Here is a 113,537-nt window from a genome sequence, read left to right on the forward strand (position 1 = left end):
GCGTCAATGATGTACATGGGTGGTCCGCTGCCCCCACTGGACACAGGTCTGCGTGACGCCCCCACCGGCACCCTGTTCATCGATGCAGAAGCGCAGTTGGAACGGCTCCGAACACTCTTCCTTAAAGTGGAGAAGGCGTCGCTGGAACCCACGGCGTCGCGGGACTTCATTCGCCGTCTGACGAAGGAACTGTGAGCCGCACCATGAACCACGCCCTGCGCTGGCAAAAGTCCACGTTCTCCGGCGGCGGCGAAGGAAACACCTGCGTCGAACTCGCCGCCACCCTCACCCCCACCACCCTCCACCTCCGCGAAAGCGACACCCCCGCCACCGTCCTCACCACCACCCCCACCCCCCTCGCCCACCTCCTGCACGCGATACGCACCGGGACCCTGCCCGAACGCCCGCCGAAGGCGTGACCGCGACCCCCGCCCGCACACGACGGTCGGCGGCCATGGTTGCCGCCGGGGAAAGCGGTGCCGACGGATTCGTACGCATGGTCCACCGAGGCGACGACGTAGCCGCGACTCGCGAGATCCTCGGCGATCGAGGTGAGTGTGGTGCGCGGCATCGTCGGTCATGTATGCCGCCGGTGAGCCACTCGCCGAGCGCGCTGGGTAGGCAGTCGAGGGCGGAACTTTCGGCCGTGGCGAACGCCGGCCCTCGGGACGCCTTCTTGGGATGTTGTTGGCGAATTCCGCCCGACGGCTCAGGGGCGCCTCGCACCCGTTCCAGTGGCCCGGGGTGTGCCGTCGGCGAGTGTGACACATTCCCGAAAAGTGTCACACTGCGCGGACCTACGAGGGAGGCGCGGCGGATTCGCCAACAGCATCCGCCTCCTACGTCCCGGGGGTCGACTCGGGGCGCAGGTATCGGTCCCAGATCTGGGCCTTGCGGTACGGGCCGCCGCCGGCGCTGTCGTACTGCGGCCTGTCGAAGGCGACCCAGTACGACAACTCGCCGGCATGGGCGAGCGGGTGCTCCACAGGCTCGGGCGCGCTCATCTCGTCGATCGTGCCCAGGAACTCGTTCTGCCACGGCCCGTCCCACTCCGGATCACGAACCACGGTCACTCTGCTACCCGCGGCCAGCGCGTCCCTCGGCCACACCTGACTCGGAGGGCGGCCCGGGACGGGCCCGGTGGCCCGTCCGCCTCGGGCGTTCGTCGAGTCGGATGAGGAGGAATCAACCATGCAGCCAGCCTCCCCGGAAAGGTTTCCCACACCACCGGTCAACGAACGGCTAAGACCCCAGCCCCGCTTCCGGCTGCGGCAGCGGGCCCGCTCTGTCCAGTAGGCCCGTCCTGGCCGCCAGGGCCGCTGCCTCCAGGCGGGAGCCCACGCCCAGTTTCATCAGGACGCGTTGGACGTGAGTGCGGGCGGTGGAGGGGGCTATGCCCATGCCGGCCGCGATCAGGCGGGTGTCCTCGCCGTCGGCCACGCGGACCAGGACCTCGACCTCCCTCGGGGTCAGCATCTGAAGCAGGCGCTGGCCCTCGTCGTCGGGCTGGGCCGCCGGGTTGAGCAGTTCGCTGAAGGCGCCCTGGAGGAGCTGGGGGGCTACGGCCGCCTCGCCCGCCCTCGCCTTCATGATCGCTCGTTCCACGCCCTCTATGCGTTCGTCGTGCCGTACGTAGCCCGAGGCGCCCGCGGCGAAGGCCGCCGCGATACCGCGTGGGCTGGGTACGGGGCCCAGGACCAGGACCGCGACCTGCGGGCGCTCCCGTTTGATCCGGATCACCGGGTCGAAAATCCCCGGCTCGGCCGGTGTCGCCGTGCCCAGCAGGCACACCTCAGGTGCGCGGGTGATCACCAGTTCCGCCGCGCCGGCGGCGGGTGCCGCCGCGGCCAGTACCCGGTGACCCCGCAGCTTCAGCGCCGAGGCCAGCGCCTCGGCGAGCAGGCGGTGGTCGTCGACCACCATCAGCCGCACTCCCACAGAGCAACCCCCCAGTCCCCCCAATGGATGCCCACTATGGATGCCCACTGGTCCGCATGGACAGCGGGCGCCCCCCGGCACCCCCCGCCCTTCATGCCCCCGGAAGCTACACGCTTGTTCGACGTTACGCTGCCCCTACTCGTGAGAAGTGCCCCGGATCGCCGAAATTCCTCGCATTCGAGGGTGATGAGCGGTACGCGCACGGCCCCACCCCTGAGCAGGGACGGGGCCGTGTTTCCGGGCGGCGGGCGCCCGGTCAGCCACCGGTGGCGAGCGCGATCACCAAGTCCTCCTTGTCGCCCGAACCGGTCAACGCCTTACTGGCGTAGACCTGGGTCACGCGACCTGCCCCGAGGTCACGCGTCCTCGGCGAGTTCCAGCCAGCGCAGCTCCAGCTCCTCGCGCTCGCCGGACAACTCCCGCAGCTGGGTGTCGAGTTCGGCGACCTTCGCGAAGTCCGTGGCGTTGTCGGCGATCTGGGTGTGCAGCTTGGACTCCTTCTCGGAGATCTTGTCCAACTGCCGCTCGATCTTCTGGAGTTCCTTCTTGGCGGCACGCTGGTCGGCGGCGCTCTTCTCGGTCGCGGGCCTGGCCGGAGCCGCGGGCGCGACGGCGGCGGCCGCCGCCTCCTCCATGCGCTGCCGCCGCTCCAGGTACTCGTCGATGCCGCGCGGCAGCATCCGCAGGGTGGCGTCGCCGAGCAGGGCGAACACCCGGTCGGTGGTGCGCTCGACGAAGAACCGGTCGTGGGAGATGACGATCATCGAGCCGGGCCAGCCGTCGAGGACGTCCTCGAGCTGGGTGAGGGTCTCGATGTCGAGGTCGTTGGTGGGCTCGTCGAGGAAGAGGACGTTGGGCTCGTCCATGAGCAGGCGCAGCAGCTGAAGGCGGCGGCGCTCACCGCCGGACAGGTCGCCCACCGGCGTCCACTGCTTCTCCTTGTTGAAGCCGAACGTCTCGCACAGCTGCCCGGCGGTCATCTCGCGCCCCTTGCCGAGGTCGACGCGCTCGCGCACCCGCTGGACGGCTTCCAGGACCCGCAGCTTCGGGTCGAGTTCGGCGACCTCCTGGGAGAGGTAGGCAAGCTTGACGGTCCGGCCGACCTTGACGCTTCCGGCGGCGGGCTGCGCCTCGCCCTCGGTGCGGGCCGCCTCGGCCATGGCCCGCAGCAGCGACGTCTTCCCGGCGCCGTTGACGCCGACGAGGCCGATGCGGTCGCCGGGGCCGAGCTGCCAGGTGACGTGCTTGAGCAGCACCTTGGGACCGGCCTGGACGGTGACGTCCTCGAGGTCGAAGACGGTCTTGCCGAGCCGGGAGGACGCGAACTTCATCAGCTCGCTGCTGTCGCGCGGCGGCGGCACATCGGCGATCAGCTCGTTGGCGGCCTCGACCCGGAAGCGCGGCTTGGACGTGCGCGCGGGCGCCCCGCGCCGCAGCCAGGCCAGCTCCTTGCGGACCAGGTTCTGCCGCTTGACCTCCTCGGTCGCGGCGATGCGCTCGCGCTCGGCGCGGGCGAAGACGTAGTCGGAGTAGCCGCCCTCGTACTCGTGGACGTCACCGCGCTGGACGTCCCACATGCGCGTGCAGACCTGGTCGAGGAACCAGCGGTCGTGGGTGACGCAGACGAGCGCGGACCGGCGCTCGCGCAGGTGCTGCGCGAGCCAGGCGATGCCCTCGACGTCGAGGTGGTTGGTCGGCTCGTCGAGGACGATCAGGTCCTGCTCGTCGATGAGCAGCTTGGCGAGCGCGATACGGCGGCGCTCACCGCCGGAGAGCGGGCCGATGACGGTGTCGAGACCCTGCGGGAAGCCGGGCAGGTCGAGCCCGCCGAACAGGCCGGTCAGTACGTCCCTGATCTTGGCGTTGCCCGCCCACTCGTGGTCGGCCAGGTCACGGATGACCTCGTGCCGGACGGTGGCCTCGGGGTCCAGGGAGTCGTGCTGGGTGAGCACGCCCATCCGCAGCCCGCCGTTGTGGGTGACACGGCCGGAGTCGGCCTCCTCCAGTTTGGCGAGCATGCGGATCAGCGTGGTCTTGCCGTCGCCGTTGCGACCGACCACACCGATCCGATCGCCCTCGGACACGCCGAGCGAGATGCCGTCGAGGAGGGTACGGGTGCCGTACACCTTGCTGACGTTCTCGACATTGACGAGGTTGACGGCCATTTCACTCCTGCGCACGGGGACGGTCAGCCTCCCAGCCTAGTGCTCGCCGGTCGGTGACCGATCCCCGCAGGTCAGGTCAGGGTCACTGGGCCCCGCGCAGCCGCTGCTGCTGTATCAGCGCCGCCGCCGGGGCCAGCCCCCGGCCCTGGGCCGCCTGGTCGGCCACCGGCATGTCGTCGCGCATCAGGGTCTCCGGGATGAGGACGGCCGCGGTGACCCCGCCGTTGGGAGACTGGCGCAGCTCCACGCGCAGGCCCTGCCGCTCGCGCAGCCGGTTGACCACGAACAGGCCGATCTGCTTGGCGTCGAGGAGGTCGACCTTCTCGGACTGGATCTTGCGGTTGGCCTCGGCCATCGCCTCCTCGTTCATGCCGAAGCCGCTGTCCTCGACCTCGATGAGCAGGCCCTCGCGCATCCGGGCCGCGCGCAGCTGCACCTGCGTGCTGGGCGGCGAGAACGCGGCCGCGTTCTCCACGAGCTCGGCGAGCAGGTGGATCACGTCGGCGACCGAGCCGCCCACCACGGACACCCTCGGCGCCGCCCAGATCTGCACCCGGGGCGCGCTCTCGATCTCGGCGACGGCGGCGCGCAGCACGTCCGCCATCGGGATCGGATCCCGCCAGCCGCGGCCGGGCGCGATGCCGGAGAGGATCAGCAGGCTCTCCGAGTGGCGGCGCATGCGGGTGGCGAGGTAGTCGACCCGGTAGATGTCGTTCAGCTCCGCCGGGTCCTGCTGCCGGCGTGCCATCGTGTCGAGCAGGTCCAGCTGGCGGTGGAGCAGCACCTGGCTGCGGCGGGCGAGGCTGACGTAGACCCCGGAGATCCCGCTGAGCAGTTCGGCCCGCTCGGACGCGGCCTTCAGCGCGGCCCGCTGGACGGCTGTCAGGGCGGTGCCGACCTGGGCCAGTTCGTCGCCGGCCAGCCGGCGCATGGGAGCCTCGGCGTCGATGTCGACGCCCTGTCCGGCGTGCAGCCTGCGCATGGCCTGCGGCAGGCTGCGGCCGGCCACCTCCAGCGCGGAGTTGCGCAGGTCGAGCAGTTCGACGATGAGTCCACGGCCGACGAGCACGGAGACCAGCAGCGACAGCAGCACGCCGACCAGGCCGAGGACCACGGCGACACCGGACGCGCCCAGCGTGTCCCAGCCGAACGGGTCGGCCTGGGCGGTGGCGCCCGTACCGGCCTTCGTCTCGGCGACGGTCAGCCCCTTCAGCACGGCGTCCGCGGACTTCGGCCAGCCGGACAGCACGCTGTGCGACACCGCCGAGGCGCCGGGGCCGGCCTTGCGCACCCGGTCCTCCACGGCGGCCAGACTCTGGTAGCTCCCGGTGTCGAGGACCGTCTCGTACGCCGCCCGGTGCGCGGCCTTCAGATCGGCGACCGCTGGTTCGAGCAGCTCGCGCTGCGTCGCCACCGCGCCCACGAACAGCGCGTACTGCTCGTCGGTCAGCCGCCCGGCCGCGCCCGCGGCGGCGAGCAGCGCCCGCTCCCGGGCGACGGCGTCACGGGCCCGGGCGAGTTCGAGCACGACCCGCGCCTCGGAGGCCGCGTCGGTGGCCTTCTGGCCGGTGAGCGCGCCGGTGACGGCGAAGGCGTGCTCGATGACGGTCGAGTACCTGGTGTACGCGGCCGACGCCTTGCCCTTCTCGTTGGTCTGGGAGCGGAGGCTCACCAGGCCCTTGACGTCGGAGGAGAGCCGCTCGATGCGGGCGGGCAGCCCGGCGTCGAGGAGCCCGGCGTCCGCGGTCGAGGCGTTGGCTCCGTCGGTGAACGCGGCGGTGGCCGTGTCGGTGGTCTTCTGCGCCGCCTTCAGCGCGGTGAGGCCGGCCGAGTCGGGGGCGGCGGCGTAGCGGACGGCCGCGGTGCGCTCGCCCTGGAGCGCGGTGACGAGGTCGTCGAGGGGGGCCAGGAGGCGGGAATTGACGTCCTTGGCGGTCTCGGTGTCGCCGATGCTCGACGCGGTCGTCACGGCGGCGAAGGCCCACAGCGCCATGAGGGACACGATGGGCAGCATGAGCAGGGCGACGATCTTCGCCCGGACGGATCTGGGACGGAGTCGTTCGGAGGTATGGCGACGCACACGCATGGGGGGGACCTCGTTCAGGGAGGGTGAAGGCAATACGGCCCGGGCCGAGCGCACCGAGGTGGCGCTCGGCTCTCGCCGAGGGGGCACTCGGCTCAGGCGGTGGAGAGCTCGGCTCAAGCGGTGAGTTCGGCTCAGGCGGTGGTGAGCTCGACCTCGCGCAGCAGTTCGGCTGCGACGGCCGACTCGTGGCGCTTGCCCGTCGGGGACAGGGCGACGTACGCGGAGGTCAGGAAGAGGAAGGAACCCAGCAGGACGGCGAGCGGGAAGAGGAACTCGGTGGCCGTGACGCCGGGCAGTTCCGCGCTGCTGGGGTCGAGGCGGACGCCGACGGCCCACATCGCGGTGTAGTGCATGCTGCTGACCGCGAGGCCCATGACGAGGGCCGATACCGCGGCGAGCAGGGGTCCGCGCACGATGAGGGTGAGGGTGAGCGCGGCGGTCGCGGCGACGACGGCGATCACGACGGACGCGGCGACGAGCAGCGGGTCGTAGTCGATCCGGCCGTGCAGATTGAGCGCGGCCATGCCGGCGTAGTGCATCGCGGCGACACCGAGACCGGTGCCGAGGCCGCCGAGCAGGACCGACGTCACGCGTGAACGGCCGTATCCGGCGGTGAAGATGCCGGCGCTGACGACGGCGATCGCGAGGACGAGGCTGAGCACGGTCAGCGGCACGTCGTAGCGGATGGGCGTGCCCTCCACGGAGAAGCCCATCATCGCGACGAAGTGCATCGTCCAGATTCCGGACCCGATGGCGAAGGAGGCGAGGAACAGCCAGTTCCGTTTGGAGGCGCCGTCCGCCTCGAGCGCCCTGACGGTGCAGCGCAGTCCGAGCGCCGAACCGACGCAGGCCATCACATAGGACAGGACGGGGGTGACCCATCCGGCACTGAAATGATCCATGTGCCCCATGGGAGTTCCTCTCGGGCATGGCGCGCGGTCATGGCCGCACGCAGCAACTACCGCCGGTAACGGAGGACCGGGGATGGCCGATCATGCCAGCACTCACCGTGGAGCAGACCCGCGCGAAAAGGATCATGCAGTTCATTGGCGAACAATTAATTACCGTGAAGTAGGTAACAACTTGGCCCGCATATTTATGCGGGCGATGCGGGTGATGCGGGTGATGCGGGCGATGCGGGGGGCAGCGCCGTGGCCCCCGGTGCCGGGCCCGACGCCGTGCGGACGGTGCGGCACGTGCCGGAGGCCCTGAGCGCCTTCGCCACCTCGGCCGCCGACTCGGGGTCGCGCGCGAGGAAGGCCGTGGTCGGGCCGGAGCCCGAGACCAGCGCGGCGAGGGCGCCCGCCGTGCGGCCGGCCGCGAGAGTGCCGGCGAGTTCCGGGAAGAGCGAGAGGGCGGCGGGCTGAAGGTCGTTGGAGACGGCGGCGGCGAGCGCGTCGGGATCACCCTTGGCCAGGGCGTCGAGCAGCTCCTCGGAGGCGACGGGCTCGGGGATGTCCAGCCCCGCGCCGAGCCGGTCGAACTCCCGGAAGACGGCCGGGGTCGACAGCCCGCGGTCGGCCATCGCGAACACCCAGTGGAAGGTGCCGCCGACCTCCAGGGCCGTCAGCTTCTCGCCGCGCCCGGTGCCGAGGGCCGCGCCGCCGACCAGACTGAACGGCACATCGCTGCCCAACTCGGCGCAGATGTCGAGGAGTTCGTCGCGGGAGGCGCCCGTCCCCCACAGCGCGTCGCACGCCACCAGCGCACCCGCACCGTCCGCGCTGCCGCCCGCCATGCCGCCGGCCACCGGGATGTCCTTGGCGATGTGGATGTGCACGTCGGGGCTGCGGTCGTACCGCTCGGCGAGCGCCTCGGCCGCGCGCGCCGCCAGGTTCGTACGGTCCAGGGGGACCTGGTCGGCGTCCGGCCCCGCGCAGGTCACGCGCAGCTCGTCGGCCGGGGTGACCGTGACCTCGTCGTACAGGCCGACCGCCAGGAAGACGTTGGCCAGGTCGTGGAAGCCGTCGGGACGGGCGGCGCCCACGCCGAGCTGGACGTTGACCTTGGCCGGGACGCGCACGGTGACGCTCACTGGTGACCGGACTCCTTGTTCTCGGCGATGCGCGCGAACTCCTCGACGGTGAGCGCCTCGCCGCGCGCCTGCGGGGACACCCCGGCCGCGACGAGCGCGGCCTCCGCCGCGGCGGCGGAACCGGCCCAGCCGGCGAGCGCGGCCCGCAGCGTCTTGCGGCGCTGGGCGAACGCCGCGTCGACGACGGCGAAGACCTCGCGCTTCGAGGCGGTCGTCTTGACGGGCTCGGTGCGGCGGACGAGGGCGACCAGACCGCTGTCGACGTTCGGCGCGGGCCAGAAGACCTTGCGGCCGATGGCGCCGGCCCGCTTGACCTCCGCGTACCAGTTGGCCTTCACGGACGGGACGCCGTACACCTTCGAACCGGGCGGCGCGGCCAGCCGGTCGGCGACCTCCGACTGCACCATCACCAGGGTGCGCTCGATGCTCGGGAAGGTGTCGAGCATGTGCAGCAGGACGGGGACGGCGACGTTGTAAGGGAGGTTGGCGACCAGCGCGGTCGGGGCGGGGCCCGGCAGCTCGGTGATGTCCATCGCGTCGGAGTGCACGAGCGCGAACCGGTCGGCGCGCTCCGGCATCCGCGCCGCGACGGTCGCGGGCAGCGCGCCGGCCAGGACGTCGTCGATCTCCACGGCCGTGACGCGGTCGGCCGCCTCCAGCAGCGCGAGGGTGAGGGAGCCGAGCCCCGGACCGACCTCGACGACCACGTCGTCGGGGCGGACCTCGGCGGTGCGCACGATACGGCGGACCGTGTTCGCGTCGATCACGAAGTTCTGGCCGCGCTGCTTGGTCGGGCGCACCCCGAGGGCGGCCGCCAGTTCGCGGATGTCGGCGGGGCCCAGCAGGGCGTCAGGGGTGGGGCTGCTCACGGCACAAGGGTACGGGGCTGCGGGCGGCCTGGTTGTTCCGGTTGCCCGGCGCTCGTGCGCGGGGGTGGGTCGCGCGGCCCGGCGCTGTCGGGGCCCAGCCGCGCCCACCCGTGCCGCCCCAGCGGCACGACTGCCCGCGGCTGGGCGGAATCACCCCCGCAGCCTCGCCCCGCAATGCGGCCAAGGACTCGCTCCCCGCCGCAGGTACAGCTTCTTCGCCCGGAAGGTCTGTTCCGCCGCCGACGCGTCCTGCGGCCGCCCGCTGCCGCCGAGGCTGTGCCAGGTCCGGGTGTCGAACTGGTACAGGCCCCCGTACGTCCCCGACGGGTCGACGGCGTTCGGCCGCCCGCCCGACTCGCAGGCCGCGAGGCCCTTCCAGTTCAGGTGGTCGACGTCACGGACCGACGGCGGCCGCGGCTTCGTACCGACCTTCACCAGCTCGTCCCGCGGCTCCCGCACCACCTCGGACTTCTCGCGTCGCGGCTTCTGCCTGACGCCGTTGACGGTCCGCAGGGCGTACGTGACCCGCCGCAGCCCCGGCCGTCCAGGCCGCTCGACGACCTCCGTGCCCTTGTACAGCGAGGCGTCGTCGGTGCGCCGCACCTCGAACGGGATCGGCTTCTCCTGGACCTCCTTGCTGTCGGTGATCCGCAGCACGGTCACCGTCTGCCCGTCACGCGGGAAGCTCCCGGGCGGGACGGAGGTGGTGTCCTGGCCGTCCAGGGTGACCCCGGCCTGGTCGACGGCCTCGCGCACGGTGGCGGCGTTGGTGCGGACGGTGCGCGCACGGCCGTCCGCCATGATCGTCACGGCGCGTTCGGTGCGCACGTACAGCGCGAGCCCTTCGCGCCCGATGCGCCGGGAGCGCGAAGTGGACAGGTGGGCACCCTCCACGCGCACCCCCATCTGTTCGAGGGCCTCCTCCACCGTGTTCGCCGTCGTCCACACCTCACGCCGCTGTCCGTCGAGCGTGAGCCGTACGGGGCGCCCGTGGCGCACCACGACCTGGTCGCCGCCGGCGAGGGCCGTGCCGGGCGCGGGCACCACCATGTCGTGCGCCCCGACCGCCACGCCCTCCTCCGCCAGCAGCTCGGTCACGTCGTCGGCGAAGGTGTGCAGGGTACGTGGCTTGTCGTCGACGCTCAGCTCGACGGCCTTGTCCTTGGCGACGAAGGCGGTGGTGCCGCCGGCCAGGAAGACGACGACCAGCGCCCGCGGGAGCAGCCGGCGCACGCGACTGTCCGCACGCTCGGCGTACCGGGCCTTGCGCCGACGCGGGGAGCGCCGGTCCGTGACGACGCGCTCGCCGAACGCGGGCGCGTCCGCAAGCGTGGGCGCGTCCGCACCCGCCACACGCCCCGCCTGGCGCGGGAGCGTCGCCGCCTCGGACACCTCGTACGCGGGCCGATAGGTGTCCTGGTACTCGCTCGGCGCCGCGTACACGCCGTATGCCGCCAGCGTCCGCGCGCTGTGCACGTCGAAGCCGCCGTAGGCCGACGCCTCGGACCACTGGGCCGGGGTCGGGTCGGGGCCGGGGCCGGGGCCGGGGCTCGAGGCGCCGTACTGCCCGTACTGCCCGTACTCCCCATACTTCCCGTACCACTCGTACGTCTCGTCCGTCTCGTACGTCTCGTCCGTCTCGTACTGCGAATTGCTCACGCGACACGCTCCAGAGGGCCAGAGGGGTCCGGATCGGGCCAGAACCTAGCGGAGCGATCGCCACTCTCCAAAGCGGCTCGACTACGCACAGTAGCCGTTGGGCCGCAGTCGGGCCCAGGCGAGCGTTATCTACTGGTTACGAACCGGCTACTTTCAGTAACGGAAAGCGCGGGCCGTGTTCGCCGCGAGGGCCGTCGCCAGCGCGTCCTCGTCGATGCCCCGCACGGCGGCCAAGGCGCGGACCGTGACCGGAATGAGATAGGGGGCGTTGGGCCGTCCGCGGTACGGGACCGGCGTCAGGAAGGGTGCGTCGGTCTCCACGAGGAGCAGTTCCAGCGGGGCGACGGCGACGGCGTCCCGCAGGTTCTGGGCGTTCTTGAAGGTGACGTTGCCGGCGAAGGACATGAAGTAGCCGGCGCGGGCGCAGATCTCCGCCATCTCGGCGTCGCCGGAGTAGCAGTGGAAGACGGTCCGCTCGGGAGCGCCCTCCTCCTTCAGCACGCGCAGAACGTCGCTGTGGGCGTCGCGGTCGTGGATGACGAGCGCCTTGCCGTGCCGCTTGGCGATCTCGATGTGGGCGCGGAAGGACGTCTCCTGCGCCTCCTTGCCCTCGGGACCGGTGCGGAAGTAGTCCAGTCCCGTCTCGCCGACGCCCTTCACCTGGGGCAGCCCGGCCAGACGGTCGATCTCGGCGAGCGCCTCGTCGAGCCCGGCGGCGCCGCCCGGTACCCGCGCCCCCTGCCGCGACCAGCCGTCCGGGTCGCCGTGGACGATGCGCGGGGCCTCGTTGGGGTGCAGGGCGACGGTCGCGTGGACGCTGTCGTAGGCCGCCGCGGTCTCGGCGGCCCACTGTGAGCCCTTGATGTCGCAGCCGACCTGGACGACCGTCGTGACCCCCACTGACGCCGCTTTCGCGAGGCCCTCCTCGACGGTGCCGGACTGCATGTCGAGGTGGGTGTGGGAGTCGGCGACCGGCACCCGGAGGGGCTCCGGGAGCGGCGGCGCCGCGTTCTTGTCGTCGTTCGAAGGCATGCCCCGATCCTACGAAAGGGGCATGCCGTCATCGATGCCGCGGGGCGTCAGCTCGCCTTGCGGTGGAACGGGTGCAGGAGATCGGACAGGTGCCAGTGGTGGTGTTCCTTGAGCTCCGCCCCCTCCGCCCCCTCCGCCGCCGGAGCCGCCGCCTCCTCCGTGAGGCGGGGCGTCGGGTGCGACTGCCCGTGCAGGTGGTTCTGCACGGAGGACACCTGGCCCGCGCGCATGATCCGTACGACGTGTCCGTCGCAGTTCACGCAGGCGGGGCGGCTCAGCGGGGACGGCACGACGTGGCCGCCTGCCACGTACAGCACGAACTCGTGGCCGTCGGCGTCCGTGTGGTGCTCTATTTCGTACGACTGTTCCCAGCCGTGCCCGCAATGCATGCAGGCGAAGGAATACGACTCGTTGACCACGGCCGTCGCTGCGCCGCGGAGGCCGGTCTGCCCTGTGAACTCACTCATGCCAGCTCCTGCTGTCCGCTGGACAAGCGCCCCCGGCGTGGGGGATTCCCCCCGGAATCCCCTTGGGGCGAGGGACGGGTGCGTCCCTGCTCCCAGTGGACGCCTCCACCGGCGCGAACGCATCAGGCCTGTCGAGTGTTGGAGGCGATTTGGGCCGTCCTTGCCCAAGCGGCCCCGGCCACCGGCTCTGGGCTTTGCCTTTCACGAGAGCCCTTTGCCCACGCATGGGGCGCGCGCTCATGGGAGACGCACCCTGCTCAGAGGCCATGCCATACGGGGTGTGGGCTACGCCTCAGCGTCCCGCGCGGCTACGCCTCAGCGTCCCGCGTTTTTCGCCGCCACCACCGCGTCGAACACCTCGCGCTTGGGCAGTCCGGCCTCCGCCGCCACCGCCGCGATCGCCTCCTTGCGGCGCTCCCCCGCCTCCTCGCGCACCCGCACCCGGCGCACGAGTTCCTCGGCGTCGAGTTCCTCGGCGCCCCGCTCGGGCGCTCCCTCGACGACGACGGTGATCTCACCGCGTACGCCCTCGGCGGCCCACGCGGCCAGCTCGGCCAGGCCGCCGCGCCGGACCTCCTCGTACGTCTTGGTCAGCTCGCGGCAGACGGCGGCACGCCGGTCGGCGCCGAAGACCTCGGCCATGGCGGCGAGGGTGTCGTCGAGCCGGTGCGGGGCCTCGAAGTACACGAGGGTCCGGCGCTCCTGCGCGACCTCCCGCAGCCGCGACAGCCGCTCGCCCGCCTTCCGCGGCAGGAACCCCTCGAAGCAGAAGCGGTCGACGGGCAGCCCGGACAGCGCGAGCGCGGTGAGCACGGCGGACGGGCCGGGTACGGCGGTGACGCGGATGTCCTTCTCGACGGCCGCCGCGACCAGCCGGTAGCCGGGGTCGGAGACGGACGGCATCCCCGCGTCGGTCACCAGCAGCACCCGCGCGCCGCCCACCAGCTCCTCGACCAGTTCCGGCGTACGGGCCGTCTCGTTGCCCTCGAAGTACGACACCACCCGCCCCTTGGGTGTGACGCCCAGCGCCTGCGTCAGACGCCGCAGCCGCCGTGTGTCCTCGGCGGCGACGACGTCGGCACCGGCCAGCTCCTCGGCGAGCCGCGGAGGGGCGTCCTGAACGTCGCCGATGGGGGTGCCCGCCAAAACAAGGGTTCCAGTCACGCCTCCATCCTCCCAGGGGTCGACGACAGGGGGCGACGAAGGGGAACGCATCCGGACCGGTACCGCCCATGCACGGGACTCACACAGAACGGTTCCCTACGATGGCGCGGTGACCAGTACCGCGTCCTCCACGGACATCCGGCAGGGCCAGGCCCCGCACGACCAGCGGCCGTCGTGGCAGCAGCGGCTGCGCCGATTCGGCTACTCGGCGGACACGGCGGGGCCCGGAAGCGACGTCCGCGAGCGGCTCGTGCCGCCGTACGCCGAGCCCAGCCCGCGGCTGTGGGCGGCGCTCGGCATCCCGCACACGCTCGCCGAGCGCCTCGCGCGCTGGTCCGGCTGGGGCGGTCCGCTGCTGGTCACGCTGATGGCGGGCGTGCTGCGGTTCTGGAACCTGGGCAGCCCGAAGGCGGTGATATTCGACGAGACGTACTACGCCAAGGACGCGTGGGCGCTCGTCCACCGCGGTTTCGAGGTCAACTGGGACAAGAACGCCAACGACGTCATCCTCTCCTCGGGTGGGCACGTCACCATCCCGTCGGACGCGGCCTACGTGGTGCATCCGCCGGTCGGCAAGTACGTCATCGGACTCGGCGAGCTGATCTTCGGGTTCGACCCGTTCGGCTGGCGGTTCATGACGGCGCTGCTCGGCACGCTCAGCGTGCTCCTGCTGTGCCGGATCGGCCGCCGGATCTTCCGCTCCACCTTCCTGGGCTGCCTGGCGGGCGCGCTCATGGCGGTCGACGGACTGCACTTCGTGATGAGCCGTACGGCGCTGCTCGACGGCGTGCTGATGTTCTTCCTGCTGGCCGCGTTCGGGTGTCTGGTCATCGACCGCGACCGGGCGCGCGAGAAACTCGCGGCGGCACTCCCGGCGGAGGCCGACGGCCGGGTCCGGCCGAACGCGGACGTCGCCGAGACCACCCGCCTCGGGTGGCGCCCCTGGCGCTGGGCGGCCGGGCTCATGCTCGGCCTGGCCCTCGGCACCAAGTGGAACACCCTGTACGTCGTGGCGGCGTTCTGCGTGCTGACGCTGCTGTGGGACGTCGGCTCCCGCAAGGTCGCCGGCGCGCGCAACGCGTACGTGCCCGTCCTGAAGTACGACACGGGCATCGCGTTCCTGGCCACCGTCCCGGTCGCGATCGCCACGTACCTCGTGTCCTGGACCGGCTGGATCCTCTCCCCCGACAACGGCTCCGGCGGCTACTACCGCAACTGGGCCGTCACCGACGGGAAGAACAGCAGCTGGTCCTGGCTGTTCCCGGACTGGTTGCGCAGCCTGTGGCACTACGAGCACGAGGTCTACGAGTTCCACGTCAACCTCTCCTCGCCGCACACGTACCAGTCGAACCCGTGGAGCTGGCTCGTGCTGGGCCGCCCGGTCTCGTACTTCTACGAGTCCCCCGCGCCCGGCGCCGACGGCTGCCCCTCCGACGCGGGCGAGAAGTGCGCGCGCGAGGTCCTGGCGCTCGGCACGCCGATGCTGTGGTGGGTGGGCTGCTTCGCGCTGGTGTACGTCCTGTGGCGCTGGTTCTTCCGCCGCGACTGGCGCGCGGGCGCGATCGCCTGCGGCATCGCGGCCGGATACCTGCCCTGGTTCATGTACCAGGAGCGCACGATCTTCCTCTTCTACGCCGTCGTCTTCGTGCCGTTCCTGTGCCTGGCGGTCGCGATGCTGATCGGCGCGATCGTCGGACCACCGGGTTCGAGCGACACGCGACGCGTCGCGGGGGCGACGGGCGCGGGGGTCCTGGTCCTGCTCATCGCCTGGAACTTCATCTACTTCTGGCCCCTGTACACGGGGACCGCCATCCCGATCGACGACTGGCGTTCACGTATGTGGTTGGACACCTGGGTCTAACGATTCCGGTAACTCCAGTACCAGGAGCCCCGCTTTCCGTTTACTGTGAGCCCGATGGGCATTTTCTGAACGCGTTCAGAAAAGTGTCCGGGAGGGCACACAACGGGGAACGGGGAGGGACTGGCACATGCGCAAGGGGGCAAAGACCGCCATAGTCAGCACGGTGTTCGCCGTGATGCTGGGCGGTGCGGGGTACGGCGCCTTCAACGTCGTGTCCGCGCTGAACGGAGACGGTGACGGAGGGTCGGGGACGAGCGGGCCGGCGCCCGTGAAGACCGGCCCGCCGAGCAGCGACGAGGTGAAGGACACGACCGCCAAGTTCTTCGCGGCCTGGGCGAAGGGGCAGGCGGCGGAGGCGGCGGCGTACACGAACAACGAGGCCAAGGCCGAGCCGCTGCTGACGTCCTACGGCGAGGCCGCGCACATCACGGACGTGAAGATCACGCCGGGTGCGGCGAGCGGCGACACGGTTCCCTTCACGGTGAAGGCGACGGTGTCCTACGACGGGAAGTCCAAGCCGCTGGACTACAAGAGCCAGTTGACGGTGGTGCGCGGGCTCACCACCGGGAAGGCGCTGGTCGACTGGCAGCCGTCGGTCGTCCACCCCGAGCTGACGGGCATGGACGACACCCTGGTCACCGGCGAGTCGTCGGCGCCGGCGATCGAAGCCGTGGACCGCGACGGCAAGGTGCTGACGAAGGAGAAGTACCCCTCCCTCGGGCCGATCCTGGACGAGCTGCGCGACAAGTACGGCGACCAGGCGGGCGGGACGGCCGGCATCGAGCTGGCGATCCATCACGCCGCCGCGGACACCGCCGACACGCCGCTGCTGACCCTCGCCGAGGGCAAGGCGGGCCGGCTGCCGACGACGCTCAGCGCGAGCGCGCAGGCGGCGGCCGAGAAGGCGGTGAAGAACTACGCCGAGTCGTCCGTGGTGGCCGTGAAGCCGAGCACGGGTGAGGTGCTGGCGGTGGCGAACAACCGGACGGACTCCTTCAACGCGGCCTTCCTCGGCGAGGTGGCCCCCGGCTCCACAATGAAGATCATCAGCGCGGCGACCCTCATCGACCTCGGGCTCACCACCGCGAACGGCCCGGCTCCCTGTACGCCCGACGCGGTCTGGCAGAGCCAGACCTTCCACAACCTCGCGGGCATGACCCCGAACGAGAACGCGACCCTCTCCGAGAGCTTCGCCCGCTCCTGCAACACGGCCTTCGTGAAGTTCGCGGACTCGGTCAAGGTGGACTCGCTGACCAAGGAGGCGCAGGACCGCTTCGGGCTCGGCCGCGACAACTGGAAGACCGGCATCCCCTCCTTCGACGGCTCCGTCCCGGCGTCCGGCGGCCCGGACACGGCGGCCAACATGATCGGCCAGGGCCAGGTCCAGATGAGCCCGCTGAACATGGCCTCGGTGACGGCGACCGCGATGACGGGCGCCTTCCACCAGCCGGTGATCGTGCCCCAGAGCCTCGACGGCCGCGAACTCGCCACGGCGCGGGGCCTGTCCGGCAGTACGGTCCAGCAACTGCGCTCCATGATGAACCGCACCGCCACCAGCGGCACCGCCGCCCACGTGATGGCCGACCTCAGCGGCCGCATCGGCGCGAAGACCGGCTCCGCCGAGGTCGACGGCCAGTCCAAGTCCAACAGCTGGTTCACCGGCTACCGCAACGACATCGCGGCAGCGGCCATGACCCAGGAGGGCGGCCACGGCGGCGACGCGGCGGGCCCGATCGTGGCGGCGGTACTGCGAGCGGGCGGCTGAGGCGCCGCTCAGCGCCGGGATCGCGCACGTCACCGGGAGCGGGCGGCCCTGCGCCGTCCCCGACGCACGCACGTGTGGCCGCCGACACCACCCACACGCGCGTGTGGGTGGTGAAAGCAGTCGTACGGGTGGCTCACGTCACCCGCACAGGGCGGGACTCTAGGCTGTTGCTCTCGTTGGGGTGCGTGAGGGCAACGTGGGCAGTGGGGCGAGGGGGCCCTGGGAAGCGCGGAGGGTCGGAGAAGTGGGCAACAGGAGACGGGTCGCCGAGCGGCGTCGGACGAGACCGGTGATGGTCGGCGGGATGGTCGCCCTCGTCGTCGGGGGCGCCGGGTTCGGGGTGTACGCGCTGTACGACGGCGGGGCCGCGGCCGAGGGGCGCGCGGCGACGGCGGCCGCCGAGAAGGCGAAGGCCGTCAAGACCGGGCCGCTGTCGGCGACCGAGGTCACCACCGCGGCCCAGGGGTTCCTCACGGCCTGGCAGCAGGGCAGGGTCACGCAGGCCGCGGCGGTCACGGACGACTCCGCGGCCGCGACCGCCCTGCTGACCGGCTACACCAAGGACGCCCACATCACCGGCGTCACCCTCACCGCGGGCACCCGCGACGGCGACAAGGTGCCGTTCTCGGTCAAGGGCACGGTGACGTACAAGGGCGTCAGCAAGCCGCTCACCTACGACAGCGCGCTCACGGTCGTACGCCGGACGGCGGACGGCAAGCCGCTGGTGGACTGGCACGCCTCCGTCGTCCACCCCGACCTCCAGGACGGCGACACGCTCGTCACCGGCGAGTCCGGCACCCCGCCGGTGACGGCGCTGGACCGCAACGGCGGGGAGATCACCGCCACCAAGTACCCATCGCTGGGCACGGTGCTGGACGGGCTGCGCGAGAAGTACGGCAAGACGGCGGGCGGCAAGGCCGGGGTCGAGCTCCAGGTGGTGCGCGGGAAGGCGTCGAAGGCCAAGAAGGCCTCCGACAAGACCCTCCTGGAGCTGAGCAAGGGCACGCCGGGCACGGTGAAGACCACGCTGAGCCCGACCCTTCAGGCCGCGGCGGAGCAGCAGGTGACCAAGCAGGCGAAGGCGTCGGTGGTCGTCATGCGTCCGTCGACGGGTGAGATCCTCGCGGTGGCGAACACCAACCACGGCTTCAACACGGCGTTCCAGGGCTCGCTGGCCCCCGGCTCCACGATGAAGGTCATCACCTCCTCGCTGCTGCTCGACAAGGGCCTCGCGTCGGCGGACAAGGCGCACCCGTGCCCCAAGACCTTCACCTACGGCGGCTGGAAGTTCCACAACGACGACGACTTCCAGATCGAGGGCGGCACGTTCAAGGCGAGCTTCGCCCGCTCCTGCAACACGGCCTTCATCAGCCAGGCGGGCAAGCTGGAGAACGACGACCTGACCAAGCAGGCGCAGCAGGTCTTCGGCCTGTCGATGAACAACTGGGCGATCGGCGTGCCCACCTTCGACGGCTCGGTGCCGGTGCAGAGCGCGGCGCAGAAGGCGGCGTCGCTGATCGGCCAGGGCGGGGTGCGGATGAACCCGCTGAACATGGCGTCCGTCGCCTCGACGGTGAAGACGGGCACCTTCCACCAGCCGTACCTGGTCTCCCCGAGCGTGGACAACCGCACGCTGGCCACCGCCTCCCGCACGATGTCCGCGTCCACGCTGTCGCAGCTGCGCGAGCTCATGCAGTACACGGCCGCCTACGGCACCGCCGCCGAGGCGATGTCGGGGCTCGGCCCGAACTACGGCGCCAAGACGGGCTCGGCGGAGGTCGACGGCCAGAAGAAGCCGAACGGCTGGTTCACGGCGTACCGCGGTGACCTCGCGGCGGCCGGCGTCGTCCAGGCCGGCGGCCACGGCGGTGACACGGCGGGCCCGATCGTGGCGTCGCTGCTGCGGATGGGCGGCTGAGCCGCGCGCCGGTCCGCTCAGTGCGCCACGGGCGTCGCCGTGTACGTACGGCGCAGGAAGCGCGCCAGCGTCTTCGAGTCGAACTGCACCACCGAGACGCCCTGCGCCGAGTGGAACTCGACGACGGCCTGGACCCGGCCGAGCGGCCACACCCGTACCTCTCCCGTGCCGGTCGGGGCCCGCAGCCCCTGCTCCAGCAGGGACCGGGAGAACGTCCACTCGTGCGTGCCGGGGAGATCTATACGGACGGCGCGCGGATCGGCGTCCGGGTCGTAGCGCAGGATCACGGGGACGGCATCGGGATCACCCTGGGTGTCCTCGTCCGTGATGTGGGCTCGGGCGTACTGCTCGACTACAGACATCGGACGGCCCCTAACCGTGCGTCACCTGTGCGAAAGCTGTGCCTCCGCTTCCACTCCAATGTCGCATATTTTCCGGAACCTGCCCCTTGGCGCGGAAAACCCGCATACAGAACGCACGAGTGCCTCGCTCTTGCAAGCCGTTCGCATTAAGCCACTATCATCGAACGGTGCATGTGCCTGACGGATTCATCAACGCGCCCACCTCCGCCGTGACCGGAGTCGTCGCCGCGGGAGCCATCGCCGTGAGCCTGCGCGGCGCGCGCCGCGAACTCGACGAGCGAACGGCCCCGCTGGCGGGACTCGTGGCGGCGTTCATCTTCGCCGTGCAGATGCTGAACTTCCCCGTCGCGGCGGGGACGAGCGGGCATCTGCTCGGCGGCGCGCTCGCCGCGATACTCGTCGGCCCCTACACAGGGGTCCTGTGCGTGTCCGTGGTCCTGCTCATGCAGGGCATCCTCTTCGCCGACGGCGGCCTGACCGCCCTCGGCGTGAACATCACCGACATGGCGATCGTGACGACGGTCGTGTCGTACGCCGTCTTCCGCGGCCTGCTGAAGGTGCTGCCCCGCAAGCGACGGTCGGTGACCGTCGCCTCCTTCGTCGCCGCCCTCGTCTCCGTCCCGGCCGCCGCCGTGGCGTTCACGCTGATGTACGCGGTCGGCGGCACCACGGACGTCGCCATCGGCAAGGTCGCCACCGCCATGATCGGCGTGCATGTGCTGATCGGCATCGGCGAGGCCGTGATCACCGCGCTGACCGTCGGCGCCGTGATCGCCGTACGGCCGGACCTCGTCCATGGCGCGCGCGGCCTGGAGCAGCGGCTGAAGCTGCGCGTGCACGGCGAGCTGGTCGACGTACCCGCCGCCGCGCCCGCCCCGGTGGCCGCGCGGACCTCCCGCCGCACGCTGTGGATCACCGGTCTCGTCACCTCCCTCGTCCTCGCCGGCTTCGTCAGCTTCTACGCCTCCGCCAACCCCGACGGCCTGGAGAAGGTCGCCCACGACAAGGGCATCGACCAGAAGACCGACAAGCACGCGTCCGCCGACTCCCCGCTCGCGCACTACGGCGTCAAGGACGTCGAGAACGCGCGGCTGTCCGGCGGCCTCGCGGGCGTGATCGGTGTCGGCGTCACCGTCGTCGCGGGCAGCACGGTGTTCTGGGCGGTGCGCAGGCGGCGTACGGCCGACGTCTCTGCCGTGAGCACGGGCGTCTGAGATGGGCGCGGGACACGCACACCGGCTCTACCGGCACGGGCACTCCCCCGTGCACGGGCTGCCGCCGCACACCAAGCTCGCCGCCGCGTTCGCCTTCGTGGTGGTCGTGGTGTCGACCCCGCGGGAGGCGATGTGGGCGTTCGGCCTGTACGCCGTCCTGCTGGGCACCGTCGCGTACATCGCGCGCGTGCCCGCCGCTTTCCTGCTGAAGCGGCTGCTGATCGAGGTGCCGTTCGTCGCCTTCGCCGTGCTCATGCCGTTCGTGGCGGAGGGCGAGCGGGTGGACGTACTCGGCCTCTCCTTGAGCGTGAACGGCCTGTGGGGCGCCTGGAACGTGCTCGCCAAGGGCACCCTGGGTGTCGCCGCCTCCGTCCTGCTCGCCTCCACCACCGAGCTGCGCGAACTCCTCCTCGGCCTGCAACGCCTGAAGCTCCCGCCGCTGCTGGTGCAGATCGCCTCCTTCATGATCCGTTACGGCGACGTCATCACCGACGAGATGCGGCGGATGCGGATCGCGCGGGAGTCGCGCGGCTTCGAGGCGAAGGGCGTACGGCACTGGGGGGTGCTCGCGAAGTCCGCGGGCGCGCTGTTCATCCGCTCCTACGAGCGCGGCGAGCGCGTGCACCTGGCCATGGTCAGCCGGGGGTACGCCGGTGCGATGCCGGTCATCGACGAGGTGACCGCCTCCCGGGCGCAGTGGTCGTACGCCCTCGCCCTCCCGTTCACGGCCCTCGTCGTATGTCTGCTGGGATGGACTCTGTGACACCTTCGCTGGAACTGACACCTTCGCTGGAAGTGGCCGGACTGGCCTTCGCGTACCCCGACGGCCATCAGGCCCTGTTCGGCGTGGACTTCTCGATCGGGCGCGGCGAGCGGGTCGCGCTGCTCGGGCCGAACGGCGCGGGCAAGACGACCCTCGTGCTGCACCTCAACGGCATCCTGACCGGCGGGGCGGGCGCGGTGACGGTCGCGGGGCTGCCCGTCGGCAAGAAGCACATGGCGGAGATCCGCCGCCGCGTGGGCATCGTCTTCCAGGATCCGGACGACCAGCTCTTCATGCCGACCGTCCGCGAGGACGTGGCCTTCGGCCCGGCGGCGGCCGGCCTGAAGGGGCCGGAGCTGGAGGAGCGCGTGGACCGCGCGCTGGCGCAGGTCGGCATGGCGGAGTTCAAGAACCGCCCGCCGCACCACCTCTCCTTCGGACAGCGCCGCCGGGTGGCCGTGGCGACCGTGCTGGCGATGGAGCCGGAGATCCTGGTCCTGGACGAGCCCTCGTCGAACCTGGACCCCGCCTCCCGGCGTGAACTCGCCGACATCCTGCGGTCGTTGGACGTGACGGTGCTGATGGTCACGCACGACCTGCCGTACGCGCTGGAGCTGTGCCCGCGCGCGCTGATCCTGAGCGAGGGCGTGATCGCGGCGGACGGGCGGACGGGCGAACTGCTCGCGGACGACGAACTGATGCGGGCCCACCGCCTGGAGCTGCCCTTCGGCTTCGACCCGCGCTCGGTGACAATGGGCGCGTGACGCATCAAGAGGACGCCGGGCCGGACGCCGGGTCGCTGCTGCTGGACGACCAGTTGTGCTTCGCGCTGTACGCGGCCCAGCGCGCGGTGACGGCGGCGTACCGCCCGCTCCTCGACGAGCTCGGGCTCACCTACCCGCAGTACCTCGTCCTGCTGGTGCTCTGGGAGCGCGGCGAGATCACGGTCAAGGAACTGACCGAGGCGCTGCGGCTCGACTACGGCACGGTCTCGCCGCTGCTGAAGCGGCTGGACTCGGCGGGGCTCGTGCGCCGGGAGCGCTCGGCGCACGACGAGCGCTCGGTGCTCGTCGCGGTCACCGGGCGCGGGGAGGCGCTCAGGGAGCGCGCGGCGCGGGTACCCGGCGCGCTGCTCACGGCGACGGGGCTCGGCACGGCGGAGATCGTGAGGTTGCGCGAGGAGCTGTGGCTGCTCGCGCAACGGGCGCACAGCGCGGCCGAGCGCCCCCACTGACCTGCCGCTGCGACCCACCACCCGGTGGTTACCGGCGATTACTCCCCCCTACCTTCACCCGACCCCTACCGGCCGGTACCTTGTGCACGATGTACTTGTGTACTCGTAAAGCCCTGGGGGAGGTCCCGCCGTGATCGAAGGCGCCGCTGTCGACACCCGTCCGACGAAGATCATGTTCGTCGCCGAGGCCACCGCGCACGGCGGCCGGGACGGCTACGTCACCAGTCAGGACGGCCAGATCGACCTGAAGGTCGCGATGCCGCCGGAGCTGGGCGGCGACGGCAACGGCACCAATCCGGAGCAGCTGTTCGCGGCCGGCTACAGCTCCTGCTTCCACAACGCGCTGATCCTGGTCGGCAACCGCTCGGGCTACGACCTGGCCGGTTCCACGGTCGCCGCGAAGGTCGGCATCGGCCCGAACAAGACCCACGGCTACGGCCTCGCGGTCGCCCTGAGCGTCTCCCTCCCGGTCCTCGACCCGGACATCGCCGCGAAGCTGGTCGACGCGGCCCACGAGGTCTGCCCCTACTCGAACGCGACCCGCGGCAACATCGACGTAACGATCCTTCTCGGCTGACGAAACGAAGGAATCGCAGGCTCGACCAGGGCGTTGCACCCACGGTTGAAGGCGATCCGGAGTAGCCGAAGGGAAGTACGGCCGTGAACGTGAACGGCACAGTGGCCGAGGGCTTCGAGCCGGTCAGGGAAGCGTTCGTACGGAACTTCGAGGTGCTCGGGGACCGGGGCGCGGCGGTCGCCGTCTACCGGGACGGCCACCGGGTCGTCGACCTGTGGGGCGGGACGAAGGACGTCGACGGCACGGCGCCCTGGGAGCGGGGCACGGCCCAGATCGTGCGCTCGGCGACGAAGGGCGTCGCCGCCGCCGTACTCCTCCTGCTGCACCAGCGCGGGGAGCTGGACCTGGACGCGCCGGTCGGCACGTACTGGCCCGAGTACAAGGCGGCGGGCAAGGAACGGACGCTCGTACGGGATCTGCTCGCGCACCGCGCGGGCGTCCCGGTGCTGGACCGGCCGCTGAGCCCGGCCGAGGCGGCCGACCCCGACCTGGGGGCGGCGGCGGTCGCGGCGCAGGCACCGGTGTGGGAGCCGGGGACGGAGCACGGCTACCACGCGCAGACGTACAGCTGGCTGACCGGCGAGCTGGTCCGGCGGGTCACGGGCCGGCCGGTCGGCGAGTGGGTCGCGGCCGAGATGGCCGGGCCGACCGGGGCCGACCTCTGGCTCGGACTGCCGCAGACGGAGACCGGCCGGGTGGGCCGGGTCGGGCCGGTCGAGCCCCCGGCAGAGGCGGGCGGCCTGCGGACGCGGCCCAAGCGGTCCGTCGCCGACGCCTACGCCGACCCCGACTCCCTGACCCGCCGCGCCTTCGCCGCGATCACGCCGCTGCCGGACGAGAACGACCCGGCGTACCGGGCGGCGGCCCTGCCCGCCTCCAACGGCATCGCGTCGGCCGACGGCCTGGCCCGTTTCTACGCCTCCCTGATCGGCGAAGTGGACGGCGCCACACGGCTGTTCACGCCGGAGACAGTGGAGCTGGCCCGTGGCGAGCGGTCGGCGGGCGCCGACCGCGTCCTGGTGGTCACCACCCGCTTCGGTCTGGGCTACATGCTGCACGGCGCGGCCTCGCCCCTCCTCTCCCCCGGTTCCTTCGGCCACCCCGGCCGCGGCGGCGCCCTCGGCTTCGCCGACCCCGAGTCGGGTATCGCCTTCGGCTATGTGACGAACGGGTTCAGGAAGAGCGTGACGGCCGATCCGCGGGCGCAGGCGCTGGTACGGGCCGTGCGTGCGGTGCGGGAGACGCCGCCCGGCTGAGGCAACGCCTGTGCGCCGTCGGCCGGATGGTCCAGGGCGGGGCGGTGGTCACGAAGCCGCACGGGAGCGGCACGCGCGTCGTCCGCGCGTGCTGCTCCCGCACCCGGGCTCAGACGTTGATCGAATGTGAGGTCCGCCCGGATGCCGCGTCGATCTCCCCGTGCGCTTTGGTCAGCAGCTGCATGGCCAGTTCGTTCAGCGCACGGGCGCCCGCCACCTCCTCCCCGACCCTCGGCTGATTGGAGTCGGAGTGGTGCCGGCTGGCATGGCCGTGCGACCGTACCTCGGAGCCGTCGGGCAGGCGCACCAACGCGACCGCGCTCGTGTGCTGGTCGTCCTCCTGGAACTCCATCTCGACATGCCATCCCACTGTGGTGTGGATCATGACGATCACCTCCGGAACCTTTGCTTCCAGAGTGCGCCTCACGGGGCACGGACGCACCCAGTGTGGGCAGGAATTCGCGCGGCGAAGGACAGTCCCGCCTCGTGTGCCTACCCGGCGTGCAGCATCAGCCCGATCCCGACCACCAGCAGCCCCGCCGCCGCGATCCGCGGTGCCCCGAAACGCTCCTTGAAGAACAGCGCGCCGATCGCCGCGCCCACGATGATCGACGACTCGCGCAGCGCCGCGATCGGTGCCAGGTCGGCCTTCGTCTGCGCCCACAGCACCAGCCCGTACGCCGCCACGGACAGGGCCGCGCCGAGCAGCCCCACTCCGGCGAAGGAGCGCAGGACGGCGGGCAGTTCACGGCGCCGGCGGTAGAGGGCGTACGCGGGAAGTACACCGCCCTGGACCGCCATCAGCCACGCGATGTACCCGAGGGACGAGCCCGAGGCACGCACACCCAGCCCGTCGACGACCGTGTACGCCGCGATGGTCAGGCCGGTCGCCAGCGCGGCCCCGATCGCCGCCCAGTCGGGCCTGCGCCCGCGCAGCCCCCACAGCGCGACGCCCGTCAGTCCCGCGCAGGACACGACGATGCCCGCGGCCGCCCAGCCGTCCGGCACCTCGTGCGCGAAGACGGCGGCGAGCACGGTGACCACGAGCGGCGCGCTGCCCCGCGCGATCGGATAGGCCTGCCCGAAGTCTCCCAGCCGGAACGACGTCATCAGCAGCGCGTAGTACGCGATGTGGATGGCGGCGGACACCAGGAGGTACGGCCACGCCCGTGCCGCCGGGAACGCCACGAACGGCGCCGCCGCCAGCCCGAGCAGCAGTCCGCCGCCCGCGATGAGCGTGAACCCGACCAGTTTGTCGGTGATCCGGTGGGCGATCGCGTTCCAGCCGGCGTGCGTGACCGCGGCCAGCAGTACGGCCGCCGTCACGAGCGGGGTCACGCGGCGGGCTCGCGCACGTCCACGAGTGCGGCGCCGGCGTGCGCGACCAGCGTCTTCGGCTCCATGGGGAAGACGGAGTACGGGGTCCCGGCGGCGGCCCACACGATGTCGTGCCCGAGCAGGGACCGGTCGGCGAGCACCCGGGTCCTCGTCCGGTGCCCGAAGGGCGGTACGCCCCCGATGGCGTACCCCGTCGTCTCCCGTACGACATCGGCCTTGGCCCGGGTCACCTTCTCGGCGCCGAGCTCCTGGCGCACGAGCTCCACGTCCACCCGGGACGCCCCGTCCATGAGCACCAGTACCGGCACGCCGTCCGCCGCGAAGATCAGCGACTTGCAGATCTGACTCAGCTCGCACCCGATCGCCGCGGCGGCCTCGGCGGCGGTACGGGTGGCGTCCGGGAAGCGCCGGATCCGGCCATGCAGCTCCGCCAGCCCCAACTCACGCAGGGCCTCGGCGAACCGGGGATGAGCTCCAAAGTCCCCGGCGGCAGTGTCATCGGTCGTCGTCATGCACGGCACGCTAGCGGTACGTGTACGAGACAGTCGACCAGGTTACGGGGACCTGGAGTCCGGCCCTCGGGGCATCGAGGTCGGGGCCTGCTGCGCCCGGCCGACGGCTCGGCCGCAACAAATCGGCCGCGCCAAAAGGGAAGCCGGTGAGGGCGCCCCGTCCCCACGGAACCCTCACCGGCTGGTCTCTCTCAGAGCCGTCGCGTCAGGCGCGTACCAGCTCCCGGTCCTCGTCCGGGTCCGTGTCCTTGGAGCCGTCGAGCGCGCGCAGGCCCTCGCCCTCCACGTCCACGTTGGGCAGGGCGCGGTCCAGCCACTTCGGCAGCCACCAGGCCTTCTTGCCGAGCAGGGCGAGCACCGCCGGGACGATGGCCATGCGGACCACGAACGCGTCGAAGAAGACCGCGATCGCGAGGCCGAAGCCGATCATCTTGATCATCGACTCGCTGGAGCCGATGAAGCCGGAGAAGACGGCGATCATGATGACGGCGGCGGCCGTGACCACCCGTGCGCCGTGCTTGAAGCCGGTCACGATGGCCTGGCTCGGCGTCTCCCCGTGGACGTGCGCCTCGCGCATCCGGGTCACGAGGAACACCTCGTAGTCCATCGCGAGACCGAAGACGACGCCCACCATGAAGATCGGCATCATCGACATGATCGGGCCGGTCTCCTCGACGCCCAGCAGCCCGGCCAGCCAGCCCCACTGGAAGACCGCGACCACGGCGCCCAGCGCCGCCATCACGCTCAGCAGGAAGCCGAGGGCCGCCTTCAGCGGGACCAGGATCGAGCGGAAGACCACGATCAGGAGGAGGAAGGCGAGGCCCACCACCAGCGCCAGGTACGGGAGCAGCGCGTCGTTCAGCTTCTGCGAGAAGTCGATGTTCATCGCCGTCGAGCCGGTGACGAGGACCTTCGCGTCCGTGTCGGCCTTGATCTCCGTGCCCGCGTCACGGATGCCGTGCACCAGGTCCTCGGTGGTGACCGAGGACGGCTTGGAGTCCGGGATCACGGTGATCGTCGCGGTGTCGCCGGCCTTGTTGTACGTCGCCGGGGTCACCGTCACGACGTCCTTGAGGCCCTTGATCTCGTCGGTGACCTTGGTGACGGCCGCCTTCGGGGAGTCGCTCGACTCCGCGTCGACCACGACCATCAGCGGGCCGTTGAAGCCGGGGCCGAAGCCCTCCGACAGGAGGTCGTAGGCCCGGCGCTGGGTCGTCGACGTCGGCTGCGAGCCGTCGTCGGGCAGACCCAGTTCCAGCGAGGTCGCCGGGAGGGCCGCCGCACCGAGTCCGACCACGCCCAGCAGCAGGATGGCCACCGGACGGCGTACGACGAAGCTCGCCCAGCGCGTGCCCATGTTCGGCTTGGCCGCGGCACCCGAAGCGGCCTTCTTCGCCGCCCGGCCGCCGCCCAGCAGCTTGCTCTTCTTGCCCGCCGGCTGCACCTTGCGGCCCGCGTAGCCCAGCAGCGCCGGGATCATCGTTAGCGCGATCAGCACCGCGATCGCGACCGTGCCGGCCGCCGCGATGCCCATCTTCGTCAGCATCGGGATGTTGACGACCGAGAGGCCGACCAGGGCGATGACCACCGTCAGGCCCGCGAAGACCACCGCGGAGCCCGCCGTGCCGACGGCCCGACCGGCCGCGTCCTCGCGCTCCCGGCCCTCGGCCAGCTCGGCCCGGTAGCGGGAGACGATGAACAGCGCGTAGTCGATGCCGACCGCGAGGCCGATCATCATGGCGAGGGTGGAGGTGGTCGAGCCCAGGTCCAGCGCGTTCGCCAGTGCCGTGATCGTCGAGACGCCGATGCCCACGCCGATCAGGGCGGTGAGCAGGGGCAGGCCGGCCGCGATCAGCGAACCGAAGGTGATGACGAGGACGACCGCGGCGATCGCGATGCCGATGACCTCGGTCGCGCCGGTCTCGGGCACCGCGGTCAGCGCGTCACCGCCGATCTCGACGGTCAGCCCGGCGTCACGCGCGTCCTGCGCGGCCGCCTCCAGGGCGTCCTTGGACGCGTCCTCCAGCTCCATGCCGGAGACCTTGTACTTGACGGACGCGTACGCGACCGTGCCGTCCTTGCTGACCGCGTTCGCCTTGAACGGGTCGGCGGCGGAGACGACCTCGGAGCCGTCGGACAGCTCCTTCACCGTCTTCTCGACGGTCGCCTTGTTGTCGGCGTCCGTCATCTTCTCGCCGCTCGGCGCCTTGAAGACGACGCGTGCCGTCGCGCCGTCGGCGCTCATACCGGGGAAGCGCTGTTCCAGCAGGTCGAAAGCCTTCTGCGCTTCCGTACCGGGGATGGAGAAGGACGAGCTGCCCGCCGCGGGGGCGCTGGCCGCGCCGACACCGGCGAGGGTCAGCAGCGCCACCCAGATCAGGGCAACGAAGTGCCGTCGCCGGAAGGCGAACCGGCCGAGTTTATAGAGGAACGTGGCCACGAGGGCGAACTCCCGGTCAGTCGTGGGGTTTTCAGGGCAGGGGTCATCAGCCCGACGACGTGAGCGGTTACGTCAGGTGGGGGCTAGCGCGGGGACTTGTCAGACGGTGGGCACGCCGAGGGCGGGGAGGACCACGGCGTCGATGTACGAAAGGAGGAAGGCCTGCGTCGGCGGCTTCTCATCGATCATCGTGCGGGCGGCGAACCCGCCGATCATCATGTGCATCACGTACTCGATCGCCGGGTTGTCCGCACGGACCTCACCCCGGTCGACCGCCCGTTGCAGCACGCGACGGAACTCCGCCATCTCCGGCTCGATCAGATGGTCCCGGAACGCCCGCAGGAGATCCGGATTGCCGTGGATCGCCATGGCCAGACCCCGCATCAGCGCGGAGTTCTGCTCCATGTGGCAGTCGTCCGAACGCAGCGTGAGGGCGTGCAGATCGCCCTTGAGCGACCCGGTATCTATGTCGTCGAACGAGCCATGCGGCTTGTTGTGACGCACCGCCTTCGCCACCAACTCGGCCTTGCCGCCCCACTGGCGGTAGAGCGTCGCCTTGCTGGACCGGGTGCGGGCGGCCACGGCGTCCATGGTGAGGGCGTCGTAGCCGACTTCCCGGAGCAGGTCGAGCACGGCCTCGTACAACTCGGCCTCACGCTCGGGCGTGATCCGACTGCGACGCGCCGTTGCGACCTCAGTCATGCCACTCACCCTTCCCACTCCGAACGACACGGTTTCGTATCTGTACGTAATGAATGTAGCGCAGCCGCCTGCGAAACGAAACCGTTTCGTACGTGCTCTGGGTCACCCTTGAGCGACCTGCGCCCTTTTTTACGAGTTGCCCGGGTCCATCCGGAGGAAAAGCATGGGGAGGTGAGCTATCTGCGCCTGCCCCACCTCAACGGAGACCTGCTGTGCTTCGTCACCGAGGACGACCTCTGGCTGACCTCGCTCGACGGACCGGGCCGAGCCTGGCGGCTCACCGTCGACCGCACCAAGGTCGGCCACCCCCGCTTCTCGCCCGACGGCCGCCGGATCGCGTACACGACCTGGCGCAGCCTCGTCCCCGAGATCCATCTGGCCTCGGTGGACGGCGGCCCCGGACAAAGACTCACCTACTGGGGCAATGCCGACACCCAGGTCTGCGGCTGGACCCCGGACGGCGACATCCTCGCCGTCGCCTCCCACGGCCAGCCCTTCTCGCACTTCACCTGGGCCTACAAGGTGCCCATCGACGGCGACCCCGGCGGCCGGCTGCCCTGGGGCCCGGTCTCCGACATCCAGGTCGCCGACATCGACGGGGAACGCAGGACCCTCCTCCTCACCGGCACCCCGCCACACGAACCGGCCGCCTGGAAGCGCTACCGGGGCGGGGCCATGGGCCGCCTGTGGCTGCACGGGCAGCAACTGGTGGCCGGCATCGGCGGCCATCTGCACTCCCCGATGTTCGTCGGCGGACGGATCGCCTTCCTCTCCGACCACGAGGGCATCGGCAACCTGTACTCGTGCGCGTACGACGGCTCCGACCTGCGCCGCCACAGCGACCACGACGCCTTCTACGCCCGGCACGCCTCCAGCGACGGCACCCGGGTGGTGTACCAGTGCGCGGGCGACCTGTGGATCGTGGACGATCTGGCCGCGGACTCCGTCCCCCGCAAGCTCGACGTACGGCTGGGCGGGCCGCGCGCCGGACGCCGTACGTACCAGGTGCCGGCCGCACAGCACGTGGACGGCATCTCCGTGGACGAGACCGGGCGGGCGAGCGCTGTCGTGGTGCGCGGGAGCCTGTACTGGCTGACGCACCGGGACGGGCCGGCCCGCACCCTCACCGACACCCCGGGCGTACGGGTCCGGCTGCCGGAGATGCTCGGCTCCAGCGGGCAGGTCGCGTACGTGACGGACGCGGAGGGCGAGGACGCGATCGAGATCGCCTATCTGCCCAGGGCGACGGGCGACCGCGAGCCCAGGCGCCTGGCCTCCGGCGAACTGGGCCGGGTCCTGGAAATGGTCTCCGACCCGGAGGGCGAGCGCATCGCCGTCGCCGCGCACGACGGACGGCTGCTGCTGATCACCGTGTCCGACGAAGCGGCTGCCGTCGTGCCCGAGGAAACGGCTGCCGCCGCCGCGGGCACCGAGGACTCCGCCGGAGAGGACTCCGAGGACTCCGAGGACTCCGACGGCGAGGTCACCGAGCTCATCCGGTCGATCAACGGACCCGTGCGGGACCTGTCCTTCTCGCCGGACGGGGCGTGGCTGACCTGGTCGCATCCCGGGATCGGGCGGTCGCTGCGGCAGATCAAGATGGCGCGGATAAAGGACCGGTTGATCGTCGACGTCACCAACGGCCGCTTCGAGGACGAGAACCCCGTCTTCACCCGGGACGGCCGCTACCTCGCCTTCCTCTCCTGGCGCGGCTTCGACCCCGTGTACGACGTGCACACCGGGGACCTGTCCTTCCCGCTGGGCTGCCGCCCGTACCTGGTGCCGCTGTCGTCGGCGACCCCCTCCCCCTTCGCCCTGACCCCCGAGGGCCGCCCGGCCGCCGGAGGCCTGGACCCGGTGGAGGACGAGGGCAGCGGCGGCGCGGTGACCGTCGAGCTCGAGGGACTGGAGAACCGGGTGACACCGTTCCCGGTCCCCGCCTCCAAGTACTCGGCGCTGCATCCGGTCGCGGGCGGCGGGCTCGTCTGGCTGCGCTGGCCGATCTCGGGCGCGCTGGGCGAGACGTTCGTGAACCCGGCCGACACCAGCGGGCGGCCCACACTGGAGTACTTCAACATCAGCAAGGCGAAGAAGTCCGAACTCGTCGAGCATCTGGACTGGTTCGCGGTGAGCGGGGACGGGACGCGGCTGGTCGTGGTCGACGAGGGCGACCTGCGGGCGGTGCCGTCCAGCGAGGCCGGCGACGCCGACACGACGGTCTGGATCGACCTGCGGCGCATCCTGCACGAGGTCGACCCGGGCGCCGAGTGGCGCCAGTCGTACGAGGAGGCGGGCCGCCTCATCCGCGCCTACTTCTGGGATCCGGGCATGAGCGGCGTCGACTGGGACGGGGTGCTGGACCAGTACCGGCCGCTGGTCGAACAGGTCGCGTCCCCGGACGAGTTCGCCGACCTGCTGCGCGAGGTGCTGGGCGAGCTGGGCACCTCACACGCGTACGTCACCGCCGCCCGCCGCAACGAGGGCCCGCCGCACTACCAGCGCTGGCAGGGCCTGCTGGGCGCCAACTTCGTGCGCCGGGACGGCGGCTGGATGGTCAAGCGGATCCTGCCGGGCGACTCCTCCGACTCCAAGGCCCGCTCTCCACTGGCCGGCACGGGCATCCGGGAGGGGGCGATCCTCACCCACGTCGACGGGCGCCCGGTGGACCCGGTGACGGGACCGTACCCGCTGCTGGCGGGCGCGGGCGGTACCACGGTGGAACTGACCTTCGTTCCGGCGGAGGGCGAGGCCGGCCGGCCCCGGCGGGTGGCCGTGGTGCCGCTGATCAACGAGCGGCCGCTGCGCTACCAGGACTGGGTGGCCAAACGCCGCGAGGTCGTGCGGGAGTTGAGCGGCGGCCACTGCGGCTATCTGCACATCCCCGACATGGGCGGCTCCGGCTGGGCCCAGTTCAACCGGGACCTGCGCATGGAGGTGTCCCGGCCCGCGCTCCTCGTGGACGTGCGCGGCAACGCCGGCGGCCACATCAGCGAGCTGGTCGTGGAGAAGCTCACGCGCAGGATCCTCGGCTGGGACCTGACGCGTGACGCCCAACCGGTGTCGTACGCCTCGAACGCCCCCAGGGGCCCGGTGGTCGCCCTCGCCGACGAGGCCACGTCCTCCGACGGCGACATGATCACGGCCGCCTTCAAGCTGCTGAAGCTCGGCCCGGTGGTCGGCCAGCGCACGTGGGGCGGGGTGGTCGGCATGACCGGGCGGCACCGGCTGGGCGACGGCACGGTGATCACGGTGCCGATGAACGCGGCCTGGTTCGACGCGTACGGCTGGACCGTCGAGAACCACGGTGTGCTCCCCGACCTGGAGATCCTCCGCACGCCTCTGGACTGGGCGGAGGGGCGGCAGGCCCAGTTGGGCGACGCGGTGCAACTCGCCCTGGACCTCCTGGGCACGAACCCGCCGGCGACCCCTCCGGACTACAGCCGCGTACCGGACCGGTCACGGCCGAAGCTGCCGCCGCGGGCGTGAGAGACCACGGGACGCGACGCCGCGGAACGCGAGTAAGGGGTGCCCCTCGTCAGGGGCACCCCTTACTGTTCACCGAGGAAGTGCGCTTCAGGCGTCGTAGTCCTGGTCGAAGCGGTCCTGCTCCTCCTGGCGCTGGCGCTCGGTGTCGTCCTGGATCTTGCCGCGCTGCTGCTGGGCCCGCTGCTTGGCCTCCTCGGCCTTCTGCTTGCCCTGCTGGGCCTTCTGCTTGCCCTTCTGCTGCAGCTGCTCGGCCTGGCCCTGCATCTTGTCCTTCATACCCATGTCAGTTCACTCCTGTTGTGGGTGAGGGGGTTAAGCTCGACCAGCCTGACATGAGGGAACAACGCACGCATTTCGATCAGTTACGGTGCGTAGCACGCGCCTCTTCGTCGGCCGCCCCACCCGCTCCCACCAGCCCGGACCGCATGCCCTGCAACCTGGGCGCGAACCTGCGCATCTCCCGCTGCCCCACGCTCCCGATGAGGCCCGGCAGATACCCGCGCACCCCCTGCATCCCGCGCAGCCACCACTGTGCGTACACGTGGCTGGACCGCCGCTCGATGCCGGCGACGATCCGGTCGACGGCGGGCCCCAGCGGATAGGTCTTGTTCGACGGCCACGGCAGCCGCTGCCGCAGCTCCCGCATCACCTCGTCCTGGTCCGCCCCGCGCACCATGTCCGTGTCGGTCCACGACAGGTACCCCACCCCGACCCGTACGCCCTGGTAGCCGACCTCGGCGCGCAAACTGTGCGCGTACGCCTCCACGCCCGACTTGGACGCGCAGTACGCGGTCATCATCGGGGCGGGCGTGATGGCGGCCAGGGACGCGATCTGGAGCAGATACCCGCGGCTCTCCGTCAGCACCGGCAGGAAGGCGCGCGCCGTCACCGCCGAGCCGATCAGGTTGACCTCGATCACCCGCCGCCAGGCCTGCGGGTCGGAGTCGACGAACGGTCCGCCGGTGGCGACCCCGGCGTTGGCGACGACGATGTCGACCTTCCCGAACCGCTCCTTGACCTCCTGCGCGACCCGGGCCATGGCCTCGTGGTCGGTGACGTCGGCGTACCAGTGGGCGCTGTCGCTGTGCAGCCGCTCCGAGACCTGCTTGAGGGCGTCCGGCTCCAGTCCGACCAGCGCCACCTTGACACCGCGCGCGGACAGCTTGCGCGCGAGCAGCTCCCCCACGCCGCGCGCGGCTCCGGTGACGACCGCGACCTGCCCTTCGAGGCTGACCCTGCTCATGTGCCCTCCTTGACGTGTACGTACGCGGTGACGAGTTCCCGGATCTTGCCGGTGACCAGCTCGGGCGCCTCGACCGGGGTCATGTGGCCGAGCCCGGGCAGCTCGGTGAGGCCGAGGCAGTGCGGCAGCGCGGCGGCCAGCGAGCGCGCGTGCACGGGCGGCGTCAACCGGTCGGCCGTGCCCACGACCACCTCCGTCGGCGCCGCCAACTCCCTCACGCCCTGGTCGAGATCGAGCAGGTCGAGCACCTGCGACCAGGCGTACCTGACCTTGCGCGGGCACGCGTGCACGATCCGCGCGCACGCCTCGACCATGTGCGGCGCCGAACCGGCGCCCATCGTGCCGTACTTGAGGATCCGCCGGGCGAGTGGCGTGACCGGCCCGAGCGGCGCCCTCGACCCGAGGATGTGCCGGGTCAGCCAGGTCCGCAACCGTCCGGCCCGGATCGGTACGACGGTCGACTCGGCGACCAGCCGCGAACTGCCCGTGCTGCACAGCAGGACAGCCGCCGCATGCGCCCGGAAGGCAGGGCGGGCAGCGGCGGCCAGCACCGTCATGCCGCCCATGGAGTGCCCGACGACCACGGCCTTCTCGCCGGACGCGAGGGTCGCCTCCAGTACGGCTTCCAGGTCGTCGGCGAGCGCGTCCGTACCGCACGCCTGGCTCGCCGGGCTGCGTCCGTGGCCGCGCTGGTCGTAGGCGATCACCCGGTGGCCGGTGGCCAGTTCGCGTATCTGGGCCGCCCAGAAGGCGGTGGAGCAGGTCCAGCCGTGGGCGAGGACGACGGGCGGTGCGCCCTCGGGGCCGTGGACCTCGACGTGCAGGCGGGCGCCGTCGGCGGAGACCGCGGTCAGTTCACGGGCGGGGACGGGCGGGGCGTAGGGGCCGGAGGAGACGGCGGCGAGGCGGCTCATGCGGTCGCCTCCGTCTTCTTCGCCTTGTCCGCCTGCTTGTCGGCCGGGACCCGTAGGACCTGATACTCCGCGAGGTCCACCCGCCGGGTCGCCCGCCGGAACTCGCTCGTCGTCCCCGGCCAGATGGTGGTGTTGCGGCCGTTCCCGTCCAGGTACCAGCTGGTGCAGCCGCCGGTGTTCCACACCGTGCGCTTCATGCGCTCCTGCACCCGGCGGTTCCAGGCGTGCACGGCGCTCGGGCGGGCGTCGAGGGCCGCACGGCCGCCGAGCACGTCCAACTGCCGGACGAAGTCGGCCATGTAGTTCAACTGGGACTCGATCATCAGGATCATGGAGGAGTTCCCGAGGCCGGTGTTGGGCCCGATGATCGTCATCCAGTTGGGGAAGCCGGCCGCGGAGGCGCCGCGCAGGGCCTCCATGCCGTCCTTCCAGGACTCGGCCAGCGTCTTGCCCTCGGCGCCCACGACCCGCTCGGCGATCGGCATGTCGGTGACGTGGAAACCGGTGCCGAAGACGATCACGTCGGCCTCGGTCTCGGTGCCGTCGGCGGCGACGAGGGTGGAACCGCGGACCTCGCGCAGCCCGCTCGCCACCACGTCCACGTTGGGCCGGGCCAGGGCCGGGTAGTACGCGCTGGACAGCAGGATCCGCTTGCAGCCGATCCGGTAGTCCGGGGTCAGCTTGGCCCGCAGAGCCGGGTCCTTGATCGCGCGGGCCATGTTGCGCTTGGCCAGCTGCTCGACGAAGCCGAGCTCGTCGGGGTGCTTGGTGAAGGCCTGGACCTGCAACTCTCTCAGGCCCCACAGCAGCCCGCGGCGCAGCTGGGAGGTGACGGGCAGGGCCCGGTGCAGGGCGCGCTCGGCGCCGGTGATGGCGCGGTCGACGCGGGGCATGACCCAGGGCGGGGTGCGCTGGAAGAGGGTGAGGCGGCCGACCTGCGGCTGGATGGCGGGCACGATCTGGATGGCGGACGCCCCCGTCCCCACCATCGCGACCCGCTTGCCGCGCAGGTCGTGGTCGTGGTCCCAGCGCGCCGAGTGGAAGACCTTGCCGGGGAAGGAGTCCAGCCCCGGGAGGTCCGGGATCCGCGGGTCGGACAGCGGCCCGGTGGCGGAGACGACGAAGTCGGCGGAGAACGCGCCGGCCGCCGTCTCGATGTCCCAGCGCAGCTCCTGCGGGCTCCACGTCATCCGCTGGACCTCGGTGCCGAAACGGATGTGGGGACGGAGCCGGAAGACGTCCGTGACGTGCTCCAGATAGGCGCGGATGTGCTCCTGCCCGGAGAAGGTGCGCGGCCAGTCGGGGTTGGGCGCGAAGGAGAAGGAGTACAGGTGGGAGGGCACGTCACAGGCGCACCCCGGGTAGTTGTTGTCCCGCCAGGTGCCGCCGACGCTGTCGGCGCGCTCCAGGACGACGAAGTCGGTGATCCCCTCCCGGCGCAGCCGCACGGCGGCCCCCAGCCCGCCGAAACCGGACCCGATCACCGCCACCCGTACGTGTTCGGCCATCCCGACACACCTCCAAGCCTTACGACTCTGCCCCTACGACCGTGCCAGTGAACACTGGCACGGTCGGACTGTAGATCAGCCGCGTACCGAGCGGTAGGGGCCGGACGAGGAAAGTTACCGGCAGTACGACATAGGGTGCGGGCGTGGCTGACAAGCGTGAATACCGCATGGAGGAGCTGGCCAGGCAGGCCGGGATCACAGTGCGCACCCTGCGCTTCTACCGCGAGCGCAAGCTGATCCACCCACCGCGCCGGGAGGGCCGTCTCGCCTGGTACGACGACAGCCACCTGGCCCGCCTGCGGACCATCTCAGCCCTTCTGGAGCGCGGCCACACCCTCAACGGGATCGCCGAACTGGCGGACGCCCTCGACCATGGCCGCGACGTCGCCGAGCTCATCGGCCTCGACACCCCCACCGAAGAGGAGCCGGTCCACCTCACCCCCGAGGAACTCGCCGCCCGCTTCGAGGGCGAGGTCACCCCGGAGAACCTCGCCGCCGCGCTGGACCTCGGCTACCTCGGCACCGACGGCGACGAGATCGTCCACATCAGCCGCCGCCTGCTGGACGTCTCCTCGACCCTGGTCCGCGAGGGCATCCCGCTCGCGGAGGTCCTGGCCGCGGCCAAGCAGGTCCGCGAACACGCGGACGCCCTGGCGGAACTCTTCACCGACCTGATCCTGCGCCACGGCCCCGAGGAAAACCTCCAACGTCTGCGCCCACTGGCCCGCAGCGTGGTGGAGGCGGAACTGTCCCTTGCGCTGGACCGGCGCCTGCGCAAGCGGGACTAAGCGCTCCGCCCGAAGCGCGGTGACGATCCTGCGGGCCGGTGGGGGCTGGTCGCGCCCACGCGGCGGAGCCGCATATCGGCACAGCCCCGCGCCCCTTACGGGGCGCCAAGGCTGCTCAGAGGTCGTAGACCACCGTCACCGGCGCGTGGTCGGACCACCGCTCGGCGTGCGTGGCAGCCCGCTCGACAAGCCCCTTGACGGCCTTCGCCGCCAGCCCGGGTGTCGCGATCTCGTAGTCGATGCGCCAACCTGAATCGTTATCGAAGGCCCGCCCCCGGTACGACCACCACGAGTACGGCCCCTCCACGTCCGGATGCAGGGCCCGTACGACGTCGACGTACCCGCCCTCCTCCGCGTCGAGGACTCGCCCCAGCCACTCCCGCTCCTCCGGCAGGAAGCCGGAGTTCTTGGTGTTGCCCCGCCAGTTCTTGAGGTCGGCCTGCTGGTGGGCGATGTTCCAGTCGCCGCAGACGACGACCTCGCGCCCGTCGGCGGCGGCGCGCTCGCGCAACTCCTTCAGGTAGGCGAGGAACTCACCCATGAAGCGGACCTTCTCGTCCTGCCGCTCCGTGCCGACCTCACCGGAGGGCAGGTAGAGCGAGGCGACCGTGACGCCCGGCAGGTCGGCCTCGACATACCGTCCACTGCCGTCGAACTCGGCCGACCCGAAGCCGACCCGGACGGCGTCGGGCTCACGCCGGGTGTAGAGGGAGACGCCCGCGCGCCCCTTGGCCGCGGCCGGAGCGTGCACGACGTGCCAGCCCTCCGGGGCGCGCACGTGCTCGGGCAGCTGCTGCGGCTCGGCGCGCACCTCCTGGAGACAGAGCACATCGGCGGAGGTGCCCGCCAGCCACTCCACGAAGCCCTTCTTGGCGGCAGCCCGAAGCCCGTTCACGTTCACAGAGGTCACAGTCAGCACCAGGGCACGATACCGGCACACTGGACGGAGTCCGGATTTCGATTCTGCATACATGTACAGTGAGCGGCATGAATATACGCACCGTTTCCTTCGACCACCCCGACGCCGTCAAGCTCAACGACGAGGTCCAGGCCGAGTACCACGTGCGCTACGGCGACGGCGGCGACGCCACGCCCCTGGACGTCTCGGACTTCCAGCCACCGAACGGCGTATATCTGATCGCGTACGACGAGAGCGACAGACCGCTCGCCACGGGCGGCTGGCGCACCCAGGACAAGAACGCCGAGGGCAACGAGGACGGCGACGCCGAGCTCAAGCGCATGTACGTCGTCGCCGAGGCACGCGGTCGCGGTCTCGCCCGCCGGATGCTCGCCGCCCTGGAGGAGGACGCCCGCACGGCCGGCCGCGTCCGCATGGTCCTGGAAACCGGCGACGAGCAGCCCGAGGCCATCGGCCTCTACACCTCCAGCGGCTACGAGCCGTGCACGAAGTTCGGCCACTACCGCTTCCACGAGTCGAGCCGCTGCTACGCCAAGGCGCTGTAGCCGACAGTCGGGTACCGACTCCTCAGAACGCAAGAGATCCCGCCCAGTTCGATGAACTGGGCGGGATCTCGTGATGCAGTGGACCTGAGGGGATTCGAACCCCTGGCCCCCTCGATGCGAACGAGGTGCGCTACCGGACTGCGCCACAGGCCCTTGCAACGAGTGAAACTCTAGCATCCCGATCGGCGTGCTTGGAAATCCGTTCCCGGGGCCCCGTGCGGACACCACGCAGGTGAGACGGGGGGCACACGCGGCCGTCCCCGCAGAGCTTCACTCGTTGGCGGCCCGGGGGCGGCCGCCGTCCTCGTACTGGTCGAACAACGGCGTACGTCCGCGCTCCCGGGACCGGCGAGCGGACGCGGCCCGGCGGGCATCGCTCCGCCCGCCCACGTCGTCCTTCTCCTCCGCCTGCCCGGCGCCGGCGGGCTCCTCGCCCGCCGCGGCAGCGCCGTCGGTCCCGGACTCCGGCTCCCGCGCGACGGAACTCGACCGTGCCGAACTCCACGCGTCCGGCGCCCCGAGATCCACGTCGGCCGTCGCCCGGGGAGCGACCGGGGCGGTCACGTACGTCGGCAACGGCACCGGTACCGGCTCCCAGCTCTCTCCGCGGCCCGGCCGCCGCTGCCGCTCCCGCTGCTGGTCGACCCACTCCGCATGGTCGGTCTGCTCGACGAGCGCGCGCCGGTCGGCGGCGAGCGCCGACAGCCCGGGATCCCCTTCCGCCTCGTACCCCTCCTCGGGTTCGTCAGCGGCCGTCTCGGCATGCTCGCCGGTGTCCACGGCCGCGCGTCGGCGCGGCTGGCGCGCACGCTCCCGCAGCCGCTGCGCCGCGACCTCGGCGCGGCGCCGGTCCATCTGGAAGGCGAAGCGCCGGCGCTCCTGGGCACGCAGATAGCCGATGTACGCGCTGAGCAGCACGGCGGGCACGCCGGGCGCCCACAGGAACGCGAGCCCCCCGACGGCCGCGACGATCGCGCCGAGCGTGAACCCGATGAAGAGCATGACGGTCGTACGCCTCCGGCGCGCAAGCGCCTTCGAGCGCTGGGCTCGCGCTGCGGCCGCCTGTGCCGAGGGTGAGCGCCGGTCGTCCGGCACCCGCTTTCGCTCCGGCGCGCCGGAGGGTTCGGGGGCCGACGCGGACTGCTGTTTGCGCGCCGGTTCGCGCACCGGTTCACGTGTCGGTTCCGCGCGCTCCGGCGCCTGCGCCGGTACCACCGACTGCGCCTGTGGGCGGGTCGGAGGCATGGCGAAGGCCCGGACGTCCACCGAGTCGGTGACGGCGTCCGGAACGCCGGCGTCGGGCTCCCCCTCTTCGGTGGAGCGCGCCCGCAGGTCCTTGGCGTATCGGCGCTCCATGCCCGCCCGTCCGGACAGCAACCGGATGGCGGTGCTGAAGCGTTCCGTCGGACGGGCCTCGTTCAGCTCGTCCTGCCTACGGAGCCACATCGGCACCAAGTAGGCGGCCCAGGCCCCGACAATGACTGCGTAGATGAGGCCGCTGCTGCTCACAACTCACACGGTAGAGGGGTTTGCGTGAGGCCATCCGCCAATTGAGCCGGTGTGTCGCACGATCCGGCTGATATTTCGAGCTTTTTTTGTGACCGATGCGATCAGCAAGCCGCCCGGGGTACGAATTTAATGCCCCCAGGCGGTCACCGGCCGATCAATTTCGAACATTTATTCAATTTCCCGGGCTGTGCGGGATTCCCTGGTCCCGAGGAACGTTCTGCGGACGCGTGCGCCGCCAGCGGCTCAGCAGGCCCTCCGGGACTTCTTCCGCCGTGAGCGCGAAGACCAGGTGGTCGCGCCAGGCGCCGTCGATGTGGAGATAACGGGGCCTGAGCCCCTCCTCGCGGAATCCGAGTTTCTCCACGACCCGGCGGCTCGGTCCGTTCTCGGGCCGAATGCAGACCTCGACGCGGTGCAGTCCGACGGTCCGGAAACAGTGGTCCACGACGAGCGCCACGGCCGTCGGCATCACCCCGCGGCCGGCCACCGACTGATCCACCCAGTAGCCGACGTGCCCCGAGCACATCGAGCCCCAGGTGATCCCCGCGACCGTCAACTGCCCGACGAGCCGCCCCTGGTACTCGATGACGAACGGCAGCATCCGGCCCGCGTTCGCCTCCGAACGCAGGTGCCGGACCATCTGGCGGTAGGTCGGCCGGTGCGCGATCGGCCCGCTGGGCGTGGGCGGCGGAATGGTCGCTTCCCAGGGGCGCAACCAGTCACGGTTGCGCCGGTTGACCTCGCGCCACATCCGCTGGTCGCGCAGCTTTATCGGCCGGAGGACGACATCGCCGTCCACCAGCTCGACAGGCCAGGACGGGCTGTTCAGCTCGCACCCCCATGACTGGCGCCGGGCCTGGGGTGGTCGCCGCCGCGGATCTGGTCGGCGGCGTGGACCAACAGGGGTTCGAGGACGGCCAGTCCGTCCTTCACCCCGCCGGTCGAACCCGGCAGGTTGACGATCAGCGTCCGCCCCGCCACTCCGGCCAGGCCCCGGGAGAGCGCCGCGGTGGGCACCTTCTCCCGTCCGAACGCCCGGATGGCCTCCGCGATGCCCGGCACCTCGTAGTCGATCACCCGGCGGGTCGCCTCGGGGGTGCGGTCGGTGGGTGAGATGCCGGTGCCGCCGGTGGTGACGACGACGTCGTACCCGGCCGCCACGGCGGCGCGCAGCGCTTCCTCCACCGGATCCCCGTCGGGGACGACCTGCGGCCCGTCGACGGCGAACCCGAGGTCTTTGAGGCCGTCGGCGATCCGCGGACCGCCCTGGTCCTCGTAGACGCCCGCGGCGGCGCGGTTGGAGGCGGTCACGACCAGCGCACGGTAGGGGCCGCCGCTCATGTCCGGCTCCAGTCGCCCGACTTGCCGCCCGTCTTCTCCTCCACCCGTACGTCCGTGATGACCGCTCCCTTGTCGACCGCCTTGACCATGTCGATCACGGTGAGCGCGGCGACGGAGACCGCGGTGAGGGCCTCCATCTCGACGCCCGTGCGGTCCGTCGTCTTCACCGTGGCCAGGATCTCCACGGCGTCGTCCGCGACCGACAGATCCAGTTTCACACCGGACACCGACAAGGGGTGGCACAGCGGGATCAGGTCGGGGGTGCGCTTGGCTCCCATGATGCCCGCGATCCGCGCGGTCGCCAGGGCGTCGCCCTTGGGCACCCCCTCACCGCGCAGCAGTTCGACCACGCGGGGCGAGACGAGGACGCGGCCGCTGGCGCGGGCGGTGCGCGCGGTGACGTCCTTGTCGGACACGTCGACCATGCGGGCGGCGCCCGCGTCGTCGATGTGCGTCAGTCGGTCCTGCACAGGGGGTCCGGGGGTCTCCCCCCGGGAAGGCACAGTCATGGTGTTGCGCTCCTGGTCCGGGCCCGGCGCGGTGCGGCGCACGGGGGGCCTGTTGTGCGCGACACGGTACCGCCAAGCCGGGGCGCGCAACGGGGCAGGACCGTCCTGCGAGCAGGTACGCGCGCGTGGGCTCAGCCGAGCAGGACCACCTGTACGTCGCTGCCGGGCTCGACGGACGTCACGTCCTCGGGGACGACGATCAGTGCGTCGGCATGCGCGAGGGCGGCGACCAGGTGGGATCCGGCACCGCCGACCGGCCTGACGGCGCCGTCGGCGTACGTGCCGCGAAGGAACTGCCTGCGCCCCTTCGGCGAGGTCAGCGCCTTGTCCGCGGTGAGCGTCGCGCGCGTGGTGGGCCGGTGGACGTCCTCGAGCCCCATGAGGGTGCGGATCGCCGGCCGCACGAACAGCTCGAAGGAGACGTACGACGACACCGGGTTGCCGGGCAGCGCCAGCAGCGGGGTGTGGTCGGGGCCGATGGTGCCGAAACCCTGGGGCTTGCCGGGCTGCATGGCGAGCTTGCGGAAGTCGATGCCGCTGCCCGCCTCGTCCTCGTCGCCGACGTGCGACAGCGCTTCCTTGACGACGTCGTACGCTCCGACGCTGACGCCGCCCGTGGTGACCATGAGGTCGGCGCGGACGAGCTGGTCCTCGATGGTGGAGCGGAGGGTCTCGGCGTCGTCGGCGACGGCGCCCACCCGGTAGGGGATCGCGCCGGCGTCGCGGGCGGCCGCGGTGAGGGCGAAGCTGTTGGAGTCGTAGATCTGGCCGCTGCCCAGCTCCTCGCCGGGCTGGACGAGCTCGCTGCCGGTGGACATGACGACCACGCGCGGGCGTGGGCGCACCCGGACCGTGCCGCGGCCGATCGCGGCGAGCAGGGCGATCTGCGACGGCCCGAGGACGGTGCCCGCCTCCAGGGCGCGGTCGCCCGCCTTCACGTCGCTGCCCGCCGCACGCACATGTGCGCATGCCTCGGCGGGCCGGTGCACGCGCACCTGCCCGGAGGCACCCTCGGGGGCGAGGCTGCGGGCGCGCATCCCGCTGACCGGCCCCTCGCCGAGCCCGCCGTCGGTCCACTCCACGGGGACGACGGCCTCGGCGCCGGGCGGCAGCGGGGCGCCCGTCATGATGCGGGCGGCCTGGCCGGGGCCCACCCGGAGCAGGTCGGCCTGGCCCGCCGCGACGTCCCCGACGACGTCCAGGACGGCCGGGAACTCCTCACTCGCGCCCACGACATCCGTGACCCGCACCGCGTACCCGTCCATGGAGCTGTTGTCGAACGGCGGCAGCGACACCGGCACCGTGACGTCCTCGACCAGGACGCAGCCCTGGGCTTCGAGGAGCTGAAGCTCGATGGGTTCGAGGGGGCGGACGGTGGCGAGGATGTCCTCCAGGTGCTCGTCCACCGACCAGATCTGGTCCTGGCCGGTGGTGCGGGGCGCGGCGCTGCTCAAGGTTGCTACATCTCCTCGGTGACGTAACTGCGAAGCCAGGTCCGGAAGTCCGGGCCCAGGTCCTCACGTTCGCACGCGAGTCTGACAATGGCACGCAGGTAGTCGCCACGGTCTCCGGTGTCATAGCGGCGGCCCTTGAAGACCACGCCGTGCACCGGTCCGCCGACCTTCTCGTCCTGCGCCAACTGCTGGAGGGCGTCGGTGAGCTGGATCTCGCCGCCGCGGCCCGGCTCCGTGGTGCGCAGTATGTCGAAGATGTGCGGGTCGAGGACGTAGCGGCCGATGATCGCGTAGTTCGAGGGGGCGTCCTTCGCGTCGGGCTTCTCGACCAGGCCGGACACCTTGACGACGTCGCCGTCCTCGGTGGTCTCGACGGCCGCGCACCCGTAGAGGTGGATCTGCTCGGGCGCGACCTCCATGAGCGCGACGACGCTGCCGCCGCGCTGCTCCTGCACCTCGACCATGCGCTTGAGCAGCGGGTCACGGGGGTCGATGAGGTCGTCGCCGAGCAGGACGGCGAAGGGCTCGTGGCCTACGTGCGGGGCCGCGCACAGGACGGCGTGGCCGAGGCCTCTGGGGTCGCCCTGACGCACGTAGTGCATGGTCGCGAGGTCGCTGGACTCCTGGACCTTGGCGAGCCGGTCGGCGTCGCCCTTCTTCTGCAGGGCGGACTCGAGCTCGTAGTTGCGGTCGAAGTGGTCCTCGAGCGGGCGCTTGTTGCGGCCCGTGATCATGAGGACGTCGTCGAGACCGGCGGACACGGCCTCTTCGACGACGTACTGGATCGCCGGCTTGTCGACGACGGGCAGCATCTCCTTGGGAGTGGCCTTGGTTGCCGGCAGGAACCGGGTACCGAGGCCGGCTGCGGGGATGACAGCCTTGCTGATCCTGGGGTGCGACTGGGTCATGGCCGCCACCTTATCCGGTGCCTTGGCCGTGAATCTGAGGCTCCGGTTAATTCATGCTCATATGAGCGCAATTGAAACTTACGGGAGCTTCACGTGAGTCACAGCAGACCCAAGGCCGAGTCTGACAAGCGTATGTTGCGGCGAGAGTTCCTCGAGGTGAGAAGCAGGTTGACGGCGGCTGACGTAGGGGAGGCGGCGGCCGTGCTGGCGGAGCGGGCGCTGGAGCTGCCCGAGCTGGCGCAGGCCCGCACGGTGGCGGCGTATGTCTCCGTGGGGAGCGAACCCGGAACGCTCGCGCTCCTGGACGCGCTGCGCACGCGAGGCGTGCGGGTGCTGCTCCCGGCGCTGTTGCCCGACAACGATCTGGACTGGGGCGCGTACGCCGGTGCGGGCTCCCTCGCGCGCGTGCGGCACAGCGGAAAGATGGCGCTGCTGGAACCCGCCGGCGAACGCCTGGGCCCGGACGCCGTGACGACCGCCGACGTCGTGCTCCTGCCGGGGCTCGCCGTCGACGCGCGCGGCATGCGCCTGGGGCGCGGCGGGGGCTCGTACGACCGCGTGCTCGCCCGCCTGGAGCGCGCGGGCGTACACCCCGCGCTCGTGGTGCTCCTCTACGACTCCGAGGTCGTCGCGCACGTCCCCGAAGAGGCGCACGACCGGCCGGTCCACGCGGTGGTGACACCGTCGGCCGTGCGCCGCTTCGGAAAGGACTGACTCACGGTTTCAGCACAAGGGTGTCGCTCGTGCTGTCGTCGACCGCGTCCTTCGAGAAGGACCAGGGCAGCAGCTCGCCGTCGGCCCACTTGTCCGTCTGGTCGGTGTAGTGCGCGCTGTAGGCGTGTCCGGAGGCGCCGCTGAGGTTGATCCACTTCGACTTGTCGAGGTCGTCAAGGTTGACCACCATCCGCATCGACGGCACCCATACGACGCCGTAGCCGCCGGCGGCGTTCCAGCCGGTCGCGTTGACCGCCGCCTCGCCGCCGCTGAGCTTCCAGGGACCGCGGTTGAGGACGTACTGCAGGATGCCGGGGCCCTCGGTGCCCAGGGTCTGGTTCTTCAGGAACAGGCGGTGCAGCCGGCCCCAGCTCCAGGTGTCGAGGTCCTTGCCGAGCTTGGCGGTGAGCTCCCAGCGGGCGTCGATCATGGCGCGCCGGAACAGGTCGTCGCGGTTGTCGGTCGCTCCGGGGCGCGTGCCCGACTTGGGCGTCGTCCACCAATGGCTGTTCTCGTCGTCCATCAGCTCGCCCACCACCTCGAACCAGCGGTCGCCGCCGTCCGGCTGCGCCTGGTCGGCGTCGCGCTGGCCGCACTCACGCACCTTGGTGGTGTCGTCCGCGGGAGCGGTGGTGTCGACCGGATCGACCAGCAGACACTGGCCCTTGACGCGCAGCTCCTTGGGCAGCTTGTTACCGAAGGCGAGCTTGAGGATGTTGCGCCAGACCGAGTTGAAGTAGGCGGCGGCCGCCGAGTCGGCGTCCTGGGTGTAGTTCCAGTCCTCGAGGAGTTTCTGCGCCTCGCGGACGTCCGGGTCATCGACGTCGATCTTGAGCAGCGTCGGGACCAGCTTGCTGGCGATCTCGCTGCTGTTGTCCAGCTGCATTTGGCGCATGTCGTCGGTGGAGATCTTGCCGCCGCCTGCGATCTTGTCCTTGATCAGGCTGGTGATCCGCTGGCTGCGGGTGCCGTAGCCCCAGTCCGTGGTGAGCGTGTAGGGGTACTTGTCCTTGTCGATCACGGCCTGGTTGGCGGTGACGATGTAGCCGCGCTTCGGGTTGAACTCGTACGGCAGCTCGTCCGGACCGATGTAGCCGGTCCACTTGTACGTGGAGTCCCAGCCCGGCGCCGGGATGGAGCCGTCGTCGCCCTTGGCGCGCGTGGGGATCTTTCCGGGCAGGGTGTAGCCGATGTTGGTCTTGTCGGCGTACGTCAGGTTCTGCGACGGCACGTCGAACTTCTTGGCCGCGGCCCGGAAGTCGCTCCAGTCGGCCGCCTTGTCCATCGCGAACACGGCGTCCATGGAGGTGCCCGCTTCGAGGGCGGTCCACTTCAGTGCGATGCCGTAGCCGTCGCCCCGGTCGGGGGCCTCGGTGTCGACGGTTGCCTTCTCCCCGACCTTCACGAGTTCGTCGTCACGGTCGGACAGCAGGGGCATCCCGTCGCTGGTCTCCCGGACGACGATCTTCTTGGAGGCGCCGCCGGCGACCTTGATCGTCTCCGGGCGGGTCTTGAAGGGCTCCACCTTGCCGTCGTACAGGTAGCCCTCGCCGCTGAGCTTCTCCAGGTAGAGGTCGGTGACGTCGACACCGGAGTTGGTCATGCCCCAGGCGATGTCCTGGTTGTGACCTATGACCACGCCGGGCATGCCCGCGAAGGTGTAGCCGGTGACGTCGTACTGGCACTTGCTGGAGACCGTGCGGCAGTGCAGGCCCATCTGGTACCAGACGGACGGCAGCGAGGCCGACAGGTGCGGGTCGTTGGCCAGCAGCGGCTTGCCGGTGATGGTGTGGGCGCCGGAGACGACCCACGAGTTGGAGCCGATGCCGTTGCCGTTCACGCCGACGGCCGTGGGGAGGTCGTCCAGGACGTTGTAGAGGCCCGAGAGCTGGCTCTGCAGCGCCGTCCCGGACGTGGAGGTGGAGGTGCCCGTACCGCTCGTGGACGCGCTGCCGGAGCCGCTCGTGCCGCTGCCCTGCTCGAAGGTCCCGGTCAGGTCGTCGTACTGACCCTCCTGGACGATCGCCTTGTTCCGGCCGTACGGGTACTCCGGGTACAGGTCGGCGATCTGCTTCGCGCTGAGGCGGCTGGTCATCAGGGCGCGGTCGATCTCGTCCTGCATGTTGCCGCGCAGGTCCCAGGCCATCGCCTTCAGCCAGGAGACCGAGTCGACCGGGGTCCACTCCTGGGGCTTGTAGTCGTTGGTGAACCCGAGGGCGGCGTACTCCAGGGAGATGTCCTTGCCGTCCTTGCCCTTGAGGTAGGCGTTGACTCCCTTGGCGTACGCCTGGAGGTACCTCTTCGTGGAAGCCGACAGGGTCTCGTCGTACTCCTTCTTGGCGACCCGGTCCCAGCCCAGGGTGCGCAGGAACTCGTCGTTCTTGACCTGGCTCTTGCCGAACATCTCCGACAGGCGCCCGGAGGTCATGTGACGGCGCACGTCCATCTCGTAGAACCGGTCCTGCGCCTGGACGTAACCCTGCGCCATGAACAGGTCCTCGTCGGAGGAGGCGTAGATCTGCGGGATGCCGTAACCGTCACGTTTGACGTCGACGGGTCCCGAGAGGCCGTCGAGCGTGATCGATCCCGTCGTCTGCGGGAAGGAGGCACGGACGGTGCTGATGGACCAGTACGCCCCGAAAGCGATGCCTCCGATGACGGCCAGCACCAGTACGAGCACGACGAGGCGGCCTTTGCGCCCCTTCTTCCTGCCGGACTTGCCGGGCTTGTCACCCGTTGTGGCGGTGGTGTTGGGGGGCATCGCTGTCCTTGCTGTCCTAACGCGAGCGGCAGGCGGTCCTGGAGTGCTGGAGCAACCATAGGCGCAGGGCCCTGAGCCGCTTGACGCGGAGTCGGGAACCAGCACGGACGGACGTTCGATCATGCCTCGGCAAGCGTCAAGAAATCGTCAAGAGTTAGGTAAGGTAACGAAGTACTTGGGTGCACGGCGTGCGAGCGCCGTGTCCGATGTACGCGTACGCCCGCGCGCCGCGCGCACCAACGAAGGGAACGGCCGCTGACTGTCCACCACCTCAACGAGGTCCTGCTCGTCTGCTCGCTCGTCCTGCTCGTCGCCGTGGCGGCGGTCCGGATCTCCTCGCGAAGCGGGCTCCCCAGCCTGCTCGTCTACCTGGGGATCGGCATCCTCATGGGCCAGGACGGCATCGGCAACATCCACTTCAACAATGCCGAGATGACCCAGGTCATCGGGTACGCGGCCCTGGTCGTGATCCTGGCCGAGGGCGGTCTGAGCACGAAGTGGAAGGAGATCAAACCGGCCCTGCCGGCCGCCTCCGCGCTGGCGCTGGGCGGGGTCGCGGTGAGCGTCGGGGTCACGGCGACGGCCGCGCACTACCTGGTCGGGCTCGAGTGGCGGCAAGCGCTCATCATCGGGGCGGTGGTGTCCTCGACGGACGCGGCGGCGGTGTTCTCCGTGCTGCGGAAGATCCCCCTCCCCGCGCGCGTGACGGGCACTCTGGAGGCCGAGTCCGGCTTCAACGACGCCCCGGTGGTCATCCTGGTCGTCGCGTTCTCCACCGCCGGCCCCGTCGAGCACTGGTATGCGCTGCTGGGCGAGATCGCGCTGGAGCTGGCCATCGGCGCCGCCATCGGCCTCGCGGTGGGCTGGCTGGGCGCCTGGAGCCTCAGGCACGTGGCCCTGCCCGCCTCCGGCCTCTACCCGATCGCCGTCATGGCGATCGCCGTCATGGCGTACGCGGCGGGCTCCCTGGCGCACGGCAGCGGCTTCCTGGGCGTCTACCTGGCCTCGATGGCGCTGGGCAACGCGAAGCTGCCGCACTGGCCCGCCACCCGCGGTTTCGCCGAAGGGGTCGGCTGGATCGCCCAGATCGGCATGTTCGTCCTGCTCGGCCTTCTGGTCAGCCCGCACGAGCTGGGTGACGACGTGTGGCCCGCCCTCGTCATCGGTCTCGTGCTGACGATGGTCGCGCGCCCGCTGAGCGTGGTGCTCTGCCTCACGCCGTTCCGGGTGCCGTGGCAGGAACAGACGCTGATGTCCTGGGCCGGACTGCGCGGCGCCGTACCCATCATCCTGGCGACGATCCCCATGGTGAACGGCGTCGACGGCAGCCGCCGCATCTTCAACATCGTCTTCGTCCTGGTCATCGTCTACACCCTGGTCCAGGGGCCGACACTGCCGTGGCTGGCACGCAAGCTGCGGCTCGGCGAGGACTCCGAGGCCGCCGACCTCGGTATCGAATCGGCCCCCCTGGAGCGGCTGCGCGGACATCTGCTGTCCGTCGACATCCCGGAGGAGTCGAAGATGCACGGCGTCGAGGTCAACGAACTGAGGCTGCCGGCCGGGGCCGCGGTCACCCTCGTCGTACGCGAGGGAAAATCGTTTGTTCCGCTGCCGACGACGGTGCTGCGGCGCGGCGACGAACTGCTCGTGGTCGCCACGGATCCGGTCCGCGACGCGGCGGAGAAGCGACTGCGCGCGGTGGGCCACGGCGGCAAGCTGGCCGGGTGGCTGGGCGCGAACGGGACGGATGGCACTCGCGGCGCTGGGGGCGCTGGACGCGCCGGGGGCGCTGGGGGCGTGCGTTAAGGGCACGTTTCGCACGGTTCACACCCTCACCAATCGCAGGTGAACACGGCCGTGGTGCTCGTTTTCACAGGGGCAGCAGGCCTTGATCCCTGTACGATGAAGGCACATTCTGATCGAACCAACTCTGTCTGACGCAGAGCTGGCGCGACCGTACGGCGGCCGAGACGCCCTCCTCCGTGGGCCCCGGTATCTACCGCAGTCCGCGCAAGAGGACAGCTCTCGGCGCCCCCGCACGGGCGCGCTACCAGGCGGCAGAAAGGCACGGGCCGTGGCATCCACGGTCACCTCCCGCCCCGGATACGGGCAGCTGCTGCGTACCCGCGGCGCCTGGACGTTCCTGCTCCCCGGCTTCGCGGCGCGCCAGCCGTTCGCGATGCTCACGATCTCCATCGTGCTGCTCGTGCAGCACACCACCGGCTCGTACGGCGCGGCGGGCGCCGCCGCGGCCGTCACCGGCGTCTCCATGGCGCTGTTCGCGCCCTACAGCGGCCGCCTCGCCGACCGCTACGGTCAGCGCGCCGTGCTGCTCCCCGGCGTCCTCGTCCACTCGTTCTCGGGTCTGACCTTCACGGCACTCGCGCTGGCACACGCGCCCCTGTGGGCGCTGTTCGCGGCGGCCGTGCCCACGGGGGCCTCGGTGCCGCAGATCGGGCCCATGGTGCGCGCCCGCTGGGGCGTGAAGCTCCAGGACTCCCCGCTGATGACCACCGCGGCGGCCTTCGAGTCCGTCACGGACGAGCTGACCTTCGTCTTCGGCCCGCTGCTGGCCACCGCCCTGTGCACCGCCGTGACCCCGGCGGCGGGCCTGGTCACGGAGGCCTCACTGACCCTGGTCGGCGGTCTGCTGTTCGCCGCACAGAGGAGCACGCAGCCTCCCGTCACCGCCGAAGGGCACGCGCGCGTGGAGCACGCCTCCGCCCTGCGCATCCCCGGCGTACGCGTGCTGGCCGTGACCTTCCTCGGCATCGGCTCCGTCTTCGGCGGCATGCAGGTCTCGCTGGCCGCGTTCACCGAGTCGATCGGCGAGCCCGGTCTGAACGGCGTCCTGTACGGGGTGTTCGCCGCGGGCAACATGCTCTCCGGCCTCGTCTGCGGAGCGATCGCCTGGCGGGCCACCCCGCAGCAGCGCCTGGTCGTCGGGTACACGGCGCTCGCACTGACCGCCTCCGGCCTCTGGGCCGCGCACTCGATCCTGGTCCTCGCCGGGCTCGGCCTGCTGGTCGGCATGTGCATCGCGCCCGCCCTCATCACCGGCTACACGCTGGTCGAGGGCCTGGTCCCGGCGGGGGCGCGCACCGAGGCCTTCACCTGGCTGACCGGCGCGGTGGCACTCGGCCAGGCCGCCGCCGTCACGGTCGCCGGACAACTGGAGGACCGCTTCGGGAACGGCACCGGATTCCTGGTGCCGATGGGCGGCACCGTGCTCGCCCTGGCGACCCTGCTGGCGCTGCGATCGCGGCTCGCGACAGGGCCCCGCGGCCGTACCGTCGCACGTGGCGTCGGTCACCGCGTGCCGGTGACGGTGGACTGATCCCCGGGAATACGTCAGTATGGACCGTCGTTAGCACTCATTGAGTGAGAGTGCCAGGAGGAAGACAGTGCCCACCTATCAGTACCAGTGCACCGAGTGCGGCGAGGGCCTCGAGGCGGTGCAGAAGTTCACCGATGACGCCCTGACCGAGTGCCCCAACTGCGGTGGCCGCCTGAAGAAGGTGTTCTCGGCCGTCGGCATTGTCTTCAAGGGCTCCGGCTTCTACCGCAACGACAGCCGCGGCTCCTCGTCGAGCAGCTCGCCGGCCGCGGCGAAGCCGACGACGTCCTCGTCCTCGAGTTCTTCGTCGACCTCGTCGTCTTCTTCGTCCTCGGACTCGAAGTCGTCGAGCTCCAGCTCCTCGACCGGCAGCTCCGCCGCCTAGGACTTGCTCACGGGACCCTGCCGTCGCACGACGGCGGGGTCTTCGGTGTCTCCGATGCCGCCCACCACAGACGTGGGCGCCAGCTACTGTGCGGGTCATGGCGAACGCAGAGATCGGTGAAAACGCAGAGATCCGTGAAAGCGCAGAGATCGGTGTAATCGGCGGCTCCGGCTTCTACTCGTTCCTTGACGACGTGTCCGAGATCCAGGTGGACACTCCCTACGGGCCGCCCAGCGACTCCCTCTTCCTCGGCGAGATCGCCGGCCGGCGAGTGGCCTTCCTGCCTCGGCACGGACGCGGCCACCATCTGCCGCCGCACCGCATCAACTACCGGGCCAACCTGTGGGCGCTGCGCTCGGTCGGCGTGCGCCAGGTCCTGGGCCCGTGCGCGGTGGGCGGTCTGCGCCCCGAGTACGGGCCGGGCACGCTGCTCGTGCCGGACCAGCTGGTCGACCGTACGAAGTCCCGGGTGGGGACGTACTTCGACGGGCTGCCGCTGCCCGACGGCACGGTGCCGAACGTGGTGCACGTGTCACTGGCCGACCCCTACTGCCCCGCCGGGCGTGCGGCCACGCTGAAGGCCGCACGCGGGCGGAACTGGGAGCCGGTGGACGGCGGCACGCTCGTGGTGATCGAGGGGCCGCGCTTCTCGACCCGCGCCGAATCGCTGTGGCACCAGGCACAGGGCTGGTCGGTGGTGGGCATGACCGGCCACCCCGAGGCGGCGCTCGCCCGTGAACTCGAGCTCTGCTACACGTCCATGACCCTGGTCACCGACCTGGACGCCGGCGCCGAGTCCGGGGAGGGCGTCTCGCACGACGATGTGCTGCGGGTGTTCGCAGCGAACGTGGACCGGCTGCGCGGCGTGCTGTTCGACGCGGTGGCCGCGCTGCCCGCCGCCGAGGAGCGGGACTGTCTGTGCACGAAGGCGCTGGGCGGGATGGATCCGGGGTTCGAACTGCCGTAGCCGGGTTCGGGGCTGGGGCTGGGTTCGGGGCTGGGGATGGGGCTGGGGAGACGGAAGGTCGGTGGAGACGTCGGCGGAACGTCCCGTTCGGGTGGGCGAGTTGTCCACAACCCGCCGGTAGTCCACCGGCCTCAGCGGGCGGCGGCGCGAAGCCTCATCGTGGGATCGCAGGCCGATTCCTCGTCGCAGGTGGTGATTCCCGTGCCTCTCCCTCTTCCTCCTCTTCTCCCTCTCCACCCCTCTTCGCCTCTCCACCCGTCCTCTTCCTCTCTGTCCTCTCCGTCCTCTCCGTCCTCTTCTGCTCGCCCGCCCGGCGCCGAGGCTCCCGCCACATGCGAGGTGCCGCACTTCGCACCCGTGCGTGTGCGCGGCGCGCGATACCAGTCGCACCGGCTGCTGCGGCACCGGAGGCGGGCCGTCGCGCTCGGCCTCGCCGTCACCGCGGCCGCGCTCGTGGCGGCGGGCCCCCGGGACGCCGAGCAGGCCCGCGGACATCCGGGGCGAGCCACCCCTGCCCACGCGGAGTCGACGAGCGACGACCCCGCACGGAAGCACCGCGCCGTCGAGACGGTGACGGCTCCGGTGCGGATCGCCGACGCGGCCACGGTACGGCTGCTGCGGCCCGGCGACCGGGTCGACGTCATCGCCGCCGCGCAGACGGCGACGGGGGGTGACGCGCGCGTGGTCGCCCGCGGGGCGCTGGTGACGAAGGTTCCGGAGCCGGTGGACGACACGGCTGACGGCGGCGCCCTGGTGGTGCTCTCCGTGCCGCGCGCCATCGCGGCACGCCTCGTGGGAGCCGGCGCGACGGCACGGCTGGCGGTGACGCTGTGCTGAGCCGCGTCATCCGCATCCTGCGGGGATTCTCGTCAACTCCCTCATTGGCGTTACCCCGTTGGGCACGATGGCCCAGCCGTGACGTAGGTTGCGGAGCGTTTTGTTCCACACCCTGTGTATGCGAGAAGAGGCCCCGAGGTGAGCGAGAAGAAGGAACCGAGCGTCTGGCAGGGCTTCAAGGCCTTCCTGATGCGCGGCAACGTCGTCGATCTGGCAGTAGCGGTGGTGATCGGCGCCGCCTTCACCAACATCGTCAACTCGCTGGTGAAGGGCATCATCAACCCGCTGGTCGGGGCGATCGGGACGCAGAACCTCGACGCCTACAGGTCGTGCCTGAGTTCGTCCTGCAAGGGCGACCAGGGAATCCAGCTGCTGTGGGGTTCGGTGCTCGGCGCCACCCTCAGCTTCGTGATCACCGCGGCGGTCGTGTACTTCCTGATGGTCCTGCCGATGTCGAAGTACCTGGCCCGGCAGGAGGCCCGCAGGAAGGCGAAGGAGGGCACGCACGAGGTCATCGAGGTGACCGAGTTGGAGGTGCTCAAGGAGATACGCGACGCCCTGGTCGCGCAGCGGGGTTCCGGCCACGACGCACGGTAGCGGGGGCGGCCGGCGCGGTCCTGGCTCAGATGTGGTGGGGCGGCTTCTCGTCGAGGAAGCGCTTCAGGTCGGCCGCGCTCCCGCCGTCGGTGCCCGGCCGCTCTCCCCACCCGCGGTCCGTGTCGTCCGAGGACTGCCGGTCCAGCGGGTCGTCGAAGATCAGCGCGGCCTTCGGGTCGCGCGGCTCGGGGGCGGAGGCGGTCGTCATGCCTCCAGGGTACGGCCCCGACGGCCGCCGTCACCGGGGCCGACGCTGGTGCCCTCACCGGGGCCGACGCTGGTGCCATCACCGGGGTCGGCGCCGGGGCCAGTGCTGGGACCGACGCTGGGGCCGGCGCCCGGGTCCTCGACGCCCGTCGGCTGGACCCCCACTACTTGTGAATATGTTCACAAGAATTTTCGGGGCCCATCTGCTGTGCTGGACCCATGACGTCCAGTTCGACTCCGCAGCCCGCGCGCCAGAGACCGCTGCGCAGGCTCACCGCCCGCGGCCGCGACGAGGCCCACCGGGTCGCCTCGCCGCTCGAGCTCTTCTTCGACCTGTGTTTCGTCGTGGCCATCGCGCAGGCGGGCGTCCAGCTGGTGCACGCCCTTGCCGAGGGACACGTGGGCGAGGGGATCCTGAACTACGCGATGGTGTTCTTCGCCATCTGGTGGGCCTGGATGAACTTCACCTGGTTCGCCTCGGCGTACGACAACGACGACGCCCTCTACCGGGTCGTCACCCTCGTCCAGATCGCCGGTGTCCTGGTGCTGGCCGCCGGGGTGTCGCGGGCCTTCGACGACCGCGACTTCGTCGTGGTCGTGCTCGGCTATGTGATCATGCGGCTGGCGATGGCGGCGCAGTGGCTGCGGGCCGCGAGGTCCGCCGAGAGCGCGGAGAGAAGCACGGCGCGGCGGTACGCGGGCGGTGTGCTGGTGTGCCAGGTCGGCTGGCTGGGCCTGGTGTTCCTGCCGGAGTCCGCCCGCCCCTGGGTGTTCCTGGTCATGGCGATCGCGGAACTGTGCGTGCCGGTGTTCGCGGAGAGGGACTTCACCACGTCCTGGCATCCGCACCACATCGCCGAGCGGTACGGCCTGTTCACGATCATCGTGCTCGGCGAGACGATCGCCGCGGCCACGGTCGCCGTGAAGTCGGCCGTGGACGAGCACCAAGCGCTGGGCGAGTTGCTGCCGATCGCGGCCGGCGGTCTGCTGATCGTGTTCTGCGCCTGGTGGATCTACTTCGTGGTACCGATCCACGGGCATCTGCGGTCCAGCAGGCAGGCGTTCCTGTGGGGTTACGGCCACTACCTGATCTTCGCCTCGGCGGCCGCGATCGGCGCGGGCCTGGAGGTGGCGGTCGAGCAGGCGGTCGGCAAGGCACACATCTCCACCCTGGCCGCGTCGGCCGCCGTGACGCTGCCGACGGCGCTCTACCTGATCGCCCTCTGGGCACTGCACTCGCGCCACTTCAAGGTGGGCATCTCCCAGCAGTTGGTGCTCCCGACCACGGCGCTGCTGGTGATCTGCTGCACCTTCCTCGGCGACTGGGCGGTACTCGCGGCGGGCCTGGTGTCGGCGCTGGCTGTTGTGGTCGGCTCGACACTGACGGCACGCCTGACCGCCAAGGGCAACGCGGCGAAAGCAACCGCCCCGGCAGCGTGACGCCTCTGAACACGCCCCGTACCCGAATACGCCCATACCTGAACGCGCCTCCCGGGCAGAGCGACACTGATCTCCATGACAGTTGACGCTTTGACGGACGTCGCCGGTCTGCGGGTGGGACACGCGACGCGCACCGGCGACGGGTGGCTCACCGGCACCACGGTCGTGCTCGCCCCGGAGGGCGGGGCCGTGGCCGCCGTGGACGTGCGCGGTGGCGGCCCGGGTACGAAGGAGACCGACGCCCTGGACCCGCGCAACGTGGTGCAGAGGGTCGAGGCGATCGTGCTGACCGGTGGCAGCGCGTACGGGCTCGACGCGGCGTCGGGGGTGATGGCCTGGCTGGAGGAGCAGGGGCGCGGGGTGTCCGTGGGCGCGGATCCGACGCACGTCGTGCCGGTGGTGCCCGCCGTCTGTGTCTTCGATCTGGGGCGGGGCGGCGACTTCCGGGCCAGGCCGGACGCGGCCACCGGACGGGCCGCGGTCGAGGCGGCCGCGGCGAGCGCACCCGGCGCCCGCGTGCGGGAGGGTTGCGTGGGTGCCGGTACCGGAGCCGCGTGCGGGCCAATGAAGGGCGGGGTCGGCACCGCGAGCACCGTCCTCGACTCGGGAATCACGGTGGGCGCGCTGGTGGTGGCCAACGCGGTGGGGTCCGTGATGGACCCGGAGACGGGCGTCCTGTACGGGGAGTTGTTCCAGGGGCGCGTGGACTATCCGGAGGCGCGCGTACACGAGGCCGCGCGCCGGCGTCTCGCCGAGGCGGCGGCGAGGAACGCGCCGCCTTTGCTGAACACCACGCTCGCGGTGGTCGCGACCGACGCGGAGCTGTCGAAGGCGCAGGCGCAGAAGCTGGCCGGCACGGCGCACGACGGGATCGCGCGCGCCGTACGGCCGGTGCACATGCTCAACGACGGGGACACCGTGTTCACGCTGGCGACGGGAGCGCGCCCGCTGGACGCCGAGCGCCCGCTCGCTCTGAACGAGATCCTCGAAGCGGGCGCGGACCTCGTGACGCAGGCGATCGTGCGGGCCGTAAGAGCCGCCGAGTCGGTGGACGGACCGGGCGGCGCGTGGCCGTCGTACGAGTCGCTTTACGGGAGGCGTTAGCCGCAGGTGCGGTGCGCCCTGAAGGCGCGATCACACCGCACGCCAAGGGAGTTGGCGGTGTACGCGCCGCATCCGATTGTCCCGGTTCTGTCACGCGATGGTGTTCTCGGCGGCCGTTGGGAACCCGACCCGGCGCCGAGTCCCTCCTTCTCCACGTACTGGAGCGGACCACGTACACCACATGAACCTGGAGTAGATCGTGACAACGCCGGACATGAAAGCGCGGCGCGTACTGGGGGCCTGTGCCGCCCTGATGATCGGCGCCCTCACTCTCACCGCCTGCGGTGGCAGCGCCAACGCCAAGAGCGACGACAGCAAGGGCGGGAAGGAGTCCGCCAAGACGTCCACGGCGAAGATCGCCATCTCGGCCAAGGACGGTTCGACCGGCGCCTCGATCAACACGACCGGCGTGCGGGTCAGCGACGGCACGCTGACCGACGTGAAGATGACGGTGGCGGGGACGGGGCAGGCCGTGCAGGGCTCCTTGTCGGCCGACGGCAGCAGCTGGAAGCCGAAGGAGCAGCTGGAGCGCGGGACGAAGTACGAGATATCGGCGACCGCGAAGGACACGGACGGCCGCACGGCCGCCGCCAACTCCATCTTCACCACCGTCTCGTCGGCGAACAGCTTCATCGGCACGTACACACCCGACAACGGCACGACGGTCGGCGTCGGGATGCCGGTGTCGTTCACCTTCGACAAGGCCATCAGCGACACGAAGGCCGTGCAGTCGCACATCACGGTCACCTCCAGCAGCGGGCAGCAGGTCGTCGGGCACTGGTTCGGCGCGCAGCGGCTGGACTTCCGGCCGGAGGAGTACTGGAAAGCCGGCTCCAAGGTCACGATGAAGATCGACCTGGACGGCGTGCAGGGCGCGAACGGCGTCTACGGGGTGCAGAAGAAGACCGTCACCTTCACCATCGGCCGCTCGCAGGTCTCCACGGTCGACGTGAACACGCAGACCATGACGGTGGTGCGGGACGGCAAGACCCTCAAGACGGTCCCGATCTCGTCGGGCAGCCCGGAGCACACCACGTACAACGGGCAGATGGTGATCTCCGAGAAGTTCACGCAGACGCGTATGAACAGTCAGACGGTCGGTCTGGGCGGCGAGTACAACATCCCGGACGTGCCGCACGCGATGCGTCTGACGCAGTCCGGCACCTTCATCCACGGCAACTACTGGTACAGCAAGTCCAACCCGCCCTTCGGCCGCACGGGAACCAGCCACGGCTGCGTCGGGCTCGCGGACGTCCAGGGTGCGCAGGGCGACACCTCCGCGAAGTGGTTCTACGACAACTCGCTCGTCGGCGACGTCGTGATCGTCAAGAACTCCCCCGACAAGACCGTGGCGCCGGACAACGGGCTCAACGGCTGGAACATGTCGTGGAGCGAGTGGGGCGCGGGCAGCGCCGCCTGACCGTGCGAGCGGGCCGGACCGGTCGACGCCCCGGAACTGGCGGAAAGCACAGAACTTCCGGCTGACCTGCGGTTTTTGACGATCACGCGGGCCGTGCGGGAACTCCCCACGCGGCCCGCACGTTTTCCCGGCGTACGTTTTCTCGGTTCCCGGACATGATGTCCGATCGAGGGGCTACGGTATGCACCCACAAGGTGACATGCAGCAACGCCGGGAGAAACCTTGAGCGTTCCGTACGAGACGGCAGCGTACGAACCACCCGAGTCGCCCGAGTCTCCTGAGGAGCACCTCGCGCGGCTCCTCGGCCGTGCCCTGAACTCCTTCGAGCTGCCCGACGAGACGATTCGGCGCCTCGACTGCGCGCTGGCGCACGACAGTTCGCTGCACTCCGCGCACCACAGCGCGGGGCTGCACCGGGAGACGTACCGGCACACGTGGCTGCTCGCCGACGGCTCGGCGCTCACGTTGTGGGAGCTCGTCCACAACACCGCGCCGGGCAGCGACCCGCAGCACGAGGTGTACGTCGACGAAGAGGAGCTGCGCGCCGCCACGGCCCGGCTGCCCCTGCCGCCGGACGCCCCGGACTTCGAACTGCCGGTGATGGTGCAGCTGTCGCCGGTCCTCCAGCCGCGGCACGCCTACGTCCCCGACGACTCGGCGGACCATGCGCGCCGGCTCCTGCGCCGGGCGGAGAACCCGGACCGGCCGGGCACGGACACGGCCGAGCTGCTGGCGACGGCGTTCGCCCACCAGATCACCCAGGCCTTCGGCCGGCCCTGCCGCGCGGGCCGCGCCGGCCTGTGCTTCTCGCTCTACGAACACGCGTTCCTGCTGCGCGACGGCCAGGAGATCGCCCTGTGGGAGGTCGAGCACACGGCGACGCCCGACGGGCGGCACATGTGCGAGGTGTACCCGACCGAGGACGCGGCGCGGGAAGCGATGGAGCGGCGCGCGGCGCGAAGTTCCTGAGGGGCTGCCGGAGGCGCGGAGTTCCTGAGGGGCTGCCGGAGGCGCGGAGTTTCCACGAGGCCGTCGGAGCGGATGGTGAGCCGGGGTCTCGGGACGGCTGCCGACGGCCGCAACCCTGTCCCGCGTGGGCTGCGGCCGTCCGTGTGTCGCGCCGGTCCCTTACGCCGCCACCGGCTGCTTCTTCTGCGCCAGTGCTGCGGCAGGACCCTCGGGCCCCTCCGACGCCGTCGCCCCGGAGACCGGCTTGCGCAGGCCCTTGAGGACGACGACCAGGGCCGCCGTGACACACACGCCCGCGGCGATGGCGACCAGGTAGAGGAACGGGTTGCCGATCAGCGGGACCACGAAGATGCCGCCGTGCGGGGCGCGCAGGGTGGCGCCGAAGGCCATCGACAGAGCGCCGGTGACCGCGCCGCCCACCATCGCGGACGGGATGACACGCAGCGGGTCGGCCGCCGCGAACGGGATCGCGCCCTCCGAGATGAAGGAGGCGCCCAGGACCCAGGCGGCCTTGCCGTTCTCGCGCTCGGTCTGCGTGAAGAGCTTGCCGCGCACGGTCGTGGCCAGCGCCATCGCCAGCGGCGGGACCATACCGGCCGCCATCACGGCCGCCATGATCTTCATGGCCGAGTCGCTCGGGCTGGCGACCGCGATACCGGCCGTGGCGAAGGTGTACGCGACCTTGTTGACGGGGCCGCCGAGGTCGAAGCACATCATCAGGCCGAGCAGGGCGCCGAGCAGGATGGCGTTGGAGCCGGTGAGGCCGTTCAGCCAGTCGGTCAGGCCCTTCTGCGCGGAGGCGATGGGTTTGCCGATCACCACGAACATCAGGAATCCGACGATCGCCGAGGAGATCAGCGGGATCACGACCACCGGCATGATGCCGCGCACCGCCGGCGGGATCTTCACCTTCTGGATCGACAGCACCACGCCACCGGCGATCAGACCGGCCGCGAGACCGCCGAGGAATCCCGCGTTGATGGTCACCGAGATCGCGCCGCCGACGAAGCCGGGGACGAGACCGGGACGGTCCGCCATGCCGTAGGCGATGTAGCCCGCCAGGACCGGGACCAGGAAGCCGAAGGACACGACGCCGATCTGGAAGAGCAGCGCGGCCCAGCTGTCCGTCTGGGTCCAGACGAAGTGGTCCATGACCGACGGCGCCTTGTTGATCTTGTAGCCGCCGATCGCGAACCCGAGGGCGATCAGCAGACCGCCCGCGGCGACGAACGGGACCATGTAGCTGACGCCGCTCATCAGCCACTTGCGCAGCTTGGTGCCGTAGCCCTCGCCGGCGTCGCCGGCGCGCTCGACCGGCGTGCCACCGGCGGCGGCCGCCGCGGTGACCTCGCCGCGCTCCGCCTTGCCACGGACCTCGCTGATGAGCTCGGCGGGACGGTTGATGCCCGCCTTCACGCCGACGTCGATGGTCGGCTTGCCGGCGAAGCGGTCCTTGTCGCGTACGGGCACGTCGTGCGCGAAGATCACGCCGTCCGCCGCCGCGATGGCCGCCGGGTCGAGCCGGGTGAAACCGGCCGAGCCCTGCGTCTCGACGACTACCTCGACGCCCGCCTCGCGGCCCGCGTTCTCCAGCGACTCGGCCGCCATGTACGTGTGCGCGATGCCGGTCGGGCAGGAGGTGACGGCGACGATACGGAACGGGCGCTCGCCCGCGCCGGACGCGCCGTCCTTCGCTGTGCTACCCGCTGCGGCGTCGGCGGAGGCCGCCACCGACGCCGCAGCGGAGCTTTCGGAGGCACCAACGGCGGCCTTCGCACCCTCGGAAGCACCCTCGGCGGCCTTCGCACCCTCGGAAGCACCCTCGGACGGGCCTTCTGAATCGCCCTCGGAGGCGCCCGCAGATGCGCCCTCCGCATCCGCCGGTGCCTCCTCCCCACGGATGAGTGCCGCCGCGGCCGCCGCGTCGCCCGCCGACCGCAGCGCGGAGGTGAACTCGGCGTTCATCAGCTGCCGGGCCAGCGACGACAGGATCGTGAGGTGAGCGTCGTCGGCGCCGGCGGGCGCCGCGATCAGGAAGATCAGGTCGGCCGGGCCGTCCGGCGCACCGAAGTCGATCCCGGCGGCGCTGCGCCCGAAGGCGAGCGTCGGCTCGGTGACATGCTCGCTGCGGCAGTGCGGGATGCCGATGCCGCCGTCGAGCCCGGTCGGCATCTGCGCCTCACGGGCGGCCACGTCGGCGAGGAAGCCCTCCAAGTCGGTCACCCGGCCCAGGGCGACCATGCGCTCGGCGAGGGCGCGAGCCGCCGCTTCCTTGGTATCGGCGGACAGGTCGAGATCGACCAGGTCCGCGGTGATCATGTCGCTCATCGCGGGCTCCTTCGCACGCGTATCGCCCGGGGAGTGGGGTGGGCGAAAAGGGGGACGGGGGTGCTGTGGGGGGAAGCGGGGGTGGTGGAGGCGGGGCCGGGGAAACCCCGCCTCCACCGGGGAAGGGGGCGGCTCGGATTGCCCCGCCTCCCGTCGGTCGCGGCGAGTAACGGGGAGCCTCGCCGCGCCGAAGCTGCTGCCGGAACCGGATCCAGTGCCGGAGCCAGTGCCCGAGCCGGTACCAGTGCCAGTACCGGAGCCGGAGCCAATGCCCGAGCCGGTACCGGAGCCAGTTGGATTGCCGCCGGGGTAAGCGGCACCAGGGACGGCTCAAGGGGCGGCCCAGGACACGTCCTACGACCGTTCATGACACTCATGACACCGGCTCCGTCAGTTCGCGGTCCGTGGGCACCTCGGCCGTCACCGTCACCGCCGCCGGATCCAGGTCGGCCGGCGTCGGCATCACGCTGCCGGGCAGCTGGACGGCGGCCGCGCCGTGCGCGACGGCGGAGGCGAGCGCCTCCGGGCCGCTGCCGCCGGCGATCAGGAAGCCGGCGAGCGAGGAGTCGCCGGCACCCACGTTGCTGCGTACAGTGTCGACGTGCGCGCTCGCGAACCAGGCGCCCGAGCCGTCCACGAGCAACTGCCCGTCGGCGCCCAGGCTCGCGAGCACGGTGCGTGCGCCCATCTCGCGCAACTCCTCGGCCGCCTTCACCGCGTCGCCCACGGTCGCCAGGGGGCGCCCGACGGCCTCGGCAAGCTCCTCGGCGTTCGGCTTCACCACGTCGGGCCGCTCGCGCAGCGCTTCGAGCAGCGCGGGCCCCGAGGTGTCCAGTGCGATGCGCGCACCCGCGGCGTGCGCTCGCGCGACCAGGTCCGCGTACCACGACGGCGCGAGCCCGCGCGGCAGGCTCCCGCAGCAGGCGATCCAGTCGGCGTCGCGCGACTGCGCGCGCACCGTCTCGAAGAGCAGCTCCTGCTCGGCGGCGGACAGTTCGGGACCCGGCGCGTTGATCTTCGTCAGGACGCCGTCCGCCTCCGCGAGGGCGATGTTCGAGCGGGTGGCTCCGGCGACCGGGACCGGCGCGACCTCGATGCCCTGCGCGTCGAGCAGGTCGGCGATGAGCGCGCCCGGCGCACCCCCCAGGGGCAGAACGGCGACCGTACGCCGTCCGGCGGCCGCGACGGCGCGCGAGACGTTCACGCCCTTGCCACCGGGATCCATGCGCTCGCCGGTGGCGCGGATGACCTCTCCGCGCTCCAGCGAGGGGACCTCGTACGTACGGTCGAGGGACGGGTTGGGGGTGACGGTGAGGATCATGCGCGCACTACTTCCGTGCCGCCGCGCTCAATGGCGGCGGTGTCTTCGGGGCTCAGCCCGCTGTCGGTGATCAGCAGGTCCACGTCGCTCAGATCGCCGAAGCGGGCGAAGTGCTCCTGGCCGTGCTTGGCGGAGTCGGCGAGCAGCACCACGCGGCGGGCGGCGGCGATCGCCGCCCGCTTCACCGCGGCCTCGGCGAGGTCGGGGGTGGTCAGACCGTGCTCGGCGGAGAAGCCGTTGGCGGCCACGAAGAGAACGTCCGCCCGGATCTCGCCGTACGCGCGCAGCGCCCAGGCGTCGACGGCGGCGCGCGTACGGTGCCGTACGCGCCCCCCGACGAGGTGGAGCTGCATGCCGGGGTGGTCCGCGAGGCGGGCCGCGATCGGCAGGCTGTGCGTGACGACGGTGAGCGAGGCCTCCAGCGGGATGGCCGCGGCGAGGCGGGCGACCGTCGTACCGGCGTCGAGGATCATCGTGCCCTCGCCCGGCAGCTCCGTGAGGGCCGCCTTGGCGATGCGGTCCTTCTCGTCCGCCGACGTGGACTCGCGTTCGGCGAGGTCCGGCTCGAAGTCGAGGCGTCCGGCCGGTATGGCACCACCGTGGACCCGGCGGACGAGGCCCGCGCGGTCGAGGGCCTTCAGATCACGGCGGATCGTTTCCGCCGTGACCTGGAACTCCTCGGCCAGCGACACCACGTCCACCCGGCCGCCGTCACGGGCGAGCCGGAGGATCTCCTGCTGTCGCTCCGGTGCGTACATATCCGGTTGCCTCCGACTGATGTCCGAACTTGTGGTTTCTCTGGGAGGCTACGCCCGGTTTTCCGGAAAGTAAACAGGTTCGGGCATGCGACGGACATAAACGGGCGTGGATGCAACCTGAAACGGCGGTGCCCGGAGGCACCGCCGTCACCGTCGGGTCCAGAACCAGCAGGTCAGGACAGGTCAGGACCGGTCAGAACAGGTCAGGAGACCAGCTCGGGCTCCCGATCCGTCACCTCGGCAGCCGGCTCCGGCGCGCCTTCCACATGCTGATCCGGCCGCTTCGGCAGGGCGAACATCAGCAGGAAGATGGCGGCCATCACCGCGGCGACCCAGACCAGCGCGTGCTGGAAGGCGTTCACGAAGGCCGGTCCGACCTGGGCCGGGGTCAGCCGGTCGCCGATCTCACTGAAGAAGACCACCGACACCAGCCCGAGCCCCAGCGCGTTGCCCATCTGCTGCACGGTGTTGATGAGCCCGGACGCCGAACCGGCATGCTCGCGCGGCACGTCCGACAGCACCGCGTCCGTCAGCGGGGCGACGATCAGGCCCATGCCCACGCCCATCACGACCAGCGGCAGCGCCATCTGCCAGGAGGCGATGCCGAGCCCGTACCGCTCGGACTCCCAGATGTAGATCACCACACCCGCCGCCATCAGCAGCGCGCCCGCCTGGAGCACCTTGCGCCCGAAGCGCGGCACCAGCTGCTGCACCGACAGGCCGGCCGCCGCCGACACGGCGATCGAGAAGGGGACCCCGGTCAGGCCCGCCCGCAGCAGGCTCCAGCCCAGCCCGATCTGCATGTACAGCGTCCAGACCAGGAAGAAGACACCGAGCGCGACGCCGAACACGGTCTGCACCGCGATGCCGGCCGCGAAGCTCTTCACCCTGAACAGCGACAGCTCGACCAGCGGGGAGCCGTCCCGCGCGGCCTTCCTCTTCTCGTACGCCACCAGCGCCGCGAAGACGCCGAGTGCGCCGGCCATCGAGACGTACCCCCACAGCGGCCAGCCCAGCTCACGCCCGCGGGTGAGCGGGTAGAGCAGCATCAGCAGACCCAGTGTCACGAGCGCGACGCCGACCAGGTCCAGCTTGAGGGCCCGCGGGGCCTTGGACTCGGTGATGAAGCGGTGGCCGAGGAGCAGGCCCGCGATGCCGACCGGCAGGTTGATGAGGAAGATCGGGCGCCATTCCAGACCGAAGAGGTTCCACTCGGTCAGCAGGGCGCCGAGCAGCGGGCCACAGACCGCGCCCAGGCCGACGATCGCGCCGAACAAACCGAACACCTTGCCCCGCTCGTGCGCCGGGAAAGTGGCGTGCACGATCGACAGGACCTGCGGCACCATCATCGCCGCCATGCCGCCCTGGAGGATGCGGGAGGCGACCAGCATCTCCGGGTTCGCGGCGAAGCCGCACAGCGCGGACGCGAGAGTGAAGCCGCCGATGCCGATGAGGAACAGCCGCTTGCGGCCGTGGATGTCACCGAGCCGGCCGCCGGTGATGAGCCCGGCGGCGAAGGCCAGCGCATAACCCGCGGTGATCCACTGGATCTGGCTGAAGGAAGCACCCGCGTCCTTCTGGATCGACGGAATGGCGATGTTGACGATCGTGACGTCGACAAGGTCCATGAAGGCCGCGGTCATCACGATCGCGAGGGCGAACCAGCGACGCCTGTCGGCCGCGTCACCGGCATCGGCCGGCTCTTTGACAGTGGTGGTCTCGGTGGAGGTCATGCCTCAGAAGCTAAGGTCCTATTAGGTCAGATCGTGTCCTAGTTCTACGGCATCCTCGAACTCATGACGACGGACACTCCGGCCCGGCTCCTCCAGCTCCTCTCCCTCCTCCAGACGCCCCGCGAATGGCCCGGCGGCGAGCTCGCCGACCGGCTCGGGGTCTCCCGCCGCACCGTCCGGCGGGACATCGACCGGCTGCGGGAGCTCGGCTATCCCGTGCAGGCGAGCAAGGGCGCCGACGGCGGCTACCGGCTGGTCGCGGGGAAGGCGATGCCGCCGCTCGTGCTCGACGACGAGGAGGCGGTGGCGATCGCGGTGGGGCTGCGGGCGGGCGCCGGGCACGCGCTGGAGGGCGTGGACGAGGCGTCGGTGCGGGCACTGGCCAAGCTGGAGCAGGTGCTGCCGTCCCGGCTGCGCCACCGCGTGGCCACCCTCCAGGCCGCGACCACGCCGCTGACGAGCGGGGACGGGGCGACCATCGCACCCGAGACGCTGACCGTCATGGCCTCGACGGTGGCCGGGCGCGAGCGGCTGCGGTTCGCCTACCAGGCGGCGGACGGCACCGGGTCCCGGCGCGTCACCGAGCCGTACCGGCTGGTGTCGACCGGACGGCGCTGGTACCTCGTCGCATACGACCTCGACCGTGAGGACTGGCGCACGTTCCGCGTCGACCGGGTGAGCGAGCCGTTCGCGACGGGGGCACGGTTCGCTCCGCGGGAGCTGCCGACGGGGAGTGCGGCGGAGTACCTGCGGCAGTCGATCCAACGGCGGCAGGAGACATACGAGTTCGAGGTCACCTTTGCCGCACCGCCCGAGGTCGTCGCGGCACGGCTGCCGGGCCCCCTCGGCACGCCGGAGCCGTTGGAGGCGGGCGGGTGCCGGCTGCGGGGCGCGACCGGCGATCCCGTGGAGTGGCTGGCGGTGCGGCTGGCGATGGTGGGATGCGAGTTCGAAGTGCGGGAGCCGGAGGAACTGCTCGTGTGTGTACGGGAGTTGGGTGGACGTCTCAGTCGGGCTGGAGGCAGGTAGTCCCCCCTGGGCCGCCCCTCACTGGACGTCCTCCCACGAAAAGCCTCGCAGCGCCGTCAGGTTACCCAGAGCCAGTGCCGCTGGTCCTTCCCCGGAGGTGGGCGCCGCGCTCCCCGCCGCCCAGACCTCGACGGCCACGCGTACCGCGGCGCCCGCCGTGGCCGCTGTGAACCGGAGGCGCGGGGACGTGGCGAGCCGGGTGGCAACGATGTCGTCGCCCTGGGCCAGCCGTCGCGCCAGGATCTCGGCCAGCGCGCTCTCCGAGTCGTGGCACACCTCGGCCCACACCTTCCGCAGGGCGGGACTGGCCTCGGCCAGGCGGATCAGGGTGCGGACCCACTCCCAGGAGGCCGCCGACACCCCGATGCCGGGCGTCAGCGTGTCCCGTACCGCGTGTTCGAGGGCCTGCGGCAATGACAGTTCGGCCGGGGCCTCGCGCACCGCCTCCGCCCAGCGCTGGGCGCCGGCGGCGTAGAGCGGGGCGACGGCCTCCTCCTTGGTGGCGAAGTAGCGGTAGAAGGTGCGCGGGGCGATGCCGGCGGCCTGGGCGATGTCCTCGGCCCGGGTGGCCCGCAGGCCACGCGTCACGAAGAGGCCGGCTGCCGCCCGGGCGATCTCCATCCGGGTCGCCGCCTTGCGCCGCTCGGTCAGCGAGGCGGAGGAGGCGGAGGAGCCACCAGAGGAGGCAGAGCGGGAGGCAACGGAGGAAGAGGAAGAGCCAGGAGAAGCTGGTGTGGGGGTGGTACTCACGTTCGGCAGGCTATGCCCATGTGGCACAATCTGCCATTCGGCGGGCCACCCCGGAGTTCAGGTACGGGGTGCCCCGCCCTTCAAGCGTGCCCATGCCCTGGACCGCAAACGTGCCTACGCCCTGGACCGCAAACGTGCCCCTGCCCGGACCGAGGGTGAGAGCCGAGCTCCGGCGCCCGGGGGGAGGGCGCCGAAGCCCGGCTCTGGGAGAGTCCCGGCGCCGGGGGGGTTTGCGTCGGGACTTGGTTCAAGGACGGGCCACCGAGGTGTGTCACGGGACCCGAACTCCTGTGCCCTGAGGTCTTGTTCCCGGGGCACTGCCGGTTGAAGCGGCGATACATCGCCATGTTTGCGCGGGCTTTCGCCACCCGGCGTACGCACCCGCCGGGGTCGTGCGCCGGTTGGCGAAGACCCGCTCTCTCGTCGGCGAGCGTCAGGCCGCCGCGTCGAACCCGGTGTCGCGTGCCAGCTTCTTCAGCTCCAGCAGTGCGTGCTTCTCGATCTGGCGGATGCGTTCGCGCGTCAGTCCGTGCTCCTTGCCGACCTCGGTCAGCGTGCGCTCGCGGCCGTCCTCGATGCCGTAACGCATCTTGATGATGGAGGCCGTGCGCTGGTCGAGGCGGCCGATCAGGTCGTCGAGCTCCTCGCTGCGCAGCAGCGTCATGACGGACTGCTCCGGCGACACGGCCGAGGTGTCCTCGAGGAGGTCACCGAACTGGGTGTCGCCGTCGTCGTCCACCGCCATGTTCAGCGAGACCGGGTCGCGGGCCCAGTCGAGCACGTCGATGACACGCTCCGACGTCGAGCCGAGCTCGGCGGCGATCTCCGCGGGCTCCGGTTCGCGGCCGTGCTCACGGTTGAACTCGCGCTGCACGCGCCGGATCCGGCCCAGCTCCTCCACCAGGTGGACAGGCAGGCGGATGGTGCGGGACTGGTCGGCTATCGAGCGCGTGATCGCCTGGCGGATCCACCAGGTCGCGTACGTCGAGAACTTGAAGCCCTTGCGGTAGTCGAACTTCTCGACCGCGCGCACCAGGCCGGCGTTGCCCTCCTGGATCAGGTCGAGCAGGGGCAGGCCGCTGCGGGGGTAGCGGCGCGCCACGGCGACGACCAGACGGAGGTTGGAGCGGATGAAGACGTCCTTGGCCCGCTCCCCGGCGGCGAACAGTGCCTCGAGCTCCTCGCGGGTGGCGTCCGTGCCGGACTCCACCTCGCCGTCGAGGACATGCCGTGCGAACACACCCGCTTCGATGGTCTGGGACAGCTCGACTTCCTTGGCGGCGTCGAGCAGCGGTGTACGCGCGATCTCGTCGAGGTACATGCCGACCAGGTCGCGATCGGCGATCTCGCCGGTATGGGCGCGAACACTGCTTGCCGCGTCGGCCGTCTCGCCAGTGGCGGACTTACGACGGGCGACGGCACGGGTTGCCATGCGTGCTCCCTTGCGATGATGAGGTCAGCGGGTGGTCCTTCGGACGCCTGACACCGGCGTCCGGGACTCTCGTGGCTTTGTCCGGACTCTGCTCGGGTGCCCTGCATCCAGTGGAAACAACGACTGGAATCAGGACAGAATTCCCAACCTTCCCCCCAATTTTCCTGATCATGCAGTACCCTCTCCCGCCACGGAGGGAGACAGGATGATGTCGGAACGTACAGAGGTCCAGGTCAGGCCGGGAGTCGAGGCTGACCTCGAAGCCCTCACAGACCTCTACAACCACTATGTACGTGAGACGCCCATCACATTCGATACCGCCACCTTCACTCCGGAAGAGCGCCACCCTTGGCTGCTCTCCCACCCTGAAGACGGACCGCACCGGCTGATGGTTGCCACGGAGACCGACCCCAGAGGGAACTCACAGGAGATTCTGGGTTACGCCACATCCAGCCCTTATCGCCCGAAGGCCGCCTACTCGACCTCCGTCGAGGTCACGATCTACGTCGCCCCGCACGCCGGGGGCCGCGGCATCGGCACGCTCCTCTACAAGGCCCTCTTCGAGGCCCTGGCCGGCGAGGACCTGCACCGCGCCTACGCGGGCATCGCCCAGCCCAACGAAGCGTCCGTGCGGCTGCACGAACGCTTCGGGTTCCGGTATGTCGGCACCTACCGGGAGGTGGGCCGCAAGTTCGGCCGGTACTGGGATGTGGCCTGGTACGAGAAGGAGCTGTGACCCCTCCGGGCAGAGGCCGTAAAGGTCACCCGAACTGCACCGACCGCTTCGCCATCCCCATCCAGAACCCGTCGATCACCGACCGCTGGGCGTCCAACTCGCCGGACACGTCCGCCGCACCCATGGTCACGAACAGCGGGGCGAAGTGCTCGGTGCGCGGGTGGGCGTAGCGGCCCGCCGGGGCCTTGTGGAGGAAGTCCAGCAGGGCGTCCCAGTCGCGCGTCTCCAGGGCGCGCCGGCCCCAGTCGTCGAACTCGGACGACCAGGTGGGCACTCCCCCGCCGGCGTGCCGCAGCGCGGCCAGATTGTGGGTGAAGAAGCCGGAGCCGACGATCAGCACGCCCTCGTCGCGCAGGGGGGCGAGCCTGCGGCCGATCTCCATCAGCCGTACCGGATCGAGGGTCGGCATGGAGACCTGGAGGACCGGGATGTCGGCGTCGGGGAACATCTCCACCAGGGGGACGTAGGCGCCGTGGTCGAGGCCGCGGTCCGGGATGTCCTGCACGGGGGTGCCGGGGGCGCGCAGCAGCTTGCGTACGGACTCGGCGAGCTCGGGGGCGCCGGGTGCCGCGTACTTCACCTGGTAGTAGTGCTCGGGGAAGCCCCAGAAGTCGTAGACGAGCGGCACGGCCTGGGTGGCACCGAGGGCGAGCGGGGCCTCCTCCCAGTGGGCGGAGACCATGAGGATCGCCTTGGGGCGGGGCAGGTCGGCGGACCAGGCGGCGAGCTGGCCCGGCCAGACCGGGTCGTCCGCGAGGGGCGGAGCGCCGTGGCTGAGATACAGGGCGGGCATGCGCTCCTGGGTGGCGGCGGACATGGCGGCGGCTCCCTCCGGAAGTTACCCGAGCAGGCTACTCAGATGTTTGAACTCTCAAGCTTGCGTCAAAGGAAGACCGTACGCCCCATTTGTTTAAAATTCAAGGAGAGTTCTCGTACAGTGGAATCCATGAACACGGCATCCACCGCACCCGCTGAAGAGCCCCAGTGGCTCACCTCCGAGGAGCAGCGCGTCTGGCGCTCCTACGTGCAGGCCACCACGCTGCTCGAGGACCACCTCGACCGCCAGCTTCAGCGGGACGCGGGCATGCCGCACATCTACTACGGGCTCGTCGTCGCGCTCGCCGAGGCCCCGCGGCGCCGGCTGCGGATGACCGAGCTGGCCATGAAGGCGAAGATCACCCGCTCCCGCCTCTCCCACGCGATCGCCCGCCTGGAGAAGAACGGCTGGGTCCGCCGTGAGGACTGCCCCTCCGACAAGCGGGGCCAGTTCGCGGTACTCACGGACGCCGGCCTCGAGGTGCTGCGGCGCACCGCGCCGGGCCACGTGGCGGCCGTACGCCAGGCCCTGTTCGACCGGCTGACCCCGGAACAGCAGAAGTCCCTCGGCGAGATCATGCAGATCGTCGCCGAGGGACTCCAGCCGAACGAAGCGGGCGCGGACCTGCCCTGGCTGCGCTGAGCACGCGGCTCACGCGACCGGGGCAGGTCCGGAAGTCGTACGTACGAGGCGTCCCCTTCCTCGTACGCACGCGGGTTTTCGAAGGGGTACGACCGGACGGCCGTCGTCAGTGGGCGATCACCGGCACCGGCAGCTCGTCCTCGACGCCCTCGCCGGCACCGCTCACCGCCGTGATGTCCGGACGGCCGGCGTTGACCAGGGTGAAAGCGATGGCGGCGGCGACGACCAGGATGCCGACGGCGAACCAGATGGCGCTGGTGTAGCCGTTCACCATGCCCTCCAGCTGGACCAGCTGCTGCTGCGGCTTGGAGGCCGCGGAGGCGATGTGGTCCTTGATGTAGGACGTGGTGGCCGAGGCGGCGATCGTGTTCAGCAGGGCCGTACCGATCGCGCCGCCCACCTGCTGCGAGGTGTTGACCATCGCGGAGGCGACACCCGCGTCACGCGGCTCGACACCCTGGGTGGCCAGGGACATCGCCGGCATGAACGCCGTACCCATGCCGAGGCCGAGCAGCAGCTGGGCCGGGAGCAGCAGACCGGCGTACGAGGAGCCGATCTCCATCTGGGTCAGGATCAGCATGCCGGCCGCGGCGGCCAGGAAGCCGGGGCCCATCAGTAGCCGCGCCGGGACGCGGGTCATCAGGCGGGCGCCGATCTGCGTGGAGCCCGTGATCATGCCCGCGATCATCGGCAGGAACGCGAAGCCGGTCTTGACCGGCGAGTAGCCCTTCACGATCTGCAGGTAGTAGGTCAGGAAGAGGAACAGGCCGAACATCGCGATGATCGCGAGGCCGAGCGAGAGGTACACGCCACCACGGTTGCGGTCGGTGATCACGCGCAGGGGCAGCAGCGGAGCCTTGACCTTGGACTCGACGAACACGAAGGACGCGAGCAGCAGCACCGCGGCGACGAACAGGCCGATCGTCGTCGAGTCGCTCCAGCCCTCGGACTCGGCGCGGGTGAAGCCGTAGACGAGGGAGACCAGACCCAGGGTGGACAGGACGACACCCGGGATGTCGAGCGGCGAGCGGTTGCGGCCACCGGCCGGCTCACGGATGACGAAGTACGCACCGGCGGCGGCGATGATCGCGAACGGGATGTTCACGAAGAACGTCCAGCGCCAGTCCAGGTACTCGGTGAGGAAACCGCCGAGGATCAGACCGACGGCACCACCGCCGCCGGCGATCGCGCCGTAGATGCCGAACGCCTTGGCACGCTCCTTGGCGTCGGTGAACATCACCGCGAGCAGGGAGAGCGCGGCGGGTGCGAGCAGTGCGCCGAAGGCACCCTGCAGGGCGCGGGCGCCGAGCAGCATCGCCTCGCTCTGCGCGGCGCCGCCGAGGGCGGACGCGGCGGCGAAGCCGATCAGGCCGGTCACAAAGGTGCGCTTGCGGCCCCAGATGTCGGCGATACGGCCGCCGAAGAGCAGCAGACCGCCGAAGGCCAGTGCGTAGGCCGTGATGACCCACTGGCGGTTGCCGTCGGATATGCCCAGGTCCTGCTGGGCGGAGGGCAGCGCGATGTTCACGATGGTCGCGTCGAGGACAACCATCAGCTGGGCGAGCGCGATGAAGCTGAGCGCTTTCCAGCGGTTGGAGTGCGCGTCGGTGGCGTCGGGGACGCTCCGGGCTGTTTGAGACATGGGGGTACCCACTTCGGGACTTCGTGACGGAAAAGGCAAGGAGAAGGGACGGACCGTCTGCACTGCGTTGTTCAGACGGCCTCGGGTCAACGGTCTTCAGACGGGTGGAACCCGCGGAACCAATCGCGTCACCGGGGTATCGGGATCGCTGGTATCGCGAGCGCTGGTCTCGGGATCGCTGCTGGTCTCGGGATCGCTGCTGGTCTCGGGATGGCTGCTGGTCTCGGGATGGCTGCTGGTCTCGGGATCGCTGGTATCGCTCAGGCCTGGCGCAGGTCCTCCATGGTCACGGCGGTGCCCGGCAGGACGGATCGGGCCGGGGCCCGCAGACCGTCCAGGAACAGTTGCAGATGGCGGTGCACGAAGCGGTCGGCGCTGAGGCACCCCGTACCGGCCGGGGGCCGGCTGAGCTGGGCCACGGCGACCATCAGGTCTCCGACGCCCACGTCGGGGCGAAGCTGCCCGGCCGCCTTGGCGCGGTCCATGACCTCTTCGACGACCCGTTCGGTACGCTCCCGCGCGGCTTCCAGGTCGGGGTGGTGCTCGTCGAACGTACTGGCGACCATCGGGCACAGTGCGCTGATCCGCTCGTCGGCGGCAACGTGCACGAAGCGCTCCAGCGCCGCGAAGGCGTCACCGTGCTCGGCGAGCGCGACCTGTCCGGCCCGCACGGTACGGTCCATGACCGAGCAGACGACCTCGCGGACGAGGGCGTCGCGGTCCGGGAAGTTGCGGTACACCGTGGCGTTGCCGACGCCGGCCCGGCGGGCGACTTCGTCGAGGGGCACGTCGGGCCCGAACTCCACGAACATCTCCTGGGCGGCGGTGACGATCCGCTCCCGGTTGCGCAGGGCATCGGCGCGGGGCCGGGGCGACTTGCGCTGCACGGGGGTCGCGGTCTGCACGGCGTACTCCATGAGTCGAGTAGGAATCGAACGGGGCTGCGGTCCGGGGAAGCGATCCGGAGGAGCGATGCGGGGAAGCTCTCCCCGTTTCGCCCGGACACAGGGCTAAACGGGGAAACGATCCCCAGTTATTTCCCGCACTTGAGGAGTTTTCGTGTGGCCTGAGTCACACCCCCTCCCCGCGACCTGCCCGCTGTGACCTGAGTCACACCCTCATGGCCCTCCTGGCGGCGAGAAACCCACGATCGGCCCCTCCAGCGCGCGTCCTCGGGGCCACCGACACAGGGTGATCGCAGGGGTGCAGCCTGAAACCGGCGGCTGCCTGGAGTGAAGGGCCCGTCCATGCAGCCGCAGCCGACCCGCCGTCGGATACGCCCGCGCCGCGTGGCCGCACTCGCGTCCGTGAGCGCCCTGACCTTCGCGGTCAGCACCTCGGCGGGCAGCGGGCATGTCCCCTTGTCCACCGGGGCGGGCCCGAGCGCCCTGGGCCGCGCCTCCGCCGCCCTCAACCCCTGCATGATCAGCGGCGCCAAGGCCATCCAGATGTCGGAGGGCGTCCCGACCGCCGGCGCCTACTCCCGCTCCACCGGCACCGTCCACGCCCTGATCCTGATGGTCGACTTCTCCGACGCAACCGGCCGGGGCAACGCGATGGACCGCTACCACGAGTTCTTCCCGCAGACCCAGGAGTGGTTCCGCACCAGCTCCTACGGCCGCCTCGACTACCACCCGGAGACACCGGTCACCCACTGGCTGCGCATGCCCAAGCCCTTCAAGGCGTACGGCATAGAGCGCGGCGCACCCTTCGACCCCGGCTACCGCGACCTGGTCCAGGACATCGTGGCCACCGCCGACCCGAAGGTCGATTTCCGCTCGTACGACCTCCTGAACGTGCTGATGACCCCCAACGCCGGCCCCTCCGCCCTGGACACCGTCCTGTCGGTGACCTTCGCCGGCAACAAGGAGGCGCCAGTCGCAGACGGCGTCCCGGTGGCCAACGCCTCCTTCGTCTACTCCCGCCAGGACGACGGCTCCGGCTCCTACGACCGCACCGGCTACCGCGTCCTGCCCCACGAGAACGGCCACGTCTTCGGCCTGCCCGACCTCTACACCCAGGACGGCGGGGGCGCGGTCGGCCACTGGGACATCATGAGCGAGGACTGGGGGGCCAACAACGACCTGCTCGGCTGGCACAAGTGGAAGCTGGGCTGGCTGGACCCCTCGCAGGTCAGCTGCGCGGCGCGGCGCGGCGCGACCGAGTACACCCTGACACCGCTGGCCCGCAAGGGCGGCCCGAAGCTCGTCTTCGTCCCCCTCAGCGCACGCACCGGGTACGCCATCGAGCTGCGCACCCGCGAGGGCAACGACGAGACGGTGTGCCGGCCGGGCGTGCTGATCTACAAGGTCGACGCGGACGTCGACACCGGTATGGGGCCGGTCAAGGTGTACGACTCCCGGCGTGACTCCGGCGGCTGCACCCGCAGCCCGAACGTCCACGCGGAACTCTCCGACGCCGCCTTCATCCCGGGCGAGACCTTCAAGGACCCGGGCAAGGGGATCGTGATCCAGGTGGCCGGGGCGGACCTGGCCGGGCACTACCGGGTACGGGTGACCCGGCGATAGGCAGGTGGGACGGGGTTTACGGTAGGCGTGCCCCGACCGCCGTACCGGAGAGCCGATGCCCGTCACCACCGCACTGGACGCCCAGGCCGCACCGCCGGACGAGGCGGTCGCGCCGCTGATCCGGGGGATCGCCGTGCTGCGGCACCTGACCGAGGCGGGCGGAACGGCCGGCCCGAGCGCCCTGGAGCGTTCGACCGGGCTCGCGCGGTCCACGGTCGACCGGATCACCGCCACCCTCGCCCGCATGGGGTACGTCCGGCTCGACGGCCGGGACGCGGTGCTCGCGCCCAGAGTGATGGAGCTGGGCAACGCCTATCTGGCCGCCCTCCGGCTGCCCGCGCTGCTGGACGCCCGTGCCGACGCGCTCGCCGACGAGCTGGACGAGTCGGTGTCGCTGGCGGTCGCCGACCTCGACGGCATCCGCTTCATCCACCAGGCCACCCGGCGCCGCGCGATGTCTCTGAGCTTCCGCATCGGCGACCTGCTCCCGGCCGAACGCACCGCGCCGGGCCCGCTGTTCGCGGCCGAGTGGACGGACACCGACTGGGACCGGTGGCGGGAGCGCCGGGCCGCGGACCCGCGGGACGCGGGCTTCACCGCCGTACCGCCCCGGGATCCGTCCACCGCCGATGACTTCGAGCGGCGGGCCCGGCGGGCGGGACGGGACGGCTGGGCGCTGGACGACCAGCTCATCGAGCCGGGGCTGGTCGCGGTCTCCGTGCCGGTGCGGGATCCCGGCTCGGGGCGGGTGGTGTGCGTGGCGAGCGTGGTGAGCCACACCAGCCGTCACTCGGCCGACGACCTGCGCGAGACGCTGCTGCCCCGGCTGCGTACGGCGGTGGCGGCGATGGAGGACGACCTGCGCGAGGCGCCGCCGCCGCACGCGGGGCCGGCGCCGTCGGGTCTGGCGACCTGGACGACCGCCTCGAAGCACGAACTGGGCCGGGAGTTCGTAGAGTCGCTGGCGCGGGGCCTGACCGTACTGACCGCGTTCGGCGAGAGCCGGTCGGCGCTGACCCTGACGGAGGTCGCGAAGGCGACGGGACTGGCCCGGGCGACGGCCCGCCGGGCGCTGATCACCTACGAGCACCTGGGGCTGGTGGCCCCGGGCCCCGACCGTACGTTCACCCTCACGCCCCGGGTGCTGGGGCTGGGCTTCCCGCCGCTGTCCCGGACGACGCTGCCCCGGCTGGCCGCACCCCATCTGCGGGCGCTGGCCGACCTGTTGCACGAACCGACGGCGCTGGCGGTGCTGGTGTCGGACACCGAGATCCAGTACACCGCCGGTGCCGCCGCGAGCCGCGTGCTGACCGTGGACGTCACCGTGGGCGCCCGGCTGCCCGCCCGGCCGACCTCCCTGGGCCGGGTACTCCTCGCGGACGCGCCGGACACCCCGGACCGCCCGGACGCTCTGCCGCCGGAGCTCGCGGAGGTCCGGGCGCGCGGATACGCCCTGGTGGACGAGGAGTTGGAGTCGGGTCTGCGCTCGATCGCGGTGCCGGTCCGCGACCGTACGGGCCGGGCGGTCGCCGCGGTGAACGTGTCCACGCACGCGGCCCGCCGCAGCCTGGAGGAGTGCGTGACACAGGTCCTGCCCGAACTGCGGGCGGCGGCCGACCTGATCCAGGCGGATCTGCACACCGCGTCCCGGTTCACGCGTGTCGCGCTGTCCTGACCTCGTCCTGGCGGTGTTCAGGGCCTGGACCTGTCCGGCGATGCTGTCGGCGAATCCGCCGCGCCCAGCTCACAGGTCCGCGCAGTGTGACACTTTTCGGGAATGTGTCACGCTCGCCGCCGGCACGGGTTCAAGGCGACCCTGAGCCGTCGGAACTCCTTCGGCTTCGGCGGCCACAACGTAAGCCCCGTCCTGACCACGCCCCCTTGAGCCTCCGCCCTCATCCTGACCACCACCGCGTGACCCCCGCCCTCCCCCTCCCGATCCCCCCTACAGCCCCGACCCACCCGCCGCCCCACCACCAGCCGCTACACTCTGGGAGAGCACCTTCGCCTTCGTAGCTCAGGGGATAGAGCACCGCTCTCCTAAAGCGGGTGTCGCAGGTTCGAATCCTGCCGGGGGCACCAGTTCAGAGGCCCTGCAGCTCCCAAATTTGGGAGCTGCAGGGCCTCTGACATCTATTTCTGACATCAACGCGGGCGGTCACCCACGGCCGGGGCGCCTCTTTCTCAGTAGCCGGTCCATGTGACTCATGGCTTCGCGCTGCGTGTCCTGCACGACGTGCGTGTACACGTCCATGGTGATGCTGATTTGCGAGTGGCCCAGGATCTCCATGACGATGCGGGGCGCGACTCCGGCCGCCGTAAGCAGGGTGGCCGTGCCGTGGCGGGCGTCGTGCAGCCGGATCACCCGAAGGCCGGCCGACTCGGCGACGCGGGTGAAGGAGCGGTAGAGGTTGCGCGGCTCGACGGGGCGACCGGTCCGGGTGGCGAAGACATAGTCGGAGCCCTGCCACTTCTCCTCCGCCCTACTGCGGGCCGCAGCCTGCCGCAGGCGGTGCCAGCGCAACGGCGCGATGCAGAGAGCGGGCAGCGGGACGGCTCGGCGACGCCGGCTCTTGGGGTCGTCGTCGTACAGGACGCCACAGCGCCGCTGCACCTGATGGCGGACGTAGAGCACGCGGTTGTCGAGGTCGACGTCCGGCCACCGGAGACCGACGATCTCTCCCCGGCGGAGGCCCATGGCGATGGCGAGGACGAAGGCCGCGTAGAGCGGGTCCTTCCTGAGATGTGGCAAGGAAATCAAGCGTCTCGTCCAGGGACCACGGGTGCAGATGGGGCGGGGCCGTGCGGGGCGGCTCCACGAGCTTCGCGACGTTGCGCGTGATCAGTTCCTCCCGGCAGGCGGCGGACAGGGCCGAACGCAGCACCCGGTGCGCTTCTTTGGCGGTCGCGGCGGTCGTCTGCTTCTCCAGGCCTACGAGGAAGCGGCGGACGTCGGCAACGCCGAGCGATTCCAGACGCTTCGTGCCGAGGAGCGGCACCAGGTAGAGCCGGACGTGCGACTCGTACTTGTCGAAGGTGCTCAGCTTCCGTCCGGGCTCGATGATGTTGTCCAGCCAGTACGGCAGCCACTCGGAGAGCTTGGCCGACTTGGTGGGTACGGGCACGCCCTGGTCGACCTTGTCGAGCAATTCACGGCGCTTGGCGTAGCACTCGGCCCAGGTCTTGCCGTACGCGAACTTGCGGGCACGGGTGCCGTCCGGCCGGAGCACGTAGACCGCGCACTGAAAGCGGCCGTCCTTGCGCTTGGTGATCGTTCCCGCGCCGTTGGGATTGCGCTTGCGCTGCTGAGCCATCAGGCGGCCGCCTCCAGTTCGTTGCTGATGTAGTCACGGACAGCCCGCACGGGTATGCGGCGGCACCGGCCGATGGTGATCGAGGGCAGGCGACGGGACCGGATGAGGTCATAGACCGTGGAGCGGCCGAGCTTGAGCCGTCGCATCACGTCGGGCACGGTCAGCAGCTCGTCGTCATGCACGGGTCGGCTCTCCTGCCGTTCCGGGAGCGGGGGCGAGCGATTCAGCGAGCCAGGCTTCGGCGTCGGAGAGGCCGAACCCGGCGAAGGCCCAGTGGGCGAGGACGTACGTCGTCTCGGCTTCGCGCTTGGGCTGTGCGGCTGCTGCCTGGGCTCGCCTCCACTCGGCGCGGGCGTCGCGGAGGGCGCCGAGGGTGGTCGAGTAGCGGCGGGACTTGGTGGAGAAGTGACCGCGGAAGCCGAGCATGTGGGCCCAGGCGCGCAGGCGGAGGTGTTCGAGGTCTTTGCGGGCGCCGAGCGTCCAGGCTGTTCGGATGAGACGGCGGGCGTGGTCGCTGATGTCGAGCTGGGCGAGTTCGGCGGCGAACTTCAGGGGGCGCTCGAGAGCTCCCGTGGCCGTCTCGGCGCCCTTGGTGGCGTACTTGGCGATGTACGCCGCTACGGCCCGCTCGGTCAGCTCCTGGCCGTCGTCGAAGTCGGCGGATCGGATGGTGCGGACGTCGAGTTGGCGGCCGAAGGCGAAGGCGGGGCCACGTCTGCTCCACGGTGTGTGGGTCGACGGCGTACGGGATGGGAGCTGGGGAGGGTGGTGGGTAGGCGAGTAACCCATACCGCGCCTAAGGCCTGTCCAACGGGTCGCGTCACCGGTGCCCTTCTCTGCGTCGTCAGCGGCGATCGCCTGGCATCTTGGCCGTCGCGACACCTGCGCGAGCGGTCGGATGGCTGACGCGGAGTGTGGCGGCAGTGTCGCTACGGCGGGACGTCGTTGGCCGCCAAGACCTTGGGCGGGCCAGGTCAGCGACCCCGCTCCCGACAGCCATGTCACCCGAATGGCGCAAGATGACGTGCCACCCACATGGGTGAAGATCACGCTGGCTAGTGCCCCAACCAAGGCAATCCGTGAAAGGGGAACCAGATGCGCATTCGACGAATCCTCGCCGCCGTCATCGCCACAGCGGCCCTCACCGGAATCGGCGTCACGAGCACCACCACCGCACAGGCCGCCGCGCGCGGCGTCTCATCGAGCACTTGCAAGAACGGCGGGGGAACGGTCACGTTCGACGACCACTCGCGCCGTGTATGCGAAGGTGGCACGTACGACGGTTACGCGATCGGATGACCCCGTCGGGCGCCCCGCGGCCACGCGCTGCGGGGCGCCCGCGCGCGAGCATGGCCGGGAGAGCCGCAGGGACCGGGCCGGCCGCCACATCGTGCCAGAGGTGTGGGGCGGGGTGATCCGCCGGATCAGGAGTGGGAGAGCCTGGCCCCGCACAGCGCGAAGCCCCCGCCTGTTCCTCCTCGTCATGGCTGGGGCTTCGTAAGGGTCAGGGCATCTCGGGGGCGGGGTCGTAGCCCACCGCCAACACCGCATTGGGAACCGCCACAGGCAAATCGGGAGGACGACGCCGTGCCCCCTGTGTGCCCGGCCAGATGGCAAACGGCGGGGAACAACGGGGAACGTCGGCGAGCCTCCCAAGAAGCTCCAGGTCAGCGTCTCGCCAGCTCAGCGCCCATGCACATACGCGATCTTCCAAACTGGTGATGTACAGCAGCAAGGTGCAGGAACCACCGCGCCCGCAGCCGACCGCTACCAGTCTCGGCAGGCCGACGATGCCCCCTCAGACCACAGTGGTTTCGGCCTATATCGCCCAGGTTTCAAAAATGCCCAACTCCTTCCCGATGAAGAGCACTGCCGAAGTAGGAACCAGCAAGCAAATGCCGATGCCGCCAAGCACATATGGCGCCACTGGCGTCGCTTTCGGGAAGTGGCCATCGGGTCGACGCTTGCGCGCAATAGCGAAGCGCCGGATAAACAGAGCGGCACTCAACATGAGCACGAACGCGCCAACAATCTGCAGCGCCATCAAGCCGCATTCAATAAGGAAAAGGGCCAGGTACGAGAGCAGCACCCCCACGACTACCCTCACTTACTCAGATTTCGGCATTAATCAGAATCCGGTCGGCTTTCATTGCCGTCGGCTGCAACCACGCACAAGGCGGACAATAGGATCACGGCCTGGACTGCGTCAATCCGTGCAGCTGAACGCGTACCCGATGCGTGCCCGACTGGTTGGTAAGTCGCGGCCATCTACGGGCTCCCCCGCCCTGGACCAGCAACCGCGACAAACACCACCACGGCAGGTCAAGGGCACTTACCCCGCTGGTGGCTCTGGTGATGATGAGGCGCACGCCCCCTCCGTACAGCAGCGACAGCAACCGACGGCGCCCGCCATGAAGTCGACAGCGGCCCGAAAGCGGCCGTAATGACTCTGGATGACCGATCCATTCTTAGCTACGGATCAGAAGGCTTCTGATATCCACGACGCCGGACGAAGGTGTACACCAGCACCCCTGTCCGGCTGTCGCACCCGTCGACGACGGCCTCCGGAGCGGGTTCGGATCGAACTCCTTAAAGCGGGCGTCGCAGTTCGCAATCTTCTCCGGTCGAGATCATCGCCGGACGGCGTCGCTCATCCTTTCCTTGGGCGGATCAAGGGCACAGACGCCAGTCGCGCCACAGAGGAGACCAGCCCTGGTATGAGGAACCATGCCGGCAGATTCTCCGTCGGCATTCCGACGGAGAGGGCCGCTACAGACAGCATCAGCTGCACCGCTGCCACGAAGCAGCCGAACGCCCGGTTCGGAGGCAGCCAGGGCAGCGCCGCCCAGGCGACGGGCAGCAGTAGCCAGAGAACGAGCGCGATCACCATCAGTACCTTCTGTCTACTGATTCACCGGCTTGGCGGCCCCAGAGGATTTGAGGCCCACCCGCGGACCATCGCAGTCGCTGCCGACGACCGAACGCGTTAGACCATATGCGGCTCGGTGCTGCCGGATGCCGGCCAGACCCACCCTCCCCCGCAGCCGCCGCCCCCGACCACAGCGTCGCCGACTTGTTGCGCGACCCTTCAGAGGATCGGCTGGACCCGTGGATCAGAAGGCCCTTTGACATCTACGGCTGACATCAACGACGCCGGACGGGGGCGTACGCCAGCGACTCTGTCCGGCCGTCGCACCAGTCGACGGCAGCAGCCGGGCCGTGCTCGGATCGAACTCCTAAAGCGGGTGTCGCAGGTTCGAATCCTGCCGGGGGCACAGCGCATTAAGACGCTGACCTGGGGTTTCTCCCCCCAGGGAGGCGTTCCCTTCGGCCCCGGACTCCGCGTCCGGGGCCGTTTTGCGTGAGCGACGGGGACTGCTCGGCCCGACGTCGCCGGGCGCCTCCTCCTCCAGCATGGCCCGCACGGGCGTGACCCCCACACCCCCGGCGATCAGCAGGGTGCCGGGCCGGGTCCGGCGCAGCGAGGCGAACGCCCCGTACGGTCCCTCGACGGAGGCGCGGCTGCCGACCGGGACGTTCCGCAGGTCGGCGCTGGTTCTTCACTTGTCGTGGGCTCGCTGGTCGGATGCTGGCCGACGGGGAGAGGTGTGAGCGAGATCAGCATGCCGGACGGACCGCAGACAGTACGCTGAATCCAGCGGGATCGGGCCCGCAGCACAGTGTCCGGGAGGTGCTTCATGACGGCCGAGATGGTGGCCCCGGCGTGGATGCATGAGCAGATCACCGCTGAGGAGTACGAGTCCTGGTCCGAGGAGCAGTGCGCCGGCATCGAGATCGTGGACGGAATGGTCGTCGTGAGTCCGAGTGCGTCCAAGCGGCACAACCGGCTGGCCCGGATTCTGGCGAACGCCCTGGATGCCGCCGCGGGCCCGGAGTGGAACGCCGACACGGACTTCGACGTCCGGCTTCAGGACGTCCCGCTCACCAATCGCCGCCCGGACGTCGTCGTGTACCGCGCAGACACGATCGACATCACCCCCACCCGCCCTGAGCACGTGCTGCTGGTCGCGGAGGTGGTGTCGCCAGGCTCGGAGACCACCGACCGGATCGTGAAGGTCGACCAGTACGCCAAGTCAGGCATCGGCTTCTACTGGCGGATCGAGCAGGCCGCGACAGGCGTTCCTCTCGTGTACACCTACGTTCTCGACCCCGCGACGAAGACCTACCGGGACGGAGACGTGTTCACCGGCGTCCTCAAGGTAGCGGCCCCCTTCCCGGTGGAGTTCGACCTCGGCCAGGTCTGACCACGCGCTGCTCAGCAGTCGGCGGCGCGTGAGCGATGCGTGAGCGGACGGCCCGATACAGGGTGACATGAGCCGGATCAAGTGGCTCGCGACAAGTCCGTCCGGCGCACCTGCACCTTCTGCTCCTCGACGAGCATCCCGTCCCCGGACAGCGACCACATCGCCCCGTTCACGAGGACGCTGCTGATGTGTCCCCAACGGTGCGGCAGCCCGGCGAGCAGTCCAGGGAGTTCGGCGATCAGGTCGTACGACCTCGGCCACCAGGCGCCGTCGATACGCCGGGCCGAGCCGCCCTGGCAGGACTGCGCCCCCAGCCACAGCCTGGCGGAAGGCGAGTGGAGCGGAGGGATGGTCGTCATGAAGGGTCCCTGACGGTGCGGTGATTGGCTTCGGGAAGCGCCGCGCGCCGAGAACGAGACCAGCCCTGTCACCGGTGTACGAGGTACCCTCGACCCTCCCCACCGGACTCCTGGCCCCTCGGCGCAGCCGCTTCCGGTTGCGGGCGGCGTACGGTTGAGGTACCGAGGGCATCACGCACTCCGGCCGCCACGCCGGGTCGTCCTCGGCGAGAGACGATTCCGGGCCGCGCCCCAGTGGTCGGCGCGGAGACGGGTCGGCATCATGTCCGCCGCGGTCGAAGCAACTGCGCGCAAGCTGTCCATGGCTGCGCCGGGACCGCGTACCCGTTCCGGCCCTGCCCCCTGCCGAGGGGAGGCGTGATGACCCTCTCGCGGCTGGACATCCATCGGCGGAACCGAGGGGAGCGGACGCTCGTCACGCTCGCCGGTGACATCGGACCGGCCACCACACCACTGCTGCGGGCCGCATTGGAGCAGTGTCTGCTGGACGGCGTCACCGCCATCGACATCGACCTCACCACGGTCGGCTCCTGCGACGCCAGAGGCTTGGACATCTTCCTGTCGGCGTCACGGCGCGCCGGCCGGGTACACACCTCCCTGCTGCTGCACCACCCGTGCGCGCAGATCACCCAGCTCCTCGCTGTCACCGGATCTGCTTCGCTGCTTCCTGCGGCCCCCGGGGGTCCCGTGCCGCCCGCCGTGCTCGGCGACCTCACGCGTACCGGGACGCGGGCGCCCGAGGGCCCCGCTCGTCGGTCGGATCAGCCGGTCCTCAAGGACGGGATCCGCCTTCGCCGGCTGACCCGTTGGCAGGCCGAGGGTGTGCGCGAGGACATCGCGGACCTGGCCGCGGAGTCTGTCGCGGGTACCCCCGGCGAGGCGTACCACGATCGTGGAAACTTCCTGCGCCGCCTGGCGGTCAGTGCCCACCGCCCCGGCTTCGCGCTACTGCTCGCCGAGACGACGGTGCTGGTCGGTTGCGCCTTCGGTTTTCCGGTGGGCCCTGACAGTTCCGGGCGCCGGGGGTCCGGCGGAACGCTTCAGGAGAGCATCCAACGGCTAACCTCCCGCGCGCGGTTCGTCGTCCTCACTCAGGTCGTGGCCCATCCGCACACTCAGCACCGCGACATCGCCCGCCGCCTGCAACAGCGTCTGCTCACAGACCTGCACTCCTCCCTTGGGGTCGCCCTGCTCCATCCTGCCGACCGGGCGGGACAAACCGCCTTCTCGTCCTGGGGCTGGCAGAACATGGGAGTGGTCGTCGGGCTGCCCGGTCCTGTCGCCCCCTGTGTGTTGATCCTGCTGGTGGAAGGGCTGTCCCCGGCAGGCCGATGATCAGGCAGAGGGGCGACGAGCCGGCGGCCGTACCGGCCGGTGCGGTCACTCCACCCGTCGTCTGCCGTACGGACATGTCTGCGGGCGACGGCTGCGCGCCGCGCCGCCCGCTCATTGCCGGGAGTAGCCTGGCACGTACCGAGAGCTTTTCGGGCGCACGACCACGGCGGCGCCGTTCCCGGCGAGTGACAGACGCGGGCAGCCGGAAGCCGTCCGGGACGGGATCGCACGATGGACGCCGTCACAAAGCCCGCCGAAGGTACGACCCCGGGTGACGCACACACCTACCGGATGCCCTTGCCCCGGCTGAGCCTCACGCCGGACGTCAGCCACGGCCCGCTGGACGGAGCGTGGTGGCCGCGTTGCGACGCACTGGAACTGGAGCTGCCCGCGCTGATCGGCTCCTTGGATCCGAGCGTCGGCACCGTCACCCACGTCACCGTGGGGACCGCCGCCTGGCCCGATGCCCCGCAGGAGGTGATGGCGCCCGGCCACGTTGTCGAGGTGGTCCTGACCGACCTCGCCGCCGGGGCGCATGCCATCACCTTGGACTGCGACACCGTGGGACGCTGGGAACTGCTGGTGATCCCACCGGACGAGCCGGCCGGAGCGGCTACCCGGCTGCTGACCGCTGCCGCCGCGCCCGGGAACTCGCTGTCGGCGCCGCGCTTGCTGGCCTCCGTCGAGAGCGGCCTCGACGGACAAGACACATGGGAGTCAGAAGGAGGACCCGGGCTCAGGTGAGAGGCCCGATGCGGCCGGGCCCACGTGAGCGGCCGGCCCGGCGTCGACGATCCCTTGACGGAGCGATGACACTGGCAGACTCTTCGTCGTCCCAGCCCGCCGCCCCGATCAGCGCGGATCATGGCGGGTGAGGGAATGACGGCCGGACGGCGCGCGGACCGCTCCGAGAGCTTCGGGGAAGCCCTGCTGGGAGAGGTCCTTGATCGCGCGCACGAATTGCCGCCCCATCTCATCGGGCCGTTGGTCGCCGACGTGGTGGAGCGGCTCGGGGGCCGCCGACCGCAGGTGCTGCTGCAGGACTACGGCCAACTGCTGCTCGTACCCCTACCGGGCGACGGTCTCACGGACGGGGAACCGCAGGTGATCGACGGCTCCGAGGCGGGCCGCTGCTTCCTCGACGCTCACCCCGTCGAACTGCCCGAGGACGACGGCGTGCGGGTCCACCTGCCGCTGCTGGACGGCGGCGACCAGGTCGGGGTCATGGCGGTGACGTTGGACAGCGTCGATGACCACGACCGCCGCATGCTGCGCAGGATCGCCGCCCTGGTGGCCGACCTGCTGGTGACCAAGCACGGCTACTCCGACCTGTTCTTCGGTGTCCGACGCGGTGAACCGATGAGCGTCGCCGCGGAGATCCAGTGGTCCCTGCTGCCACCGCTGGCGATGATCATGCCTCGGGTCGCTGTGGCCGGGATCCTGGAACCCGCCTATGACGTGGCGGGTGACAGCTTCGACTACGCCCTCAACGGAGACGTCCTCCACGTGGCCATGATCGACGCGATGGGGCACGGACTGGACGCGGCCACGATGGCCACCGTGGCCATCGGTGCCTACCGCCACGCCCGCCGCGCCGGCACCGGGCTGCCGGAGATCTACGCCTTCATGGACCGTGCTGTGGCGGACCAGTTCGGCCCCGAGCACTTCGTGACCGCGCAGATGATGCGGCTGGACACCACGACGGGTCATCTTCAGTGGGTCAACGCCGGGCACCCGTCACCGATGCTCGTCCGTGATCATCGTGTAGCGCTCCGGCTGACCGGTCCGACGACCCTCCCGGTCGGCTTCGGGGGTCCGGAGCCGGAGCTGAGCGAGATGAGGCTGGAGCAGGGGGACCGCCTCCTCTGCTTCACCGACGGACTGATCGAGGAGCACACGACCGGGGAGGAGGAGTTCGGGGAGGACCAGCTGATCGACTGGGTGAACCAGTTGGAGAGAACCGGCCGCGGGATCCGGGCGATGGCGCGCTCCCTGTCCCACACGCTCAAGCGGGCGCGGGGCGGACAGACCACGGATGACGCGACTCTGCTCCTGGTGGAGTGGCGCGGCTGATCTCATTGCTGTCGTGCGGTACGGCTCCGCCTGCCACGGCTCGCTCGTCAGTCCGAAGGCACCCGCGCGCTTTCGGTGTCGATGAGAATCTGTTCCGCCCGGGTGATGTTGTCGGCCCGGACGGCCTGTGCCATCGCGGCCTGCCCGGCCTCGGGTGTCGCGTGCGGCGGGATCACGAGCAGCGAGAACACGTCCCGGTCGCCGCGGGTGATCAGGACGGTACCGTCGCCCACCGGGAAGGAGTCGACGTGCACCACCCGGTCGTCGACGACGATCCGTGTCGGGAGCCCGTCCCAGGCCGCGGTGTCCAGTCCGACGCGCGTGACGGGGCCGAGGTGTTCGGTGAGGGCGCTCAGCGTTTCCAGACGTCCTGTCGGCCAGCCCCAGCCAGAACGGATTCGGCACACCGACGTTTCCTCGCTCGAAAACCAGTGGAACAGCGCCGCTGTGCGCCATTACCGTGCTGCCGAACCAAGTCGTCTAGGCAAGGACGTCCCGTTGTACACCCTGTGAGACCTCCCGAGTGCTGATGTGTCGCGCGTCGCGCATGTGTGCGCCGCGCTGCTTTTTGCTGCGGACTTCTCACTGAAACCGGTGTACTTCTGTGCTCGCAAACTGGGTGGTCATACCCACCTGCCTGCCGCTCGTTCTCCGCCGTTGCCACACGTGCGCGTCCGGGCGATTCCGGGCAAACGGTAAATTTCGCGTCAACGCAAACCACAAGGTCCTCGACGCCTGGCTCCTCGTGCTCTGTACCGGTTGCGGGGAAACGGCGAAGCTCACGGTCCTGGAGCGGATGCATGTGCGCTCCATACGACCTGAGCTGCTGGACCGGCTGCATGACAACGACCTTGGGCTGGCAGCGGAGTTGCTCCAGGATCCGGTCGTGCGGCGCCGTAATCGCATTGCCCTCGACTGGGACAACGCCTGGCGCCTCGACACCGGCGGATCGGATCACCTGGACCTGGACCGCGAGGTGATCGACGTGTCGGTCCGCTTTGCGGCACGGATCCCTGTCCGGCCGGTGCGACTGATCGCTGAAGGCTGCGGTCTTTCGCGGGCCGAGGTCGAGAGACTGATCGCGGAGGGGAAGCTCGTTTCGGCAGTTCTGCTGGGCGGCAAGCTCTCCGGCGACTTCACCTTCACGCTCAAGCGCTGAGCCCTCCTCGGGACCAGGGGCCTGTCCGGCAAGATCCGCCGGACAGGCCCTAGGAGTGCTCCGTCAGGCTGAGTTCTGTCAGCAGTCGCTCTACACACCATCTCGCCGGCACTCGCCCCCGAGGCACGCCACGATCAACGCCGTTGGCAGCTGCCTCCTCGTACCATGCATGCAAACAAGGGGGAGATCTGTGTCTGAGGAGCCTGCCGGCGTAGTCGTCTATTGGCGACCCATGTGTACGTACTGCATGAAGCTGCTTACGCAACTCCGCTTCACGCGGCTCCAGTACACCAAGGTGAACATCTGGCGAGACCCGGAGGCGGCAGCGTTCGTCCGGTCGGTCGCGGACGGGAACGAGACCGTGCCCACCGTGACCGTGGCCGGCCGGGCCATGGTGAACCCGTCGAAGAGAGAGCTGCTGGAAGCAGTCGAGACCTACGCACCCCACCTGCTGTCCGAAACCGACTGACTGACATCGACCGAGACCCAACCATGTGCCGGAACTCGACGCTCTCAGTACGTGGCTATTGGACGTCCACGAAGTCGCCGGCCGCGTTGACCGCCGGAGTCGTCGTCGTGCCCGCGAAGCTGTAGCGGAAGTAGCCGTCGGTGGAGGCGGTGACGGTCGTCTTGAGGTTGCCCGTCGAGTTGGACTTGATCGTCTTCACCGTGGTGTAGGTGGTGCTGCCCTTCTTGCGGAACTGCAGCTTCACCGACTGGTTCGTGTAGCCGTGGTACTTGTTGTCCTCCCAGTTGGCCCGGGAGAGCTTGCCGGTGACCGTGATGGTCTTGCCCTTCTTCACCGGCTCCGGCGAGGCGTTGACCGTCAGCGTCGAGTAGCGCTGCACCTTGAACGTGGTGGCCGCGTCCCGGTGGATGTAGTTGTAGTCATTGGCGGAGACCAGCGTGCTGAGGTTCCAGGTGGCCGCCGCGCTGTTGTTGACGAAGCCGGTCGACGCCTGCGGGTCGAAGGTCAGCGTGCCCGTGCAGGTCGACGTGGTGGCGCTCACCTCGACGCACGTGATCTCGTCGTCGTCGTACCAGATCTGCGCGTAGTTCGGCTTCGGACCGAAGGCGCTGATGTACGTGGTCTCGGCGATGCCCGAATCGTCCGACGCGGTCACGGAGACCTTGGCGGACACCACCTTGGTGGTACCGACCACGACCGGCTTGCCGCCGTTGACGACGACCTTGTTGATCGTGATGTTGCCCTCGCCGCCGTCCGCTGCCTGGGCGGCGGTGGCACCGATTGCGGTGGCGACCAGCGCGACGCTGGTACCGAGCAGGGCAAGGCGCATGGTTGTGCGCATGAATGTCCCCCCACGGAGTCTTTTACTGATCAGAGGGAGCGTACGGCGTTGGCCAACGGTTCACCACGTTGTTGTTTCAACGCCTCCACCACACACGCGGCCTCACTCGGGCAGCGCTCAGCCCACAACCTGGTGCAACACGGTTCAAACTGGCTCGGGTTGCGGTTCCTGTTGCCGCGCTGGTGCGGCCCTCGGTTCCCACAGTGCAATGGTCCGTACGTAGCCGTAGACCACTGAGGTCATCGCCAGCATGAGAAGTGGTCCGGACACCCACGGATGCCTGGCCATCTCCAACGGCAGATAGCGATAAGACACCAAGAGCACAGTGAAGACCGTTGCGCCGTGAGCGACCAGTTGGATCCCTGATCGATCCCAGCCGCGGTCGAGCGAGCGTAGAGCTGCCTCGATCGTGAGCGCGAACACCACGCCGGCGATGAGATCCGCGCCGTAGTGGTAGCCGAATCCCAGCGTTGCGCCGAGCGTAGCTGTCAGCCAGAACGTGCCTGCGAATCGCAGAAGCCGTGGGCCCTTCCGGGAATGAATGAAGATCACGGTAGCCCACGCCGTGTGCAGGCTGGGCATGCAGTTCCGTGGAGTGATGGCGTCGAACGGCATGTGGTGCGGGGTACTGATCGGCGGCGGCGTTTCCGGCCACAGGTTGGCCACCGCCCATTGCCCGCTGGGCGGCGTGTCCGACCACATGCTGACCGTCGCCCAGTGCTCGGTGCCGGTGCCGTAGGCGAAGACCGGTCCGACCACCGGGAAAATCATGTAGATGGCGGGCCCGAGGACGCCGATCACCAGAAAGGTGCGCACCAGATGATGGCCCGGGAAGCGGCGCTCGACCGCCACGTTGCGCAGTTGATACAGCGCGACGATGACCGCGGCCACCGCGAGCTGACCGTAGACGACGTCGAGAAAATTGAAGCCGATCGGGCCGGTGGCCGTGACAATCCGGCCTACCAGCCAGGACGGGTTGCCCAGCGCGTGATCGGCAGTTGCCACGTACTGGTCGAGCACCGCCGGGCGGGTCTTCGAGGTGATGAGTAGCCAGGTGTCGCCGGTCTTGCGGCCGGCCACCAGCAGCAGGCCCAGCCCGACGCCCTTCAGCAGCAGGACACGTTCCCGGCCGGTGCGGCGAGTGACGGCGATGACGGCACAGCCCAGAATCACCCACAACGCGCCGTTGCCGAAGGGGTGACCGTCGGTCACCTTGGCGTCGGCCACCCACCGGACCACCAAGAAGGCGACGTCGATACCGATTGCGGCACCAGCCGCGATGAACCGTTGCCGCCAGGTGAGCACCACCATCATCAACGCCATGGCGGCGTACAACAGGAAACCTGATTTAGGGGGGAATATCACCTCTCGCACCTGGCTGGCGATCGGCCCCGGCAGGCCGTAGCGACGCGCGGCGAACTCCAGGGCGATAAGGAACCCCAGGGCCACGACACCCGCTACGGCCCAGAGTCTCGCCCGTAGTCGACGCCACACGGAGAGTGTGACTCTGCTGCTTATTCGCGAAAAAAACCGCGATATCATATGCCTCAATTTCGGCCTATTTGTTAGATGTTGGTTAAGGGTCGGAGTGGGTCTCGCTCGTCACCTTCTGGTCAAGGCCCCTTTCTCCCTCACGAAGAGCAGCCTGCCCAACGAGGGAAGACGGAAAGTTCACAGTCCGGGTTCCGGCCTCGTTCTCAGTGGGCACGGGACTCGCAACCGTCGTCTCCGGGGTTGTCTCAGCCCGGATTCACCGGCCACGGCCGTGCCGGATTCAGAGGAACTCGGCCGTCGCCACGCCAAGGACGCCCTCCTGAGCAGCCGGTCCAGGTGACTCACGGCTTCCCGTTGGGTGTCCGGCAGGGCGAAGCTCACAGCAGGTCGGCCCAGCTGCTCCAGCCGCTGGTGGCCTTTGTGACGCGGGATTTGAAGCCGCCGGTGCCGGTGCCGGCGTAGAAGTACAGGGCACCGGAGGAGTTCGTGGCCATGAGGTCGGCCTTGCCGTCGCCGTTGGCGTCACCGGGCGAGAACAGCTTCTTGTACTGCTGCCAGCCGGAGCCGACCTTCACCCGGGCCGAGAAGGGGGTTGACGCGACGCCGGTGCCCGCGTAGCGCCACAGGACGCCGGAGGTGTCCCGGGCCATCAGGTCGGGGCGGCCGTCGCCGGTGAAGTCGCCCGCGCCGACGACGGCGTTGTAGCGCTCCCAGCCGGTGCTGATCTTGACGCGGGAGGCGACGGTGGTGCCGGAGCCGTCGCCCGCGTAGAGGTAGAGCGTGCCGGCGGTGGTCACGGCCAGCAGGTCGCCCTTGCCGTCTCCGGTCACGTCGCCGGGGCCGACGATCCGGTTGTAGGAGGTGGAACCGGTGGCGAGTGTGGGGTCGGAGAGGGCGTAGAACGCCGGGTTGGTCAGCTTGCCGCTGCTGACGGACTCGACGACCAGGTCGGCGAGGCCGTTCTGGCGGAGCGAGGAGGCGTACGCGAGGCGGGTGGTGGCGGACGGCCAGGCCTCACCGACCAGAAGCTTGCTGGTCAGCGTGCCGGTGCCGGTGACCTGGTAGCTGTAGACGCTTCCGGCGGACGTACGGGCCATGGTCCCGAACTTGCCGAAGTGCGGGTTGTTGCCGGCCCCCGCGAACTGCGTGACGTTGCCCCAGCCCTTGCTACGGGCGGACCGGGTACCGAAGGTGCCGTTGCCGTTGCCCGGGTAGAACCACAGAGCGCCGGAGAAGTCCCTGGCCAGCAGGTCGGTCTTGCCGTTGCCGTCCCAGTCGCCGCCGCCGATGATCTGGTTGTACGACGCCCACTCGGTCTTGGAGTCCTTGACCCGGGTGCTGAAGGTGCCGCCCTTCTTGCCCAGGTAGCGGTAGAGGACACCGGTCGGGGTGCGGGCCAGGAGATCGCCGACGCCGTCGCCGTTGAGGTCGCCGGCGCCGATCAGCTCGTCGTACTGCTGCCAGCCGGTTCCGACCAGCACGCGGCTGCCGAAGGCGCCGGTGCCCTTGCCGGGGTAGTAGTAGAGCGAGCCGGCCGGGGTGCGGGCCAGCAGGTCGGCCTTGCCGTCGCCGTTCAGGTCTCCGGGGGCGGTGACCTTGTTGTAGATCTGCCAGCCGGACGCGACCGTGCGGTACGAGCCCAGGCCGCCCGGGGTGCGCGCGTACAGGCCGGTGTGGAAGTACAGCACGCCGCTCGGACTGAGGGTCAGCACATCCTGGACCCCGTCCGAGTCGAGGTCGCCCGGGGTCAGTACGTCCTTGACCTTCGCGACGTCCGAGTCGAGGACCATGGTCTCGGCCGAGCCGGTGTTGACGTACAACTGGCCCGCGACGTTGCGGTAGACCAGGTCGGACGTGCCGTCCCCGTTGAAGTCACCGCGCGCCGGGGTAGTCGCGTCCGCGCTGGTGGGCAGCGTCACGAAGACGCCTGCCGCGAGCACCGCCGCGGCGCCGGCCAGCACGGATGCCTTCACGGCAGGGGAGCGCCGGTGTCCGTGGTTCCCGTCGCGCCGCCGGGATCGGGTGGTGAACACGTTCTCTCCCGGAGGGTCAGGGGGTGGTGGAGACGGCGGTGGAGGCGTCGCTCGGGGACTCGGCGGTGGAAGGCGATGCGGGGTCGGTCACCGTGGCCGGGGCGGTGGCCGGTTCCGTCGAGGCCGGCGACTGTGTGGGATCCGCCGAGTCCGTCGTCGCCGTCGTGTCCGCAGGGCTGGCCGTGTCCGCCGTCCCCGCGGACTCCTCCGCGCTCGCACTCGTACTCGCTGAGGACTCGGTCTCGACGCCGACCTGGTACACGCCCGGTACGCCGTCCTCCACCCGGAAGGTCGCGGCTGTGGTGGTGGTGCCGTCCCTGGTCACCACGGTGGAGATCGCCCGCAGCTGCGCGTCGATGCCGTCCGCGGAGATGTCGAAGAGCAGATAGCCGCGCCGGGCGTCGATGATCTTCCAGTGCGGGTTGTCCGCCAGCTTGGGCGCCCACTCGGCGGCGAAGGCCACCAGATCCTCGTCACCGTTACTGGAGATGGAGGTCCCGACGAATTCCGCGCCGACCACGGCCGAGTCCACGTCGGCGAAGTCCAGCTTGAGGTCGCTGACGATGGTGCGGTGCCGGTCACCGGAGAGCACCACGGGGTTGCGGATGTCCTGGAACTCGGCGAGCAGGGCAGCGCGTTCCTTCTGGTAGCCGTCCCAGGCGTCGTACGACCACTCCGTGCCCTCACCGGCGAGGAAGTCGGTCTCGGCCATCATCACCTGGGAGGCGACCAGGTTCCACCGCGCGCCGGAGGTGCGCATGCTGTTCACCAGCCAGTTCCGCTGGGTGTCGCCCATGATGACGCGGCCGGTCTCCAAGGCTCCGTCGGGGGTGGTCGCCTGGTCGTCGCGGTACTGCCGGGTGTCCAGGACGTGCAGCCGGGCCAGGGTGCCGAAGTCGAGCGCGCGGTACATCAGGACGTCCGGGCCGCTGGGCTTCTGCGCGGCACGGATCGGCATGTGCTCGTAGAAGGCCTGGAAGGCGGCCGCCCGGCGGGCCAGGAACTTCGCGGTGGGCCAGGCGACCGGGTCGTTCGCCACGTCACCGGCCCAGTCCTGCTCCACCTCGTGATCGTCGAAGACGACCACGAAGGGGGCGGCGGCGCGCATCGCCTGCAGGTCCGGGTCGGTGTTGTACTGCTCGTGGCGGGCACGGTACTGGGCGAGCGTGACGGGCGCGCCCGTGCCTTCATGGCGGCGTACGCGGTAGGAGTAGGCCGAGCTCTCGTAGATGTAGTCGCCGACGAACAGCACGAGATCCGGCTTCTGTTCGCGCATGTCCTGGTAGGGGGTGAAGTAGCCGTGCTGCCAGTTCTGGCAGGAGGCGAGCGCGATCCGCAGGTTCTCGGGGGTGCTTCCGGCAGCGGGGGCGGTGCGGGTTCGGCCGGTGATGGAGGTGCGGCCCAGCGCTTTGAACCGGTACCAGTATTCGGTGGCCGGGGTCAGGCCCGTGACGTCCACGTGGACGCTGTAGCCGAGGCTGCTGCTCGCCGTCGCCGTACCGCTCTTGACGATCTTGGTGAAGCCGCTGTCCGAGGCGAGCTCCCAGCTCACCGCGACGGTGGGGGCCAGGATGCCGGAGCTGCCCTGGTTGGCGGGCACCACCCGGGTCCACAGCACGATCGCGGTGGGCAGCGGGTCGCCGGAGGCGACGCCCAGCTTGAAGACCGTGCCACTCACCGACGCACCGGCACCGGCCGTGGCGGTCGCCCCGCCCACAGAGGCCGAGGCGCTGCCCGTCAGCAGCTGCCCGGCTGCTACCGCACCCGCGGCCCCCAGCGTGACGGCACCCGCGCCCAGAAACCGTCTACGGCGTACCCCGGTGGTGCCATTGTTGTTGTCGCTCGGGTGCACACGCGCGCCTTTCCCCCCAGAGGCGGTGCGCTACGCAGCGCCGGTGAACGTGATCGCCGTGGATTCTATGCAATACCCTCACGCTTACGGCACCGGGTCCGTCAAGCCGTTCGAACAACCAGCGGGAGCCATGCGCCGACCATTGATCTCCGCAGTCACGGTCCTGCTCCTCGCCGGCGCGGCGGGGTGCTCGTCGTCCGGCTCCGAGGACAGCGCAGGAAGCGGCTCCGGTTCGGGCTCGTCGAGCACGGTGGCCGACGGCGGGTCACAGAGCGGCGGCTCACCGAGCGCCGGCGGGAACGGGGCCTCCGGCGAGAGCGGCGGCAGCGGCAGCGGCAGCGCGTCCTCCCCACCCGCCGGGGTGCTCTTCGGAGCCGACTCCCTCCCCAGCCCCGCCGCCGACCACTGCCGTACGAAGAACCTGACGGGCGTGGCACGCGGCACCGGTCAGGGCCGGGCCTCGGTCGTGATCACCAACAACGGGAACGGCTCCTGCACGGTACGTGGCTTCCCCTCCCTCCTCTTCATCAGCGAGGCCGGCCGGACCGAGCTGCCGGTGGACTGGGCCGGGTCAGCCGCCGACACCGCGAAGCTCACGCTCGCTCCCGGCCATTCCGCCACCGCCACGCTCACCTTCACCAGCCTCGACGAGTGCGAGGAGGTCACCGGCCTCGACATCGTCCCTCCCGGCGAGTCCCAGCCCCTCACCCCTGCTTTCACCACCACAAGCGGGAAGAAGAAGGCGGTGCGCATCTGCGACACCGGCGTACGCGTGAAGGCGTTCTCGCCCTCGCAGTGATGTCGGGCCTTGCGGCATCGGCCCCTCAAGCTGAAGGAGCGTCAGCTTCCAACGAGTGAATCGGACCGCTCGGTGAGTGACGGCCTGCACGACAGCGGGAAGGCCTTCCTGCATACCGGACATGCACAGTGCAGGGAGCGTCCCGATGCCGAAGTACCTCATCCAGGCCACCTACACGCCCGAGGGCACCAAGGGGCTGCTCAATGAAGGCGCGAGTGGCCGCCGTGCCGCCGTCGACCAAGCCGTCTCCAGCCTCGGCGGGAAGGTCGAGGCCATGTACTTCGCTTTCGGGGAGGAGGACGTCGTGCTCATCATCGACCTCCCCGACCCGGTGTCCATGGCCGCCATCAGCCTCACCGTCAAGGCCAGCGGTGCCCTGCACACCCGGGCCACCCCGCTCCTCACCCTCGACGAGATCGACGAGGCCACCCGTCGGCAGGTCTCCTTCCGCGCCCCCGGCTGAGCATCGCGCCACAAGCGCACCACAAGCGCACCGGATCGAACGGGAAACAGTGGGATTCACGGTTGGGGAGACGAAGCCGAGTGGCTGCGAGCGTTGCGGAGCTGGTGGGCCTCGGAGTGCCGGTGGCGGGAGATCCTCTGACGCGGTGGCCGGGTCAGGGTGATTTGACGGACCAGTTGCTGGAAGCAGGCCAGGGACGCGACGGCCGGCAAGGCGGCTGCGGCGATACTCGTGAAGGTCCTGTCGGCCTCGGCCACGCAGAGCATCATCGCGAGGGAAGAGAACAGCAGAACGACGCACCAGGAGTGCAGGGCCCGGCGTTGGTGCAGGGCGGTCCGCAGGATGGAGAGCGAGGCCACCATCCAGGGGCCGTAGATCAGAAGAGGCCACCAGGGAACCGTTCCGCCCTGCGTACCGGAAGCGATGTGCCGCAGAGGCGCGTAGGCCACCATGCCGCCGAAGACGCTCACCATCGACACGATGACGGCGGCGACTGCGGCGATCACGAAGCTGACCGTCTGCAACCACGTGAAGCGCAGTTTGCGGGCTCGCACCTTCCGATGCCCGGCAGAAAAGCGCCGGATGGGCGGCAACTCGGCAGTGATCTGCACCAAGTTGTCCATCGGATCGCCGGGGAAACCGGCATCGGCTGACGGCTCGCTACGAGGCGGCGGCACGGCACCCGCCTGATCCGCCGTCGCGGCATCCTGCAAGAGGTAGGTGAGTTCCTCGACCGGGTCCCAGCCTTCCAAAGGGGCCGCCGAGTGCAGGGCATCGTCAGGGCCCCTGTGCCGACCGGTGGACACCCCGGTGGCGTACGCACCGGGATACCGTTCATGTCGGGTGAAGGAGAGATCCGGGTAGTCGTCATTCACGGAAATGTGCCCCCGTCACGTGCGGGGTGCGTGGCAACCGGAAAACACCTGGCCGTTCCACCGCCGGCCGAGTTCCTCCTGGGCCGCGTCCAGCAGCATCAGGAACTCACTGAGCAGTGACTCAGTGACCCGCAGTTCCACCTGTGCACCGTCTCCGTGCAACGTGCCGCTGGCCTCAGGCGATGAGTACGCCGCGGCAGGCGTGAAAATATATTGCCCGACTGTCACACTATGGGCCACGGGCAGATTCTCCGCCGTCGCTCCGGAGCGGTGCGAGCCAAAGAGCCTTGCTTTCGTCATATCCCGCTAACGCTGCTCCCGTCCTCCAGATGCGCGGCAAACGAGTGAGCGTAATGCGGCGAAATCATTGACGAGGGCGTTTGTCATGAGAACCGGCCGCCCCCGCGTTCAGCACGTAAAGAGTCGAGCGGGTTGTCTTTTGAGTTCTCTTCGGACAGGACAAAGATATGCCGCCGACGAGCAACGGTCGGTAGCGGGCCGCTGACATCAATGTCTGACAAGACGACCGTGTGCGGCGGCAGTCCACGACGACCGGGGAGCCCGAGGCGCCTCCCTCCCCCACTGCCCCGCTGCCCCGCACGGAGCCGGGCCGCGACAGGCGTCTGCCCCCGTTGGACTGACGAGGACTCGGGCACGCACGTGCTCTGCCGAGGCGGGTGCAGATCCAGGGCTGGTGCGGTGATCGGGACCGTGCCTGCACCGGTAGCCACCGTTTGCCGCATACCCGGGAGGGGAACCATGGCGCCAGGGTGCACAGCGTCGGCTTGCAGCGTGACACAAGGAGTGCGCTGGACGGGGAGGGCGACTATCCGTGCGGACATGGGGTGTTATTCGCTGGCTGGGCGCAAACTCCGAGGCACTCATCGCGTTGGTGACAGCAGTAATTGTCGGCATACTCGGTCTTACGAATTCGGTATCGGCTTCAGTCGTCAACAGCGCCATCCTGGCGACCCTTGCCGCATTGGCACTCTCAGTACTGCGGAGTAAATGGGAGTTCAACGCCGAACCCGAGGCGCGAGCGAGGTTGCTCTCAGCCCAGCAGTCACTGGAGGATCTCCCGGCTCACATCAGGCGGATCAGCCAGGTCGAGGAGCTGTTGACAGATTATCGGGCGACCCTCGACGAGGAGTCCGCCATCAGGATTCTGCGTGGAAATGAGATCACCCAGTCCCTGTCAGAGGCGCGGGCCGAGGCCAAGGAGTGGATATTTCGAGGCGGTACCGCGACGTTCGTCCGAGCTGTGGTACTTCCTGACTGCATCCGGCGAGCCCGGAGAGCTCGCCGCCCCTTGAATGTTCGCCTCGAGATCCTCGACCCCAGGGATCTTCGCCTCTGCGAGCGCTATGCCAATTTCTTTCGGCATGGCGTCGAAGATCCCAACGAAGATGAGCAGACCTGGACCGGCGAGGGAACACAGCTGGAGCTGTATGCGACAATTTTTGCCGCATGCTGGTGGAAGCAGCATTATCCGCCGCTCAAGATCGAGGTGGCGCTGTCGTCAACGATGACCCTTTTCCGCTTCGACATGACCCAGAATTTTCTCTTCATCACTGAGCGCGGCCCTCGGTTCCCTGCGATGATGATCCGGGAGGGGCGCTTCTTCTACGACTACTGGCGTAATGAGCTGGACGAACAGTTTGATCAATCCTATAAGATTCCTTTGACGGATGCACCAAGACTGAGCGAACAGCCCACGCCGACCGAGACCCGCGATCTGTTCGCCCGATTACGGTTGGACCTTCCCGATTCCTTCAGCGACGACGACGTCGATCTCATCGTCAGGCAAGCCATCGATGCACAGAATCCATACGCATGAAAGCGTTGCCGTTCGAGCTCTTCGCAACGGCGACACCGAGACCATCGGCGGATGGCTTCGAGACACACTGCCGACCGTCGTCCCGGAGCAGCTTCCCGCACCGGTCGTCCGACACCCACTCGAATTCATCTGCCTGCCCCTTTACCGATACGGCAAAGTGGGCCTGTGCCTGCATGTGTGGCCGGATACTCCGGATACCCCGGATACTGATGAGCCGTCGTCTCCCATCGTCCACGCCCACAGTTGGGATCTGTGGAGCTATGTGGTGTGCGGTACCGCACTCAACCAAATCATGGCTGTCCGCGATGAGACCGAGACGCCGGAGCATGGCCTGTACGCGGTGACGAGCGCGGGAGGGGTTGACGAAGTACGGGCAACGGGACGCCTCGTCACTTGCCTGCCCGGAAAGCAACAAGAGGTTCACGCCGGCCAGATATATGAGCTTTCCTCGGGGCTGTTCCATCGAAGCGGCCACCGGGGCCTCACAGTGACGCTTGTACTCGGCGAACAACGTGAAGGGCTCGACAACCTGGTCCTCGGTCCACTCGACGGCTACCCATGGCATGACTCGCCCCGTGAGTCATGTTCGCCGGACGAGGCACGGGCCCTGCTGAAGCTCATCGCGATGCATTGCTGAAAGCCCGAGCTGCCCAGGCGACCCAGGCAGATCGGGCAGATCGGGCAGCCCGAGCAACGGGGCAACCCATATCGCATACGACTCACCGCGCTGGACCGACGAAGGGACCGCAGCCATGGCCAGACCACTGTCCGCCGCGAAGAAACTCGCCGCGCTGAAGGCCGAGGGCCTCACCGTTCACGAGCACGCCGGCTGGAAGACCCACAACCGCGACTCGGCGACCGGCAAGACCTTCGGCCCGGTGATCGGCGTACTGATCCACCACACCGCCGGGCACGGCGACAAGGAGCTCTGCTTCAAGGGCAGATCAGACCTTCCCGGGCCGCTCTGCCATTCCTGGCTCGGCAAGACCGACGGTCTGTGGATGATCGGTCACGGTCGCGCCAACCACGCCGGATCCGTCGACCTCGACGTGCTCAACGCGCTGCGCGCGGAGACCACGCTTCCGCACGACAACCAGGCCAACGCCGACGGCAACGACTGCCTGTACGGCCTGGAGATCGAGAACCTCGGCAACGGCAAGGATCCCTACCCGGCCGCGCAGTACCGGCAGGCCGTGCTGTGGGCGGCGGCCCTGTGCCGGGCGCACGGCTGGACCGAGAAGTCCATCGCCGGGCACAAGGAGGCCCAGCCCGGCAAGATCGATCCCAGCTTCGACATGGACGCCTTCCGGGCCGCCGTGAAGAAGCAGCTCGCGGCGCCGGCGGGCAAGACCACTCCGGCCAAGCCCGCCAAGCCCCGCGTCGACCTGTCCCGCCTCGTCCGCGCCGCGAAGACCGACCCCGGTGCCGAACAGGGCCATGTCACCTACATGGCGGGCACGAACCTCACCGAAGCGGCCCTGGTCAAGCTGGGCTACCTCACCAAGACCTACGCGGGCGACGGCTCCTTCGGCTCCAGGACCGTCGCCGCCTACGCCAAGTGGCAACGCCACCTCGGCTACACCGGCGCCGACGCCAACGGCATCCCCGGCAAGGTGTCCCTCACCGAACTCGGCAGCCAGACCGGCCTGTTCACCGTCGTCGCCTGAACCGGAACGGGGGGGCCGGCTCAGTGAACCGGACCCGCGCAGCCCCGGGCATCGCCCCCGGCCGACGACCGACCTCGTCTCACAAGCTCCTGTCGAAGAAGGAAACCGCCCGCTCCACGGCCGGCACCACATACGTGTCGTCGTCGTAGAGGTCGATGTGGTTGCTCGTGTCCAGCACCACCAGCTCCTTCGGCTCGGGCGCCGCCGCGAATGCCGCCGTCGCGTCGGTCAGCGGGATGGCCTGGTCGCCGCGCCCGTGGACGACGAGGAGGGGGGCGGTGAGGAGGGGGAGGTAGGCGTCGACGTCCAGGGTCAGTTCCTGGAGCACCGACAGGGCCGTGCAGCGGTTCTCCCAGCCGGGGCGGGCGCCCCGCTCGGTTCCGTAGTACGCGTACGGCTCCGGGCCCGGGTTGCCCGCAGGCATGCCCTCGGGGTTGACGGCCGGCCAGTACTCGACCTCGCCGCTCTCCGACTGCCGCTGGGCGATCTGCGCGAACTGGTCCATCAGGGCGGCGAAGTTGTCGGCGCCGAACCGGTCGTGGATGAGCTTGGGGTTGTTGTAGGCGGCCGCGACCAGCGCCACGGCCTTCACCCTCGGGTCGAACGCGGCCAGCTGCACCGAGTAGATACCGCCCAGGCACACCCCGCAGACCGCGATCTTCTCCGGGTCGGCCTCCGGCCGCGAGGCCAGGTACCCGACCGCGGCGCGCAGGTCGGCGACCTTGGCCGTGGCGTCCTCGTGCTGGCGCTGCGCTCCCTCGCTGTCACCCCAGTTGCGGTGGTCGAAGGCCAGGGCGATGTACCCGCGCTGCGCGAACCGCTCGGCGTAGTAGCCGGTGACCTGCTCCTTCACCCCGGAGAACGGGCCGGTCAGCACCACCGCGCCACGCACGGTCCCCGACTCGGGCAGATGGAGGTCACCGGCCAGCCGGTAGCCGTCGCTGAGGAACTCGACCTTCTCGATCGTCATCTTCAATCCCCCTGTAGATGTAAGGAGTTGGAGTTGCCGTGACATGAACGCTATTCGGCGACGCGCCCCGCGTATTGCACGTTCTTGCTGCGGAGGTCTCGCCACCCCGCGCCGCGGAACGCCGCCTGGTACACGGCCGGCGTCATCCCGTACGCCTGGGCGAACGCCCGGGTCAGATGCGGCTGGTCGTGGAAGCCCGTCTCGAACGCGACCTCGGCGATGGCCATGTCGCGCCGCAGCAGCTCCCTGGAACGGTCGAGGCGCAGCCGCAGGTGCAGTTTGTGGGGCGGCAGGCCGAACCATGCCTTGCAGACATGCACCAGCCGGTACTTGCTCAGGCCCGCCACCGCGCTGAGCTCGTCCAGCGTCACATTGCGCGCCAGGTTCTCGCGCAGATACTCGCGTACGGTCTCCGGGACCCGCCGCGCCACACCCCGCTCGCCCTCCGCGCCGCCGGGCGCGTGCCCCGCCAGCATCGAGACGAACTCCAGCACGCCCGTCTCGCGCGTCAGCGCCGACCCTGGTGGCTCCGACGGCCGGTAGAGGGAACCGTGCACGGCCTGGAAGCGTTCGGCCGACCCGGTGTCCCGGATGACCGGGTCCCCGAACCGGACCGCCTCGGGTGCGGCGACCTCGGCGATCAACGACGGCGACACGCACATGATCAGCCAGCGCGCGGAACCCGGATCGTCCGGCGCCCCGGAATGCGCGTCGTCCGGATGGAGGGCGACGAGCTGCCCCGGGGCGGCCCGGAACGTCGTACCGCGCCTGCGCACGGTGAACCCGGAGCCCAGCACGAGGACCAGCTTGAGCTCCTCGTGCACGTTGCCGCTGTAGGACTGCGCCCGGCCGTCCACCACGACGACGTCCGGGAGGTCCTCTAACTCCCGTGGAATGCCCGCCTGTCCCGAACTCGTCATCCGAACGCGACCTCCGAGAAGTCCCGCTCCAGTTCCGCACGGTGGAACTCGTACGTGCCGATGTCGGAGACCTTGATCACGAAGCAGAAGCGCTCGACCGAGGACAGCTCCTTGGCCACCTGCCCGAATTCACGCCGCAGGAAGTGGACCGCCGCCAGGTTGCCCACGGGGGACTGCCCGCACACCAGGAACACCGGCCTGCTGGACTCCCTCGGCGTGAACTTCGCGACGAGGGCGTACTCCCGATTACGGCGGTCGTACAGGAACTTCTCCCCGCCGACCTCGATGGCGACCGAGTCCGGCCGCGTGCCGTCGTACGGGTGGATGGTCACTCCGGGGAGGTGTGCGGCGAGGTGGCCGCCCGTACGGGCGTTGGAGCGGAGCGGGCCGCCGACGCAGAACTCGGTGCGATCGCCGTTGCTGCCACGGAAGTCCCCCGACTCCAGCTCCGCGTCACATCCCAACTCACCCGCGAGCAAAGAGAACTCCACGATCGCCCGTACATCTCCGTAGTGCGCGGTACCGGAAGAGTCATGCTTGGCGCCGAGCACGACAAGACACGTCTCACCGGGCCGGACGCCGAAGAACCCGGCCCGCCTGTTCACCTCCCGAGCGCGCTTGGCCCGCTCCCCCAGCCACACGAAGCCACCGCCGAGCAGGCTGGTCACCAGCCCGATCGCGATGTTCACCAGCACCGACTGAATCGTGTCCCCCACTCCACGACAAAGCTTCCGCGGACCATTCTCAGGGAGCTCCCGGCATTTTGGCGTTCACGAGGCAAAAGTAACGCTCCGTGGTCATCATGGTGCAGTGCGCGAACCCGTACAGATTTTTTTGTACGGGTCCCGCGCGGTGAAGGCACGTCCTGCGGTGGGGAGTTCGGCGGCATGAACAACGGCAGCAGCGGCAGGCGCCGCAGGAAGAACGCGTCCGCGATGAAGATGGTCGGCTCGCTCGTCGGCACCTTCCGACGAGCGGCCGGTTTCACCCAACGGGCCCTCGCCGAACGGCTGCTCGTCGACGAGGAGACGATCGCGTCGATCGAGCAGGGGCGGAGGATGCTGAAGGAGGATCTGGCGGCGGCGCTCGATGATCTCCTCGAGACGAAGGGGGCGTTGGGGGTCGCGGTGGCCAACATGCCCGAGGTGGATCTGTTTCCGCGGTGGGCGGAGGAATTCATTGACCTTGAGCGGGAGGCGCTCGCGCTGTCCTCGTACCAGAACCAGGCTTTACCTGGTCTCCTCCAGACGGAGGCGTACGCACAGGCGGTCTTCCGCAACGACGTCCCCGCTCTCACGGAGAACGAGATCGAGCAGCGCGTCGCGGCACGCGTCGGGCGCCAAGAGATCTTGCACCGGGCAGTTCCGCCGACCGTCAGCTTCATCATCTCCGAGGCTGCGCTGAAGGACCGGCTAGGAGGCCACGACGTGTATGTCGAGCAGCTTCGGTGCCTCCGGGAGTACGCGGACTTGCCGGGCGTCACGCAACAAGTGATGCCGTTGGGAGGCGAGTTCCATGCCGGGCTCTCCGGGCCGTTCGTTCTCGTCGAGACCGCCGACCATCAACGCGTCGCGTACGTCGAAGGCCAGCTCCACGGCCGGTTGATCGCCGATCCCGACGAGGTGTCCGTCCTTGAGCACAAGTATGCGATGCTGCGGACACAGGCTCTCAACCCCGAGGAGACGAAGGGCCTGTTGGACACTTTGCTAGGAGAGCAATGAACACCGCACTTCAGTGGTTCAAGTCCAGTTACAGCAGCGCCACCGGCCAATGCCTTGAGGCCGCCTGCTCCTGGCGCAAGTCGAGCTACAGCACCGAACAAGGCGGGGACTGCCTCGAAGTAGCCACCACCCCCGCCACCATCCACATCCGTGACTCCAAGCAATCCCCCGGCACCGGCCCCGTCCTCACCGTCACCCCCGCCACCTGGACCGCCTTCCTCCCGCTTGCCCGCCGCTAGGCTGCCCGTAGGGGAGCTGTGACGCGGGGCCGAGCCACCGCCAGGGTCACGGTCACCGCGATCGACGCGGTCGCCATCGCCGTCATCGCCGTCGCGGTCGAGGTCAGTTGGGCCAGCGAGCCCGCCAGGGTGGCGCTCACGCCCTGCATCGTGAGCATCCCGGCGGAGTGCAACCCCAGGGCGTGGCCGCTCAGTTCGTCCGGGGTGAGAGCCATCAGCCGCTCCTGCTGGAGCAGGCTCGCACCGAAGCCCGCGGAGGCCACGGTCACGAGAACGGCGGCCACGGGCACGGACGGGCGCAGGGCGAAGAGCACGTACGGCGTCGCCAGCAGCAGGAGGAGCGGGGTGATCAGGCGGGGGCGGACGGCTGGCGGAAGGAGGCGGCCGACCGTCACATCGCCTGCCAGCATGCCCAGCGCCGCGCAGGCGAACAGCGGGCCGGCCGCGTCGGGGGCGTAGGGCACGTAGAGGGACTCGCAGCCCACGACCAGGCCGTTGGGGAGCCACAGGCCCAGGTAGACCAGGCGGCGGGGGCGGGAGGACCACAGCAGGGCGTTGGTGCGCCAGGTCGCGGCGACGGAGGGGCGGCCGGCGGCGCGGGGCGGGCGGTGGGTCAGGCCCAGGCGGAGGCCGACGGCCGAGACGGCGTGCAGCGCCGCCGCGAGGAGGAGCGCGGGGCGCGGGGAGAGGGTGGCGACCAGGATGCCGCCCGCGCCGTAGCCGGTGATCTGCATGATCCCGACCATCATGTTGAACACCGAGCGGCCCAGCAGGTAGCCGCCCTTGGGCAGGATCTCGTTCAGCAGGCCCCAGCGGACGCCGCCGCCGAGCGAGGCGATCAGACCCTCGACGAGTACGACGGCGAGGACCGCCCACATCGGCAGGCCCGGGACGGCCAGGACCGCGGTCGCCACCGCGAAGGCGAGCGCGATGCCCGCCAGGGTCGTGCGCGGGGGCAGCCGGTCGGCGCCCGAGAGCAGAAGGGTCGCGCCCACCACCTGCGCCAGGGTCGGGCCGAACATGCTCACCGCCGAGAGGAGCGGGGAGCCCGTCGCCCGGTACACCAGCGTCGCGAGCGCCAGGCCGCTCACCGTCTGGGCGGCGATACCGAGGGAGGAGGAGAGGAAGAGAGGGGTGAACTCCCGGGTGCGGAAGAGGGACTTGTAGCTCGTGCGGCTGCTGTCTGCGGTCATGTGCGGAGTCTTGGGCGGGGCCGGGAGAGGTCGTTATTGTTTCGCGTCAGTGCGAAACATGGAGGGGCGGGGGCGAGGTCCATGGGCTGGTGGCAGGTCAACGCCGACACGCTCGCCCGCAGCCGGTTCGTCCTCTCCCCGCTCGCCGAGACCTTCGCGAGCCTGAAGCTGCTGCACGCGGGCGCGGGCGGGCATCCCGGGGAGCAGGCCTGGCTGCGGGCGCACCTGCCCGCATACCGGGAGCTGCTCGCCGGCGACCCGGTCACCGCGCTGCTGGTGCGCGCGGGGCTCGGGCGGAATTGGATCGCCGACTTCCTCACGCCCACCCCGCGGGACGGGGAGACCTTCGAGGAGGGTGTCGCGCGGGTGCGGGCGGTTCCGGCCGCCGCGGCCCGCGCGCATCTGCGGGTCTCCCTCGCGGGCCCGCTGCCCGCCGCCCTGGAGCGGGACGAGGACCTGCCCGAGCGGGCGGCGGCGCTGCTGGAGTGGGTCTGGGACGGGACCGTACGACCGCACTGGGAGCGGCGCAGGCGCGTCCTGGAGGCCGATGTCGTCGCGCGGACCGCGCAGGTCAGCCGGGGCGGCTGGGTGGCCGCACTGGAGGCGCTGCGGCCCGGGACGCGGTGGCTCGGCGAGAACCGGCTCCAGGTCAACCTGCACGAGTACCCGCCGCGTGAGATCTCCGGGGCCGAGCTGGTGTTCGTGCCGGTCACCCCGCAGACCGGCTGGGTGTCGTGGGAGGAGGCGGACCGGTACGCCGTGGTCTACCCGTGCGCGGGCGTCCTCGCCGACGGCCACGGCCGCCCGCCCGTGCCCGCGGGCCTGGGCGCGCTGCTGGGGGCCGGGCGAGCGGGGGTGCTCGTGCTGCTCGGCGGTCCGATGAGCACGACACAGCTGGTCGCCGTGACCGGCCAGGGGCTCGGGTCGGTCGGGCGGCATCTGCGGGTGCTGCTGGACGCGGGGCTGGTGGAGCGGCGGCGGGCGGGCCGGTCGGTGCTGTACTCGCGGACGGCGGCCGGGGAGGTCCTGGTGAAGGCCGCCCGCCGAGGGTGACCCCTCAGATGCGCGGGGCGCCCGTCACCGACATCACCAGGGAGTACAGGGAGGTGGAGGCGGTGATGAACATGCGGTTGTTCTTCGGGCCGCCGAAGGTGATGTTGGAGACCGTCTCGGGCAGGATCAGGCGGCCGATGAGGGTGCCGTCGGGGTCGTAGCAGTGCACGCCGTCCGCCAGGGCGGCGGCCCACAGTCGGCCCTCGTCGTCGAAGCGGATGTTGTCGAAGTGGACGTCGTCCTTGCCCTCGGCGAAGACCTTCCCGGACGAGAGGGTGCCGTCGTCGCGGACATCGTGGACGTAGATGCGGGCGGCGCGGGAGTCGGAGACGTACAGCTTCTTCTCGTCGGGCGAGAGGATGACGCCGTTGGGACCGTCGAAGCCGTCGGCGGCGAGGTGGACCTCTCCGGTGGCCGGGTCGATCCGGTAGAGGTTGCACGCGCCGATCTCGGACTCCGCGCGGTGTCCCTCGTAGTCGCTGATGATGCCGAAGTCGGGGTCGGAGAACCAGATCGTGCCGTCGGAGCGTACGACGGAGTCGTTCGGGCTGTTGAGGCGCTTGCCTGCGTAACGGTCGGCGAGGACGGTGACCGTGCCGTCGTGCTCGGTGCGGGTGACGCGACGGTTGCCCTGCTCGCAGGTGACCAGGCGGCCCTGACGGTCGAGGGTGTTGCCGTTGCTGTTCCCGGCCGGGGTGCGCAGGACGCCGACCGTGCCGGTGGCCTCGTCCCAGCGCAGGATCCGGTCGTTGGGGATGTCGCTCCAGATCAGCTGACGCCAGGCGGGAACATAGAGCGGCCCCTCGGCCCAACGGCTGCCGGAGTGCAGCACCTCCAGCCTGCTGTCGCCGTTGACGCAGCGGCCGGTGTAGAAGCGGTCGTCCAGGATCTCGTACAGCCCGTGGAGGATGTGACCCGACAAGGTTCGCTCTCCTTCGTGCGGCTCTGCGGCTCTGCGGCTCTGTGGCTCTGTGGCTCTGTGGCGCTGCCGATCTCCAACGTAGCGGGAGCGTGCTGTCCGCGGGGCCCGGGCGGTGATCATTCCCCGCTGGTTAGCATCGCAGGCATGACTGCTGACTCTTCTGCATCCGCAACTCTCTACGACGTCGAAATCGGTGCCCTCAAGGGCGGTCCCGCGGACCTCGCGCAGTACGCCGGCAAGGCGGTGCTCGTGGTGAACGTGGCCTCCAAGTGCGGGCTGACCCCGCAGTACACCGGCCTCGAGCGCCTCCACGAGCGCTACGCCGACCAGGGCTTCACCGTCCTCGGCGTGCCCTGCAACCAGTTCCTCGGGCAGGAGCCCGGCTCCGCCGAGGAGATCGCCGAGTTCTGCTCGGCGACGTACGGCGTGACGTTCCCGCTGACCGAGAAGATCGAGGTGAACGGGGAGGCCCGGCACCCGCTGTACGAGCGCCTGATCGGCTTCGCCGACGCCGAGGGGCACACCGGCGACATCCGCTGGAACTTCGAGAAGTTCCTGATCGGGCGGGACGGCAAGGTCGTCGCCCGGTTCTCCCCGCAGACCGAGCCGGAGGCGGCAGAGGTCGTGGCGGCGGTGGAGGCCCAGCTGGCCGGCTGACCTTGCCCGTGGGGCCCGGTGGACCTTGGCCGTGGGGCCCGGTTGACCCTGCCGCTGAGGCCCGGTTGACCTTGCCCCTGGGGCAAGGGTGAGCGTCCTTGTCACCGGGCGGACGGTGCCCGGTGACGGAGGATGACACGGTGGACGACGATCTGCTCACCATCGGGGCGTTCGCCGCGCGGGCCCGGCTCTCGGCCAAGGCCCTACGGCTGTACGACCGCCTCGGCCTGCTCGCCCCGGCACACGTCGACGAGACCACCGGCTACCGGTACTACCGCGCCGGCCAGGTGGAACGCGCCCGCACGGTCGCGCTGCTGCGCCGGCTCGACATGCCGCTCACCGCGATCGCCGAGGTGGTCGACGCACTCGAGTCGGACGGCGGCGCGGCCGCGGACCGGCTCGACGCGTACTGGGCGGACGTCGAGGCGCGGATCGCCCGGCAGCGGACGCTCGCCGCGTACCTCCGTGGACGGATGTCGGGGAGGAGCTCCGAGATGTACGGAAAGTTCGCGGTCGAGACGGTCGACATGCCCGGGCAGGTGCTGATCACCATGACGCGGCACACCCTGGCGGACGAGCTGCCGGCCTGGATCGGTTCATCGCTGGACCGGCTGGAGGCGGCGGCCCGGGACTGCGGAGGTGCCGTGGCAGCCCCCTTCGTGGTCTACCACTCCGAGGTGTCCATGGAGAGCGACGGCCCCGCGGAGTCCTGCATCCCCGTCGCCGACGAGGCTGCGGCCCGTGCATGGGCAGCGGCACACGGCCGGACCTGGGAGACGAAGGTCCGCGTCGAGCCGCCCCGCCGGCTCGCGTACACGCGCATCACCAAGGCCCAGGTGGCCCATCCCCAGATCCTGGCCGCGTTCGAGGCGGTGGAGGAGTGGATCAGGGCACAGGGGCTGCGCTACGACGGCCCCTGCCGCGAGGTGTACTTCGCGGACTGGGACGCGGCGGGGCCGGATGACGTGGTATGCGATGTGGCGTTTCCGGTGAGGTGAAGGGAGAGGAGGGAGGGGAAGGGAAGGGCTGACGGGGCGGACCGTCGGGCCGGGGGAAAAGCCGAGCCCTCTCGGCAAGGACGGCGAGCTGGTCGAGAGGGCTCTGTTGGTGCTTATGGAGTTGTGGTTGTGGGTCGTGGTGCATCAGTGGAGGTCGAGCGCTCCCCTGGCGACCTCGGTGACGAAGGCGTTCCACGACTGTGCGGGGAAGGCCAGCACGGGACCCTCGGGGACCTTGGAGTCACGTACGGACATGGCCGCGACGACCGGTGACTTGACCTCGACGCACGCACCGTTCCCCGTGGAGTAGGAGGACTTGGTCCACGTGTCCGTGACGCCCTGACGAATTGCCATTTCTGCTCCGGATTGCCAGTTGTTGAGTTTCTGTCACCGCACGACGCGTCCGACTCCGGACCCACAGCGCGGTTTGCGCCAACGTTCTTGCTGATGGCGTGATCGACGCTACTCGCCAACATCCGCTCCCGAAGCGGCCATTCACTCGACTGGATGGCATATTCCAGCGGGGCCTTCCATCCCGGGCGGTGGAAGGTGTACCGTGCGGCACCTTTCACTCTGGCGTCGCTCTAACGCGCGTATTCCTTCGCGATGTCCGCGATGAACTGGCGCGACTGGTCGACGTTGAGGGCCTGCGCCCGCAGGTGCTCGTACATCACGCTGTACTTCTGGACGTCGTTCGCCTTCTCCAGGTACAGGTCGCTGGTGACGCCCTCGATGTAGACCACGCTGGAGTCCGCCGCGTCGGGGAACTCCAGGATCGCGTACTGGCCGTTCAGGCCCGGGTGCGCGCCCATGTCGAAGGGGATCACCTGCACGGTGACGTGCGGGAGTTGGGACTGCTCGACCAGGTGCTCCAGCTGGTCCCGCATCAAGGACTTGTTCCCGACCACCCGCTTCAGCGCCGCCTCGTCCAGGACCGTCCACAGGCGCAGCGGGTTCTCGGGGGTGGAGATTCGTTCCTGTCGGCGCATCCGCACCTGTACGCGCTTCTCGATGTCCGCCGGCGCCGTCTCCGGCAACGCGCCCGCGATGAGCGCCTCGGCGTACTGCCGGGTCTGGAGAAGGCCCGGGACGACCTGGGGGTCGTACACCCGCAGGCTCGCCGCGTCCGTCTCCAGGCCGATGTAGACGCTGTACGGGATGTCCCCGAAGGAGTGCCACCAGCCCTGCTGGCGCGAGTCCTTGGCCATCTGCATCAGCGAGTCGACGATCCGGACGTCCTCCACCTCGTAGACCCCGCACAGATCGCGGACGTCACGCTGGCTGATGCTGCGCCGGCCGTTCTCCAGCCGGCTGATCTTCGACTGCGACACCAACAGTCGCTCGGCCACCTCTTCGGCCGTCATGCCCTTGAGCTCACGGAGCCGGCGAAGCTCCTGGCCCAGCCGGCGTCGCCTGACAGTGGGATTGACATTGGACGCCACGGGACGTGCACCTCCGGCTGCGTGCCTCTACTTGCCACTTTGCGTATCTGCTGTTGAGCAGATTGCCACCAAGATGCTTCTTACCGCTGGCAAACGGTGGATATGCGGCAGGTACGCGCCAGTTGCGTGCGAGTTGCGTACCGGTTCCGGATGCGATGGAGCGGGGTGGCGAGACCATGCGGTCTCTCCACCCCGCTCCACCAGCGGCTCCCGTACCGGGTCTGAGCGCCGTGGGACCGCGGCTCAGTGGGCCACGGCGCGTGCCATGGAACCATGGCGCGGTTGCGACGGAACACCACGAGCGGGTTCCGGCGCGGACCTGGCTCCCGCTCCGGCCTGGCGGCCGGCCGGGGCAGGGTTGCGGCGCGGCTGTGCCACGCCGCTCTGGACGTCCATCACGGCGTGCGCCACGAGGCCGCCCATGGGGTCGTGCCTGATCAGGTCCCGCAGCCGGGAGCGGGACGAACGTCCCTCGTTACCCGGATACAGGTGCTTGCCGAGGCCGACCGCGTGCGCCAGTGCGGCGAGCGCCGCGGTCCGCGGGTCCGGCGGCACGCCGGTGCGGATCGCGGAGTCCAGCCGGGCTCTGATCTCCCGGCTGATGTCGGTGTCCGTCGCCTGGTAGCGAGTCGTCGGCAGCACCCCGCACATCTGACCGGCCACGGCATGCACCATGCCGCACCGCTCCAGATGCGAGAGGTAGGTCTGACGGAGCCCCAGTCGTGGCCCGCCAATCCAGTTGACCGCCCGCACGGGAGCGCCGCGCCTGCGCAGCAACTCCAACGCACAGTCCAAAGTTGGATCTCCAGTCGGCCGTGGTACCACCACGGCGATACGATCCCCGTCTGGGGCTATCCGTCCGGCCAGCGCCAGCTCCACTAGCTGTGCTCCGGCCAGACCGAGGTCGAGCGACTGCGGCTGTGCAGTGGTACCCGTGGTCGGGTCCAGTGCCAGCAGCAGAAGCTCCTCCGGAATTGTTCTGCGGCTCCTGCCCATCCATGCCTCCCCGCGTGGATGAATGACAGGGTGACCCCTCTCACATTGGTCTGTCGAGGGTGCGTGACCGGTTCGTGAGGGAACCGGCAGGTATGTCGTTCTCGTCCTACCGCAGGAGCCAAGCCCTCACACAGGACACTGGTACATGGTTCGGACAGCGTGGTGAGCGGTGTCACGGGCGGGCGGTTCACACGGTTCGGTAGCCGCACGGACGGCGTGCGGCGCATGGAGGAGGCATCGGTGGCGGGCGAGTCCCCCGACAGGTCGAAGCAGCGCGAGTCGTCGACGAAACCGACGTCGGGGAGCGCGGGTGCGGTTCCCGAGGCTCGGGGCGAGGTGCGTGATCCTCGGCTTTCGGTGACGCGGGAGTCGGCGTCCGGCGGGGTCGACACCGCGACGAAGATCTTCTCCGTACGGGAGCTGGCGACGGACGTCGCGGAGACGGCTGACGCCGAGGCGACGGCTGACGCTTCGACGCCGGCTGACGCCTCGGCGAGGGGCGACGAGGCGACCGACGCCGACGAAGCCGGCGACGCGGCGGTCGCGGAGTCGGCGGAGGAGACGGGCGACGAGACGGCCGGCGTCGAGACGGCCGAGGAGGCCGACGTCGAGGCAGTTGCGGAGTCGGCGGAGGACGAGGGCACGGACGCCTCCGGCGACGACGACACGGACGACGGCGGGAACAACACCGACGTGGACGGTGACGCGCGGCTGCGGGCCGCCGTGGCGGCCTGGGTGGGGTCCGCCGGCCAGAAGACGGCCGACGGGAAGGCCGATGAGACGTCGGCCACGGACGCCGAGGACGCGGAAGGTGCCGACGAGGGCCCTGAGAGCCCCGTAGGCGCCCCGAAGGGCACTCCCGAGGGTTCCGAGGTGGCCGCTCCCGTCAGTGAGGCCGAGGGCGCCGACGAGGCCGCTCCGAAGGCCGCCTCCGAGCCTGACTTGGACTTGGACTCGGACGCGAACACGGAGACCAGCTCCGAGCCTGACGCGGACTCGGACGCGAACACGGAGACCAGCTCCGAGCCGGACTCGGACTCGGACGCAGACTCGGACGCGGAGACCGACTCTGGAACCGACTCCGAGCCGGACGCCGGGACTGACTCCGGAACCGACGCCAAATCCGGCCCCGGAACCGACGCCAAGACCGGCCCCGGAACCGACGCCGGGACTGATTCCGGAACCGACGCCGAGTCGGATCCCGAACCCGACTCCGACCCCAATCCCCCCGTAGACCAGCCCACCGCCGTCTTCAAACTCGTACGCCCCGACAAGCCCGCCGTCGACCAGCCCACGACCATGCTGAAGCTGGGCGGCGCCACAAAGCCCCCCACGGCCCCGGCAAAGGCCCCCGCCCAGGCCCCGGCGAAGACCCCGGCGAAGGCCCCCGAGTCCGACCCCGAGCGCACCAGCAAGTTCGTCGCCCTCAGGCCGTTGGACGCCCCGGAGACCCGTAAGCCGAAGCCCGTCGTGCCGGCCCGCGCGGACGAGACCGCGGCGGTGCCGCAGGTCGGGCCGGAGCGGACCACGCAGCAGCCGCTGCCGCCGAAGCCGCCGCTGGATCTGCTGGCCGAGCTGACGAACACTCCGCGGCCCCCGGAGACGGCGCTGCGGACGACCTTCCGCCGGGTGAAGATCTGGACGCCGCTGGTCATCCTGCTGGCGATCGTGTTTGCGATCGTGCAGGCCGTACGCCCGCTGCCCGCGACCGCGCTCACGCTCACCGCCGAGGACTCGTACACCTTCGACGGCGACAAGGTCGACCTGCCCTGGCCGAGCGAGGGCCAGGGCTGGATGGACGTCAACGGCATCGGTTCGATGGGCGACTTCGGCAAGCAGACGCCGGTGGCCATCGGCTCGGTCGCCAAGGCGATGACGGCGTACATCGTGCTCAAGGACCACCCGATGAAGTCGGGTGAGGAGGGCGCGAGCATCACCGTCGACGCCACCGCCGAGAAGGAGGGCGGCTACGACAAGGACGGCGAGTCCACGCTCAACACCGTCAAGGAGGGCGACAAGCTCACCGAGAAGCAGGCCCTGTCGGCCGTCATGATCCCGTCGGCGAACAACATCGCGCGGCTGCTGGCCCGCTGGGACGCGGGCAGTGAGGCGGCGTTCATCAAGAAGATGAACGCCACCGCCAAGGAGCTCGGGATGTCGAACACGACGTACACCGACGCCTCCGGCCTGAAGGAGTCCACCGTCTCCACCGCCGAGGACCAGGTGAAGCTGGGACACGAGCTGGTGAAGATCCAGGCCCTGATGGACATCACCAAGCTGCCGAGCTGGACCGACCCGTCGGGCCAGAAGTGGCGCAACTACAACGCGCTCGTCCCGTACAACAACGCCCTCGGCATCAAGACCGGCACCACCACCAAGGCCGGCGGCAACCTGCTGTTCGCCGCGACCAAGGAGGTCGGCGGCGAAACGGTCACTCTGGTCGGCGCGATCCTCGGCCAGCACACGGCGCCGATCATCGACACCGTCAACGCGGTCAGCAAGACCGCGATGCTCGCCGCGCAGGACGCGATGACCTCGGCGAAGATCCTGAAGAAGGGCGACGTCGTCGGATACGTGGACGACCAGCTCGGCGGTCGGACGCCGGTCGTCGTCAGCAAGGACGTCACGGCGGTCGGCTGGGCCGGGCTGAAGGTGA

General features: G+C 70.2%; 105 protein-coding genes, 2 tRNA genes and 4 pseudogenes (2 of these 111 cut by a window edge). 49 read left to right on the forward strand and 62 right to left on the reverse strand.

Annotation, left to right across the window (positions count from 1 at the left end):
* Both ABT114_RS21265 and ABT114_RS21270 read left to right on the forward strand, forming a co-directional pair.
* Positions 1–195 carry the 3' portion of a helix-turn-helix domain-containing protein gene (locus ABT114_RS21265; protein ID WP_351144362.1) on the forward strand. 657 nt of this gene lie to the left of the window's left edge, so the window shows 195 of its 852 coding nt (coding positions 658–852); its start codon lies beyond the left edge, outside the window; the stop codon is at positions 193–195.
* 8 nt (positions 196–203) lie between these two features.
* Positions 204–419, forward strand: coding sequence for a DUF397 domain-containing protein (locus tag ABT114_RS21270; protein ID WP_351144534.1), 216 nt, complete (start codon positions 204–206; stop codon positions 417–419).
* Between the two features lie 420 nt (positions 420–839).
* On the opposite strand, the gene ABT114_RS21275 is transcribed toward ABT114_RS21270, so the two are convergent.
* From ABT114_RS21275 to rsmI, 11 genes are all read right to left on the reverse strand, one after another.
* On the reverse strand, positions 840–1,067 hold the full coding sequence (locus ABT114_RS21275) for a ferrous iron transport protein A (RefSeq protein WP_351144363.1): 228 nt from the start codon (positions 1,065–1,067) through the stop codon (positions 840–842).
* 175 nt (positions 1,068–1,242) lie between these two features.
* Complete coding sequence (locus ABT114_RS21280) at positions 1,243–1,938, reverse strand: helix-turn-helix transcriptional regulator (RefSeq protein ID WP_351144364.1); 696 nt, start codon at positions 1,936–1,938, stop codon at positions 1,243–1,245.
* A 356-nt stretch (positions 1,939–2,294) separates the two neighbouring features.
* Entirely contained in the window at positions 2,295–4,103 is a 1,809-nt protein-coding gene (locus tag ABT114_RS21285) for an ABC-F family ATP-binding cassette domain-containing protein (protein ID WP_351144365.1), read from the reverse strand.
* An 82-nt stretch (positions 4,104–4,185) separates the two neighbouring features.
* Positions 4,186–6,189: a sensor histidine kinase gene (locus tag ABT114_RS21290; protein ID WP_351144366.1), complete on the reverse strand. Its 2,004-nt coding sequence runs from the start codon at positions 6,187–6,189 to the stop codon at positions 4,186–4,188.
* 131 nt (positions 6,190–6,320) lie between these two features.
* Positions 6,321–7,100, reverse strand: a complete 780-nt coding sequence (locus tag ABT114_RS21295) for an MHYT domain-containing protein (RefSeq protein ID WP_351144367.1) — start codon at positions 7,098–7,100, stop codon at positions 6,321–6,323.
* Between the two features lie 185 nt (positions 7,101–7,285).
* Entirely contained in the window at positions 7,286–8,224 is a 939-nt protein-coding gene (locus ABT114_RS21300) for a 4-(cytidine 5'-diphospho)-2-C-methyl-D-erythritol kinase (protein ID WP_351144368.1), read from the reverse strand.
* Positions 8,221–9,093: a 16S rRNA (adenine(1518)-N(6)/adenine(1519)-N(6))-dimethyltransferase RsmA gene (rsmA, locus tag ABT114_RS21305; protein WP_351144369.1), complete on the reverse strand. Its 873-nt coding sequence runs from the start codon at positions 9,091–9,093 to the stop codon at positions 8,221–8,223. Before rsmA ends, ABT114_RS21300 begins: the two co-directional genes overlap by 4 nt.
* A gap of 150 nt (positions 9,094–9,243) precedes the next feature.
* Positions 9,244–10,752 carry a resuscitation-promoting factor gene (locus ABT114_RS21310; RefSeq protein WP_351144370.1) on the reverse strand — a complete coding sequence of 503 codons (1,509 nt, stop codon included), beginning with the start codon at positions 10,750–10,752 and terminating at the stop codon, positions 9,244–9,246.
* A gap of 153 nt (positions 10,753–10,905) precedes the next feature.
* On the reverse strand, positions 10,906–11,784 hold the full coding sequence (locus tag ABT114_RS21315) for a TatD family hydrolase (RefSeq protein WP_351144371.1): 879 nt from the start codon (positions 11,782–11,784) through the stop codon (positions 10,906–10,908).
* 47 nt (positions 11,785–11,831) lie between these two features.
* Positions 11,832–12,251, reverse strand: a complete 420-nt coding sequence (locus tag ABT114_RS21320; protein WP_351144372.1) for a hypothetical protein — start codon at positions 12,249–12,251, stop codon at positions 11,832–11,834.
* Between the two features lie 315 nt (positions 12,252–12,566).
* A complete protein-coding gene (gene rsmI / locus ABT114_RS21325; RefSeq protein WP_351144373.1) occupies positions 12,567–13,415 on the reverse strand; it encodes a 16S rRNA (cytidine(1402)-2'-O)-methyltransferase in 849 nt (282 codons plus the stop codon).
* 109 nt (positions 13,416–13,524) lie between these two features.
* Here rsmI and ABT114_RS21330 point away from each other — a divergent pair, with 109 nt between their 5' ends.
* The 3 genes from ABT114_RS21330 (at position 13,525) to ABT114_RS21340 (ending at position 18,959) form a co-directional block, all read left to right on the forward strand.
* The gene (locus ABT114_RS21330) at positions 13,525–15,276 is read left to right on the forward strand and encodes a dolichyl-phosphate-mannose--protein mannosyltransferase (RefSeq protein WP_351144374.1); all 1,752 of its coding nucleotides are present in this window, start codon (positions 13,525–13,527) and stop codon (positions 15,274–15,276) included.
* Between the two features lie 127 nt (positions 15,277–15,403).
* Positions 15,404–17,041, forward strand: coding sequence for a penicillin-binding transpeptidase domain-containing protein (locus tag ABT114_RS21335; protein ID WP_351144375.1), 1,638 nt, complete (start codon positions 15,404–15,406; stop codon positions 17,039–17,041).
* 244 nt (positions 17,042–17,285) lie between these two features.
* Positions 17,286–18,959 (forward strand): penicillin-binding transpeptidase domain-containing protein, encoded by a 1,674-nt coding sequence (locus ABT114_RS21340; RefSeq protein WP_351144376.1) that lies wholly within the window; start codon positions 17,286–17,288, stop codon positions 18,957–18,959.
* Positions 18,960–18,976: 17 nt separating this feature from the next.
* On the opposite strand, the gene ABT114_RS21345 is transcribed toward ABT114_RS21340, so the two are convergent.
* Complete coding sequence (locus tag ABT114_RS21345) at positions 18,977–19,321, reverse strand: SsgA family sporulation/cell division regulator (protein WP_351144377.1); 345 nt, start codon at positions 19,319–19,321, stop codon at positions 18,977–18,979.
* A 167-nt stretch (positions 19,322–19,488) separates the two neighbouring features.
* Here ABT114_RS21345 and ABT114_RS21350 point away from each other — a divergent pair, with 167 nt between their 5' ends.
* The 6 genes from ABT114_RS21350 (at position 19,489) to ABT114_RS21375 (ending at position 24,365) form a co-directional block, all read left to right on the forward strand.
* Positions 19,489–20,535 (forward strand): energy-coupling factor ABC transporter permease, encoded by a 1,047-nt coding sequence (locus tag ABT114_RS21350; protein WP_351144378.1) that lies wholly within the window; start codon positions 19,489–19,491, stop codon positions 20,533–20,535.
* A gap of 1 nt (position 20,536) precedes the next feature.
* Complete coding sequence (cbiQ, locus tag ABT114_RS21355) at positions 20,537–21,298, forward strand: cobalt ECF transporter T component CbiQ (RefSeq protein WP_351144379.1); 762 nt, start codon at positions 20,537–20,539, stop codon at positions 21,296–21,298.
* The gene (locus ABT114_RS21360; protein ID WP_351144380.1) at positions 21,286–22,062 is read left to right on the forward strand and encodes an energy-coupling factor ABC transporter ATP-binding protein; all 777 of its coding nucleotides are present in this window, start codon (positions 21,286–21,288) and stop codon (positions 22,060–22,062) included. The genes cbiQ and ABT114_RS21360 overlap by 13 nt, the downstream gene beginning before the upstream one ends.
* On the forward strand, positions 22,059–22,532 hold the full coding sequence (locus tag ABT114_RS21365; RefSeq protein ID WP_351144381.1) for a MarR family winged helix-turn-helix transcriptional regulator: 474 nt from the start codon (positions 22,059–22,061) through the stop codon (positions 22,530–22,532). The genes ABT114_RS21360 and ABT114_RS21365 overlap by 4 nt, the downstream gene beginning before the upstream one ends.
* 130 nt (positions 22,533–22,662) lie before the next feature.
* Entirely contained in the window at positions 22,663–23,109 is a 447-nt protein-coding gene (locus ABT114_RS21370) for an organic hydroperoxide resistance protein (RefSeq protein WP_351144382.1), read from the forward strand.
* An 83-nt stretch (positions 23,110–23,192) separates the two neighbouring features.
* Positions 23,193–24,365 carry a serine hydrolase domain-containing protein gene (locus ABT114_RS21375; protein ID WP_351144383.1) on the forward strand — a complete coding sequence of 391 codons (1,173 nt, stop codon included), beginning with the start codon at positions 23,193–23,195 and terminating at the stop codon, positions 24,363–24,365.
* 109 nt (positions 24,366–24,474) lie between these two features.
* Here the strand turns inward: ABT114_RS21375 and ABT114_RS21380 are convergent, their stop codons facing one another.
* From ABT114_RS21380 to ABT114_RS21400, 5 genes are all read right to left on the reverse strand, one after another.
* Positions 24,475–24,750, reverse strand: coding sequence for a DUF1876 domain-containing protein (locus ABT114_RS21380; RefSeq protein ID WP_351144384.1), 276 nt, complete (start codon positions 24,748–24,750; stop codon positions 24,475–24,477).
* A gap of 107 nt (positions 24,751–24,857) precedes the next feature.
* Complete coding sequence (locus ABT114_RS21385) at positions 24,858–25,703, reverse strand: EamA family transporter (protein ID WP_351144385.1); 846 nt, start codon at positions 25,701–25,703, stop codon at positions 24,858–24,860.
* Positions 25,700–26,215, reverse strand: a complete 516-nt coding sequence (locus ABT114_RS21390) for a YbaK/EbsC family protein (RefSeq protein WP_351144386.1) — start codon at positions 26,213–26,215, stop codon at positions 25,700–25,702. Before ABT114_RS21390 ends, ABT114_RS21385 begins: the two co-directional genes overlap by 4 nt.
* Before the next feature lie 205 nt (positions 26,216–26,420).
* Entirely contained in the window at positions 26,421–28,655 is a 2,235-nt protein-coding gene (locus ABT114_RS21395; RefSeq protein WP_351144387.1) for an MMPL family transporter, read from the reverse strand.
* A 99-nt stretch (positions 28,656–28,754) separates the two neighbouring features.
* Positions 28,755–29,357, reverse strand: a complete 603-nt coding sequence (locus ABT114_RS21400; RefSeq protein WP_351144388.1) for a TetR/AcrR family transcriptional regulator — start codon at positions 29,355–29,357, stop codon at positions 28,755–28,757.
* A gap of 171 nt (positions 29,358–29,528) precedes the next feature.
* Between ABT114_RS21400 and ABT114_RS21405 the strand changes: the two genes are divergently transcribed.
* Entirely contained in the window at positions 29,529–32,843 is a 3,315-nt protein-coding gene (locus tag ABT114_RS21405; RefSeq protein WP_351144389.1) for a S41 family peptidase, read from the forward strand.
* Positions 32,844–32,930: 87 nt separating this feature from the next.
* On the opposite strand, the gene ABT114_RS21410 is transcribed toward ABT114_RS21405, so the two are convergent.
* The 4 genes from ABT114_RS21410 to ABT114_RS21425 form a co-directional block, all read right to left on the reverse strand.
* The gene (locus ABT114_RS21410; RefSeq protein WP_351144390.1) at positions 32,931–33,125 is read right to left on the reverse strand and encodes a hypothetical protein; all 195 of its coding nucleotides are present in this window, start codon (positions 33,123–33,125) and stop codon (positions 32,931–32,933) included.
* A gap of 76 nt (positions 33,126–33,201) precedes the next feature.
* A complete protein-coding gene (locus ABT114_RS21415) occupies positions 33,202–34,086 on the reverse strand; it encodes an SDR family oxidoreductase (protein WP_351144391.1) in 885 nt (294 codons plus the stop codon).
* Complete coding sequence (locus ABT114_RS21420; RefSeq protein ID WP_351144392.1) at positions 34,083–35,000, reverse strand: alpha/beta fold hydrolase; 918 nt, start codon at positions 34,998–35,000, stop codon at positions 34,083–34,085. Before ABT114_RS21420 ends, ABT114_RS21415 begins: the two co-directional genes overlap by 4 nt.
* On the reverse strand, positions 34,997–36,508 hold the full coding sequence (locus ABT114_RS21425) for a flavin-containing monooxygenase (protein ID WP_351144393.1): 1,512 nt from the start codon (positions 36,506–36,508) through the stop codon (positions 34,997–34,999). The genes ABT114_RS21420 and ABT114_RS21425 overlap by 4 nt, the downstream gene beginning before the upstream one ends.
* Positions 36,509–36,675: 167 nt before the next feature.
* Between ABT114_RS21425 and ABT114_RS21430 the strand changes: the two genes are divergently transcribed.
* A complete protein-coding gene (locus ABT114_RS21430) occupies positions 36,676–37,296 on the forward strand; it encodes a MerR family transcriptional regulator (protein WP_351144535.1) in 621 nt (206 codons plus the stop codon).
* A 115-nt stretch (positions 37,297–37,411) separates the two neighbouring features.
* Here ABT114_RS21430 and ABT114_RS21435 read toward each other — a convergent pair whose 3' ends face one another.
* Positions 37,412–38,215 carry an exodeoxyribonuclease III gene (locus ABT114_RS21435; protein ID WP_351144394.1) on the reverse strand — a complete coding sequence of 268 codons (804 nt, stop codon included), beginning with the start codon at positions 38,213–38,215 and terminating at the stop codon, positions 37,412–37,414.
* A 68-nt stretch (positions 38,216–38,283) separates the two neighbouring features.
* Here ABT114_RS21435 and ABT114_RS21440 point away from each other — a divergent pair, with 68 nt between their 5' ends.
* Complete coding sequence (locus tag ABT114_RS21440) at positions 38,284–38,760, forward strand: GNAT family N-acetyltransferase (protein WP_351144395.1); 477 nt, start codon at positions 38,284–38,286, stop codon at positions 38,758–38,760.
* Positions 38,761–38,839: 79 nt separating this feature from the next.
* Here ABT114_RS21440 and ABT114_RS21445 read toward each other — a convergent pair.
* The 7 genes from ABT114_RS21445 to galU form a co-directional block, all read right to left on the reverse strand.
* Positions 38,840–38,913 (reverse strand) — tRNA-Ala (locus ABT114_RS21445).
* Between the two features lie 117 nt (positions 38,914–39,030).
* Positions 39,031–40,269 carry a divisome protein SepX/GlpR gene (gene sepX / locus ABT114_RS21450; protein WP_351144396.1) on the reverse strand — a complete coding sequence of 413 codons (1,239 nt, stop codon included), beginning with the start codon at positions 40,267–40,269 and terminating at the stop codon, positions 39,031–39,033.
* A 172-nt stretch (positions 40,270–40,441) separates the two neighbouring features.
* Positions 40,442–41,068: a GNAT family N-acetyltransferase gene (locus ABT114_RS21455; RefSeq protein WP_351144397.1), complete on the reverse strand. Its 627-nt coding sequence runs from the start codon at positions 41,066–41,068 to the stop codon at positions 40,442–40,444.
* 26 nt (positions 41,069–41,094) lie between these two features.
* Complete coding sequence (locus ABT114_RS21460; protein ID WP_351144398.1) at positions 41,095–41,610, reverse strand: MogA/MoaB family molybdenum cofactor biosynthesis protein; 516 nt, start codon at positions 41,608–41,610, stop codon at positions 41,095–41,097.
* Positions 41,607–42,119: a cyclic pyranopterin monophosphate synthase MoaC gene (moaC, locus tag ABT114_RS21465; RefSeq protein ID WP_351144399.1), complete on the reverse strand. Its 513-nt coding sequence runs from the start codon at positions 42,117–42,119 to the stop codon at positions 41,607–41,609. The genes ABT114_RS21460 and moaC overlap by 4 nt, the downstream gene beginning before the upstream one ends.
* Positions 42,120–42,250: 131 nt before the next feature.
* Positions 42,251–43,573 carry a molybdotransferase-like divisome protein Glp gene (gene glp / locus ABT114_RS21470; RefSeq protein WP_351144400.1) on the reverse strand — a complete coding sequence of 441 codons (1,323 nt, stop codon included), beginning with the start codon at positions 43,571–43,573 and terminating at the stop codon, positions 42,251–42,253.
* 5 nt (positions 43,574–43,578) lie between these two features.
* On the reverse strand, positions 43,579–44,481 hold the full coding sequence (gene galU, locus ABT114_RS21475) for a UTP--glucose-1-phosphate uridylyltransferase GalU (protein ID WP_351144401.1): 903 nt from the start codon (positions 44,479–44,481) through the stop codon (positions 43,579–43,581).
* Positions 44,482–44,613: 132 nt separating this feature from the next.
* Between galU and ABT114_RS21480 the strand changes: the two genes are divergently transcribed.
* On the forward strand, positions 44,614–45,195 hold the full coding sequence (locus tag ABT114_RS21480) for a 5-formyltetrahydrofolate cyclo-ligase (RefSeq protein ID WP_351144536.1): 582 nt from the start codon (positions 44,614–44,616) through the stop codon (positions 45,193–45,195).
* A 1-nt stretch (position 45,196) separates the two neighbouring features.
* Here ABT114_RS21480 and ABT114_RS21485 read toward each other — a convergent pair whose 3' ends face one another.
* Positions 45,197–47,956, reverse strand: a complete 2,760-nt coding sequence (locus ABT114_RS21485; protein ID WP_351144402.1) for a penicillin acylase family protein — start codon at positions 47,954–47,956, stop codon at positions 45,197–45,199.
* 255 nt (positions 47,957–48,211) lie between these two features.
* On the opposite strand from ABT114_RS21485, the gene ABT114_RS21490 reads away from it, so the two are divergent.
* The 6 genes from ABT114_RS21490 (at position 48,212) to mscL (ending at position 54,079) form a co-directional block, all read left to right on the forward strand.
* Positions 48,212–49,762 carry a potassium/proton antiporter gene (locus ABT114_RS21490; protein WP_351144537.1) on the forward strand — a complete coding sequence of 517 codons (1,551 nt, stop codon included), beginning with the start codon at positions 48,212–48,214 and terminating at the stop codon, positions 49,760–49,762.
* 268 nt (positions 49,763–50,030) lie between these two features.
* Positions 50,031–51,293 carry an MFS transporter gene (locus ABT114_RS21495; RefSeq protein WP_351144403.1) on the forward strand — a complete coding sequence of 421 codons (1,263 nt, stop codon included), beginning with the start codon at positions 50,031–50,033 and terminating at the stop codon, positions 51,291–51,293.
* 67 nt (positions 51,294–51,360) lie between these two features.
* A complete protein-coding gene (locus ABT114_RS21500; protein WP_351144404.1) occupies positions 51,361–51,678 on the forward strand; it encodes an FmdB family zinc ribbon protein in 318 nt (105 codons plus the stop codon).
* A 97-nt stretch (positions 51,679–51,775) separates the two neighbouring features.
* Positions 51,776–52,645 carry an S-methyl-5'-thioadenosine phosphorylase gene (locus ABT114_RS21505; protein ID WP_351144405.1) on the forward strand — a complete coding sequence of 290 codons (870 nt, stop codon included), beginning with the start codon at positions 51,776–51,778 and terminating at the stop codon, positions 52,643–52,645.
* A gap of 270 nt (positions 52,646–52,915) precedes the next feature.
* Positions 52,916–53,482, forward strand: a complete 567-nt coding sequence (locus tag ABT114_RS21510) for a hypothetical protein (RefSeq protein ID WP_351144538.1) — start codon at positions 52,916–52,918, stop codon at positions 53,480–53,482.
* Positions 53,483–53,620: 138 nt separating this feature from the next.
* The gene (gene mscL / locus ABT114_RS21515; RefSeq protein ID WP_351144406.1) at positions 53,621–54,079 is read left to right on the forward strand and encodes a large conductance mechanosensitive channel protein MscL; all 459 of its coding nucleotides are present in this window, start codon (positions 53,621–53,623) and stop codon (positions 54,077–54,079) included.
* Positions 54,080–54,104: 25 nt separating this feature from the next.
* Here mscL and ABT114_RS21520 read toward each other — a convergent pair whose 3' ends face one another.
* On the reverse strand, positions 54,105–54,287 hold the full coding sequence (locus ABT114_RS21520) for a hypothetical protein (protein ID WP_351144407.1): 183 nt from the start codon (positions 54,285–54,287) through the stop codon (positions 54,105–54,107).
* A 218-nt stretch (positions 54,288–54,505) separates the two neighbouring features.
* Between ABT114_RS21520 and ABT114_RS21525 the strand changes: the two genes are divergently transcribed.
* From ABT114_RS21525 to ABT114_RS21540, 4 genes are all read left to right on the forward strand, one after another.
* Positions 54,506–55,726: a low temperature requirement protein A gene (locus ABT114_RS21525; protein WP_351144408.1), complete on the forward strand. Its 1,221-nt coding sequence runs from the start codon at positions 54,506–54,508 to the stop codon at positions 55,724–55,726.
* 75 nt (positions 55,727–55,801) lie between these two features.
* Positions 55,802–56,830 carry a P1 family peptidase gene (locus ABT114_RS21530; protein ID WP_351144409.1) on the forward strand — a complete coding sequence of 343 codons (1,029 nt, stop codon included), beginning with the start codon at positions 55,802–55,804 and terminating at the stop codon, positions 56,828–56,830.
* A 253-nt stretch (positions 56,831–57,083) separates the two neighbouring features.
* Entirely contained in the window at positions 57,084–58,250 is a 1,167-nt protein-coding gene (locus ABT114_RS21535) for a L,D-transpeptidase (protein WP_502988360.1), read from the forward strand.
* 222 nt (positions 58,251–58,472) lie between these two features.
* Positions 58,473–59,219, forward strand: coding sequence for a DUF6227 family protein (locus ABT114_RS21540; RefSeq protein WP_351144411.1), 747 nt, complete (start codon positions 58,473–58,475; stop codon positions 59,217–59,219).
* A gap of 159 nt (positions 59,220–59,378) precedes the next feature.
* Here ABT114_RS21540 and ABT114_RS21545 read toward each other — a convergent pair whose 3' ends face one another.
* From ABT114_RS21545 to ABT114_RS21560, 4 genes are all read right to left on the reverse strand, one after another.
* Positions 59,379–61,547, reverse strand: a complete 2,169-nt coding sequence (locus ABT114_RS21545; protein ID WP_351144412.1) for a PTS fructose transporter subunit IIABC — start codon at positions 61,545–61,547, stop codon at positions 59,379–59,381.
* 373 nt (positions 61,548–61,920) lie between these two features.
* Positions 61,921–62,868, reverse strand: coding sequence for a 1-phosphofructokinase (gene pfkB, locus ABT114_RS21550; RefSeq protein ID WP_351144413.1), 948 nt, complete (start codon positions 62,866–62,868; stop codon positions 61,921–61,923).
* Positions 62,865–63,626 (reverse strand): DeoR/GlpR family DNA-binding transcription regulator, encoded by a 762-nt coding sequence (locus tag ABT114_RS21555; RefSeq protein WP_351144414.1) that lies wholly within the window; start codon positions 63,624–63,626, stop codon positions 62,865–62,867. Before ABT114_RS21555 ends, pfkB begins: the two co-directional genes overlap by 4 nt.
* A 203-nt stretch (positions 63,627–63,829) precedes the next feature.
* A complete protein-coding gene (locus ABT114_RS21560; RefSeq protein WP_351144415.1) occupies positions 63,830–65,359 on the reverse strand; it encodes an MFS transporter in 1,530 nt (509 codons plus the stop codon).
* A 63-nt stretch (positions 65,360–65,422) separates the two neighbouring features.
* Here ABT114_RS21560 and ABT114_RS21565 point away from each other — a divergent pair, with 63 nt between their 5' ends.
* Positions 65,423–66,388 carry a helix-turn-helix transcriptional regulator gene (locus ABT114_RS21565; protein WP_351144416.1) on the forward strand — a complete coding sequence of 322 codons (966 nt, stop codon included), beginning with the start codon at positions 65,423–65,425 and terminating at the stop codon, positions 66,386–66,388.
* Positions 66,389–66,406: 18 nt separating this feature from the next.
* Here ABT114_RS21565 and ABT114_RS21570 read toward each other — a convergent pair whose 3' ends face one another.
* Both ABT114_RS21570 and ABT114_RS21575 read right to left on the reverse strand, forming a co-directional pair.
* Positions 66,407–67,009, reverse strand: coding sequence for a TetR family transcriptional regulator (locus ABT114_RS21570; protein ID WP_351144539.1), 603 nt, complete (start codon positions 67,007–67,009; stop codon positions 66,407–66,409).
* Positions 67,010–67,571: 562 nt separating this feature from the next.
* A complete protein-coding gene (locus ABT114_RS21575; protein WP_351144417.1) occupies positions 67,572–68,570 on the reverse strand; it encodes a sigma-70 family RNA polymerase sigma factor in 999 nt (332 codons plus the stop codon).
* A 205-nt stretch (positions 68,571–68,775) separates the two neighbouring features.
* Between ABT114_RS21575 and ABT114_RS21580 the strand changes: the two genes are divergently transcribed.
* On the forward strand, positions 68,776–69,306 hold the full coding sequence (locus ABT114_RS21580) for a GNAT family N-acetyltransferase (protein WP_351144418.1): 531 nt from the start codon (positions 68,776–68,778) through the stop codon (positions 69,304–69,306).
* Between the two features lie 25 nt (positions 69,307–69,331).
* Here the strand turns inward: ABT114_RS21580 and ABT114_RS21585 are convergent, their stop codons facing one another.
* On the reverse strand, positions 69,332–70,123 hold the full coding sequence (locus tag ABT114_RS21585; RefSeq protein ID WP_351144419.1) for a dioxygenase family protein: 792 nt from the start codon (positions 70,121–70,123) through the stop codon (positions 69,332–69,334).
* Between the two features lie 129 nt (positions 70,124–70,252).
* On the opposite strand from ABT114_RS21585, the gene ABT114_RS21590 reads away from it, so the two are divergent.
* Positions 70,253–70,765, forward strand: coding sequence for a MarR family winged helix-turn-helix transcriptional regulator (locus ABT114_RS21590; protein ID WP_351144420.1), 513 nt, complete (start codon positions 70,253–70,255; stop codon positions 70,763–70,765).
* A gap of 106 nt (positions 70,766–70,871) precedes the next feature.
* Here ABT114_RS21590 and ABT114_RS21595 read toward each other — a convergent pair whose 3' ends face one another.
* A complete protein-coding gene (locus ABT114_RS21595) occupies positions 70,872–72,407 on the reverse strand; it encodes an MFS transporter (RefSeq protein WP_351144421.1) in 1,536 nt (511 codons plus the stop codon).
* A gap of 260 nt (positions 72,408–72,667) precedes the next feature.
* Complete coding sequence (locus tag ABT114_RS21600) at positions 72,668–73,312, reverse strand: TetR/AcrR family transcriptional regulator (RefSeq protein WP_351144422.1); 645 nt, start codon at positions 73,310–73,312, stop codon at positions 72,668–72,670.
* 342 nt (positions 73,313–73,654) lie between these two features.
* On the opposite strand from ABT114_RS21600, the gene ABT114_RS21605 reads away from it, so the two are divergent.
* The 3 genes from ABT114_RS21605 to ABT114_RS21615 all read left to right on the forward strand — a co-directional run bounded on the left by ABT114_RS21605 (position 73,655) and on the right by ABT114_RS21615 (position 77,017).
* Positions 73,655–74,935, forward strand: coding sequence for a M6 family metalloprotease domain-containing protein (locus ABT114_RS21605; protein ID WP_351144423.1), 1,281 nt, complete (start codon positions 73,655–73,657; stop codon positions 74,933–74,935).
* Positions 74,936–74,990: 55 nt separating this feature from the next.
* Positions 74,991–76,610 carry an IclR family transcriptional regulator domain-containing protein gene (locus ABT114_RS21610; RefSeq protein ID WP_351144424.1) on the forward strand — a complete coding sequence of 540 codons (1,620 nt, stop codon included), beginning with the start codon at positions 74,991–74,993 and terminating at the stop codon, positions 76,608–76,610.
* A 331-nt stretch (positions 76,611–76,941) separates the two neighbouring features.
* Positions 76,942–77,017 (forward strand) — tRNA-Arg (locus tag ABT114_RS21615).
* 76 nt (positions 77,018–77,093) lie between these two features.
* Here ABT114_RS21615 and ABT114_RS21620 read toward each other — a convergent pair.
* From ABT114_RS21620 to ABT114_RS21630, 3 genes and pseudogenes are all read right to left on the reverse strand, one after another.
* Positions 77,094–78,249 (reverse strand): annotated as a pseudogene (locus ABT114_RS21620) (tyrosine-type recombinase/integrase).
* A complete protein-coding gene (locus ABT114_RS21625) occupies positions 78,249–78,431 on the reverse strand; it encodes a helix-turn-helix domain-containing protein (RefSeq protein WP_351144425.1) in 183 nt (60 codons plus the stop codon). The pseudogene ABT114_RS21620 and the gene ABT114_RS21625 overlap by 1 nt, the downstream one beginning before the upstream one ends.
* Positions 78,424–78,963, reverse strand: a pseudogene (locus ABT114_RS21630) (replication initiator); the annotation flags it as partial. The gene ABT114_RS21625 and the pseudogene ABT114_RS21630, both read right to left, overlap by 8 nt.
* 381 nt (positions 78,964–79,344) lie before the next feature.
* Between ABT114_RS21630 and ABT114_RS21635 the strand changes: the two are divergent.
* A complete protein-coding gene (locus ABT114_RS21635) occupies positions 79,345–79,548 on the forward strand; it encodes a hypothetical protein (protein WP_351144427.1) in 204 nt (67 codons plus the stop codon).
* Positions 79,549–80,068: 520 nt separating this feature from the next.
* On the opposite strand, the gene ABT114_RS21640 is transcribed toward ABT114_RS21635, so the two are convergent.
* The 3 genes and pseudogenes from ABT114_RS21640 to ABT114_RS21650 all read right to left on the reverse strand — a co-directional run.
* Positions 80,069–80,344: a hypothetical protein gene (locus tag ABT114_RS21640; protein ID WP_351144428.1), complete on the reverse strand. Its 276-nt coding sequence runs from the start codon at positions 80,342–80,344 to the stop codon at positions 80,069–80,071.
* Between the two features lie 555 nt (positions 80,345–80,899).
* Entirely contained in the window at positions 80,900–81,139 is a 240-nt protein-coding gene (locus ABT114_RS21645) for a hypothetical protein (protein ID WP_351144429.1), read from the reverse strand.
* A 499-nt stretch (positions 81,140–81,638) separates the two neighbouring features.
* Positions 81,639–81,803 (reverse strand): annotated as a pseudogene (locus ABT114_RS21650) (oxidoreductase); the annotation flags it as partial.
* A gap of 144 nt (positions 81,804–81,947) precedes the next feature.
* On the opposite strand from ABT114_RS21650, the gene ABT114_RS21655 reads away from it, so the two are divergent.
* Complete coding sequence (locus tag ABT114_RS21655) at positions 81,948–82,514, forward strand: Uma2 family endonuclease (protein WP_351144430.1); 567 nt, start codon at positions 81,948–81,950, stop codon at positions 82,512–82,514.
* Between the two features lie 77 nt (positions 82,515–82,591).
* Here ABT114_RS21655 and ABT114_RS21660 read toward each other — a convergent pair whose 3' ends face one another.
* Complete coding sequence (locus ABT114_RS21660) at positions 82,592–82,873, reverse strand: DUF5994 family protein (RefSeq protein ID WP_351144431.1); 282 nt, start codon at positions 82,871–82,873, stop codon at positions 82,592–82,594.
* Between the two features lie 360 nt (positions 82,874–83,233).
* Here ABT114_RS21660 and ABT114_RS21665 point away from each other — a divergent pair, with 360 nt between their 5' ends.
* From ABT114_RS21665 to ABT114_RS21675, 3 genes are all read left to right on the forward strand, one after another.
* Positions 83,234–84,208, forward strand: a complete 975-nt coding sequence (locus ABT114_RS21665) for an STAS domain-containing protein (RefSeq protein WP_351144432.1) — start codon at positions 83,234–83,236, stop codon at positions 84,206–84,208.
* A 231-nt stretch (positions 84,209–84,439) separates the two neighbouring features.
* Positions 84,440–84,952 carry a DUF5994 family protein gene (locus tag ABT114_RS21670; protein WP_351144433.1) on the forward strand — a complete coding sequence of 171 codons (513 nt, stop codon included), beginning with the start codon at positions 84,440–84,442 and terminating at the stop codon, positions 84,950–84,952.
* Between the two features lie 135 nt (positions 84,953–85,087).
* The gene (locus ABT114_RS21675) at positions 85,088–86,281 is read left to right on the forward strand and encodes a PP2C family protein-serine/threonine phosphatase (protein WP_351144434.1); all 1,194 of its coding nucleotides are present in this window, start codon (positions 85,088–85,090) and stop codon (positions 86,279–86,281) included.
* A 47-nt stretch (positions 86,282–86,328) separates the two neighbouring features.
* Here ABT114_RS21675 and ABT114_RS21680 read toward each other — a convergent pair.
* Positions 86,329–86,679, reverse strand: a pseudogene (locus ABT114_RS21680) (DUF5994 family protein); the annotation flags it as partial.
* A 206-nt stretch (positions 86,680–86,885) separates the two neighbouring features.
* Here ABT114_RS21680 and ABT114_RS21685 point away from each other — a divergent pair.
* A complete protein-coding gene (locus tag ABT114_RS21685) occupies positions 86,886–87,440 on the forward strand; it encodes a DUF1062 domain-containing protein (RefSeq protein ID WP_351144435.1) in 555 nt (184 codons plus the stop codon).
* Positions 87,441–87,609: 169 nt separating this feature from the next.
* Positions 87,610–87,909, forward strand: coding sequence for a glutaredoxin domain-containing protein (locus ABT114_RS21690; RefSeq protein ID WP_351144436.1), 300 nt, complete (start codon positions 87,610–87,612; stop codon positions 87,907–87,909).
* Between the two features lie 55 nt (positions 87,910–87,964).
* On the opposite strand, the gene ABT114_RS21695 is transcribed toward ABT114_RS21690, so the two are convergent.
* The 4 genes from ABT114_RS21695 to ABT114_RS21710 form a co-directional block, all read right to left on the reverse strand.
* The gene (locus ABT114_RS21695; protein ID WP_351144437.1) at positions 87,965–88,750 is read right to left on the reverse strand and encodes a calcium-binding protein; all 786 of its coding nucleotides are present in this window, start codon (positions 88,748–88,750) and stop codon (positions 87,965–87,967) included.
* 144 nt (positions 88,751–88,894) lie between these two features.
* Positions 88,895–90,292 carry a phosphatase PAP2 family protein gene (locus ABT114_RS21700; protein ID WP_351144438.1) on the reverse strand — a complete coding sequence of 466 codons (1,398 nt, stop codon included), beginning with the start codon at positions 90,290–90,292 and terminating at the stop codon, positions 88,895–88,897.
* A 329-nt stretch (positions 90,293–90,621) separates the two neighbouring features.
* Positions 90,622–92,277, reverse strand: a complete 1,656-nt coding sequence (locus tag ABT114_RS21705; protein WP_351144439.1) for an FG-GAP-like repeat-containing protein — start codon at positions 92,275–92,277, stop codon at positions 90,622–90,624.
* A gap of 16 nt (positions 92,278–92,293) precedes the next feature.
* Positions 92,294–94,129 (reverse strand): alkaline phosphatase D family protein, encoded by a 1,836-nt coding sequence (locus ABT114_RS21710; protein ID WP_351144440.1) that lies wholly within the window; start codon positions 94,127–94,129, stop codon positions 92,294–92,296.
* A gap of 130 nt (positions 94,130–94,259) precedes the next feature.
* On the opposite strand from ABT114_RS21710, the gene ABT114_RS21715 reads away from it, so the two are divergent.
* Both ABT114_RS21715 and ABT114_RS21720 read left to right on the forward strand, forming a co-directional pair.
* Positions 94,260–94,928 carry a DUF4232 domain-containing protein gene (locus ABT114_RS21715; protein WP_351144441.1) on the forward strand — a complete coding sequence of 223 codons (669 nt, stop codon included), beginning with the start codon at positions 94,260–94,262 and terminating at the stop codon, positions 94,926–94,928.
* Positions 94,929–95,073: 145 nt separating this feature from the next.
* On the forward strand, positions 95,074–95,391 hold the full coding sequence (locus ABT114_RS21720; protein WP_351144442.1) for a GYD domain-containing protein: 318 nt from the start codon (positions 95,074–95,076) through the stop codon (positions 95,389–95,391).
* A gap of 56 nt (positions 95,392–95,447) precedes the next feature.
* Here the strand turns inward: ABT114_RS21720 and ABT114_RS21725 are convergent, their stop codons facing one another.
* Together ABT114_RS21725 and ABT114_RS21730 are read right to left on the reverse strand one after the other, a co-directional pair.
* The gene (locus tag ABT114_RS21725; RefSeq protein ID WP_351144443.1) at positions 95,448–96,266 is read right to left on the reverse strand and encodes a DUF2637 domain-containing protein; all 819 of its coding nucleotides are present in this window, start codon (positions 96,264–96,266) and stop codon (positions 95,448–95,450) included.
* Positions 96,267–96,281: 15 nt separating this feature from the next.
* Complete coding sequence (locus ABT114_RS21730; RefSeq protein ID WP_351144444.1) at positions 96,282–96,407, reverse strand: hypothetical protein; 126 nt, start codon at positions 96,405–96,407, stop codon at positions 96,282–96,284.
* A 691-nt stretch (positions 96,408–97,098) separates the two neighbouring features.
* Between ABT114_RS21730 and ABT114_RS21735 the strand changes: the two genes are divergently transcribed.
* From ABT114_RS21735 to ABT114_RS21745, 3 genes are all read left to right on the forward strand, one after another.
* Positions 97,099–98,103 (forward strand): hypothetical protein, encoded by a 1,005-nt coding sequence (locus tag ABT114_RS21735; RefSeq protein WP_351144445.1) that lies wholly within the window; start codon positions 97,099–97,101, stop codon positions 98,101–98,103.
* Positions 98,081–98,740, forward strand: a complete 660-nt coding sequence (locus ABT114_RS21740) for a hypothetical protein (protein ID WP_351144446.1) — start codon at positions 98,081–98,083, stop codon at positions 98,738–98,740. Before ABT114_RS21735 ends, ABT114_RS21740 begins: the two co-directional genes overlap by 23 nt.
* A gap of 115 nt (positions 98,741–98,855) precedes the next feature.
* On the forward strand, positions 98,856–99,770 hold the full coding sequence (locus tag ABT114_RS21745) for an N-acetylmuramoyl-L-alanine amidase (RefSeq protein ID WP_351144447.1): 915 nt from the start codon (positions 98,856–98,858) through the stop codon (positions 99,768–99,770).
* A 79-nt stretch (positions 99,771–99,849) separates the two neighbouring features.
* On the opposite strand, the gene ABT114_RS21750 is transcribed toward ABT114_RS21745, so the two are convergent.
* The 3 genes from ABT114_RS21750 to ABT114_RS21760 are packed head-to-tail and all read right to left on the reverse strand — an operon-like array spanning position 99,850 to position 102,355.
* Positions 99,850–100,740, reverse strand: a complete 891-nt coding sequence (locus ABT114_RS21750) for an alpha/beta hydrolase (protein ID WP_351144448.1) — start codon at positions 100,738–100,740, stop codon at positions 99,850–99,852.
* A 50-nt stretch (positions 100,741–100,790) separates the two neighbouring features.
* On the reverse strand, positions 100,791–101,660 hold the full coding sequence (locus tag ABT114_RS21755) for a helix-turn-helix domain-containing protein (protein ID WP_351144449.1): 870 nt from the start codon (positions 101,658–101,660) through the stop codon (positions 100,791–100,793).
* Complete coding sequence (locus tag ABT114_RS21760) at positions 101,657–102,355, reverse strand: hypothetical protein (protein WP_351144450.1); 699 nt, start codon at positions 102,353–102,355, stop codon at positions 101,657–101,659. The genes ABT114_RS21755 and ABT114_RS21760 overlap by 4 nt, the downstream gene beginning before the upstream one ends.
* Before the next feature lie 192 nt (positions 102,356–102,547).
* On the opposite strand from ABT114_RS21760, the gene ABT114_RS21765 reads away from it, so the two are divergent.
* Entirely contained in the window at positions 102,548–103,381 is an 834-nt protein-coding gene (locus ABT114_RS21765) for a helix-turn-helix domain-containing protein (RefSeq protein ID WP_351144451.1), read from the forward strand.
* On the forward strand, positions 103,378–103,620 hold the full coding sequence (locus ABT114_RS21770) for a DUF397 domain-containing protein (RefSeq protein WP_351144452.1): 243 nt from the start codon (positions 103,378–103,380) through the stop codon (positions 103,618–103,620). The genes ABT114_RS21765 and ABT114_RS21770 overlap by 4 nt, the downstream gene beginning before the upstream one ends.
* On the opposite strand, the gene ABT114_RS21775 is transcribed toward ABT114_RS21770, so the two are convergent.
* Entirely contained in the window at positions 103,617–104,813 is a 1,197-nt protein-coding gene (locus ABT114_RS21775; protein ID WP_351144453.1) for an MFS transporter, read from the reverse strand. The genes ABT114_RS21770 and ABT114_RS21775 overlap by 4 nt on opposite strands.
* A gap of 81 nt (positions 104,814–104,894) precedes the next feature.
* On the opposite strand from ABT114_RS21775, the gene ABT114_RS21780 reads away from it, so the two are divergent.
* Positions 104,895–105,866, forward strand: coding sequence for an ArsR family transcriptional regulator (locus tag ABT114_RS21780; protein ID WP_351144454.1), 972 nt, complete (start codon positions 104,895–104,897; stop codon positions 105,864–105,866).
* Positions 105,867–105,870: 4 nt separating this feature from the next.
* On the opposite strand, the gene ABT114_RS21785 is transcribed toward ABT114_RS21780, so the two are convergent.
* Positions 105,871–106,788: an SMP-30/gluconolactonase/LRE family protein gene (locus tag ABT114_RS21785; RefSeq protein WP_351144455.1), complete on the reverse strand. Its 918-nt coding sequence runs from the start codon at positions 106,786–106,788 to the stop codon at positions 105,871–105,873.
* A gap of 144 nt (positions 106,789–106,932) precedes the next feature.
* Between ABT114_RS21785 and ABT114_RS21790 the strand changes: the two genes are divergently transcribed.
* Both ABT114_RS21790 and ABT114_RS21795 read left to right on the forward strand, forming a co-directional pair.
* The gene (locus ABT114_RS21790) at positions 106,933–107,445 is read left to right on the forward strand and encodes a glutathione peroxidase (protein ID WP_351144456.1); all 513 of its coding nucleotides are present in this window, start codon (positions 106,933–106,935) and stop codon (positions 107,443–107,445) included.
* A gap of 122 nt (positions 107,446–107,567) precedes the next feature.
* Entirely contained in the window at positions 107,568–108,443 is an 876-nt protein-coding gene (locus ABT114_RS21795; protein ID WP_351144457.1) for a MerR family transcriptional regulator, read from the forward strand.
* 144 nt (positions 108,444–108,587) lie between these two features.
* Here ABT114_RS21795 and ABT114_RS21800 read toward each other — a convergent pair whose 3' ends face one another.
* The 3 genes from ABT114_RS21800 to ABT114_RS21810 all read right to left on the reverse strand — a co-directional run bounded on the left by ABT114_RS21800 (position 108,588) and on the right by ABT114_RS21810 (position 110,881).
* Entirely contained in the window at positions 108,588–108,797 is a 210-nt protein-coding gene (locus tag ABT114_RS21800) for a DUF397 domain-containing protein (protein ID WP_351144458.1), read from the reverse strand.
* A gap of 230 nt (positions 108,798–109,027) precedes the next feature.
* Entirely contained in the window at positions 109,028–109,885 is an 858-nt protein-coding gene (locus tag ABT114_RS21805; protein WP_351144459.1) for a helix-turn-helix domain-containing protein, read from the reverse strand.
* Between the two features lie 243 nt (positions 109,886–110,128).
* Positions 110,129–110,881, reverse strand: a complete 753-nt coding sequence (locus tag ABT114_RS21810) for a GOLPH3/VPS74 family protein (RefSeq protein WP_351144460.1) — start codon at positions 110,879–110,881, stop codon at positions 110,129–110,131.
* Positions 110,882–111,106: 225 nt separating this feature from the next.
* Between ABT114_RS21810 and ABT114_RS21815 the strand changes: the two genes are divergently transcribed.
* Positions 111,107–113,537 carry the 5' portion of a D-alanyl-D-alanine carboxypeptidase gene (locus ABT114_RS21815; RefSeq protein WP_351144461.1) on the forward strand. The gene runs 167 nt beyond the window's last position, so 2,431 of the gene's 2,598 nt are visible here — the first part of the coding sequence; its start codon is at positions 111,107–111,109; the stop codon falls past the right edge of the window.

Origin of the sequence: Streptomyces sp. NPDC002088 (assembly GCF_040296605.1) — a bacterium.
Lineage (GTDB): Bacteria > Actinomycetota > Actinomycetes > Streptomycetales > Streptomycetaceae > Streptomyces.

What these genes read in the sequence shown, in the direction of transcription:
- ABT114_RS21410 (WP_351144390.1), bottom strand. Translation starts at nt 33,125, where the DNA reads ATGGGTATGAAGGACAAGATGCAGGGCCAGGCCGAGCAGCTGCAGCAG.
- ABT114_RS21590 (WP_351144420.1), top strand. Translation starts at nt 70,253, where the DNA reads ATGAACACGGCATCCACCGCACCCGCTGAAGAGCCCCAGTGGCTCACC.
- ABT114_RS21580 (WP_351144418.1), top strand. Translation starts at nt 68,776, where the DNA reads ATGATGTCGGAACGTACAGAGGTCCAGGTCAGGCCGGGAGTCGAGGCT.
- ABT114_RS21560 (WP_351144415.1), bottom strand. Translation starts at nt 65,359, where the DNA reads ATGACCTCCACCGAGACCACCACTGTCAAAGAGCCGGCCGATGCCGGT.
- ABT114_RS21665 (WP_351144432.1), top strand. Translation starts at nt 83,234, where the DNA reads ATGACCCTCTCGCGGCTGGACATCCATCGGCGGAACCGAGGGGAGCGG.
- ABT114_RS21345 (WP_351144377.1), bottom strand. Translation starts at nt 19,321, where the DNA reads ATGTCTGTAGTCGAGCAGTACGCCCGAGCCCACATCACGGACGAGGAC.
- ABT114_RS21750 (WP_351144448.1), bottom strand. Translation starts at nt 100,740, where the DNA reads ATGACGATCGAGAAGGTCGAGTTCCTCAGCGACGGCTACCGGCTGGCC.
- ABT114_RS21670 (WP_351144433.1), top strand. Translation starts at nt 84,440, where the DNA reads ATGGACGCCGTCACAAAGCCCGCCGAAGGTACGACCCCGGGTGACGCA.
- ABT114_RS21320 (WP_351144372.1), bottom strand. Translation starts at nt 12,251, where the DNA reads ATGAGTGAGTTCACAGGGCAGACCGGCCTCCGCGGCGCAGCGACGGCC.
- ABT114_RS21660 (WP_351144431.1), bottom strand. Translation starts at nt 82,873, where the DNA reads ATGACGACCATCCCTCCGCTCCACTCGCCTTCCGCCAGGCTGTGGCTG.
- ABT114_RS21440 (WP_351144395.1), top strand. Translation starts at nt 38,284, where the DNA reads ATGAATATACGCACCGTTTCCTTCGACCACCCCGACGCCGTCAAGCTC.
- ABT114_RS21645 (WP_351144429.1), bottom strand. Translation starts at nt 81,139, where the DNA reads ATGGTGATCGCGCTCGTTCTCTGGCTACTGCTGCCCGTCGCCTGGGCG.
- ABT114_RS21810 (WP_351144460.1), bottom strand. Translation starts at nt 110,881, where the DNA reads ATGGGCAGGAGCCGCAGAACAATTCCGGAGGAGCTTCTGCTGCTGGCA.
- ABT114_RS21720 (WP_351144442.1), top strand. Translation starts at nt 95,074, where the DNA reads ATGCCGAAGTACCTCATCCAGGCCACCTACACGCCCGAGGGCACCAAG.
- cbiQ (WP_351144379.1), top strand. Translation starts at nt 20,537, where the DNA reads ATGGGCGCGGGACACGCACACCGGCTCTACCGGCACGGGCACTCCCCC.
- ABT114_RS21400 (WP_351144388.1), bottom strand. Translation starts at nt 29,357, where the DNA reads ATGACTGAGGTCGCAACGGCGCGTCGCAGTCGGATCACGCCCGAGCGT.
- ABT114_RS21790 (WP_351144456.1), top strand. Translation starts at nt 106,933, where the DNA reads ATGACTGCTGACTCTTCTGCATCCGCAACTCTCTACGACGTCGAAATC.
- ABT114_RS21595 (WP_351144421.1), bottom strand. Translation starts at nt 72,407, where the DNA reads ATGTCTCAAACAGCCCGGAGCGTCCCCGACGCCACCGACGCGCACTCC.
- ABT114_RS21775 (WP_351144453.1), bottom strand. Translation starts at nt 104,813, where the DNA reads ATGACCGCAGACAGCAGCCGCACGAGCTACAAGTCCCTCTTCCGCACC.
- ABT114_RS21575 (WP_351144417.1), bottom strand. Translation starts at nt 68,570, where the DNA reads ATGGCAACCCGTGCCGTCGCCCGTCGTAAGTCCGCCACTGGCGAGACG.
- ABT114_RS21610 (WP_351144424.1), top strand. Translation starts at nt 74,991, where the DNA reads ATGCCCGTCACCACCGCACTGGACGCCCAGGCCGCACCGCCGGACGAG.
- ABT114_RS21530 (WP_351144409.1), top strand. Translation starts at nt 55,802, where the DNA reads ATGACAGTTGACGCTTTGACGGACGTCGCCGGTCTGCGGGTGGGACAC.
- ABT114_RS21635 (WP_351144427.1), top strand. Translation starts at nt 79,345, where the DNA reads ATGCGCATTCGACGAATCCTCGCCGCCGTCATCGCCACAGCGGCCCTC.
- ABT114_RS21605 (WP_351144423.1), top strand. Translation starts at nt 73,655, where the DNA reads ATGCAGCCGCAGCCGACCCGCCGTCGGATACGCCCGCGCCGCGTGGCC.
- ABT114_RS21800 (WP_351144458.1), bottom strand. Translation starts at nt 108,797, where the DNA reads ATGGCAATTCGTCAGGGCGTCACGGACACGTGGACCAAGTCCTCCTAC.
- ABT114_RS21525 (WP_351144408.1), top strand. Translation starts at nt 54,506, where the DNA reads ATGACGTCCAGTTCGACTCCGCAGCCCGCGCGCCAGAGACCGCTGCGC.
- ABT114_RS21485 (WP_351144402.1), bottom strand. Translation starts at nt 47,956, where the DNA reads ATGCCCCCCAACACCACCGCCACAACGGGTGACAAGCCCGGCAAGTCC.
- ABT114_RS21755 (WP_351144449.1), bottom strand. Translation starts at nt 101,660, where the DNA reads ATGACGAGTTCGGGACAGGCGGGCATTCCACGGGAGTTAGAGGACCTC.
- ABT114_RS21545 (WP_351144412.1), bottom strand. Translation starts at nt 61,547, where the DNA reads ATGAGCGACATGATCACCGCGGACCTGGTCGATCTCGACCTGTCCGCC.
- moaC (WP_351144399.1), bottom strand. Translation starts at nt 42,119, where the DNA reads ATGACTGTGCCTTCCCGGGGGGAGACCCCCGGACCCCCTGTGCAGGAC.
- ABT114_RS21655 (WP_351144430.1), top strand. Translation starts at nt 81,948, where the DNA reads ATGACGGCCGAGATGGTGGCCCCGGCGTGGATGCATGAGCAGATCACC.
- ABT114_RS21505 (WP_351144405.1), top strand. Translation starts at nt 51,776, where the DNA reads ATGGCGAACGCAGAGATCGGTGAAAACGCAGAGATCCGTGAAAGCGCA.
- ABT114_RS21745 (WP_351144447.1), top strand. Translation starts at nt 98,856, where the DNA reads ATGGCCAGACCACTGTCCGCCGCGAAGAAACTCGCCGCGCTGAAGGCC.
- ABT114_RS21380 (WP_351144384.1), bottom strand. Translation starts at nt 24,750, where the DNA reads ATGATCCACACCACAGTGGGATGGCATGTCGAGATGGAGTTCCAGGAG.
- ABT114_RS21700 (WP_351144438.1), bottom strand. Translation starts at nt 90,292, where the DNA reads ATGATATCGCGGTTTTTTTCGCGAATAAGCAGCAGAGTCACACTCTCC.
- ABT114_RS21360 (WP_351144380.1), top strand. Translation starts at nt 21,286, where the DNA reads ATGGACTCTGTGACACCTTCGCTGGAACTGACACCTTCGCTGGAAGTG.
- ABT114_RS21585 (WP_351144419.1), bottom strand. Translation starts at nt 70,123, where the DNA reads ATGTCCGCCGCCACCCAGGAGCGCATGCCCGCCCTGTATCTCAGCCAC.
- ABT114_RS21535 (WP_502988360.1), top strand. Translation starts at nt 57,084, where the DNA reads ATGATCGGCGCCCTCACTCTCACCGCCTGCGGTGGCAGCGCCAACGCC.
- ABT114_RS21430 (WP_351144535.1), top strand. Translation starts at nt 36,676, where the DNA reads ATGGAGGAGCTGGCCAGGCAGGCCGGGATCACAGTGCGCACCCTGCGC.
- ABT114_RS21715 (WP_351144441.1), top strand. Translation starts at nt 94,260, where the DNA reads ATGCGCCGACCATTGATCTCCGCAGTCACGGTCCTGCTCCTCGCCGGC.
- ABT114_RS21420 (WP_351144392.1), bottom strand. Translation starts at nt 35,000, where the DNA reads ATGAGCCGCCTCGCCGCCGTCTCCTCCGGCCCCTACGCCCCGCCCGTC.
- ABT114_RS21570 (WP_351144539.1), bottom strand. Translation starts at nt 67,009, where the DNA reads ATGGAGATCGCCCGGGCGGCAGCCGGCCTCTTCGTGACGCGTGGCCTG.
- ABT114_RS21695 (WP_351144437.1), bottom strand. Translation starts at nt 88,750, where the DNA reads ATGCGCACAACCATGCGCCTTGCCCTGCTCGGTACCAGCGTCGCGCTG.
- ABT114_RS21520 (WP_351144407.1), bottom strand. Translation starts at nt 54,287, where the DNA reads ATGACGACCGCCTCCGCCCCCGAGCCGCGCGACCCGAAGGCCGCGCTG.
- ABT114_RS21480 (WP_351144536.1), top strand. Translation starts at nt 44,614, where the DNA reads ATGTTGCGGCGAGAGTTCCTCGAGGTGAGAAGCAGGTTGACGGCGGCT.
- ABT114_RS21565 (WP_351144416.1), top strand. Translation starts at nt 65,423, where the DNA reads ATGACGACGGACACTCCGGCCCGGCTCCTCCAGCTCCTCTCCCTCCTC.
- ABT114_RS21295 (WP_351144367.1), bottom strand. Translation starts at nt 7,100, where the DNA reads ATGGGGCACATGGATCATTTCAGTGCCGGATGGGTCACCCCCGTCCTG.
- ABT114_RS21555 (WP_351144414.1), bottom strand. Translation starts at nt 63,626, where the DNA reads ATGTACGCACCGGAGCGACAGCAGGAGATCCTCCGGCTCGCCCGTGAC.
- ABT114_RS21315 (WP_351144371.1), bottom strand. Translation starts at nt 11,784, where the DNA reads ATGCCTTCGAACGACGACAAGAACGCGGCGCCGCCGCTCCCGGAGCCC.
- galU (WP_351144401.1), bottom strand. Translation starts at nt 44,481, where the DNA reads ATGACCCAGTCGCACCCCAGGATCAGCAAGGCTGTCATCCCCGCAGCC.
- ABT114_RS21335 (WP_351144375.1), top strand. Translation starts at nt 15,404, where the DNA reads ATGCGCAAGGGGGCAAAGACCGCCATAGTCAGCACGGTGTTCGCCGTG.
- ABT114_RS21425 (WP_351144393.1), bottom strand. Translation starts at nt 36,508, where the DNA reads ATGGCCGAACACGTACGGGTGGCGGTGATCGGGTCCGGTTTCGGCGGG.
- ABT114_RS21780 (WP_351144454.1), top strand. Translation starts at nt 104,895, where the DNA reads ATGGGCTGGTGGCAGGTCAACGCCGACACGCTCGCCCGCAGCCGGTTC.
- ABT114_RS21270 (WP_351144534.1), top strand. Translation starts at nt 204, where the DNA reads ATGAACCACGCCCTGCGCTGGCAAAAGTCCACGTTCTCCGGCGGCGGC.
- ABT114_RS21390 (WP_351144386.1), bottom strand. Translation starts at nt 26,215, where the DNA reads ATGACGACGACCGATGACACTGCCGCCGGGGACTTTGGAGCTCATCCC.
- ABT114_RS21415 (WP_351144391.1), bottom strand. Translation starts at nt 34,086, where the DNA reads ATGAGCAGGGTCAGCCTCGAAGGGCAGGTCGCGGTCGTCACCGGAGCC.
- ABT114_RS21770 (WP_351144452.1), top strand. Translation starts at nt 103,378, where the DNA reads ATGAACACCGCACTTCAGTGGTTCAAGTCCAGTTACAGCAGCGCCACC.
- ABT114_RS21690 (WP_351144436.1), top strand. Translation starts at nt 87,610, where the DNA reads ATGCAAACAAGGGGGAGATCTGTGTCTGAGGAGCCTGCCGGCGTAGTC.
- ABT114_RS21675 (WP_351144434.1), top strand. Translation starts at nt 85,088, where the DNA reads ATGACGGCCGGACGGCGCGCGGACCGCTCCGAGAGCTTCGGGGAAGCC.
- ABT114_RS21285 (WP_351144365.1), bottom strand. Translation starts at nt 4,103, where the DNA reads ATGGCCGTCAACCTCGTCAATGTCGAGAACGTCAGCAAGGTGTACGGC.
- ABT114_RS21765 (WP_351144451.1), top strand. Translation starts at nt 102,548, where the DNA reads ATGAACAACGGCAGCAGCGGCAGGCGCCGCAGGAAGAACGCGTCCGCG.
- pfkB (WP_351144413.1), bottom strand. Translation starts at nt 62,868, where the DNA reads ATGATCCTCACCGTCACCCCCAACCCGTCCCTCGACCGTACGTACGAG.
- ABT114_RS21740 (WP_351144446.1), top strand. Translation starts at nt 98,081, where the DNA reads ATGCACAGAATCCATACGCATGAAAGCGTTGCCGTTCGAGCTCTTCGC.
- ABT114_RS21460 (WP_351144398.1), bottom strand. Translation starts at nt 41,610, where the DNA reads ATGAGCGGCGGCCCCTACCGTGCGCTGGTCGTGACCGCCTCCAACCGC.
- ABT114_RS21290 (WP_351144366.1), bottom strand. Translation starts at nt 6,189, where the DNA reads ATGCGTGTGCGTCGCCATACCTCCGAACGACTCCGTCCCAGATCCGTC.